This is a genomic window from Arthrobacter sp. NPDC080082 (assembly GCF_040686595.1).
Lineage (GTDB): Bacteria > Actinomycetota > Actinomycetes > Actinomycetales > Micrococcaceae > Arthrobacter.
The window spans coordinates 618639-728552 of the sequence record NZ_JBFBKQ010000001.1; the positions used below are offsets into that span (position 1 = coordinate 618639).

Sequence of the window (109914 nt, forward strand, 5' to 3'; positions counted from 1 at the left end):
CAGTTCGGCGGCGGTGGGCAGTCCCTCGCAGTCGCCGGCGGAGCTGACGGCGAAGGCGCCGGCCAGGGTGCCGCGGCGCAGGCGTTCGGCGGTGCCGAGGCCCTCGAGCAGGGCGGAGAGGTAGCCGGCGGTGAAGGCGTCGCCGGCGCCGACGGTGTCGATGCTGGTGACGGGGACGGCGGGGGCCTCCAGGCGCCCTGCGGCGGTGTAGACGCCGGCGCCGGCGGCGCCGCCTTTGACCACGACGTCGAGGACGCCTCGGCCCAGCAGTTCCGCGGCCATGGCCGCCTCCCGCTCCGCGCCGGCGCTTTGGGCAGCGGCACCGGCAACCGGATCGGCGGCGGCGGCCCCGGTCCCCCGGCGGCCGCGTGCGCCGCCGTCGGCCACCAGGTCCAGTTCGTCGTCGGAGGCGATCAGCACCGTGGCATGCCGGGCGAGCGGCGTCAGCACGGCGCGTGCCTCGTCGCGGGACCAGAGCTTGGCGCGGTAGTTCACGTCCAGGGAGACGGTGAGCCCCTCGGCGGCGCCGCGGGCGGCGGCGTAATCCACGGCCCGGCGCGCGTCCGGGCTGAGGGCCGGGGTGATGCCGGTCAGGTGCAGCGCCCGGGGCGCGGCGGCGAAGGCCCGGTCCACGTCGTCCCGGTTGAGCGTGGAGCCGGCGGACCCGGCCCGGTAGTAGAACGCCCGGCTGATGTCCGCGGTGCGGCGTTCGAGGAACATCACCCCGGTGCCGCGGGTGTCCTCCACCCGGTGGCGGACGTCGATGCCCTCTCCGCGCAGGCCGCGCAGGATGAATTCACCGTGCGGGTCGGCCCCGACGACGCCGGCCCAGGCCACGCGGTGGCCCAGCCGGGCGACGCCGACCGCCACGTTGGATTCGGCCCCGGCCACGTGCATGCCCAGGCTCCCGCCGGCCGAGAGCGGACCGGCGGAGCGGAGCGAGACCATGGCCTCACCGAGGGTGAGCAGGTCGACGCTCACGGCTGACCCGCGGCGTAGCCTGAGGCTAGTTCCACGAAGGCCCGGGCGCGTTCCCGGACGGGTTCGAGGTCCCCGCCGGAGGCGGCGTCGCCGAACAGCGGCCCGCCCAGGCCCACGCCCACGGCGCCGGCGTCCCAGTAGCTTTCGGCCTCGTTCAGTCCCACGCCGCCCACCGCGATGAAGGGAATGCCGGGGAACGGGTCGCGGACGGCCTTCAGGTAGCCGGGGCCGCCGACGGAGGCGGGGAAGAGTTTCACGGCCGTGGCGCCGCGGTTCATCGCTTCGTAGGACTCGCTGGGGGTGAACGCCCCGGCCAGGACGGGCAGCTCCAGCCGGACCGCTTCCTCGATGGAGGAAGCCAGCGAGGGGGTCACGATGAACTGTCCCCCGGCCTCGGCAACGTCGGCGACGTCGTGTGCGGTCAGGACGGTGCCGGCGCCGACGTAGCAGCCCCCGGGCGCCGCGGCCCGGACCGCCGCGATGGCGCCCAGGGCGTCGGGGGTGGTGAGGGCGATCTCGACGAAGCGGAAGCCCTCCCCGAGGGCGGCGAGGGCCGCGCGGGCGGCCGCTCCGCCGTCGTTGCCGCGCACGATGGCGACCAGGCGGGTGGTGCTGATGCCGCCCAGCAGCGCCGCTGAAGTGAGGGTGGTGTTCACGCTTCCTACCATTCTGCGAAGGCGCCGTCGTTGTGGCGCCAGACCGGGCCGCGCCAGGCGTGGCCGCGCTTGTCCGCGGCACGGACCACGGCCTCGTCGATCTCGATGCCGAGGCCCGGGCCGGTGAGCCGCTCGATGTGGCCGTCGACGAATTTCAGCGGCGTCTTGTCCACCACGTAGTCCAGGACCTCGGCGCCCTGGTTGTAGTGGATGCCGATGCTCTGCTCCTGGATCAGGAAGTTCGGCGTCGCGAACCCCACTTGCAGGCAGGCGGCCAGGGCCAGCGGCCCCAGGGGGCAGTGCGGGGCCAGCTGGACCTCGTAGATTTCGGCCAGCGAGGCGATCTTGCGCACCTCGGTGATGCCGCCGGCGTGGGAGAGGTCCGGCTGGGCCACGGCGATCCCGGCCTGCAGGGCGGGCAGGAATTCCTGCCGGCTGTAGAGCCGCTCGCCGGTGGAGACCGGGGTGGTGGTGGAGGCGGTGAACTCCCGGAGCAGGTGGGTGTTCTCCGGGACCACGGGTTCCTCGAGGAAGAACGGCCGGTACGGTTCCAGCAGCGGCGCCACCCGGCGGGCGTTCGCCAGGCTGAAGCGGCCGTGGAAGTCAACGGCAACGTCGCGGTGCTCGCCCAGGACCTCGCGCGCGGCGGCGACCCGGCGGACGACGCCGTCGAGCTCGGCCACGGAGGCGAGCGGGCTCATCCGTCCGCTCGCGTTCATCTTCACCGCGGTGAGGCCCACCTCCAGCTGCGCGCTGATCTGGTCCGCCACCTCGTTGGGTTCGTCGCCGCCCACCCAGCCGTACATCCGGATCCGGTCCCGGACGTGACCGCCCAGGAGCTGGTGCACGGGGGTGTTGAAGTGCTTGCCGGCGATGTCCCAGAGTGCCTGGTCCAGGCCGGAGACGGCGCTGGCCAGGATGGGTCCGCCGCGGTAGAAGGAGCCCTTGGTCATCACCTGCCAGTGGTCCTCGATCCGCAGCGCGTCCTGGCCGATCAGGACCTCGGAGAGCTGGTCCACGGCGGTGCGGACGGTTTCGCTGCGGCCCTCGCAGGTGGCCTCGCCCCAGCCGACGATGCCGCTCTCGGTCTCGATCCGGACGAAGAGCCAGCGCGGCGCGACGAGGAAGGTTTCGATTCTGCAGATGCGTGTCATTCGTGCCTAGCCCTTGGTGGCCCCGGCCGTGAGGCCGGAAACGATGTATTTCTGCGTGAAGAGCGCAATGATCATGATCGGGATGGTGACCACCGTGGCCGCGGCCATCAGTCCGCCCCAGTCGATGCTGGCGTAGGAGACGAAGTCGAAGATCGCCACCGGCAGGGTCTTGGTCTTGGAGCCGGAGAGCACCAGGGCGAACATGAAGTTGTTCCACGAGAAGATGAAGGACAGGATGCCGGCCGTGGCGATGCCGGAGACGGAGAGCGGCAGGGTGATCCGGCGGAACGCCCCGATCGGGGTGAGGCCGTCCACCTGGGCGGATTCCTCCAGCTCCAGCGGCAGCGAGTCGAAGTAGCTCATCATGATGTAGACGATCAGCGGCAGCGCGACGAACATGTGGCTGAGGATCAGCACCTCGAAGCCGCCCACCATCTTCAGGTTGGAGAAGACGTAGTACCAGGGCACCAGCAGCGAGACGCCGGGGATGACGCGGGCCATCAGGACCACCAGGGCAGAGCGGTGCATGGTGAACCGGCTCATGGCGTAGGCGGCGGGGACGCCGAGCACCAGGGACAGCGCCGTGGAGACGAAGGCCACCCAGAAGCTGTTGAAGATGAAGATGAAGTAGTTGTTCCGCTGCAGCACGTTGGCGTAGTTCTCGCCGGTGGGCGTGAAGACGAAGGACTTGGCCGTGTCGTAGATGTCCACGTTGGTCTTGAAGGAGGCCAGCAGCATCCAGATCAGCGGGGCGATGAGGAAGAGCACGACGGCGATCAGGGCGACGACGCGGAAGACCTTATAGGCGCGGGTGGCCAGCGGCTTGCGGCGGCGGGCGGGACGGGGCGCCGCGGACGGGGCGGGGACGGTGCCGGCCGGGGTCTGGGTGGGGACGGTCATTTGCTTACCGCTTTCTTGCGCATGGTCAGCAGCCACATGGTGCCGATGATGATCATGAAGAACAGGATCAGCACCGCGGAGGAGAGCCCGTACTGGTTGTAGTCGAAGCTCAGGCCGTAGGCGTAGACGTTGAGGGTTTCCACCTCGTGGAAGGATCCGCCGCCCTTGCCCTTGGTGGCGTAGAGGATGTCGAAGGTCTTCAGCGCGTCGATGCCGCGCAGCAGGATGGCGACGATCACGGTCGGCATCATCAGCGGCAGGGTAATGAAGAAGAACCGTTGGAAGGAGTTGGCGCCGTCCATCCGGGCGGCCTCGTCGGGTTCGTCCGAGAGCGAAGTCAGGCCGGCGAGAAGGATCAGCACCACCATGGGCGTCCACTGCCAGATGTCCATGAAGATGGTGGTGCCCAGGGCGGTGTCCTGGCCGGAGAGCCACGGCTGCGGCGGGATGCCGATCATGCCTAGGAGCTGGTTGACGAAGCCGATGTTGGGATCGAAGATCAGGCGCCACATCATGCCGACCGCCACGGGGGTGGCCACCAGCGGGAGCAGGATCGCGACGCGGACCCACTTCTCGCCGCGGAACGGCCGCCAGAGCAGCAGGGCGATGCCCATGCCCAGAACTACTTCGCAGATCAGGGCCACGCCGGTGAAGGAGAGCGTGCGGCCGACGGCGGGCCAGAACCGTTCGACGTCGGAGAGCACCGTGACGTAGTTGTCCAGGCCGATGAACTCCGACGCCGCGCGGACCGAGCCCTGCGAGTCGGTCAGGCTCAGGTACAGGGTCCAGGCCAGCGGGAAGATGATCAGGACGCCGACGAAGATCATCGCCGGGGCGGCGAAGAGCCACTTGCGGTGCCGGTTGGCCCAGGCGGAGAAACTGCGCTGCGGGCCGGCTGAGCGGGCCGGGCCACGGCCGGCGGTCCCCGGCGGCGTGTCGCTGCGGGTGGTGTTCAGAACAGACATGGTTCACCTAAGGAGTCAGGGGGTGAAGGTGGGGCCGGCGTTCCGGCCCGGAGTGGAGCGGTCCCCCGCGGGACGGCCGGAAACCGGCCGTCCCGCAGAGGAGGGAGCGCTACTTCTTTTCGCTGTCCAGGAACTTCTGGAACGCGTCCGACGCCGAGGAGGCCTCGGTGGAGGCATCAGCGCCGGTGATCGTGGCGACGATCGGGGCACCGACGATTTCGCGGGCCTTGCCGACGGTGACAACCTCGGGACGGTCGTGGCCGACGCCGTTCTTGGCGCTGACGGCGATCGCGTCCGCGAGGTCCTTCGGGTAGGTGGAGGTGCCGGCCGGGTCGGCCCAGACCGAGGCGCGCGGGCCGGGGACGCCGGCCTTCTGTGCGGCCAGGGTGCGGTCCTTGCTGGTGGCCCACTGGATGAACTTCCAGGCGTTGTCCTGGTTGCTGGAGGCCTTGTTGATGGCCAGGCCCCACGAGGGGATGTTGTACGGCTTGGAACCGGCCGGGCCGGCGGGGAGGGCGGCGAAGCCCACCTTGTCGGCGACCTTGGACTTGGCCGGGTCGGTGGCGTTCTTGTAGAGCGAGTCGGCCTCGGTGTAGAAGGCAGCCTTGCCCTGGGTGAAGATGGCCATCGCCTCGGGCCAGCTCATGTCGGTGCTGACGTTCTTGGGGCCGGAGTTCTTGATCAGGCCGCCGTAAAAGGAGTAGGCCTTCTTGGCCGCGTCGCTGCCGATGGCGGACTTGCCGTTGGCATCGATGAAGTCGCCGCCGAAGCTGTAGAGGAAGCTGGAGAACTGGGTGACGGCGGCGGACTTGCCGGTGCGGGCCACGAAGCCGGCGGTGTCAGGGTTGGCGGTCGAGATCTTCTGCGCGGCGGCCTGCAGCTCGTCCATGGTCTTGGGAACCTCGATACCGGCGGCCTGCAGCAGGTCCTTGCGGTAGTAGAGGACCTCGCGCTCGGTGATGATCGGGACGCCGACCACCTTGCCGTCGACGGTGGAAGCCTTGACCGGGCCCTCCTGGTAGTCCTTCCAGTCCCAGCCGGCGTCGCCGGTGACCTTGGAGGTCAGGTCCGCGAGGTAGCCGTTCTTGGCGAACGCCTTGCCCTCCTGGAGCGGGCGGTACATCATGACGTCGATCTCGTCGCTGCCGGCGTTGAGCTTGACGTTGTACTGGTCGGAGAGCTGGTCCTCACCGAGCTGGGTGAGTTCGACCTTGAGGCCGGTGGCCTTCTCGAACTCGGGGATCGCGGCCTTGATGCCGTCGGTCCACACGTGGTTGGCCAGGGTGACCCGGACGGTGCCGGCTGCCTTGGCATCGCTGCTGCCGCTGCCACCGCCGCAGGCTGTCAGTCCGAGCGAGAGGGCCGCGGCCACCGCCGCGTATTTCACCATAGAACGCCGCTTCATTACGACTCCCTTGTCTTCAGGGCCGGACCCGGTCCAGCCGTGCGCGGATGCATCTTTACATCTGCTCTGGAGCGATCCTAGTGAAATAAAGCAGACTTAAACAACCCCTTGCGCCCACCCGTATGCTTTATTCATGCAAACCCCAAAGGCGGAGTCTTCAGCTGACCTGCACTCCGTGCTGGTCCAGACGCTGGGCCTCGCCATTGCCGAGGGGACCCTGGCGCCGCACTCAATCCTGCGGCTGGATGAACTCGAGACCAGGCACGGGGTGTCCCGGTCCGTGGTGCGCGAGGCCACCCGGGTGCTCTCGGCCATGGGCATGCTGGAATCCCGCCGCCGGCTCGGCACCGTCGTCCGGCCGGAGGAATGCTGGAACCTCTACGACCCGCAGGTGATCCGGTGGCGCCTGGCCTCGTCGCGCCGGGTGGACCAGCTCCGGGCCCTGAACGAACTGCGCGGCGCCATCGAACCGCAGGCGGCGCGGCTCGCCGCGGAGCGGGCCACCTGGGAGGCCGGCAGCGACCTGGTGGCGCAGGCCGCCCGCCTCTGGGCGGCCGGCCAGCGCGGCAATCAGGACGAGTTCCTCCGCCTGGACATTGAGTTCCACGCCGCCGTGCTCCGGGCCTCGGGCAACCCGATGTTCTCCCAGCTCCACAACCTGGTGGCCGAGGTCCTCACCGGCCGCACCGAGCACGGCCTGATGCCGCACCTGCCCCAGCACGAGGCGCTGCAGCTGCACGTCGACGTCGCCAGCGCCATCCAGCGCGGCGAAATGGACGCCGCCCACGCCGCCATGCGGCGCATTGTGGAGCAGTCCACCGAGGAAATCGGCGACATCTGGTCCAGCAGCCACCAGCAAAACGCCGGCAAGGACGACGCCGCGGCCGCCCCCGGGCCGGGGGCCGCCCCGCAACCGGGGACGGCCGCCGCCCCGTAAGCCGGGAGGCAACCCTGCGCTAGCGGCCGCCGGCGATCTTGCGGCTGCGCTGTTCCCGGGCCATCGGCCCATACGGGTAGACGCCGACGCGGGGCGCGCTGACCTCATCGAGCCGCGCCAGCTCGTCGGCGGAGAGCTCCAGCCCGGCCGCCGCGAGGTTGTCCTCCAACTGCTCCACGCTCCGCGCGCCCAGGATCACCGAGGTGACCGCCGGCTGCTCCGCCAGCCACGCCAGCGCCACCTGGGCGTCGCTGACGTTGTGCCCTTCCGCGATCGCGTGCACGGCGTCGACGATCTCCCAGGTGCGCGGATCCGCGTTGCGTGCCTCCCATGCCTCCATGCCGCGCTTCGGGTTCTCGCCCAGGCGGGTTGCGCCCTGCGGGGCCTGGTCGCGCCGATACTTGCCGGAGAGCCAACCGCCACCCAGCGGCGACCAGGGCAGCAGGCCGATCCCGGCGTCGAGGGAGGCCGGCACGATCTCCGACTCAATCTCGCGCACCAGCAGGCTGTACTGCGGCTGCAGGGTCACCGGCGGGTTCCAGCCGTGGGCGCGGGCCAGGTGCACGGCCTTGGTCAGCTGCCAGCCGAGGAAGTTCGAGAAGCCGTAGTAGCCGATCTTGCCGCTGCGCACGGCGTCGTCGAGGAACCGCAGGGACTCCTCCAGCGGGGTGATCGGGTCCCACGCGTGCAGCTGGTAGAGGTCGATGTGGTCCACGCCCAGCCGGCGCAGCGAATCGTCCAGCGCCCGGGTCAGGTGCCGCCGGGAGGTGCCGACGTCGTTGGGTGCCGCCCCCATCGGGAAGCGGCCCTTGGAGGCGATCACCACCGAGTCCCGCGCGTCCGGACGGGCGGCAAGCCAGCGGCCGATGATTTCCTCCGAGACGCCGGCGGAGTACACGTCGGCGGTGTCGATGAAGTTGCCGCCCGCGGCGACGTAGCGGTCGAGGATCGCGTGCGACTGTTCCTCGGTGGCCTCGGCGCCGAACGTCATGGTCCCGAGGGCGTAGTTGGAGACGACGGCGCCGCTGGCGCCCAGGGTGCGGTAGTCCATGCGGGTCCTCAGTCTTCGGTGGGGGTGGTCTCGAGCGAGTGGTAGTCGCGCCAGCTGTGTTCCGGTTCGTACCCGAGGACGCGGCGGGCCTTGTCGATCGAGAGCATGGTCTCGTGCTCGCCGAGGTCCTTGACCACCTTCACACCGGGGAAGACCTCGGCGGCGAGTTCGGCGCTGGGCCGGCTCATGACGGTGTCGGCGTTGGCGATCACGAAGGCCTCGAAGCCGGGTTCGGTGTAGGCCAGCGCCCGGGCCACGGCCTGTGCGCCGTCGCGGCCGTCGATGTAGCCCCAGAGGTTCCACTTGCGGAGCCGGGCGTCGGCATCGAAGGACGGGAATTCCTCGTAGTCCTCGGCGTCCATGACGTTGGAGAACCGCAGGGCGCTGATGCTCAGGGTGGGGTCCCAGCGGGTCAGCTGGATCGCCATCTGCTCCTCCAGGTGCTTGACCAGGGAGTAGGTGCTCTCCGGGCGGGCGGGGTATTCCTCGTCCACCGGGATGTAGGGCGGGTCGATGTCGAAGGGCAGGCCCAGCACGGTCTCGCTGGAGGCGTAGACGATTTTCTTGATGCCGGCCCGGCGGGCGGCCTGGAAAACGTTGTAGGTGGCCAGCATGTTGTTCTCGAAGGTGGCCGCGTCAGGGGCCAGTCCGGGCGCCGGGATGGCGGCCAGGTGCACGATCGCGTCGAATCCCTCGTGCCGGTCGTCCAGGCCCAGGATCACGTCCACCACGTGGCCGTAGTTGCGCAGGTCAACCCGGGTGAAACCGGGGTCCCGTTCCCCGGTCTGGTCCAGGGCTGTCACCTGGTGGCCGTCGGCCCTAAGCCTGCGGACCACGTGCCGTCCCAGTTTTCCGTTTGCTCCGGTTAGTGCAATTCTCATCGGTTCTCCTCGGTGATCGCGACGCTGCCGTGGCTCCACCCTAGATCGGCCGCGGCCCCGCCGCACACAGGGTCCGCCCAGAGGACAGTGCTACACGCGCTCCTCCCGCGGTGACTTTCGGCCCTAGGCGGCGGCCGGGGCGGCGGCGATCGTGGGGGCATGGGCGCAGATCAGCGGATTGTCGTGGGTGTCGATGGCTCGGAATTCTCGACGACTGCGTTGCGCCTCGCGGGGCGCATGGCCGACGGTCTGGGTGCCCCCCTGGCCGTGGTCACCTGCCTGGGCAGTTCCGACCACTTCTTCGCCTCCCACCTGCCGGAGGAGCGCGCCGCGTCCACCGAAGAGCTGGAGGAGACCGCCAAACGGCTGCTGGAGGAGACGCTGGAGCGGGCCTTCGGCAGCGAGCGCCCGGAGCGGCTGAGCCGTGAGGTGAGGTTCGGCCCCCCGGCGAAGGTGCTGGTCGACGAAAGCGCCGACGCCCAGCTGTTGGTGGTGGGCCGCCGGGGCCGCGGCGGCTTCCTCGCCCAGGTGATGGGATCGGTAAGCGGCGCCTGCGCCGCCCACGCTAAGTGCCCGGTCCTGATCGTGGGCCAGGACGACGCCGCACAGGCCGGGGCTGCCGGGACGGCGTGACGCCCGGGAGGCAACCCATGCAGTCGGCGCGAACCAGCATCGTAGCGGGTCTGGCCCTGATGGGCGTCGGGCTGCTGTGGCTGCTCGACGTCCTCGGGGTGCTGGCGGGCGCCGTCGTGATCCCGCCGCTGATCTTCGCGGCCGTGGGCGTGGCCTTCGCGGTGCTGTTCGTCCGGGACCGGGCCTTCTGGTGGGCGGCGATACCCGGTTCGGTCTTCCTGGGCCTGGCCGCCGTGATCCTGGCCGGCCAGGCCGGCGCGGGCGGCCGGGCCGGCGCCTTCCTGTTCGTCCTCATGGCGGCGGGGTTCGCGGCCGCCTTCCTGCGGGTCCCCGGCTTCTGGTGGGCGCTGATTCCGTGCGGGGTGATGCTGACCCTGGCGGTGGTGGTGGCCCTGCCGGCAGGCCTCCCGGATGCCACCACCGCCGCCGTCTTCTTCCTGGGCCTGGCGGTGACCTTCGCCGTGCTTGCCCTGGTCCCGGTCCACGGGGAACCGGAGTCCGGGGCGTCGCGTGCCGCCGCCGCGGGCGGAACCCCCGTGCGGCAAGTGCGGATGCGGTGGCCGCTGGCGCCGGCGGCCGTACTGGGCGTGCTGGGCCTGGCGTTCCTGGTGCAGGCCGCCGCCGTCCTGGTACCGTCCGCCGTCGTTGTCCCGGCGGTGGTGATCCTCGCCGGCGTCGCGCTGCTCGCCTACGCGGTCCGTGCGCACCGGCACGGGGGCAACCGCCGGCACGGCATCTAGGCCGGGTTCGGCGGGAGGCTGTCCGGCGGGTGCCGCGGGCGGTTAGGATAGTCAGCATGCTTATCAAAGCGTCCTGAGCAGGCCCGACGGAAGGCACCACCATGAGCAGCTACCACCCCGAAAATGACCCGGCCAACCCGGACCCGCCCAAGCCCGGCGGCGGCTCGGCGGACCCGGAGGCCGCGGAGGCGCTGAAGGCCCGGCATGCCGCGGCCCGCGGCGACGGCCAGCCCGATGCCGCGGCGTCCCCGAACCCGGACCCGCTGGAGGGAAACATCACCGGGCTGGAGCCCGGCGGCGGCGTTCCGCCCGGCGAGACTCCCCCGGCGGAGGGCCAGATGAGCCGGGACCAAGGGCACGCCGAGTAGCGGTTTCCAGGCAGGGACTCCGGCCCGGCCCCGGTCCTATGAGCCGGCGTCGGAGCCCTGCACCAGTTCGTCGAGGGCTGCACGGAGCCGGGTGCCGGCGTCGTCCGCCACCTCACGCACCGCATCGCTGTCGCTGAGCTGCACCATGGTCTGCGGGTCGATCGCCTGGACCGTCGTGGCCGGATCCCCCGCCCCGCGGCGGACCACCACGTTGCACGGAAGCAGGGCGCCGAGCTCCGGTTCGGCGGCGAGCGCCTTGCTGGCCAGGTGCGGGTTGCAGGCACCCAGGATCACATAGTCGCCCACGGCCGACGCGGCGTCCTCCCCCAGTTTTGCCGCGAAGGTGTCGCGGACGTTGATCTCGGACAGCACCCCGAAGCCCTGGGCGGCGAGCGCCGCCTTGGTCCTCGCCACTGCTTCTTCCCAGCTGGCCGGCACGACGGCGGTGTAGGTGTACTGCATGCATCACTCCTTGACGGTGGCGGCCCTGGCGGGGGCGAGGTGCTTGCCAAACCAGTCTCTGGCCAGGATGGCCGCGGCGGCAAGGGTTCCGGGTTCCTCGAAGAGGTGCGTGGCCCCCTGGACCACGGCCAGCTGGTTCGGGCAACGCAGCTGGGCCTTGGCCTGGCGGTTCAGTTCCAGGACCTCGGTGTCCAGGCCGCCCACGATCAGCAGCGTCGGGGCGCGCACGGCGGCGAGCCGCGGGCCGGCCAGGTCCGGCCGGCCGCCGCGGGAGACCACGGCCGTGACGCGGGCGAAGGGTTCGGAGGCGGACCACAGCGCCGCCGCCGCGCCGGTGCTGGCCCCGAAGTAGCCCACATCGCACACTGCGGTGTCCTCCCGGGTACCCAGCCATTCCGTGGCGGCCGTAAGCCTGCGGGCGAGCAGCTGGATGTCGAAGACGTTCGCCCGGTCGCGTTCCTCGGCCGGGGTCAGCAGGTCCAGCAGCAGGGTCCCCAGCCCGGCGTGCTGCAGCACCCCGGCCACGAAGCGGTTCCGGGGGCTGTGCCGGCTGCTGCCGCTGCCGTGCGCGAAGACGACGACGGCGCGCGCCGGGACCGGAAGGTGCAGCTGTCCCGCCAGCCGCACGCCGTGGGCCGGGATCTCTACCTCTTCCTCGACCTCCGCCGGTTCCGGTGCCGCGGCCGTGCCCGTGCCCTGATAAGACGGGGCGTCGTGGAGCCGGCGGGCTGCGGCGTCGAGGAGCTGGACCACCTCGTCATCCTCGGTGGGTGAGAAGTCCCGGTAGTGGTAGCCGACGGCGGTGAATTGGCGCGGGGTGGCCAGGCAGATCACCTCGTCGGGCTCCACCAGCCGGGCGAGCGTGTCCGCGGGCGCCACCGGGACGGCCAGGACCACCCGGGCGGCGCCCAGCTGGCGGGCGATTTTGCAGGCGACCCGTGCCGTGGAGCCGGTGGCGATCCCGTCGTCGACGATCACGGCGATCCGGCCGGTCAGGTCCTGGCGGCGCCGGCCCTTGCGGAAGCGGGCCACCCGGTTCTCCAGGACCGCACGCTCGCGGTCCTCGACGGCAAGGAGCTCGTCCTCGCCCACCCGGGACTGGGCCAGGACGTGTTCTTCGAGGACCCGGGCCCCGCCCTCCCCGATCGCTCCCATGGCCAGTTCCGGCTGGTAGGGCAGGCCCAGTTTCCGGACCACGATCACATCCAGCGGGGCGTCCAGGGCCGCGGCCACCTCCGCCGCCACGGGCACGCCGCCGCGGGGAAGTCCCAGCACCACGATTTCCTTGCCCCGCAGGTCCCAGAGGCGCCTCCCCAGCTGCCGCCCGGCGTCGACCCGGTCTTCAAAAATGCTCATGGTCCCGGCTTTCCGATCAGGCGTGCGGCCGCCGGGCGATGCCGGCGGAGCGGGCCGCGGGGGCGGTGGATGCCCGGCCGGGCCGCTTCATCTCACTATCGTTCACGGCTTTCGGGGGCGTGAGGGCCCTTGGACCCGGTTTCGTTTGCGCCGGTTTGCCCTGCCGCGGCGCGGTTCCAGCGGGCCCCGGCGGGCCGCCCCGGGGGTGCTGAAGCGGGCTGCGCGGCGGGCCATGCGGTGGTCCCGGCCGCGGCGCCGGACGCGGGGCAGGACCGGCGCCGGGGGCTGCTGGGCGGTCAGGGCGAAGAACCACTGCTTCGCCAGTTCCACCAGCACCAGGTACACCACGGTCATGCCCAGCAGCGCCAGGAAGAAGGGCACCGGCAGCGGGTCGAATCCCAGCAGCCCGGCCAGCGGGGACAGCGGCAGGAAGATGCCCAGGGCCACGACGCCGAGGGACGCGCCGAGCAGTCCCATGGAGGGCCGGCTGCGGAGGAAGGGAACCCGTCGGGTGCGGATGGCGAAGATGATCAGCGTCTGCGTGGCGATCGACTCGATGAACCAGCCGGCCCTGAACTCCCCCGGGGCGGCGTTGAAGACGAACAGCATCAGGGCGAAGGTCGCGAAGTCGAAGAGGGAGCTGATCGGGCCAAAGAGGAACATGAAGCGCCGGATGAAGCCGATGTTCCAGTGCGCCGGGGCCAGCAGCTGCTCGCGGTCCACCCGGTCCCCCGGGATGGCCAGTTGGCCGGTGTCGTAGAGCAGGTTGTTGAGCAGGATCTGTCCCGGAAGCATCGGCAGGAAGCTCAACACCACCGAGGCCGTCGCGGCACTGAACATGTTGCCGAAGTTGCTGGAGGTCCCCATCAGCACGTACTTGATGGTGTTGGCGAAGATCCTGCGGCCCTCCATCACGCCGTCGGCCAGGACGCCCAGGTCCTTGTCCAGGAGCACGACGTCGGCGGCGTCCTTGGCCACGTCGGTGGCACTGTCCACGGAGATGCCGATGTCCGCCTGGTGCAGCGCGAGCGCGTCGTTGACGCCGTCACCCATGAATCCCACGGCCCCGCCGCTCTGGCGCAGCAGCCGGATGATCCGGGCCTTCTGCTCGGGCGAGACGCGGGCGAAGATGCTGGCCTCGCGGGCGGCGGCGCTCAACTCCGGGTCGGACATGGCCTCGGCCTCGGCGCCGGTGATGGTGCCGCCGGAGAGCACGCCGAGTTCGTCGCAGACCCGCTCGGCCACCTTCGCGTTGTCCCCGGTGGCGATCTTGACCGTGATGCCGAGTGCCTCCAGCCGGTCCAGCGATTCGCGGGCGTTGGCCTTGGGCGGGTCGAGGAAGACCAGGAAGCCGGCCAGCCCCAGCCCGGTTTCGTCGGCGGGGGTGAGGTCTGCCAGCCCGGGCGCCTCCCGGGTGGCCACCGCCACGACGCGGGACCCGGCGTCGAACTCTGCGTCCAGGAGCGCCTGCACCTCGGCCGTGACGGGTCCGCAGAGAGCCAGGACGTCCTCCGGGGATCCCTTTGTGATGATCCGCGGCGTGCCGGCGCCGTCGCGGACCAGCACCGAGGTGCGGCGCCGGACGTGGTCGAAACCGATGATGTCCAGCCGTTCGTGGCCGGCCGGGGTGAAGCCGGCGGCCTGCGGGGACTCCCAGAGCGCGGCGTCCAGCGGGTTCTGGCCGATCACCGAGGCCTTCGCCGCGGTGTAGTCCGCCTCCGTGGCCAGCAGGCCGAGGGTGAACAGCTCCCCGGGGTCCGGCCCGGCGGCCACGGGCAGTGCGGCGGTGAAGGTGATCCGGCCCTCGGTCAGGGTCCCGGTCTTGTCCGTGACCAGGATGTCCATGTCGCCGAGGTCCTCGATGCAGACCAGCCGCTTAACCAGCACGCGGCGGCGGGCCAGCTGCCGGGTACCGGTGGCCAGGCTGGTGCTGACGACGGCGGGCAGCAGCTGCGGGGTGATGCCTACGGCGATCGCCAGGGAGAACAGCAGCGACTCGATCACCGGCCTCTGCAGGAGCAGGTTGGCGGCGAAGATCAGGGTGGTCAGCCCGATCGCGACCTGCAGCAACAGGAAGGAGAAGCGTTTGAGTCCCAGCTGGAATTCCGTCTGCGGCTGCCGCTCCCCCAGTCCCAGGGCGATCCGGCCGAACTCGGCCCGTCCGCCGGTGGCGACCACCACCCCGGTGCAGCTGCCGGACTGGATAACGGTCCCCATGAAGAGGCAGGAGGTCAGGTCGCCCAGGGAGGCCTTCTCCGTCACCGGCGCGGGCGTCTTGGCCACCGGCAGGGACTCGCCGGTGAGGATGCTCTCGTCGCAGAGCAGGTCCTTGGCGGCGAGGAGGCGGAGGTCCGCCGGGATGATGGCGCCCAGGCCCAGCCGGACGACGTCGCCCGGGACCAGGGCGGTAACGTCCAGCTCCGCGGCCGCCCCCTCCCGGACCACGACGGCGGTGTGGGTGACGCGGGAGTGCAGGGCCTCGGCGGCCCGTTCGGCGCGGAATTCGTTGCTGAACCCCAGGCCGACGCTGACCAGGAGGATCACGCCGATCACCAGGGAGTTGGTGGCGTCGCCCAGGAAGAGCGAGAGCCCGGCGGTGATCAGCAGCAGGATCAGGATGGGGCTGCGGAACTGCCGCGCCAGCACCGACCAGGCACTGGCCTCGTGGGTCCGTACCGCGTTGGGACCCACCGCGTCCAGCCGCTCCACGGCCGCAGCCCGGGACAGCCCGTCCGGCCCGGAGCCGAGGGCGGCCAGGACGGCGTCGGGCGCCAGCCGCGCGGCGTCGGTGATGGTCAACGGCGGGGAGGCGGCCTCCCGTAGTTCAAGCTGTGACATGCGGTGTCCGTCCGAGTGCCTGCCAGTTAGGCCTAAGACTACGACCGGCACCGGCACCCGTCATGCGGTTTGGCGGATTTCCCGTCAGCGGTCGGGGCGCCGTCCGCTGCCGGCGGCCGGCCGGATTTGTCGTCGCCAAAAGAGTCCGGCGTCCTGTATATACTTTTTCTCGGTACGGTTTAGCAGAAGGCCGTTGGACGAATTTGGTCCGGCCCTGCCACCGTTCCCACCGTGAACTTGCTCGCCGTGGTGCCGCAGCTGCCGGATCGACACCTCGAGCGAAACGGCATTATCAAACAGTGGCAAGTGATTCATCTGTGGCTTCGATCAGCCAACACCTGAACCAATTCGTGCTCACCAGCGCTGACATGGAAGAGTTCCTCGGCGAATTGGCGAAGGTCTCCGCACGCACCCTCTCCGAGGACGGTGACGAGGTACTTTGCGGCATTACCCTCCTCAGGGAACGCAAGGCTGCCACCGTGGCCAGCAGCAGCGCTGCGGCGCAGGCCATGGACGAGATCCAGTACGGCTTCAGCGACGGCCCGTGCGTCACGGCATCCCGCGAACAGGTCCCGGTTCACATCGAGGACCTGGAAGCGGACGACCGGTGGCCGCAGTGCACGGCGCGGATCCGGGAACACGGCATGCGCTCGATTCTGGCGGTCCCGTTCCTCCTAGACGGCGACACCCGGGCCGCGCTCAACCTGTATTCGCGCCGCCCGCACCGCTTCGACGAGCGGGCCCGCGATCTGGCTCACGGCTTCGTGAACCAGACCTCCATGGCGCTGCGCCTCGCGGTCCGGTTCGCCCACTACAGCGAGAAGGCCAGCAACCTCAAGGCGACCCTGGAGACCCGCACGGGCATCGACGTCGCCGTCGGCATCATCATGGCGCAGAACCGCTGCAGCCAGGCGGAGGCATTCGAGCTGCTCAAGACCGCCTCCAGCACCCGCAACGTCAAGCTGCACACCGTGGCGGCAAGCATCGTCGATTCCCTCGGGCAGGGACCGGCGCGGACGCACTTCGACAGCTAGGCCGGCGGGGCGGCCGCCTCCTCGAGAACGGTCTTCAGGGCCTGTTCATGGGCCAGGATGCGGAAGTGTCCGCCGGTGTCGAGCTGGATATTCCGCGCCCCTGGCAGGACGCTGCCTTCCGGGATATGCGGGTCAAAGAGCCCGTAGATGGAGGTGATCCGCTCGTTGACCCGCTGCTCGCGGGAGAGCTGGAGGGTCACGGCGCTGCGCGGGGAGAGCGCCCGGAGGCTCGGCAGCAACAGATACCCGGCGTAGCGCGAGCCCGAGAACGGCGAGGCCACGGCCACCATGCGGACCAGCCGGCGCTCGGGGTCCAGGGCCATCATGGCGTACTTGCCGATCAGGCCGCCCTTGCTGTGCGCCACGATCAGGGTGTCCGTCAGGTCCCGGTCCCGCAGGTATCCGGCGATCAGTTCGGCGGCCTTCGGCACGGCCAGCCGGTTCCGCTGCAGCACGGTCACCACGTGCACCGGGTGCCCGGCGTCGTGCAGGGTCCGGATCAGCGGCAGCATGAAGCGCCAGTCCTCGAAAATGCCGGGAATGACGAGGACGGGGCGGCCCGTCCCGCTGAGGAATTCATCCGGGCTCACCCGGGAGACGGCGCTTCGCAGTTGGCGGCCGACGGCGTACACGTAGTCCAGCGCCCACCAGCCGGCGACCCGGAGAGGACTGCTCATGCGGCGGGCTCCGCGGCGTTGACGGTTTCGGTCCAACCGGCGAAGCGGAGGATCGCCTCGGCCACTTCGACGGATTTATTGTGCTGGACCACGTGTCCGGTGCCCTCGATCTCGAGGAACGCACCGGCGGCGGCCCCGGCCACCAGGCGGTGGCACCAGTCCCGCGGCGCCACCGGATCGTGCTCGCCGCGGAGCACCAGGACCGGGGCGGACACGTCCATAATCCGGTCCTCCAGGCGGTAGTCCATCATCACCCTGAGGTTTTTCAGGTACCACGCGGGTCCGCAGCGCAGGTAGTCGGTGAAGACGACGGCGTTTGAGGACGGGCTCTCGAAGAACAGGCAGTCCCGGCCCAGGGCCAGCGCTTGCCGGGCCACGGTGCGCCTGCGGTCGTTGACCACGGGCCCCATCAGGACCACGTGCCGGACCCGGGCCGGCTGCTGCACGGCCACCTCCGTGGCGAACTGGGTGCCCATCGAGTGCCCGACGATGACGAAGTCCAGCACTCCCAGCCGCTCCAGCGCGCCGATGATGTAGGTGGCCTGTTCGGCGGCGTTGAGGATGTGGTCCGGTTCCGGTGTGGCCCCGAAGCCCGGCAGGTCGATCGAGTAGGTGTCCACCGTCGCGGCGAGGTTCCGGTGCAGCCGCTCTAGGTAGCGGTGGGAGGCGCCGATTCCGTGGATCAGGACGACGGGGGGCGCTCCCGGCGCAGGCTCCGCGGTGCCCTTGGTTCCGATGCCGCTGCCGGCGGTTCCGGCGTCGTCGGTGTCCGCGGTCCTGCGGGAGGCGAACACGTGGCCCACGTGCCCGGCCACCTCAACCTCGATGCGCACGGGCCTGCTCATGGGGTATCTCGTTTCTTTCGGCGTCCCGTAAGCATACTGACTACACCTGAGCGGGTGCTGGGCGCCGCTTCGACGGTTCCCTGCCCATAAGACGCGCGGAAGCGTCGATCCGGCGCAGAACCGTCGAATCGGGGTTTGCCGCGGGCGGGTCGGTTGCGGCGCCCGCCCCCGGTGGATGCGGCTAGGCCGGGCCGAGGGGGGCCGGGCCGGTGGACGGGGCCGGAGCCGGTTCCTTGAGTTCGACGAAGAGGGCGTGCGTGGCGCTCGCCCCGATGTTCTCACCGGAGTGGGACTGGGCGGGAAGCCACCGCGCCTGCCCGGCGGGGAGCTCGACGGCGGTCTCCCGTCCGTTGGCGGTAAGGCGGCGCCGGAAACTGCTGAGGGTGACCATCACCGAGTCCGGATGCCGGTGCTCCACGGTCTTGTCGCCCGGGGCATCGACGTATTCCAGGACGCGGACCCTCTCATTTTCGAAGACCACCCGGTAGAGGGCAGGGTTGGTCTCCACAGGATCCTGGTTCATGTCCGGACTGTAGCCCCGGACGGCCCCGGGCACCACGGCCTTACTGCCCGGCCGTCCCCGCGGCGCCGCGCCGGTACAGCCACGTCACGGCAGCCGCGGGCCTGTACCGCCGCGGCGGGTCCCTGTAGCGTGGCAGGACGGCCCGGGCCCCCGGTCCGCGCGAGTCATCGGAAAATGCGAGTCATCGGAGGAACACGTGAGCGACAAGCCGGTTGAGCCCGAAGAGATCGTCAGCGACGGAGTGCAAGAGGGCAGCAATCCGGTCCCCCGCGACGAGGAAGGCAACGCCGCCGGCCGGTCCGCCGGCGAGCCTGGGACGGACGGTCAGCAAGACGGCGGCGGGACCCCCGACTCGCGCAAGGTCCCCGGCCCCGCTGAAGAGGACGACGCCGAGACGACGGATGACCGCGGCCTCACGACCGACACCACGCCGGACTAGGTCGCGGGCGGGGCGATGTTGACCAGCCAGTCCACCCCGAACCTGTCCTTACACATCCCGAACATGTCGCCCCATGGCGCCCGGTCAAGCGGGACCGTGACCGATCCGCCGTCAGACAGCTTGTCCCAGTAGCCGCGCAGCTCGGCCTCGTCGGCGCCGCTGAGGGACACGGAGAAGTTGTTGCCGGGCGTGTAGTCCATGCTGTTGGGCGTGTCCGCGCCCATCAGCACCATGCCCGAGTCCGCCGTCAACATGGCGTGCATGATCTTGTGCTGCTCGGCGGGGTCCTCGCTGGCGTGGAAGTCGGCGAAGGTACTCATGGTCAGCTCGCCGCCGAAGACCGACTGGTAGAACGTCATGGCGTCCCTGGCGGTGTCGCGAAAGCCAAGGTAGGGGTTCAGCGTGGTCATAGTTCCGGCCTCCCGGTGCTGGTCTGGTGCTGTTGCTGGTCAGTTGCCCGCGGGTGCCGGACCCCGCGGAGGGACCGGTTCCCGCTGGGTGACATCCTGCCGGATCGAGGTCGCGCTGCACAGGGTCCAAACGCCGCAGGCCGCGTTCCCACCGTAATGGGGACGCGGCCTGCGGCGCGGCTGGGGCTGCCTGCTAGGCGGTCTGGCCGGCGTGCTCGCCCTCGGCGATCTCTTCGATCAGCTTCGCGTTGAAAGCCTCGAGATCGTCCGGGGTCCGGCTGGTGACCAGGCCCTGGTCGACCACGACCTGCTCGTCGGACCAGTTGGCGCCGGCGTTCTTGAGGTCGGTTTCGAGCGTGTAGTACGAGGTCAGGCTGCGGCCGTTGGCCACACCGGCGTCGATCAGCAGCCACGGGCCGTGGCAAATCGAGGCGACCGGCTTGTGCTGTTCGAAGAAGCTGCGGGCGAAGGCCTGGGCTCCCTTGTCGGCACGGAGGTGGTCGGCGTTGACGACGCCGCCGGGGATGACCAGCGCGTGGAAATCGTCGGCGTTGGCCTGGTCGACGGTCAGGTCCACGGTGAACGTCTCACCCTTGTCGGTACCGTCGTAGCCCTGCAGGGTGCCGCTCTTCGGCGACACCAGGGTGGGCTCGCCGCCGGCTTCCTTGACCGCGTTCCAGGGGCCGGTCAGCTCGACCTGCTCGACGCCGTCCGTCAGCAGGAAAGCGACCTTCTTGCCCGAGATGTTGTGTTCCGACATACGTCCTCCTCTAAGCGGTGCGCGTCGCTGGCGGCCTGCCGGCCGCGGTGCCCCGCGCAGAAAGATTGGTGGCTTGCCTTTCCCACTCTAGGAACTTCGAAAATAATAAGCAAGCTGATCATATGATGGGTGTAAGCCGCCCGGAGTCGCCGCCCGGCACACCGGCCCTCTGGACCAGCCCTCTATTCAGCAGGGGCGGGCGGTGGCTACGCTGGCGGGGTCAAACCGGCACCGGAACCGCGGGCTCACCGCAGGAAGCAGGCAATCATGGACGAACGCGACATTCTGCAGCGCATCACCGCCTTGGTGGACGAGGAACGCGGACTCCGGGAGCAGGCCGAGGCGTCCAGCCCGGACCACGACCACGCTCCGGACCGTCTCCGCCTCCAGCAGCTCGAGGAGGACCTGGACCAGTGCTGGGACCTGCTCCGGCAGCGGCGCGCGAAGCGGCAGTACGGGGAGAACCCGGATGAGGCCGAGGCCCGCCCGGTCAGCCAGGTGGAGGGCTACAAGGGCTGACGCGGCGCGGGCGGCCGAGGCGCCCTTGGTTGGCGCGGCGCACTACGTCGGCGCCCGACGGCGGCCGGCACTTTATGGGGGCGGCCAAGGACCAAAGGGCCCCTGATTTTTCGGTGGCACCGGCCTACCATATGGACGGGGGGCACCCGGAAGCGCAGTCGCTTAATGGAGGCCACGATGTTCACTTTTGTCCGCACACTTTTCCCGTCGGCGCAGAAGGAGTCCGTGGCCGCCCCGCCGGGCCCCCCCCGCCGCTCCCGGCCCTGGGCAGCGGCCGCCGCCGTCGTCGTCGCGCTCGGAGCGGCGACTCTGGGCGGCTCCCCGGCCTCCGCGGCCGCACCCACTCAAAGCTTCATCGTGGTCCTCAAGGACGGCACCGGCGACGCCGGGGCAATCGCGGCCGCGCACCGGAGCAGTTTCGGAGTCACCACCGCCACCGTCTACCGCAACGCCGTCAGCGGCTATGCCGGCACCATGACCCAAGCCCAGGCGGCCCAGGTGGCCAAGGATCCGCGCGTGGACTTCGTCACCGCGGACCGGCGCTTCGGCCAGCCGGACGAACCGAAACCGGCCGGGTCGCAGGTGGCGCCGGCGTGGTGGCAGCGCATCGGCGGCGACCCCGAGGAGGCCCAGGAATCGGCCCGGGCCAACCCGGCCCGCGACAAAGGCACCGGCGTGAACGTGGCCGTGATCGACAGCGGCATCGACGGCAACCACCCGGACCTGAACGTCCGCGGCGGCGTCGACTGCACCTCGGGCCAGCCCGTCACAGTCACCCCCATCGACAAGCTGGGCCACGGCACGGCCGTGGCCGGCGTCATCGGCGCCCGCAACAACAACCTCGGAATCATCGGCACGGCGCCCGGCACCCCGCTCTGGTCGGTCCGGGTAGTGACGGACGACGACGTCATCACCGAGGCGAGCCTCATCTGCGCGATCGACTGGGTCACCTCCACCCGCCGCGATGATGACCCGACCAACGACATCTCCGTGGCGAACATCAGCATCGGCGGCCCCGGCTCTGACACGGCCAACTGCGGCAAGGGCACCGACCCGATGCACTACGCCATCTGCCGCTCGATCCGCGCCGGCGTCACCTACGCTGTGGCCGCGGGGAACGAGTCCTCCAACCTGGCCGGCACCGTTCCGGCCAGCTACCACGAGGTCCTCACGGCCACCGCGATCGCCGACTTTGACGGACAGCCGGGCGGACTCGCAGGCACCGTCTGCGGGACGGTGGACTTCGGCATCTTCGGCCAGAAGGACGACGCCCCGGCCTTCTTCTCCAACTACGCGGTAGCCGCCAAGGAGCGCCGCCATACAATGGCGGCGCCTGGGGTCTGCGTCCTCTCCACAGCACCCGGGGGCTACGGAATCAACCACGGAACCAGCTTCGCCAGCCCCGCCGTGGCCGGCGCCGTCGCCCTCTGCATCAGCGACGGGGCCTGCCATGGTTCCGGGGCCGAGGTGGGCGAGCAATTCCTGGACCACATCGAGGCGTACAACCACCGGCACCGGGACTTCGGCTTCACCGGCGACCCGCTCCGGCCCGTCGATTCCAAGTATTACGGCTACCTGACGGAGATCGCCCGCTTCTGAGTCTGCGCCGCCCGCTCCGGTTGCCTCTTGTCGCACCCGTTTCGACGGTTCCCTGCAGTTTCGACGCTTCCAAACGTCGAGCCGGCAGGGAACCGTCGAATCGGCGCGCGTGAGCCCTCGTTAACATCCCCGAAACATGCCCGTTAACGCCCCGACACGAAAGCCCGAATCCTGTAACTTTCCCGCAACGCAGAGCCCGACTGCCTGAAACACTCCGACGCGAGGATTAAACCCGGTTGGGGGCCGGCGGCGAAGTGTCCCGGTACGACGGTTGACGAAGGGACACGCAGGTGCAGCTCACCGCGGGAAGCGTCTGGATCATCATCTCTGCAGCCCTCGCGCTGCTCATGACCCCGGCCCTGGGCCTGTTCTACGGCGGCATGACCCGCGCCAAGGCCTCCTTGAACATGATCATGATGAGCTTCATCTCGGCGGGCATCGTCGGCGTCGTCTGGGTCCTCTGGGGCTACTCGATGTCCACCGGCCAGGGCGTGCTGGGCATCTTCGGAGACCCGTTCGCCAACGCTGGTCTCTCCCGGCTGATCGGCTCCCCGGACCTGATCAAGGCCGGTTTCAGCGCCACCTTCGCCATCATCACCGTCGCCCTCATCAGCGGGGCCATCGCCGACCGCACCAAATTCTCCGCCTGGGCCCTCTTCGTCCCGGTGTGGGTCACCGCCGTCTACTGCCCGCTGGCGTACATGGTCTGGGGCGGCGGGCTGATGAGCCCCGGCGGGGCCGTCAGCAAGATCTTCGGCCAGGTCATCGACTTCGCCGGCGGCACCGTCGTCGAGATCGCCTCCGGCACCGCAGCCCTGGTCATGGTCCTGATCGTCGGCAACCGCCACGGTTTCGCGAAGGACCCCTCGCACCGCCCGCACAACATCCCCTTCATCATGCTGGGCGCCGGTATCCTGTGGTTCGGCTGGTTCGGCTTCAACGCCGGCGCCGCCACCACCGTGGAACAGGCCGGCCTGATCTGGGTCAACACCCTCGCCGCCCCGGCCGCCGCCATGCTCAGCTGGCTCGCCGTCGAGAAGGTCCGCCACGGCCACCCCACCTCGCTCGGCGCCGCGTCCGGCGTCGTCGCGGGCCTGGTGGCCATCACGCCGTCGTGCGCCAACGTCAGCCCGCTCGCCGCCGTCGGCCTGGGCCTGCTGGCCGGCGCCGCCTGCTGCGTCTTCGTGGACCTGAAATTCCGCTTCGGCTTCGATGACTCGCTCGACGTCGTCGGCGTCCACCTCGGCGGCGGCCTGATCGGCACACTGGCCCTGGGCTTCATCGCCCTGCCCGTGGACGGCCAGGGCGGCGGGCTGTTCTACGGCGGCGGACTGCAGCAGCTGGTCGCCCAGACGGTTGCCGTGCTGATCACCGTGCTGCTCTCGGCACTGGCGACGGCGGTCATCGGCCTGGCCATCCAAAAGACGATCGGTTTCCGGGTCAGCCACGAGGCCGAGGTGGCCGGTGTCGACCGCTCCGAGCACGCCGAGACCGCCTACGAGTTCGACGGCCTGGCACACAGCCGCTTCAACCCCTTCGGCCACCACGGCCTCCCCCACCCGGTGCACGAGGCGGCTCCGGCGGACCGCCAACGGACCGGGGAACCGGCAGAAGAACACGGTCGTGTCAAAGAGTCCGTCACGGCGGGCAACACCGCCTGAGGACCGGCCCGCGCCGCGGTGAGCGCCTGACAGAATGAGCCTATGGACATAGCCCTCGGTTTGCTGGTGCTCGTAGCGGTTGTCTGCGCCGGAAGCGCCCTGGGCCGGAAGCTGGACATCTCCGTCCCGTTGCTGCTGGTCCTGGCCGGCGTCGCGGGATCCTTCATTCCCTTCGTCCCGGACATAGAGCTGAATCCCGAAATGGTTCTGGTGGGCCTGCTGCCGCCGCTGCTCTACGCGGCGGCGCTGCGCACCTCGCTGTTCGACTTCGGTTCCAACCGCCGCGCCATCGGCCTGCTCTCGGTGGGCTACGTGATCTTCGGAACCATCGCCGTGGGTCTGGTGGTCTGGTGGCTGTTCCCGGAAATCCCGCTCGCGGCGGCGATCGCCCTCGGCGCCGTCGTCGCCCCGCCGGACGCCGTGGCCGCCACCGCGATCGCCCGCAAGGTGGGCATGCCGCGCCGCATCGTGACCATCCTCGAGGGCGAGTCACTGGTCAACGACGCCACCGCCCTGGTCTGCCTGCGCAGCGCCATCGCCGCCATCGCCGGAACCGTCTCGGCGGCCGGCATCGCGGGGGGCTTCGTGCTCGCCGCGGGCGGCGGCCTGGTGGTGGGCCTGGCCGCGGCCTACGTGCTGACCATGCTGCGCAAGCGGATCCGCAACGTCGCGATCAACACCTCGACGTCGTTGATGGCCCCGTTCGTCGCCTACCTGCCGGCCGAGGCCATCCACGCCTCCGGGGTCCTCGCCGTCGTCGTCACCGGACTGGTGATGGGGATGAAGGCGCCGTCCATGCCCAACGGCGCGGCCCGGCTCAGCCAGCGCAGCAACTGGAACACCGTGCAGTTCCTGCTGGAGAACTCCGTCTTCCTGCTGATCGGGCTGCAGGTCCGGACCATCATCGAGGGCGTCCAGGACGATTCGCTCGGCGCGGGCCGGATCTGGGCCGGGTGCGCCGTGATCCTGCTGGCGGTGCTGGTGCTGCGGCCGGTCTGGGTCTTCCCCGCAACCTACCTGCCGCGGCTGATTCCCAGCATCAAGCGCAAGGACCCTGCCCCGCCCTGGCAATTCGCCGCAATCGTGTCCTGGGCGGGCATGCGCGGCGTGGTGACCCTCGCCGCGGTGCTGGTGCTGCCGGCAGACCTGGAACACCGCTCCGTGCTGATCCTCGCGGCCTTGGTGGTGGTGGGTGGCACCCTGACCCTGCAGGGCTTCACGTTGCCCCCGCTGGTGCGGTGGCTGCGGGTACAGGGCCCGGACCGGCGCGAGGACGCCCTCAACCAGGCGTCCCTGATGCAGCTGGCGACGGCTGCGGGTGTGGAGCGGTTGCAGGAACTGCGCACCGACAACGACCCGCCCGAAGTGATGGCGATGCTGAAGCGGCGCACCCAGGAGCGCGGCCTGGCAGCGTGGGAGCGCCTGGGCCGGCCCACCTCCGAGGCCGCCACCCCCAGCCAGCGCTATGCGGAGCTGCGCCTGGCCATGCTGGAGGCGGAACGGGCCAAGGTGCTGGAGCTTAGGCGCGGCGGGGAGTACGCCCACGAGGTGCTCAGCGAGGTCCTGGACCGGCTGGACGTCGAGGAATCGATGCTGGATATCTCCCTCGATGAGCTGGACACGGCCGGGGACGGCGGCGGCGAGGGCCTCGCGCAGCCCGGCGGCGCCTGCGGGCACCTGGAATCCGCCCCGGACCGCGAGGTCCCCGAGGACCCCTTCTGCGCCGAATGCCGGCGGGAGGGCACGACGCCGGTCCACCTCAGGATGTGCCTGGCGTGCGGAAACGTCGCCTGTTGCGATTCCTCCCCCGGCACCCACGCCACGAAGCACTACCGCTCTACCGGCCATCCCGTGATGCGCAGCGCCGAACCCGGCGAGGAGTGGCGCTGGTGCTACGAGGACGACCTGCTGGGCTAGGCACCGCTTCGCTTGCACCGGCCGGGGCCAACTGCAGACGGATCCCGGCGCCGGCACGTGCCTGCCGGTGGTACCCGGGCGTACCCTCGGAGCTGTGGACATCGTTGAATTCCTGTCCCAACGGATCGGCGAGGACGAGGCCGCGGCCAAATCGCTGCTGACCGACAGGACCCTCTCCAAGTCCGGCGAATGGTACGAACAGCGGCTGCTGCTCGAGTGCGAGGCCAAACGGCGGCTGATCCAGGTGGTGGAGGCCGCCCGGCAATCCGCCCTGACGGCCATGGTCACCGAATCGGTTGACGGGGGCTCCGGGGACGGCGGCTGGGCGCCCCGGTCACTGGACTGGATGGAACGGTCGCTGCGGGCGGTGGCGCTGCCCTACGTCGACCACCCCGACTTCAACGAGGACTGGCTGAGGCTCTGACGCGCCGGCCGTCAGGCCACTGGCGTTCGTCCGGGCACGGAAAGCTCCGCGCAGAGCGAACGGCCCGCACTCCACGAAATATCCCGGGACCCCGGGCCGTTGCCCCCACTATGACAACTATTGGAATCATCGGTGCAGGTCACATTGGCAGCCAGGTCGCCCGCAAGGCGGTCGAACTCGGCTACGACGTCGTCATCAGCAACTCCCGCGGACCCGAGACGCTGGGCGACCTCGTCGCGGAACTGGGCCCGAAGGCCCGCGCGGCCACGGCCGCCGAAGCCGCCGCGGCAGGCGACTTCGCCGTCGTCACCGTCCCGCTGAAGAACATCGGCGACATCCCGGCGGAACCGCTGGCCGGGAAGATCGTGGTGGACACCAACAACTACTACTGGGAGCGCGACGGCCGCATCGCCGCGCTGGATAATGGCGAGGCCACCACCTCCGGCATGCTGCAGGACCTCCTGCCGCAGTCCAAGGTGGCCAAGGGCTTCAACCACATCATGTACACCCAGATCACCACAGACGGCACCCCGGCCGGCACCGAGAACCGCCGGGCGCTGGCCACCGCCAGTGACTACCCGGAGGCCGCGGAACTGGTCACCCGGCTGTACGACGAGTTCGGTTTCGACACCGTCAACATCGGCCCGCTCTCCGAGAGCTGGCGCGTGGAACGCGACCGCCCCGCCTACGGCAGCCGCCAAAACTCCGAGGAACTGCGCGAGAACCTGGCCAAGGCGCCCCGCACCCTCTAGCCGAGCTCTCCGGCGCTACCCCCCGGACCGCCGGCGCCACCACGGGCGCCGGCGGTCCGGCTCCGTTGCCGGGACCTCCGGCTCCGCCGCGGCACGACGCTCCCGCCACCTGGCCACCTCGACGTCGGCGTCGCGGGTCTTCGTAATCACCGGCGGACCGCCCTGCAACTGGCGCCGGGCCTCGATGACCCGGGCGTTGAAGTCGGCGATGATCTCCCGCACCTGGGATTCCGCCACCTGCTGGTCCAGCCGGTCGTCCAGCGCAGCATCCTCGGTCCGCAGCAGGATCGCCGCCGGACCCAGTCCGCTGAGGTCCTCACGCTGCAGCAGCCCCTTGACCCACCAGTCCGGGTCGTACACCTCGCCCAGGCCCGGAATCGGCTTGCCGGCGTACTTCAGATTGTCGAACTTCCCCTGCGCCATGGCGTCCCGGACCAGGTACTCGGCCCGGGCGGCGTCGTCCACCGCGGCGCGCTTCCGCCTCAGGTTCTCCTCGGCGGCGTCCAACTCGGCCTGTTCCTCGACCGAACTGCCGCTGATCCGGAGGGACCTCAGCTCGGCGGCCCGTTCCACCCGGCGCCGGAATGCCGGGTTCCCGCCGTCGACCATGATGCACCCCTTCCCGGGTCCGATGCCTTTCTCCCAGTATGACCAGCCGGGCCACGACGATGGAACCCCTGCATCTCGCAGGCGGAAACTTAGACCCTTCTTGTCCCTGTGAACAGGGCCTTGTGGCCCCCGATAACCGGCAGGTGGGGTCAAGTACACTCATGCAATGAGGCTTCTGTACATCACAGAAAGTGCGCCCAACCGCGACCCCGTATACGGGGATGGCAGCTCCATGATCCCGTACGAAATCCTGCGGAATCTGCCCGACGACGTCGACGTGACCCTGCTCAGCTTCGAGGGCCGGGTCGGGCTGCCGGAGGAGATCCGCGAGCGCTGCGCGGAGGTCCAGATGCTCACCCCCCGCCCGCGTGCGGCCGCCCTCATCCGCTCCCTGGGCGGCCTCAACGGTGCCGGCCGGCAGGAACGGGCGACGCGCGAGGCGACGGAGCTGACCGCCTCGCTCTCCGCCCGCGCCGACGCCACCCTCATCCACGGCCCACACGCCCTGTTCCTCTCCCGGTACGTCCACGGTCCCCTGGTGCTGCAGACCGTTGACCCCTGGTCCGTCCGGACGCAGATGGACACCGCCATCGCCGGCCGGCTGAAGGCCGCCTACCGGGCCCGGGAATTCCTGGCCCTGCGCGCCGAACGCCGGCTCCCCGCCCGGGCCCGCCTGCTCACCGTCGGAGCCAAGGACGCCGCCCGGTGGTCCGCCAGCCTGGGCCGCCCTGTCCGCAGCATCCCCAACGGCGCCGACCAGGCGGATCAGCCCGCCGCCCGGCGCGAGGACCCCGTGGTCTGCTTCGTCGGCAGCCTGAACTACGGCCCGAACATCGACAGCGCCCGGGTCCTGGTCCGGACCATCGCCCCGCTGGTTTGGGAAAGCGTCCCGCGGGCCACCTTTGTTCTCGCCGGGCGCCGGCCGGACCCCGCCGTCCTGGCCCTGGCCGGCCCGCGGGTGGAGGTCGCCGGCAACGTGCCGTCCGTCCTGGACGTCTACCGGGCCTCTGACGTGGCCGCCTTCCCGGACGAACACGGCGTCGGGATCCGCAACTCGGTGCGGGAGGCCCTGGCCGCCGGTGTGCCCGTCGTGGCAACGCCCGTGGCGGCCCGGGAGCAGGAAGCCCACCCGCTGCTGACCGTCGTCGGGGACCCGGAGGCTTTCGCCCGGCGGGTCGTGGAGGCGCTCACGAACCGCGGGAGCGGCGCGGGGACGGCAGGACCCGAGACCACGGCATCGGTCCGCTCCTGGCAGACCGCAACGCTGGAGTACCTGGCGGAACTGCACGCGGCCATCGGCTCCGCGGGGGCGGGGCTTCCGGCGCGGAGCAGCTCCGCATGACGCAGGCCCCGCCGGGGGAACTGGCCCGGACCGGCGTGCGCGGCGCGATGTGGCAGGGCCTGGCCTTCGCCGGCGGCCGCATCATCGTCCTGATCACCACCGTGGTCCTGGCCCGGCTGCTGTCCCCGCACGAATACGGCCTGGTGGCCCTGGCCCTGGTCCTGATGGGCTACGCGGAGACTATTGCCGACGCCGGCGTCGCCCAGGCCCTGGTATACCTCCCCCGCACCGGGATCATCGCCCGGTCCGCGCTCATGATCTCCGCGATCCTGGGCTCCCTGCTGGGGCTCACGGCCTTTCTCGCCGCGCCCCTCATCGCCGACCTGTTCCAGCTCCCTGACGTGGTCCCCCTGGTGCAGATCCTGGGCGTCTCCGTGCTGGCCACGTCGCTGGGCGCGGTCCCCGAGGCACTGCTGCGACGGGACCTGCACTTCAAGAAGCTCACCGCCGCCCCGGTCCTGAAGGCCGTCACCATGGGGACGGTGACCCTGTCCCTGGCGTTCACCGGCCACGGTGCCTGGTCGCTGGCGGTGGGCACCGCCGCCGGATCCGTGGCGTATGCGGCGACGTGCTGGTACCTGGTCGGGAGGCAGGCACCCTGGCAGATCTGGCGGATCAGCAAGGCCGCCCTGATGGCCAACGTCAAGTACGGCGCACCCGTGGCCGGCAGCAGCCTGCTCGCCCGGCTGATCTTCGACATCGACTACCTGATCATCGGAATCATCCTGGGCGCCCAGGCCCTCGGCTACTACACGCTGGCGTTCCGGCTTCCGGAAGTGGTGATCCTCAACGTCTTCTTCGTCCTCTCAACCGTCCTCTTCCCGCTCTACGCCCGCGTCCGCGGCGAACCCGAACGGCTCCGTGCCGGCTACCTGACCAGCGTGCGGATCCAGTCCCTCTACGGCGTCACCGCCGGGGTGGGCCTCTCCGTGGTGGCGCCGGTGCTGGTGCCGCTGGTGTTCGGCGACAAGTGGGACGAGGCCGTGCTGCCGCTGGTCTTCCTGGCCCTGTACGCCGCGGCCCGATCCCTCGGCGCGGGCGCCAATGATGTCTACAAGGCCTTGGGCCGGCCTGGGCTCTCGATCGTGGTGTCCCTGGTTCGCCTCCTGATCCTCCTGCCCGTCCTGCTGTTCTCCACGCGCTGGGGCATCGTGGGCGTGGCGGTGGCCCAGCTGGTGGTGGCCGTGGTGTTCGCGGTGGGAATGCAGGTGGTCGCGGCGAAGGTCATCCAGTTGCGGCCCCGGGCCCTGCTGGGCGCCATCGCCCCCGGCCTGGTGTGCGGCGCCGCGGTGGCCCTGACCGGGCTGGGAAACCTCCTGGCTCCGGAACTGGGGTCCGTGCCCTGCATGGTGCTGGTGGTCGTGGTGGCGGTCGGGGCGGTCTACGCGATCGTGAGGTTCGCCTACCGGCCGCTGCATGACGAGCTGCTGGGCATGGTCCGCCGCGCCTAGTAGGAGGACTTACCGGCTAGGGACCCGCTGAGGCGGTCCGGCGGGACCGCTATGTCGACCCGCCGTGATGATCCGGCGGCAGGCAGTGCTGCTAGGCCGGCCGCCGACCCGTGACGGTACCGGCCGGGATGGCGACCGGGAACAGCCGCAGCCCCAGTGCCACCCGCCCCGCGACGGCCTTCAGCAGGCCGAAGCGGACCCCCTGCCGGAGCGCCAGGGTACCGCGTACCGCCTCCGCGGAGTCGACCGGCACCAGCCGGGCCGGGCCGTCGAGGCCGGGGACGTTCCAGTGCACCGTGATGTCCTCGAAGTCGTGCTTGCGGAACGTCTGCTTCCAGCCCGCCACCGTGTGCGGTCCGCGCCCGGCGGCGGTGCGCCGGACCTGGGCGCAGACCCATCCCCCGGGTTCCACGTCCGCAGCCGCCCGTTCGAAGAGGAAGGCATCGGGTTCGCGCAGGAGCACGACGTCGAACCGTGGTCCGGGCGCCCCGGGCGCACCCGCACCCACCGGCCGGGCGTCCGGGTCCAGCAGCTGGAGTGCGCCCAGCAGCTCCGGTTCAATCGCTCCCCCATAGCCCAGGCGGCGGGGCTGCAACACGGGGGTCAGGAAGCGCCAGTCCAGCATCCGCCAGCGGTGCAGGGTCAGGCCAGGACGTCCGCCCGGATCCGCCTCCGGGGGCGGAAGCGTGCGGGACGAGATGCTGTTCCAGACCGTTTCGGTGGCCAGCCGGCGGACCAATTCACGGGACAGCCCGGCGTCGATCACGCGGGCGCCGGGCAGCCTAGTGGCCAGCTGCAGGTAGGACTTGCGCCAGTGCTCCAGCAGCTCCACCGTGTGCTCACCCTTTCGGGCGAACATCACCTCGCCCGGGGCATCGAGGACCAGCAGCACGTCGGGCGCCGGTCCCAGTTTCACGGCCAGCGTGTTGGTCAGGCCCGCACTGGTGTGGCCGCCCCCGACCTGCGGCAGGAGCGCGTCGTACGCCACCCGGTCCATCAGCACCACCCGGCCTCGGAGGCTGTGGTAGCGCGCCTTGGTGCCGCCCTTGAGCACCCGGAACATCTTCTTGGCAGTCCGTCCGCCGGGCAGCCGCTCGAGCCACCGGTCCCACGGGCCGGCGCCCCAGAGCCCCATGTAGACGTAGGACGTGGGGATGGGAAAATCGGCGCGGAGCCCGTGCAGGAGCGTGGTTTTGCCGGCACCGTCCGGCGCCATGACGCCCACCACCGGGCCGGGGCCGGGGAGCCGCGGGGTCATCAGCCGGAGGGTCCGGTGCCCCAGCCAGCGCCCGCGGCTGGCCAGCGGCTGGGTCCGGGTCCAGGCACGCCGCCACCGTCCGGCGAGATCGCGGACGCCGTCGAAGTTCCCCGCGTTGACGGCGTCGAGCAGGGCGGATGCCGCCCCGTCGCCGCCGCGCCGGTCCACGTACTCCGCGACGGGTCCGGCGGTTGAGGCGACGGCGGCAGATGCCAGCGCCGCGGCCCGGCGGTCAGCAGCTATCCCGCCCTTGTCCAGGACCAGATGCAGCAAATGCAGCCAGGCCTTGTCGGCCGGTTCGGGGAGCCACAGGCCATCCTGCCGGACGCGGCGGTCCAGGCAGCCGGCCGCCAGCGGCGTGCTCCACTGCTGGAAACGGCCGAAGGACACCTCGGACACGACGTCGAGTTTGAGCCAGAATTCGTCGGCGTCCATGTAGCCGAAGTAGAACCGGTGGCTGCCGTGCCCGGTCGCGTGCACGCGGCACAGTCCGATCCGTGCCATCAGCCCGTCCAGCTGCGGCAGCATCCGCGGATCCACCAGCAGGTCCACGTCGCCGTCCGGGCAGGCCAGGTCGTCCTCGCCACGCAGCAGCACCCACGGCAGGCCGGTGTCCTCGAGGGCGCGAAACGCTTCAAGCACGGTGGGGTGGGCGGCCGGGAGGCGAGTCTGGGGGTGGATGCTCACGGCGCGCACCCGCCGTCGTCCGTCGAGTGTGCCATGTCCGCGAGACCTCCTAGACCGGATCCGGCCAGTCCCGCGGACTCCCGCCCACGGCCGCAAGGACGGCCGCTGTCAGCCCGGGGACAATCAGCCCGCAGGGGGCTGGCACGGCGTTGCCGCCGCCGGAAAATGTGTTTCCAGCCTAGGAGCGGCCGCCCCGCCTGTCACGAGTAGCGGCACGGGGATGCCGGCGCCCGGGTACTTGGCCGCTACCCGTAAACGCGAACCCGGCCCGGCGCCGGAAGGTCAGAGCCGCGGCAGGACGTCCTCGCGGACCTGCTTGCGGAGGATCTTGCCGAGCATGGACCGGGGCAGGTCGGGGACCGCCACCACCCGGCGCGGAACCTTGTAGCCGGCCAGGTGCTCGCGGCAGTGGGCGCGCAGCGCCTCCTCGTCCAGGGCGGTGCCGGGTTCGAGTTCAACGGCGGCCACCACCATCTCGCCGCCGCGTTCCAGCGGCTTGCCCACCACCGCGGCGTCGCGGACGTCCGGGTGCAGGCGCAGCACGGCCTCCACCTCGGTGGGTGAGACGTTGAAGCCGCCGGTGATGATCAGTTCCTTGGCCCGGTCCACCACGGTGGTGAAACCGTCGGCATCGACGGTCACCACGTCGCCGGTCCGGAGCCAGCCGTCCGCCGTCAGGGTTTTGGCGGTTTCCTCGGGGTTGTTCCAGTAGCCCTGGAAGACCTGCGGGCCCTTGATCAACAGCTCCCCGGGCTGGCCCTGCGGGACCTCCACGGAGGGATCGTCGACGTCGACCACTTTCATCAGCGTGGACGGGAACGGCACGCCGATGGTCCCGGTGCGGCGGGTGGGGTGGAAGGGGTTGCCGAGCGCCACCGGGGAGGACTCGGTCATCCCGTAGCCCTCAACCAGCAGGCCGCCGGAGACCGATTCCCAGAGTTCCACCACGTGGTCTGGCAAGTTCATGGCCCCGGAGATGCAGTACTTGCAGGATCGCAGGGAGATGCCCTTCTCCTTCGCCGCCATGGCGGTGCGCTCGTAGATTGGCGGAACGGCGCAGTAGACGGTGGCGGGCGACTTCTTCATGGCGGCCAGGATCAGGTCCGGGTCGAACTTGGGGAAGAGCACCAGCAGGCCCTGCTTGCGGATCCCGTAGGTCAGGTAGAGCGTCATGCCGAAGGCGTGGAACATCGGCAGGATCGCGTAAAAGATCTCCTTGCGGTATTCCGCGCCGGCCATCCAGGCCTCACCCTGCAGCGCGTTGGCGTAGAGGTTGAAGTGCGTCAGCATGGCGCCCTTGGGCCGGCCGGTGGTGCCGGAGGTGTACTGGATCGCGGCGAGGTCCGTGACCGCCGGGCGGGGGTGCGAGGGGTCGATCCGGCCGTGGCCCAGTAGCTCCTTCCACGGCGTTGTGCCGGGGGCCGGCGCGGTGAGCGATTCCCGGGTCTGGCGGAGCTTCTTCACCGGCAAGGAGAGGGCCAGCCGTTTGACGGCCGGGAACGCCTCGAGGAGGTTCACCGACACGACGTGGTCGATTTCGATGTCGGCCGGGAACTCGCGGACGGCGGCGGCGGCCTTGTCCCAGGCGATCACCACGCGTGCCTGGTGGTCCTCGAATTGGTGGCGCAGCTCGCGGGAGGTGTACAGCGGGTTGTGTTCGACGACGACGGCGCCCAGGCGGAGGACCGCGTAGAACGCGACGACGTGCTGGGGGCAGTTGGGCAGGATCAGGGCCACCCGGTCGCCGGCGCGCACGCCCAGGCGGCGCAGCCCCTCGGCTGCCCGGTCCACCTGCTCGCCGAGCTCGGTGTAGCTGGTCCGCCGGCCGAAGAACTCCATGGCGGGGGCGGTACCGGCCTCGCTCACGGACCGTTCGAACATGGACACGAGCGACTCCGTGGGCAGCTCGATGTCGGCCGGGACGCCCGGCTGGTAGTTCTTCAGCCAGGGCCGGGAGTCCGTGTTGTGCATGGTCACATCTTGCCGTGAACTGTCAGCGGACAGGTAATTTCCCGGGTCAGGGGCCAGGTCCGGGGGCGGTTAGTTGTCCGCGCCGGGTCAGAGCACCCCGGCGGTGGCGGCGTGCCGCCACAGCCAAAAATCCCGGTCCCCGAAGACCGCCCGCCGCACCTCGGCCGGGCCGCGCGGCGCGTGTCCGGCAGGTGCGGACACGGGTCCCGCGCCGGCGTCGACGGCGTGCGCAGGCTGGTCGGCGGCGGCGCCGGGCTGGGCCGCCTGCACTTCCGGTCCCCCCGGTACCGCCCCGCCGCGTCCGGCCTCAGCACCCTGGGCCTGTCCCACTGGCTCTGCCGATTCCGCGGCGAGCCTAAAGGCGAGGGTGGAGGCGGACCGTGCCCAGGTGGCCAGCACCAGTGCGGGCAGCAGCGCGGGGTCAATCCCGCGGCGGACCAGGTGCTGGCGCAGGGGCTCGCGCGCCCAGCCGTCCCGGCCGAAGGCGGTGTCGAAGGCCGCCAGCTGGGCCGGCCGTTCGAACGCCTGCTCGGCGGACTCGCTGAGGTACTGCAGGTAGAACGTCAGGTCGTGTCCGGGCAGCCCGTAGGCGGACGCCCGCTCCCAATCCATCACCTGGAGCCGCCCGGCCGGACCGATCAGCAGGTTGGGGTGGCTGAGGTCGGCGTGTTCGAACACGGACGGCAGTTGCGCCGAACGTAGCGGCTCCAACGCCTCGTGGGTCCGGCCGACCAGGTCCGCGAGTTCGTCCTCGCCGGGTAGCAGCAGCTCCATCGCCTGCAGGGGCCGCTGCACGGTGCGCTCGTACCAACCCTCGTTTCCCGCTGCGGGCCGGGTGCAGGGCAGCGAATCGATGAAGTCCACGCCGAGGGCGACGGCTACCGGCAGGTCCGCGGCCACCCGGTCGGGGTCCAGGGCCGGGCCGGTCAGCGGGGTTTCGACCAGGACGGTGTGTCCGGACAGATCCAGGGCGGCGACGACACGGGGCACACCCTCGACCTGATCCCCGCCGAGGACTCCGAGTTGCCAGAGCATGTCCGCCTCCCGGAGCACCCCCTCGTTGTCACCGGGGCAGCGCGGCACCTTCACCACGAGCGAGGGCTGCCGCGCGCCGGGGGCGAAGATGAGGGCGACGACGTGCCGGGAGGTGGTGAACTGCGGGGTGATGAAGACCGTGGTCCAGTCCCGGCCCAGGCCGAGGCCGGCGAGGTCCCATTCGTCGTAGTGGTCCCGAAGGACGGCGTCGATGAAGCTTCCGCCGGCGGCAGGGACCGGGAACGGCGTCGTGGCCTTACGGGGCGTACGCATACTGCACCACCCAGTCCACCTCGATGTGGCCGGAGACCGACGGCGCCGGCGTTCCGGCGTCGGCCCCGTCCTTTGTCTCGGCCTGCAGCGTCCACCTCATGCCGGTGTTGGGAACGCCGTCCGGCATTGTTGTTTCCCCCACGAGTTCACCGTCCCAAAACCACTTGACCTTGCCTGGAGTCCATTCCGTCGTCGCCACGTGCCACCCGGTTCCGTCCGTGGCGGAGGTGTTCCGGGTGGTGGGGTCGAAGCGGTCCGGACCTTTCAGCGGGGAATCCTTGATGGCGGATACCCCGTAAAACGGGCCGTTGAGTTCCCCCTCCGGCCAGTCGATCTCCCCGTCCAGCCAGTTGTCGCTGGTGGGCCACAGCAGGAAGGCGATCTTGTACCCGGGCATCGTGTCGGCCCGGAACCGGATGGAGTAGCGGCCGTAGCGCTGCCCGTCGTACCCGAAGGGCACCACGCTGGCCACCCTGGGCTTCCCCCCGGAGCTGTGGAGGAAGAAGTCCAGCTTTCCGTCCTTGACCGACAGGACCTTGTCCGGGGTGTAGACCCCCTGGCCCGATGTGTCGGGCAGGTCGTGGTAGCCCCGCATGTCCGGTCCGTACACGTCGCCGACCGCGCCCATCGGTGCCGCCCGGGTGAAGTCCTGCGTCCCCGTCTGCTTCCAGCCGGGGAGGTCCCCCACCGGCATGGCCGTTGCCGGGGGCGACGGTTTGAGCAGCATGGCGATGGTCATGGTGATCCCTGCGGCGAGCAGGACGACGATCACCCTGATCAACACCATGCCGCTCCTCGTCACGCTAGCCGGTCTTGGCGAGTTCGTAGATCCGGACTGCGCCGTTCTCGAACACCCGCTGGACGTTGGAGGATCCGGCCAGTTGCCGCTCCAGGGTGGGGAGCGTGCCAGGATCGAAGAGATTATCCTTGGCGGCCTGCGCGATCTGCGAGTCGGAGAAGACCACGAAGATCCGGTCCGGCTTGAAGTTGCGGTCCGCATACCGGGCTACGTCCACCGAGGTCAGGCCGTGGCCGGAGGACTGGATGAACTTGGTCAGCGAAGCCGTCCGTCCCGCATCCAGGTAGCTGGGGTAGTTCGGGCCCACCAGCAGCGGGAAGAAGGCGTTCGTTTCCATCACCGCGTCCTTGGGGTTGACCGTCGAGTCCAGCCACTGGGCCGCGGCGACGTCTTCCTTGGGGACGCGGAACTTGGCCTCGTTCTGGAAGTAGGTGATGGTGAACAGGAGGGCCATGGCGGTCAGCGCTGCGGTGGTACCGATGGCCGCCCGGCGGGTCCGCAGAGGACCGGCCCAGAAGAGCCACGCGGCGCCGACGGCCAGCCAGGGAAGGGCGAACAGGTAGACCCGGAACTTCGCCTCGCCGCCGTAGGACTGGATCAGCAGCCAGAACAGCGGCGCGACGGCCAGCCAGGCCACCATGATCGTCTGCCGGACGTTGCCGCGCAGCAGGTTGCGAACGAAACCGCCCACGCCCAGCACGCCGATGAGGATTGACAAGGCCTCCGGCGCCCGGCCCAGCAGGCCGGTGGGCCCGCCGTCCGGCGGTTCGTAGCTGGCGTTCTTCAGGAAGTCGAAGCCGAAGAGTCCGTACTTGCCGGCCACGAAGTCGAGGTTGGGCAGCAGGTACAGGACGGCAAGTACCGCCAGGACCGGGCCCGCCCACCGCGGCCGGAAGTAGCCGAAGACGAACAGCGGCAACAGCGCCAGGCTCGCCAGGTAGGGAGTGAGCTGGTGACTGGCCACCGAGACCGCCTGGAGGACCAGCAGGACAATCACCGCCGGCAGCACCAGGGTCTGGGCAAAGGGCCGGGGCTGCGCCTCATCCTGTGCCGTAGCCGCCCGTTCGGCCCGGCGGCGGCTCAGCTTCTCCTCCCAGGCGACGGCGAAGCGTGCGGGGGTACCGCGCAGGAAGGTCAGGGCGATCAGGCACATCGTCAGGTACAGCGTGTAGGAGAACGCCTGCGGGGAGTAGTAGTTCTGGTTGACCCAGTTGGTCAGCGCAAACACCAGGGCCGCCGTCCACTGGATCCTGCGGTTGCTGGACAGGGCCCGGACAATCGCCAGAACCAGCGCCACACCCAGCACCGCGAAGCTGAACTCTGCCAGCGAGGCGTAGCCGATGGCGTCCGGGTAACCCACCGCGTCACCCAGGAAGGCGCTGGCGGAGAAGAACCCGGGCCAGCGGTTGTAGATATCGATCGAGGCGTCCACCTGGCCGGAGGCCCCGATGTAGTCGGTAACCGCGATGTGCTTGTACGTCCACGGGAGCCGGGGAACGCTGACCACCATGGCCGCCGATGCGTAGAGCATTGCCACGAGGCCGGTAAAGGAGACCGCGAGGAAGGGGGTGGATGCCATTTCCCGGGCCGCAACCGCCCAGATGCAAAGCCCGGCTACGGCGGCGACGGCCACGAACCAGATCGGCGGGAACGTCGAGAGCAGGCCGGCGTCGCCCTTCAGTCCCTCGCCGGTAACGGACAGGGCCACGCCCCAGAGGACCAGGGCCGCAGCCAGCACGGCCCACGGGATGTGGCTGGCGGGGCTGCTGTTCCGCAGGCCCTCCAGGCTGAGGAGCCGCCGCAATTGCAGCGGCTCCCGGTCCGTGGCCGGGGCGGGCAGGACGATCACCAGGACGGAGGAAGCGATCAGCACCGCGGCCGCGACGGGCCGCGGCTGCCACAGGTGGGTCCACACCATCGCCAGCGACAGGATGGTGTAGACGGCGGCGCTGAGTACCAGGGTGCCGATGGCCCGCGCGAGCGGATCAACGCCGGTGAGGCGCCGTACCACCACCCACCCCGGAAGGATCAGGCAGCCGAGCAGCGTCACCGGGGCCAGCGCGGGTCCTCCCAGCCCGAGCAGGATCAGTGCTGCCAGGACGACTCCGGCAATGGCCAGGCCGACATCCAGGGGGCGCTCCGTACGGAGCCTGTTCACCGACGAGAGGGGCGCCCTGGGCGCCGGCTTCTCGTTTTCCATAATGAGACTCATGAACTTGACTTCCTCGCTTGTTGAAAAAGTGGCGAGGGGAAAACGGTGTTCCATGGTGACGCCGAATTCCCCTCAAAACTGTGCGTCGTGTGCTGCGTTGCGGCTGCCTACGCGGCTCGTCGGCGCCGGCAGGAGCGGCGCTGCAGCAGGTAGTTGAACGGGCCGCGGGCCACCGAGACGAGCTCGGTGCGCAGCGCCTTTGCCATCACCGGGTTCCTCGGGACGTCGTCGGCCGTCTCGCCGTCGGCATGCGCGCGGGTGTTGCGCAGGAAGTAGACGGCGCCGCGGGGAGCCCGGACCAGCGCCATCCGCGCGGTCCGGGGGTTGAGCATGATCTTGGTCAGCCATGCTCCCAGGCCGTTGCCGTAGCCCCGGGCCTGGACGATCAGGTCGTCGAGTTCGGCGCGGTGCCGATGCCAGACGACGGCGGAGGGCTGGACCACCAGCGACCGCCCGGACAGGATGACCCGGGTGAACATGTCCAGGTCCTCGCCCCCGCCGGTCCGAGTGCCTACCCCCAGGGCAGGATCGAAGGCGCCGAGCGACAGGGCCGTCCGGCGGTCGAGGGCGAAGTTCGCTCCCGTCCCATAGGCCCCCACGCAGAACGGGAAGACCGGCATGTCCGCCGGCGGGTCGGCCAGGGAGTAGACCTTGGGCGCCACGGCCTTGGACCAGCTCACTCGCCCCTCGAAGTATCCCTGCGCCAGCGAGCGCAGCTCGCCCGCCGGGACCAGCCCGGTGACACAGGCGACGTCGGGGGCCTGCTCGAAGCCGGCGGCGATCCCCCTCAGCCACCCCGGGTCCACCACGACGTCGTCGTCGGTGTAGGCGACGATGTCGCCGCGCGCGTGACGGAGTCCGGCGTTGCGTGCGTTGGAAAGTCCGGGGCGCCGCTCGGAGATGAGGACCAGCCGCGCGTCGGAGAACTCGGTCCGGACCAGGTCACGGGTGGCGCTGGTCCGGGCGGCGTTGTCCACGACGATGACGTCGAAGTCCGGGTAATCGAGGCGGAGGATGGCGTGCAGTGCCTTCCGGAGCAGCTCCGGCCGGTCCCGCGTGCAGACGACGACACTGATCGGCGGCGTGGTGGTGGAAACCGACGCCGGGACCCGCGGGAGGGCGGCGGCTGCCTCCTCGAGCCGGGTCCGGGAAAGCGTTCCGTCGGCCGTTTCCAGGTCGACGAAGCCGCGGACGGCGGCACCTTCCCTGACCAGCAGACGCGCCCGCCGGTAACCGTGCGCGTCCTGCAGCCGCAGTTCGCTGCACCCGCCCAGGGATCCCAGGTCCACGGCTCCGACCCAGAGGGCACCGGCCCAGTCGGGGGCCGCTTCGGCCCCCATGGCCGGGGCCAGCTCGAGGACCGCGCCCGCCGGTTCTGGCCGGCGCGGCGCGGCGACGTCGATCACGTGGCTTCCCGCCAGGGCTGCTGGGCCGCAGGAGCGGCGGCAGCCAGGGGGGAGCCCTCACCGGTGCCAAGCCTGCGGCCGCTGACGTAGCCGGCGGCGGTCACGCCCAGCACCGCCACATAGGCGCCGGCTCGTTGCAGGCCCTGCGGGTCCTTGCCGCGGCCCCAGTCCGACAGGGCCCCGACGAACGCCCGGGGCAGGACGCTGCGGACATACCGCCGTTCCGGCCCCAGGGCCCGCTTGTGGCCCACGACCTTGCTGACCTGGGCCTTGGAGAGGCCCTCGGACCAGGCGCGCTCGAGCATGTACCGGAACGTGCCCCGCTGGACCGGAACGTGGTGCCGGACCACGGCAGCAGGTTCGTAGACGACCCGCGAACCGGGGGATCCGATGGCCGCACGGATGCAGATCTCGGTTTCCTCGCAGCCCAGCGGTTTGGTTGCCTGCCGGCCAAGGCTGACGTTGAAGCCGCCCACGTGCTGGAGGATCTCGCGACGGAAGGACATGTTGGCACCCACCACGTTGCGGACCTCGGAGGCCACTGTGGGCAGGCCGCGGTGGCTGCAGCCGACGATCCAGTCCAGCTCGGGACCGAAGTGGCCGGGCCGGCCGCCTTCCCAGACGGGTTCGACGCGACCGCCGACGGCCAGCACATCCGAGTCGTCGTAGAGGGCCGTGAGGCGCTCCAGCCACGTCGGCTCGGCCTCGGCGTCGTCGTCCAGGAAGGCGACGATGTCGGAGGTCACGAGCGCGGCGCCGGTGTTCCGGGCCCCGGAGAGTCCCTTTGGACCGGTGCTCTCGACGAGGGTCACGTCCTGGACGGTCGCCACGAGCCGCTTGTACAGGTCCACGTTGTGGTCAACGACCACGATCACCTGTTCGGGCCGGAGGGTCTGGGCATGGACGGAATCGATCACGCGCATCAGCAGGTCCCAGCGCTGCTCGGTATAGGAGCAGATCACCACCGAAACCGACGGACGGAAGTTGGCGTTGAGCATCTCAAGCCCCTTCCGCCACCGTGAGCACGCTGCGCGGGTCCGTGGGAGTGCGGGCGAAGCGGACGTCCGGGTAGGTGTACTTCACCCGGCGCAGCGCCTCGGGCCGGGCGCCGGCGGAGGGCGCCTCCCAGCTGGTGCATTCCTTGGCCAGGGTGCGCAGTACGCGCCAGCCGTCGCGGAAGGTCTGCAGGTTCGAAACCCCGGAGATGCGGTCCAGCTCGAAGCTGGGCACCTCAGCGATCCGCAGGCCGGCGCGGGCCGCCCGGACGATCAGCTCGGTCTCGATTTCGAAGCCGTCCGATTCGAGCTGCAGTACCTCCAGGCATTCGCGCCGCAGGGCGATGTAGCCGTAGCAGAGGTCCGAGTAGTTGCTGCGGAGGACCGTGTTGGCGAGGCCGGTGAGCACCCGGTTGCCGGTGTTGCGCAGCCAGGTCAGGTCCTCCGAGCCTCCGCCGGTGACGTACCGGGAGCCCTTGACGAAGTCGTAGTCGTGCTGGAGCGGAGAGACGAACCAGCCGATCTCCTGCGGATCCATGCTGCCGTCGGCGTCGAGCATCACGATGATGTCCCCTGAGGCGGCGGCGAAGCCGGCCCGGACCGCGATGCCCTTGCCCTTACGCGGCTCCTTGACCACAACGACGTCGACCCGCAGGGCGCGGGCGACGTCGACTGTGTGGTCCCGCGAGCGTCCGTCGACGATCACGACCTCATCCACGTACGACGGCATGCGCCGCAGCACCCAGGGCAGATTCATTTCCTCATTGAGGGTTGGAATTACCACACTGACGGTTGCCCGGAGCGCAGAACTATCGGTTGTTGAGACAGATCTTGGGGCCAAATTTTGAACTGACAAAAGCCTCACCACTTCATGAATTTAGACGCCCGGGAATTACCCCCAGCGATTGAGAACCTATCGGACAAATTCGGAGAGAATTTCACAAACCTGTACCGACCCATATCCCAGCTTTGCCACTGGGCTGCGGCCATATCCGAAGCCTAAAGTTCACCTAAAGTTGTGTCACGAGTGGCTGTTACTTGGGCCTTTGTACTCATATCCGCAGTAGCAAAGGACCCCTACTTGGGTCCCCGGACCCGGCTACTCGGACCGCAGGGCAGGTTCCGCGATGGACTACTCAGCCGCCGGGAGCCCGCCGCCAGGCTGCGGTAAACAGCGGAATACCGGGCAAGAAGCCGCCCTGTCGTCCCATTTCCGCGGAACCCTTCCCGCCCGGGCAGCAACTCCATCGGCAGCCGGCCGGCACCCGCGGTCCGGGCGGACCACTCCCTTCCAGGACCGCCGGCCTGCGTACGCCGCACCGGATGCCGCACCCGGCATTCCTGGTTGAAGCGCTCAATTACCGCTTTCACGAGAGACAACGCTTGGTCGCCGGAATTAGTTTACAAAGAATTAGCAAAAGGATCTATCCAGCCGGCGGCCCGGTGGCTACCATGGCCTCATTCAACACCGGACAATTGCGCCCGCATGAGGGCCCGCGTCCAAAACCCTCCCGCGCCAATGATTGTCGCGGCATGAAAGAAAATGGTCCCGATGATGAAACGAATATCGCACTGGCTTAGCCGGTCCCTGGTGGTGGCCCTGGCCGTCGCCGGCGGCATGTTGGGGGTCGCCGGAAGCGCATCGGCTGCGGACAGCTACGGAACTCCCAGCATCAGCTTTAGCGGCGTCAGCAACCCTCCCACCTCGGACAAGCCCCAGAGCAAGCTGTGGTGGAATGACGGCTCCTGGTGGGCAGACATGTGGACCTCCGGCAGCGGCTGGCACATCTTCCGGCTGGACGTCCCCACCAACAAGTGGGTAGACACGGGGCTGCTCAACGACAGCCGGGCGAACACCCTGGCTGACGTGCTGTGGGACGGCGGCAAGCTCTACATCGCCTCGCACGTGGTGACCGTCTCCACGGACTCCACGCCGAAGCCCTCCCTCTCCGGGCAGCCGGCCAAGCTCTACCGCTACAGCTACTCGGGCGGCACGTACACCCTGGACGCCGGATTCCCCACCACCATCACCAACCAGAGCAGTGAGTCGATGACGATCGATAAGGACACCACCGGCGCCATCTGGGCGACCTGGACGCAGGTGACCGGCGACTCGACCAACGGCTACAAGAGCACGGTCTACGTCAACAATTCGGCGCCCGGCGGGACCAGTTGGAACACCCCGTTTGTCATCCCGGTTGCCAATCCCACAGCCGCGGCGGACGACATCTCCGCGATCGTGGCGTTCGGCAGTAACAAGATCGGCGTGATGTGGAGTGACCAGCTCACGGACAGCGTGCACTGGGCCATCCGCACCGACGGCACCAATCCGACCGCCACATCGTCATGGCGCTTCCAGGACGCCATCAAGGGCAAGGGCCAGGCGGACGACCACCTGAACATCAAGACCCTGCAGGCGGACAACAGCGGCCGTGTCTTTGCGGCCGTCAAGACCAGCCTGAACGACACCTCCACGGATAAGACCCTGCCGCAGTTGCTGCTGCTGGTCTTCAAGCCGGCCACCGGGTCCTTCAGCCAGTCCACCATCGCCTCCGTCGGCGACTGCGTGTCGCGGCCGCAGATCCTGCTGGATACCCAGAACAACGTGGTGCACGCCTTCCACACCGCCCCGGGCAGCACCGTGACCGGATGCGCGTACTCGGGCGTCGCCGGCGCCATCTACGAGAAGACCGCCCCGATGGACAACCCGGTCTTCGGTTCGGGCCGCGGCACCCCGGTAATTCAGGACGGCGCATCATTCAACATGAACGACGTCACCACCACGAAGCAAAGCGTGAACAGCACCAGCGGCATGGCGATCATGGCCAGCAACATGGTCACCAAAACCTACTGGTTCGCCTACCGCGGCCTGGGAAGCACCCCGCCGCCGGCCCCGAAACCGGTGGCATCCTTCACGGCGACGCCGACGTCGGGCACCGCACCGCTGAACGTTGCCTTCACCGACACCTCCTCCGGCTCCCCGACCTCGTGGGCGTGGGACTTCGGTGACGGAACTTCGGCGACCACCCAGAACCCCTCCCACACCTACGCGGCGGGAACGTTCACGGCCAAGCTGACCGCCACCAACAGCGCCGGGTCCTCGACCTCCAGCGCCGTGATCACGGTCGGCTCCGCTCCACCGCCACCGCCCCCGCCGCCGACGTCGTCGGGCATCACGGTGGGCGCCTCGTCCACGGCGGTCGCCACCACGGCCAGCTCCACGGTCAGCCTGGCCAAGCCCTCCGGGGTGGCAGCCGGTGACGTCCTGGTCGCCGCCATCACCGCAGACCTCGGCCCGTCCGTGACCGCACCCGCGGGCTGGACGCCGATCGTCAACGGGCTGGGCATCAACAGCTCCGCCAGCAGCGGGGCCAAGGTCTTCAGCTACTACCACGTGGTGGGATCCGCGGACCCGGCCAGCTACAGCTGGACACTGAGCACAGCCGTCAAATGGGGGGCCGGGGTGACCGCCTACCGCGGCGTCAACACCACGACGCCGCTGGACAGCTCGGTCGCAACCGCGGTCAACACCACGTACTCGGCCACCAGCATCACAGCCCCGAGCATTACCACCGCCAGCAACGGGGCCATGCTGATCGGCGGGGTCGGCTTTGACAGCTCCAGCCCCGGCGCCACCCCGCCGGGCGGCTGGACCGAACGCTGGGAATCCAGCGGCGGTCAGATCGGTGAACTCGCCGATGCGCCGCAGGCCACCGCCGGGGCCTCCGGCACCGCCACCTGGACGTTCAGCACGGCCAAGGCCGTGGGCGTCTGGCGCACCGCGCTGAAGCCGGCCTAGCCGCAGCAGCACCAAGTAATCCAAACAGGGCGATGCCCCGGCCGGATCCGGCCGGGGCATTCTCCTGCGTGGCGCCGGTTCCCCGCATCAGAGGGCGGACCAGCCGCCGTCCGAGGCGAGCACCGCGCCGTTGATGTTGGTGCCGTCGTCGCTGAGGAGGAAGGTGATGGAGGCCGCCAGCTGCGCCGCCGAGGCGGGAGTCGGAATGTTCGCCCCCATCAGCGGGCCCAGCCGCTCGACCGCCAGTTGCGAACCCCATTCGGCGACAATGTTGGTGATGGTCGCACCGGGGGCAACCGTGTTGAAGCGCAGCCCCTTGGGCCCGTACATCACGGCCGAGTTCTTGGTCAGCCCGATGACGGCGTGCTTGGAGGCGGTGTACGCCGCGCCGGCGGCGGAGCCGCGCAGGCCCGCTTCCGAGGAGACGTTGACGACCGAGCCCGTCCCCGCCTCCAGCATCAGCGGCAGGACCGCCCGGGTCAGCCGCATCATTCCTGTGACGTTGATCCGGAGCACGCGGTCCCAGACCGCGTCGTCCACCTCGTGGATCGGGGCGAAGTTGTCCATGACGCCTGCGACGTTCGCGAGGGCGTCGACGCGGCCGCCGGCGGCGGCGACGACGGCGGCGACGGTCTCCTCGGCCGAGATGTCCCCCGAGACGGGCACGATCTCCAGCTCACCGTGCCCGGCCACCAACTCATCGAGGCGCTCCGCGCTCACGTCAGCGGCAACCACCCGGCCGCCCTCCCTCGCGACCCGGAGGGCCGTGGCCAGCCCGATGCCCGAACCAGCCCCGGTGACGATGACGGTCCTCCCCGCGAACCGGCCGGGGGTGATGTTTTCCTGCCATGCAGCTTCGTTGCCCATGATGTCCTTCCAGACGCAGCAGTCCTTGACAGCGCCAGCTTAGGGCAGCGGACAGCCGGGGAACATGGGTCACGGTTTGACGGAAGTGCCGGATGTTGTTCACAGTGATTCTGTGCTCTTGAACGTCGAACCAAGCGCTCCGGGCACGTCCGCCCCCGGCGCCCTCCCGCGGGGCCGGCAGGCAGCCGCCCTGGCCGCCTTCCTGGCCGTCTCCTTTGTGGTGTCGTTTGTGGGGTCCCTGCCCATCCGGGCCAACGCCGACGGCTGGTACGCCACCGCCCTGACGGCCCCGTGGACGCCGTCTGCGCTGGTCTTCGGTTCCGTCTGGCTGTTGCTCTACGCGGGCATGGCGGTCGCCGCCTGGCTGGTCTGGCGGCAGCGGCTTTTCCCGCGCCGGCCGGCCTTCCTGGCCTACGGCGGCCTGCTGGTGCTGAACCTGGCGTGGCCCCTGATGTTCTTCGGCATGTATCCGCTGCTGGGGTCGGCCGCACTGTGGCTGGCCCTGGGGCTGATCGCGGCGCACGCTGCCCTGGCCGCCGCCACGGTATTCCGCTTCGGCCCGATTAGCACCGCGGCCGGACTCCTGATGCTCCCGTACCTGTCCTGGCTGGTCTTCTCGGCCAGCCTGAACCTGTACGCCGCCCTCAACAACTGAGGGCGGCGGCCCGGCTCAGGCGGACTGGTTCAGGGGCGCGTCGCTCAGGCGCGCGCAGGTTCGACAAGGAGCGCGTCGACCTGGCCGAGGGCGCCCTTCATGCCTTCCTCCATGCCCATGGCGACGATCTTTTCCATCTGTTCCTGGGTTTCGAAGGTTGAGACCACGCTCATCCGGGTGCGGCCGCCCAGGTCTTCGAAGGTGACCACGCCGTGGATAGTGCCCATCTCCGCGACCGGCTCGCCGTCGTCGTCGGCGAAACCGTCATCGAACACCAGGCGGTGCGGGGCCTCCAGGGAGACGAAGCGCCACCACCCGCGGGCCTTCTCCCCCGCGGGTCCGGTCATGTAATAGCTCGCCTCCCCGCCGGGGACGAAGTCATGCTTTTCGAAGGTCGCCGGCCAGGTGGGCGGACCCCACCAGCGCTCGAGCTGCCGCGGATCCTCCCAGATCTGCCAGACGCGCTCGACTCCGGCGTCGAACTCCGCGATCACGGTGAGGCTGAGCGCCCCGGGATCCTGGGCTGAACTAATGACGGTCATGGTGTCCCCTTCCCTGCAATTGATGGTGCTGTTTAGTCCCCCGTGGAGTCACTCCCCGGCGCGGGCGGCGTGCCTTCCGCGAGGAGGTCCGCGATCCGGTCCGAGCGTTGCCTCCAGATGTTTTCGTAGTCGTCCAGAAGGCGCCGGACCCGTTGCAGTCCGTCGTGGTTGGCCCGCACGATCTGCTCCCGTCCGCGTTTTTCCTTGGTCACCAGGGTGGCGCGCTCCAGGACGGCAACGTGCTTTTGGACGGCGGCGAAGCTCATCGCGTAACGCTCGGCGAGGCCGGAGACCGAAGACTCCGACGCCGTCACCCGCCGCACGATGTCCCGCCGGGTGGCGTCGGCAAGGGCCTGGAACACCCGGTCCGCCGCCTCTTCACCCAACTGATCTGCAACCATTTGGTTGTAGAATAGGCCGCTTCCTGATGACCGTCAAGGGTTTCTGTCAGCCCAGGAAAGTCCGATGGACGTCGCTGCCGTAGCGGCGGATGATGTCCCGGCGGGCGGCCTGGAACGCTTCGAGGTCGCCGCCGTGCCCGTGCTGGGCCACGCGGCGCCGGGCGAGTTCGTCCGCGATGACGTCAAGGAACAGTTCGGCCAGCAGCAGCCGGGCCGAGTCACGGAACCGGCCCCGGCCGTCGACGTAGAGCCGCACAGTGGGGGCAGCCGTGTTGATGATGACCTTGCGCTCCGCGGCGCTGTACACCGCCCGGTCCGCGCCGTCGGGCAGGCTGCGGAACTCGTAACCGGTGAAAAGGTCCATGCCGTGGTCCCGGTTGGGCCGCTGCCGGCCCCGGGAGTCAGCCGGCGTGGCCACGGCCCCGGCGTGCGCCGGCTGGTCACCGGCGTGCCGGGACGCCTGCTCGGCGATGACGATCTCGCAGGTGGCCCAGTGATCCCCGGCCCTCGCGGTGAGGGTGCCCCGATCCCCCGCCCGGTCCCCGGTGACCGTCCAGACCAGCCGCCCCGGTTCATCGCTTCCCAGGGTGTCCGGCCCCTCGAGGTGGATGGAGGGCGGCAGCTCGGGCTCGACGGCAAGACCCGTGGCAGGGACGTCCGCACCGGGCGGCAGCAGCGCGGGGTCGAGCAGCAGTCCCACGTGGAACGCATGCCCCGGCGGGCGGTAGTAGAACGGCGTCGTGAACCGCAGCGCCGGGCCCGCGCCGGGTGCGTCGGCGCCCCGGGTGGCGGGAGAGGCCCCTGGGGCAGGGACGCCGGCGGCGGCCTGTCCGGTGCCGGGCGTCAAGGAAGGAACCTCGGGCTCCGTCTGCAGGCCGAGGTCGACGACGGCGGCGCGGTTCATGTGCCGCAGCAGCTCCTCGATCATCTCCGCGGTCCGGCCCGAGGTGGTGGCCCGCTCCAAATGTGAGAGCTTCTCCCGCTCAGCCAGTACGGCGGGGGCCAGCGCCGCGCTGACGGCCCGCGAGAAGGCCTCCACGAAGGGATCCCGGGCGTTGAGGCCTTCCCGCTCGTCGCTGATGACCGCGCGGCCGTGGCCCAGCATGTCGGTCAGGGCATCGCAGCGGACCTCCCCGAAGAGGTACTCCGTGCCCACTTGGTTCTCGAAGTCGAACAGCTGGCAGTCCAGGACGGCCTGGCCGGAGAGCACCACCAGCCCGTTGGTCCTCTCGTCGCCGCGGCTGATGAGCTCGGTCCCGGAGGCCCGCTTCACGGTCAGGGTGAACGGGTAGTCGTGGCCCTCGAAGGGCACGCTTCCCGTCTGCCCGGGTCCGATGATGACCTCGGCCGCGGGCTCGGTGAACACGACGGGCTCGGGGCTGTCCGCGCCGGAGCCGGGGTGGCCCGCGGACAACTCCACCGTGCGCCGGCCCAGCACCGCCCGCAGGTAGAAGTTGTTGGCCAGCGACTGACGCAGGGTGTGGTGCTGGCTGATCACCACGCGGGGGTTTTCGACGACGATCGTCACCCGGGTGCCGTGCCCCGCCGTCGGCCCGTCCGTCATCAGCCCCAGCCGCGCATAGTCCGCGGGGAGGGCCGGGCGGCTCCCGCCGCCGTCGTCGTACAGGTACCCGCCGTTGCCGCCGCGGAAGATGTCGATCCGGGTGAAGCGCCCGTCCTGGACGGTTTCCAGCCAGCCGTGGCCCAGCCCGAAGACTGCCTGTTTCAGGCCCCGGCCGAAGTAGCCGCGGCCGTTGCCCTCGCCGCGGGCCAGCGGGCTGTGCGCCCCGCCGTAGCTGAGGATGCTGCGGGCCTGCCCGAAGCTCATGCCCTCCGCCTGGTCGGAGACCGTAAGCACGGCGCCGGTAAGGTGCCGTTCGTAGCTGACCCGGATCCGGCCCGGGACCGCTGCGCCGGTGCGCTCCATCCGGGCGTAGCTTTCGTCGCTGTTGGTGATGAGTTCCACCAGCGCCTTCTCCACCGAGGCGAAGCGCCGCGAATCGATCCCGATCACGCGCTGGTCAACCTGTATTTCGGCGACGCCCATGGCACTCCCTCGCTTGGCGGCCCGCCGCAGGCGGCGGATCACAGCGCGGCGGGTCACGGCCGGGCGGGCCCCCGGTCGTGGGGCGGTGCGCCGGCCGTTACGGGGAGGCTACCAGTTCAGCGGTTCGCGGCGTCAGAGTATCCCGGGGCAGGGTTTCCGGCGGCCAGGCCGCCGGTTTCCGGGCCTTCGGAGTCCTCGAGGAACCCGCGCAGCCAGGCCAGCGCCTCGGCCCGGGAGGTGAAGAACTCGTGCGGGTAGTCGGTGTCCCGGCTGGTGGCCGCGGCGATCACCCGGTCCACCGCGCTGGAGCCCAGCACCGCGATGGCCAGGACGTCGGAGGACTTCGCGAACTCGTACCGGGCCGCCGCGCTGATTTCGACGTCGGTCATCACCGAGAGCATCGGCATGCGGCCGCTCCCGGTGATCGCGGCGGTCGCCTTGAGGGCGTCCCGCGCGTCGGCGATGTCCACGAACGAGCCCGGCGCCCAGGAGGACTCGATGATGCCGTCGGTGACCGTCAGCGAGTTCTTCCCGTTCGCAGCGAGGATCGTTTCGGCCGTCATCCGGCCCATTGTAGGCGCGGCGCGCAGTGGCAGCGTGTCAACACCCCGGTCAGCGGACGCCGGCACGCTTGCGGCGGTCCTTCTTGCCGCGCAGGTCCCGGTTCAGCCGGCGGTCGCCGTGGTACAGAATGGACTCCCAGTCGATCTCCTCGGGAGCCTTCGGCACGATGGCCGGAGCCTCGGCGCGGGGGGCCTTGGGCCTGACGTAAAGCCAGTTCAGCACGCCCAGGAAGATGTCCACGATGGAGTTCCGGACCCCGATGTAGGCCACGATCGCGTAGGTGGCCATGACCGCGTTGAACGCCGCGAACACCGCGTTGGCCCAGTTCTGCAGGGAGACGTCCCGCCAGACGGTGAAGAGGGAGAACGCCACGATCGCGTACGGGGCCAGGACGTAGATCGCGGGGGCGGCGGTCCGGTCCTTGACCTTGGGCGTGCGGGCGAACGGGATCTTGTCCCCGGTCAGTGCCTGCTGCAGCGACTTGATCACGCCGGCCAGGTTGACCGGCATGAGCACCAGGTTGAACCCGTAGATCCGGAAGATGTCGCTGAAACGGTGGCCGGAATCGCGGAGGTCGCTGCCCATCGCCAGGAAGTAGGGCAGGGCTGCGAGGAACACCAGCGGGCTGAGCAGTCGGCTGTCGTAGGGGTAGGCCAGTAGGAAGAGCAGGCCGAAGCTGGCCCAGGTGATGGAGGCCATGTAGTTCACCCGCAGCATGACCTCGCGGCCGCGCACGTTCCGGTCGGTGCCGCGGCGGCGCCGGATGGTGTCCCAGAGCTTGGGCAGGATCAGCAGGCCGCCGTTGGCCCAGCGCCGGCGCTGCACCACCAGGGACCCGAAGTCCGGCGGGGTGGCGCTGTAGCTGAGGCGTTCGGGGTAGTTGACCAGGTCCCAGCCCTCGCGGCCGAGGTCCACGCTGGATTCGGTGTCCTCGATGACGGTCCGGTCTTGGATATAGGTCCGCACCTCGAAGCCGCCCTCGGAGGAGATCTCCACGATGTCCTCAAGCGCCACCTTGCGGATCACGGCGTTGGCGCCCACCCAGAAGGTCGCGCCGTAGCGGGTCATGCCCTGGTGCTGGATGTGCTGGAGGTCGGTCGAGGCGCCGGCGACGCGCTCGATACGGGTCGGGGCGCCGCGGAAGGAGGAGTACGGGGTCTGGGTGACGGCGACCCGTTCGTTGCCCGGGGATTCCAGGAACGCGACCAGGCGCAGGCAGTAGTCGCGCAGCAGCAGCGAGTCGGCGTCGAGGGTCAGGACGTAGGTGCTGTCGGCCACGACCAGGTCGCCGGGCGCCGGCTCTGTGGCCTGCCGCAAGACGGTCCCGTCCGCGGTCTGTTCCTGCCGCCAGCGGTGGCCCATCAGGCTCAGGTAGGAGTTCAGGTTCATCGCCTTGTTCGCCTCGTGCGAGAGGCTGACGTACTTCTTGCGCTCGAACGAGGCGACCCGGGCGTTGAAGATCCAGGTCAGGCGGGCGTAGAGCTCGCGCATCCGCGGACGCTCGGGGACGGCGCTCTGGGCCTGGGCGGCGTGCAGGGCGGTCAGGACCAGCCGGAGTTCGCGGGCCAGGCCCATGAGGACCAGGTCCACGAAGAACTCATCGACGTGGTCCTCGACGCGTTCGGCCTCGGCCATGCCTTCGAGCCAGCCGGCGGCGTATTCGTATTCGTCGATGAGCGCGCGCAGGCCGGCGTCGCCGTGCTCCCCGCCCGCTTCGAAGGCCGCCAGAGCCGCGTTCAGCCGGGTGGCGGGTTCCTTCAGCGTCCGGGTGATGTTGGCGGCCAGGTCGCGGGTGGCCTGCAACCGTTCCTGGTCCGCCGGGTCGGTCGGGAAGGGCGGGTCATCGAGCAGCAGCACCACGGAAAGGTCGGGGAATTCCTGCAGCGCGGCGGACCACAGGGTGGCCCGGACCACCTGCGGCTCCTCGGCGTAGGAGGGGACCAGTACGGTGACGGAGGAGTGGTAGTCGGCGAAATGGCGGTCCAGTTCGCCGCGGGGGATCCTGCGGTGGTCGCGGAAGCGGTTAAGCGCGCCCTGGCGGGCCAGCAGGTACATCAGCGCCGAAAAAGTCAGGAATGTTACGACGACGACGTAGGAGACGGATTCGGCACGGAACCGGAACCCGGCGGTGGGGTCGTTGATGAGCTGCCGCAGCACGGTGGTCACCACATAGGCGAGCCAGGCCAGGACGGTGACGACGATGCCGACCCGGCCAAGGATGATTTTCCGGCGCGACGGCTCGGGGTGGACGATGGCCAGGGGCTCTGACCGCCGTTCCGCACCCCATTGGCGTTTCCGGGTTTTCGACGCCGCGTCATCGGCGTCCAGGTCTTCGGGCCGAGGCGCGGCCAGGACGTCAGTCATACTTCCCCATCTGCATATGTGTACCCCCAGCGGACACACGTCAGGCCGCGCTGTCCGCCATTGCACACCGCGATCTGCCCTTATACTAAGCGCACGACCCCGAATTATCAGTCCCCCGGCCGAAGATCGTTACCGGCGGGAGACCCTTGATTTGGCGGCGTATCCGCATTAGGGGGTTGCCGGACAGCTCTCCGACAAGCATTGGGGTAATTCTGTGTCTAACCGCTTTCCCGGACGCCGCCTTTCCAAGCTGCGGCTGGGGATCCTGATCCTGGTCGTGGCGGTCCTCGCCGGCGGCTCCTACCTGGGCCTGCGTTCTTTCCAGGACGCCAACGCCGCCTCCTCCATCCCCTCCGTCTTCTCGGGCTACGTGGATGTGACGGCCACGCCGCGGTTCGCGTTCGAGACCCCCACCACGGCCGAGGCGAAGGGCACCGTGCTGTCCTTCATCGTCGCGGACAAGCAGAACCCCTGCGTCCCGTCCTGGGGCGCCGCCTACGGCCTGGCCCAGGCCGAGTCGGACCTTGACCTGGACCGCCGCATCGCCCGGCTGCGCCAGGCCGGGGGCACGGTGTCCGTGTCCTTCGGCGGCCTGACCAACAGCGAACTGGCGGTCGCCTGCACGGACCAGGACCGGCTGACCGGCGCCTACCGTGACGTCGTCGAACGCTACGACCTCGCCTCGATCGACCTCGACGTCGAGGGTGCCGCGCTCAGTGACACCGCCTCGCTGGACCGCCGCGGCAAGGCCGTCGCCGCCCTCCAGCAGCAGCGCTCGGGCGCCGGCAAGAACCTCGACGTCTGGCTCACCCTCCCGGCGGACCCCAACGGCCTGACCGAGGCCGGGCGCGACGCCGTGGCCCGCACCCTCCGGGCCGGCGTAAAGCTGACGGGCGTGAACATCATGACGATGGACTTCGGCGGCAGCAAGCAGCCGGGACAGTCCATGTACCAGGCCTCCGCGTCCGCCGCCGAGGCCGCCCACAAGCAGCTTCAGGCCCTGTACCGCGACAACGGCGAGGACCTCGGCACGGACACCACCTGGCGCCGGCTGGGACTGACGCCGATGATCGGCCAGAACGACATTGCCGGCGAAATCTTCACCCTGGACGACGCGGCAGCGCTCAACGCCTACGCCAAGTCCAAGGGCGTGGGCCGGGTGTCCATGTGGTCCCTGAACCGCGACCGCACCTGCGGCAGCAACTACCCCGACGTCACCAAGGTCTCGGACAGCTGCAGCGGCATCAACCAGGGCAGCTCCTCCTTCTCGACGGTCCTCGGTGCCGACGTCATCCCGACCCGCAGCGCCGACGCACCCGCACCGGCGGCCTCCGCGACCCCCACTGCCACCGATGACCCCTCCACCAGCCCGTACCCGGTGTGGAACCAGACGTCCCGCTACGTCAGCGGCGACCGGATCGTCTGGCATGGCAACGTCTACGAGGCCAAGTGGTGGACCCAGGGCGACAGCCCTGACAACCCCGTGGAACAGGGCGCAGCCGTGCCGTGGAAGCTGATCGGCCCGGTTCTGCCCGGCGACCGCCCCAGCCCCCGCGCCACGGTCCCGGCTGGCACCTACCCGGACTGGTCTCCGACCACCGTGTACCAGCGCGGCACCCGGATTCTCTTCGACGGGTACGCCTTCGAGGCCAAGTGGTGGAGCCAAGGCGACAGCCCGCAGGCCATGCTGGAGGGCGCCCCGGACTCCCCTTGGCTCAAGCTCACGGCAGCCCAGCTGCAGTCGCCATCGGCAACGGCGTCGGCGACTGCCTCCCCCACCGCGTCCGGGAAGTAGCGGCCGCCAACCCCCTTTTCCGTCCGCCCGATCCGTCCAACCGAAGGAGCACCCGTGTCACTGCGCAAAGGAATGTCCGTGGAGTGGAACTCGCCCCAGGGAAAGACCCACGGCAAGATCGTGGAAAAGAAGACCAGCGACTTCGAGCTGGACGGCAATACGCACCGGGCCAGCGAGGACGAGCCGCAGTACGTAGTGGAGTCGGCCAAGACCGGCGCCCGCGCAGCCCACAAGGCCTCGGCCCTGACCGAAAAGAAGTAGCCGCCGGGCCGTCCCGCCCGGGCATGTGACCAGTCTCACCTGCAATATTCGACTTCTGGCTTGAGGGCCCTTCCGGCCGCTGTGCATCATGGAAATCCATACTGGTGGACGCAACGGGGCCACACCGGTGGGCTTTCCAGCCGCCCTGGTCCCGGGTGTTTCCGGTGTGGACTGACGGCGGCTCCGCATCGGTGCGGCAGCCGGAGATCCGGATCAAGAATGGAAGCCTGAACAATGACGTTTGAAACTGCCACCACCGTGACCCACAAATTCTGGGACCGTGCCACGATGCACCACGAGCTGGACGCCCTGGTCCACGAGCACTCGGTCCGGCACAACACCGCCAAGTCCAACGTCGCCGTCCACGCCAGCGGCCCCAACACCTTTACGCTCAGCGTGCAGCACGGCGCGGGCAACCTTGAGGCGGCGTCCGCCTAGGATCCGGCTAACCGGCCGCTGACCGCATGGCCGTCTTGGCCCGGTACATATCCTGGTCAGCGCCGACAAGCAATGAGGCGGCAAGATCGTGGACCCGGTCCGCTCCGGCGGTCGGGTCCACTGCCGTTTCCGCCTGGCCCACTGCGATCGACAACGGCAGCGTGGCGCCTTCGACCGCCAATGGGGCCGCCAGGCAGCCCCGGACCCGTGCCGCCACGGCGTCGAGCTCTGCCGCGGTCACCAGGTCCGGAACCAGGATGACGAACTCGTCCCCGCTGTACCGGGTCACCATGTCGGAACCGCGGACCGCACCGGACAGCATCCGGGCCACGTGCTCCAGCACCCGGTCCCCCGCGGCGTGGCCCAGGGAGTCATTGACGAGCTTGAAGTCGTTGACGTCGCAGAACAACAGCCCCACGCGCCCGCCGTCGTCCCCGGCCCTCGCCAGGGCCGCAATCAGGCTCTCCTGCAGGTGCCGGCGGTTCGGCAGCCCCGTGAGCGGGTCGTGGAGCGCCCGGTGGTGCGCCTCCCGCAACAGGGCAGCCCGCTCCGCGGCGGCGTCCTCCAGCTGCCGGTGGGCGGCGGCCAGCTCGCATTCGTAACGCCGCCGTTCCGGTGCGGCGTAGAAAATCGCCAGGTCCCGCATCGCTCCCCCGATTTCGGTCCGCGTCACCGTGAGCAAGACTGGCCGCCGCTCCCCATCCGGCCCCAGCAGGGAGACCGCCAGCTCGGACAGCTGGCCTTCCCGGTCCAGGACCGGGCCGGCGTGGGTCCGGAACATCAGCCTGTCCCCGGCGGGGAAAAGGTCAAGCAGCCGCGTCCCCGCCAGGGCGCCCGGCAACGCCCCGGCCCAGCGGGTGAGGGTGGCGTTCGCGGCCTCGATCACGCCGTCGGTCCCGGCGACGGCGTATCCGGCCGGCGCGGCGTGGAAGAGTTCGCCGTAGTCCAGCGGCGCGGGCCCGGTCACGACGCTGCCAGGAAGTCGAGCATGGCGGCCGCGGTCTCCTCGGGCGCACTGGACTGCGGGAAGTGGCCGGTGGCGGCGAGGCGGACCAGCGTGCCGTGGGCCAGGTTCTCCTGAAGGTAGGCGCCCACCGAATCGGGGGTGACGACGTCGTCCGTCGCCTGCAGCACCAGGGTCGGAACCAGAACCCCGGAAAGCAGGTGGCGGGTGTCGGAGAGGAAGGCCACCCGGGCGAAGTCCCGGGCCACGCGCGGCCCGATGCGGCCGAAGCTGCCCTGGACCTCACGGTCCAGCTCGGGGGCGTCGGGGACGTTCATATAGACCGGCGCCATGGACTCTGCCCACACCAGATAGTTCGAATCCAGGGACCGGAAAAGATCGTCAAGGTCGCCGCGGCTGAACCCGCCCTCGTAGCCCTGGTCCGGGTGGTCCACGTAGCAGGGCGAGGCGGTCAACAGGATCAGGCGCCCGAAGCGGTCCGCGCCGTCGCGTGCCGCGGCGCTGACCGCCATCATGGACCCCACGCTGTGTCCCACCAGCGTCGCGTCCCGCAGCTCGAGCCGGGCACAGACCTCCAGCAGGTCGTCCACGTAGGCCTCCAGCGAGGCGTAGCGGCCGGAATCGTAGGACGCCTTGTCCGAGCCGCCCGAGCCGACGTGGTCCAGCAGCACCACGCGGTACCGGTCCGTGAAGGCGGGAAGGATCCGGCGCCAGATCGATTGATCCGTTCCGAAGCCGTGCGCGAAGACCAGAGCCGGGCCGTCCTCAGGACCCAGGGTCCGGACGTTGTTGCGGACCAGCACATCGGTTACCACGTGATCATCCCGCCTTCTCACCGACCCTCGTCGGTCTCGTTGCTGCCCCTGCCGGCCGGCCTGGAAACGGCGGATGAGTTGTACCATCCTAGCCCCGGCCTGCCCCCGGCCTTGGAGCCGGGCTGGACAAGACAATAATACTAGTTAGACTAGCTACGTTGTCTCCTAGCTAATAGATCGGTGATCCCATGACGGCAGTCCTCGAACCCCAGCAGGCGGCCCCCGCCGCCTCATCAGTGCCCGTCGACGCCGCCCCGCAGCACTGCGGTGGGACCATGGTGAAACGGAAAGCGTCGCTGGATTCCCTGCTCTGGGGCTTCCAGCTGCCCGGCTCCGCGGAGTGGATCTGCCCCTGCGGCTTCCGGCAGGACGCGGCCGCCGCCGGAGAACCGCTGCACGCCGTCCGCACCGCCGCGGCACGGGTCGAAAGCCTGCAATGGGAGCTGGACGCTGCGAAGGACGAACTGCTGTCCGCCCTGCGCACCGCGGCCGCTAACGGTTCGACTAGCACCGAGCTCATCGAGGCTGCCGGACTGCCCGACGACGACTTCGCCCGGCTCCTACTGTGACCTTCGCCCAACTTCTCGGCGACCAACACCGCGCGGCCCGCCCCCTGCACCGTCGGACGCCCGGCCAAGCTCCGGCCACACACACGCCGCTCCCCGCCAAGCCCGGGACCTGCCCCGCGGCTACCCCCGGCATCGTCAGCCGGGCGGCGGGCACCCCCGCCGCCACGCGCACCGGCGCCGGCGAACGCCTCCTGGAAGGCCGCTACCGCCTCGGGGACTTGTTGGGCCGCGGTTCCGAGGCGGACGTCTACCGGGCCACCGACCTGGCAGCGCGGGGTTCCGCCCCCGAGCTGGCAGTCAAAATCTTCCGCGCCGGGACCGAGGACGCCGCCTCGCCGTTCATCCGCGAGCGGGATCTCCACGGCCCTCTGCGGCACCGCGCGATCGTTCGGGTGCTGGGCCACGGCCGGGCGGCCGACCACGCCACAACGGAGGCCGGCCGCGGCTACGTCGTCACCGAGCTGGTTGACGGCCCCGACCTGCGCTCCCACCTGCACGGCAACACCCTCAGCGCCCGGCAGGTGACCGTCTGGTCGGCCGACATTGCCGGGGCACTGGCCCACCTTCACCGCCGCGGCATCGTGCACAACGACGTGAAGCCGGCCAACATCATCCTGGGCGGCCTCATATCCGGGGACACCGGCACAGGAGGCCGGGCCATGCTGACAGACTTCGGCATCGCCACGAGCGCCCGGCACCGGGCCAACAGCGCCACGTCCGGCACGCCCCACTACCTCAGCCCCGAGGCGGTCCACGGCACCGGGACCAGCAGCGCCAGCGACATCTATGCCCTGGGCCTGGTGATCTTCGAATGCCTCACCGGCATCAAGGCCTTCCCCGGTCCGGCGCTGGAATCGATGGTGGCCCGGACGCTGCGGCTGCCGCGGCTCCCGTCGACGGTCGGGCGGCGCTGGTCCGTGCTGCTGCATGCGATGACCGATCCGGAACCCTCCCGCCGGCCCACAGCCGCCGCCGTCGCTCGCGCCCTGAAGCGCATCGACCGGTAATGCCGGCCGGGCGCTCATCCGGCGATGTGGACGACGGCAACCTCCACCGCACAGCGGCGCGGTTCCAGGTGTGCGCGGACCGCGGCTGCCGCTGCGCGTGCGACGTCGGGGGCGCGGTGTCCGGTGGCCACGCCGATGCGGGCCTTGACCGTGACGACGTCGCCGGAGGCGTCCACAGCCACCGGGTTGGGAGCCTCGCCGGTGACCGCGGCGTGGGCGGCGCCGGCAATGTTCTGCCACACCGGGTGGGCCGGGTACAGCTTCTGGACGCCGTCGACCTGTTCGAGGACCCGGCGCAGTTCGCCTGCCACGGCACTGTCCGGCACGCCGTTGACAGCAGTGTCCGGTGCGACGGCCGGGGCGTGGTCCGAAGCGCTGGCGCTCGGGCGCAGGGGCTCGGTCATGGCTTCTCCTCCGGTGTGGTCTGGGTCCGGTCCGCCGATGGGGGCGGGGCCAGGATGTCGGTAATGGTGACGTCGATCGACGTGATGTTCAATTCGGTTTGCTGTGACAGCGTTTCCGCCAGCTGGCTGCGGAGCTCGGCCGCCCGTTGTTCCAACGGGTGGCCGTACACCACGGCCAGGTCCACGGAGACGGTCACCGGCGCCCCCGGGGTTCCTACGTCCCCGTGCAGCCGGCATTTTCCCGCCGCGGTCCCGGGCAACGCATCCGCCACGGAACGGATCACCGCTGAAATGGCGCCTTCCGTCTCGGACAGGATGTCGTCTACGTGGCCACCGCGGACGGGAATGCTCCGCCCGGGCCTGAGTTCCAGCCGCAGGTTGTCCAGGATGGACTGCATCCAGTCGTCGGTACCGGATCCCGCCGCCGCGATGTCGGCGTCGCGCAGGTCGGTGCCGAGCGCCGAGATGCTGCCCAGCGCCGCCAGTCCCGCCTGGCATTCCGGGCACTGATTGAGGTGTCCGGGGTCGGCGAACTCGCCGGTATCCAGATACGTGCTGAGTTCGGCCAGGGTATGTCCGCAGTCGAGGGTGTCGTTGGGTGTACTCATCGCCATTCCTCCATTTCGCGCGCCAGGGTGACCCGCGCCCGTGCCAGCCTGCCGCGGACGCTCGCGGTGCTGATGTTCAGGGTCTGCGCGATGTCCTCGTAGCTTTGGTCGTTGAATTCCTTGAGCACCCAACAGCGGCGCTGTTCCTCCGGCAGTGCTGCCAGCGCCCGCTTGAGTGCTTCAATCCGCGAGCCGCTGACTGCCGAAGATTCCGGGTCCGGGCTGGCGGGCCGTCCGGCCATGCCCGCGTCGAGGGTCTCCTCGACCGAGTCGACGTCGGTGTGGAAGCGGCGGCGGCGCAGGTGGTCGATGCTGCGGCTGCCGGTGATGCGGAGCAGCCAGCCGCGGACCGCCCCGGGTTCCCGCAGGGTATCGATCTGGCGCCAGGCCTGCATCAGCGCCTCCTGCACGACGTCATCGGCGTCGGCGAGGGAGCCGGTCAGGCGGCGTGCGGCGGCCCGCATCACGGGCCCGTGACGCCGGGCGAGGGTTTCGAAGGCCGCGGTGTCGCCGTCGGCGGCGCGGCCGGCAAGCAGCGCATCCGGGACGGCGTCCAGGTGGTGCGGCGCCGGGGGTGAACCAGTCACGTGTCTGTCGCTTTCATCGCGGGCCGTAGAGAGCGGGCCATAAAAGTGGGCCGGGCACCGGCCCGGGTACCCGTAGGGGGCGGCCCGGGCCGGGTGCGGCCGGTGGAACTAGTTCTTGCTGAAGCCTTCTTTGATCTTGCGCGCGGCTTCCCGGAGGTTGCCACCGACGTCGGCCGCGGCGTCCTTGATCTTCTCGCCGGCGTCCTGCAGCTGGGCTTTGGCCTGGTCCTGCTGGCCCTCGCGTTCCAGCTGTTCGTTGCCGGTCAGCTTGCCGGCACCCTCCTTGGCGGCGCCGAGGTGGTTGGTCACGGCGTTGTTGGCCTTGTCATCGATCCCCATGATCGTGTTCCTTTCCTATCGGTCGTGCTCGTGTGAGGGGTGGTGCTCTGTTCCGGTACCGGTCAGCGGGCGCGGTCTGCGCCGGCCACCCGGGACCGTACTCCGGTGGTGATTCGTACCAGGACCGGGACCGGATGCCCGATCAGCGCGTCGATGCCGCGGACCAGTTCCTCGGCGGTGTCCGCGAGTTCCCGCGGTGAGGCGCCCTTCCGGGCCTCCAGCCGGAGCCGCAGTCCGGTGCCGCGCCGGTTTTCCCAAGCGGAGACGTTGCTGCCGACCACCAGGCGGTTGCCGTCCAGCGCCTCGCCGACGGCGGTGCCGATGAGACCGGCGTCGATGGTGGTGGCACCCCGGTCGCCGTCGTCGTCGCGGGCCAGCCGGGGAGTCCGGCCGCCGCCCTGGGAGGCGAGCCAGGCCACGGAAAGCGCGGCTGCGATGAGGAAGACGGCCACCGCGGCCACCGACCACCAGCTCCCGGGCCGTCCCGGCAGGGGCGCCGAGCCCAGTGCGGCCCGGGCCTGGTCCGCCAGGAAAGTGCCGGTGGCGGTCCAGGCGGCGGCGATGTCCGGGACCAGCCCGGCCGCGGCCGTCACGGCGCCGGCGGCCAGCAGGACCAGCCCGGCAAGCGCCAGCAGGATGCGGTTCAGTGCCCTGTTCGTGTTGCTCACTGTCCCAGCACTCCTTCTTTGAGGATCCGGACCGAGGGCGCGAGCCGGCGGTCCAGGCGGTAGGCGGCGAGTTCGCCGTCCACCGCCGCGTGGATGGCATCCCGGTCGGCGGGCACACCGGAGGTGGGGCGGACCTGGACCGTGACCGACCGGGAGGAAACCGTGGAGGTCACCTGGCCGGGGGTGAGTCCGGCGGCCAGCCGTGCCCGCCGGGAGACGGCGGCGGCGATGACCTCGTCGTCCACCACGACGGCGGTGCGGTCGCTTTCGAGGGCCCGCCGGGAGCGGCGGCCGCCCGCGAGCGCGGTGAGGAGCAGGGCCAGGCCCAGCAGCGCCACGCCCGCGCCGGCCGCGGCCAACCCGGCCGGGATGGTGGCCTGGGGCAGTCCGGTCAGCCAGCGCCACAGCTGTCCGGGAGCGGCCAGCAGGGCGGGTTCGCCGAGCAGTCCCAGCACGGTCTCCAGCGCCAGCCAGAGGAAGAGGACGGCCAGCAGGATCGCGGTCACGGCCGAGACTGTCGCTCGGGAGGAGTGGGTTTCCCGCCGGAGAATCCGCCGGGTTGCCTGGCTCTGGTTCACGCCACTCTCCTTTCCTGGTGCTCGCGTGGGGTCTTGGCGCCGCTCAGCCGGATGTCCACCCGTCCCAGCTGCATCCCGGTCAGCTGCGGGGCGCGGTCAAGGATGGCCTGCCGCGCTGCGCGGGATTGGTCGAAGAGGCTGACCGGCTGGTCCGGCCGGGGGCCGAGCAGCGGCGGCACGGCCAGCTGCACAGTCACCGCGGCGGCCAGCTGGCCGGCGTCGTCGTCCATCTGGGCGGAGACGTTGCCCCGGGGAACCCCGAAGGCTTCTGCTGTGACCGCTTCGATGGTGTGCCGCAGGGCCGTCCCGGTGATCCGGGTGTGGCCGGTGCGGGTCATGACGATGAGCGCTTGCCGCGCAGGGCGTCCAGCACTCCGGCCAGGTCCAGCCGCCCCTCGGCGCTGCGGCCGAGGATGGCACCGATGCCCATGAACAGGGCGGTCAGGACCAGTCCCCAGAAGCCGAACGCCAAGGCGACGACCGCCAGGACGGCGCCGACGGCGACGCCGGCTACCGTCGGGCTCATGCGACCCTCGGCTCGTTGTTGTCGTCGTCATCCTGGTCATCCGAGGGGACGTGAATGTCGGTGATGGTGATGTTGACCTCGGTGACCTCCATGCCGACCAGGTCCTCGACGGCGTTGTACACGGCGTCGCGGGCGTTATCGGCCACCTGCTGGAGCGGGTAGGGGTACTCGACGACGAGGGTCACGTCGACGGCAACCTGGGTCTGGCCGACCTCGACGCTGACACCCTGGGTGAGGTCCTTCTGGCCAACCTTCTCGCGCAGGGTGCCTAGGGCCCGGGCCGCGCCGCCGCCGAGGGCGTGGACGCCCTCGATCTCCTGGATGGCGATGCCGGCGATCTTGGCGACGACGCCGTCGGCCACCGTGGTGTTGCCGCGGCCGTCGTTCTTGGTGTGCTGGTTGGTGGTGGCGACCGCGGTGGACGTGGTCTTGGCCGGAACGTCTGCGGGGGTGTGCGTCTGGTTGGTCATTGCTATCACTCCTGTTCGTTGAGGGAGGCGCACTGATGCGCCGTCACTAGGAAGACGGGGCGGGCACGGGAAACCTCACGGTCGACTTCACGTGAGCTGCATCACAGTCTTGTGCGCAGTCAGGAGCGGGCCGGAACCGGCCCCCGGGCGTTCATCTTCGCTCCACGCCCGGTTCATTACCTGCGGGTAGCTTGGCCGGGTCAGCCGGAGCTCCAACCCTGAGAGGCTCACCATGAGCGCGACCCGTACCCGAGGCATCCTTACCGCCGCCGCAGCCATCGTCCTGGCCGCATCCGCGATCGGCGGCACCGCCGTCGCCCAAGCCGCGGACAACGACAACCGCGGTGGAACGGACCCCGGCTCCCACGCCCAGGACGGCCGCGACAGTGCCCTGGCGGACGCGTTCAACCGCGTGGACCGCGGAACGGCCTGGCAGCAGACCTCCAAGCTGAAGCTCAACTTCCCGACGTACCACACGGAGGGCATCGCGTTCGGCGGGGACCACATCTTCCTCTCGGCCGTCCAGATCACCGAGCCCACCACCAAGTTCGCCGCCCCGCAGAACGGGTTCGACCGGACCCCCGGCAAGGGCATCGGCCACCTGTTCGTCATGGACAAGGCCGGGAACCTGCAGAAGGACATCACCCTTGGCGAGGGCGATATGTACCACCCGGGCGGCATCGACTTTGACGGAACTAACGTCTGGGTGCCGGTGGCGCAGTACCGCCCGGACAGCAGCGCGATCATCTACCGGGTGGATGCCAAAACCCTGGACGTGCACAAGCAGTTCGAGGTCAAGGACCACTTCGGCGGCATCGTCATGGACAAGCAGACCGGCCACCTGGTGGGAAACACCTGGGGATCGCGGCGCTTCGCCGAATGGGACCTCCAGGGTAAGCAGCTCGCCACCTGGCAGAACCCGAACTACTTCGTCGACTACCAGGACTGCCAGTACGTCCCCTCCTCCAAGATGCTCTGCGGCGGCATCACCAACCTCCCGCAGACGCCCGCCGCCGGCGGGACCGCCGGAACCTACGAACTCGGCGGGATGGCGATGACCGACCTGAAGTCCCACGCCGTGACCCGCGAGGTGCCGTTCCAGCAGTGGTCCACCGCCGGCCACGTGGCCACCCGCAACCCGTTCAAAATGACCGCCGACGGCGACCACCTGACCCTGAAGGTGGCTCCGGACAACGGCGACGAAGGCAACGGCACCGAAATCCTCACCTACGAAGCCACCGTCAAAGCCGCCAACTAGCGGCACCAGCCCCAATGCAGGCCCGAACCGATCGGAAAATCATGATTCCCCCAGCCCACCGCTCCACCCGACGGCGCATCGCCGCCGCCACCGGTGCCACCGCCCTGGCCGCCACGGCCCTTACCGCAGGCCTGGTCGGCGTCGGCGCCGGTCCCGCCTCCGCCGGCGGCGATGACCACCGCGGCACCGCGACGCCCATCCAGCACGTCGTCGTGATCTTCCAGGAAAACGTCTCCTTCGACCACTACTTCGCCACCTACCCGAAGGCCGCGAACATCCCCGGCGAGACCCAGCAGGGTTCGGGCGCCCAGGCGGCCACCTTCACCGCCGCAAAGAACACGCCCAAGAAGATCGACACCCTGGCCTCCGCCGGCCTGCTGGCGCCGAACAACCCCAACGCCAAGCAGCCGGAGCGGCTCACCCCGCAGCAGGCCGTCACCTGCGACCAGGACCACAACTACGGCGCCGAGCAGAAGGCCTACAACGGCGGGCTGATGGATAAGTTCGTCGAGTACACCAGCCGGGACGCGTGCGGCCCCAACCAGTACGGCCGCAACGGGCTGACCATGGACTACTACGACGGCAACACCGTCACCGGCATCTGGAACTACGCCCAGAACTATGCCATGAGCGACAACCACTACAGCACCGTCTTCGGTCCCTCCACCCCGGGCGCGCTGAACCTGGTCTCCGGCCAGACCCACGGCGCCACCGAGTTCACCGCGGACGGCAAGCCCGTGGCCACGCCCGCCGCCGGCAGCTACACCGTCCGCCAGCCCGACGCCAACGGCGTGGGCACGGTCATCAACGACCCGGACCCTGTCTACGACGACTGCTCCAATAACAGCCATGCAAAGACCAACAACCTGGCGGGCATGACCGGCAAGAACATCGGTGACCTGCTCAGCGCCAAGGGCACCTCCTGGGGCTGGTTCCAGGGCGGCTTCAGCCCCAGCACCCCCGCGACGGCCACGGCCCCGGCGTCCTGCCTGACCAGCCACACCAACGCCGCCGGTGCCTCCGTGGTGGACTACTCCCCGCACCACCAGCCGTTCCAGTACTACAAGTCCACGGCCAACCCGCACCACCTGGCCCCGGCCTCGGACGCGGAAATCGGCCACGACGGCCAGGCGAACCACCAGTACGACCTGACCGACTTCGGCAAGGTGGTCAACACGGACAACATGCCGGCCGTCTCCTTCCTGAAGGCGGGCATGTTCCAGGACGGGCACGCCGCCTACTCCGACCCGATCGATGAGCAGAAGTTCATCACCGCCACGGTCAACCAGATCCAGAAGTCCAAGAACTGGGAAAACACCGCCGTGGTTCTGGCCTACGACGATTCGGACGGCTGGTACGACCACGCCGCCGCTAAGGTGAAGAACTCCTCCAACACCGCCGACGACGCCGCGTGGTGCCAGAACGCCGCGGCCGCCGGTGTCCCGATGGCCGGCGGCTACGCCGATCGCTGCGGCCCCGGCCCGCGCCAGCCGCTGGTGGTCATCTCCCCGTACGCCAAGAAGAACTTCGTGGACCACACGCAGACGGACCAGGCCTCGATCCTGCGCTTCATCGAGGACAACTGGCACACTGGCCAGGTCGGCGACGCCTCCGCGGACGCCGGGGCGGGTTCCCTGAAGGCGATGTTTAACTTCGAGCACAAGCGTCCCGGCACGGTGTTGCTGGATGAGCAGACCGGGTCCGTGGCCTCCGTCACCGGCCCGAAGGATGACGGCCAAGACGGGGACGCGCAGGGAGACGATTCAGGCAAGTAGCCCCTCCGGAGCAGGCCGCCGCCTGCCCCGTCCCTGAGGAATGCGCCGCCCAGCTGATGCCGGGCGGCGCTTTCTTTGCCTCCGGATAGGCTGGCCGCATGACCCCTCCCGCAGATCTGCTGCCGGCGCTGGCTGGTGTCGCCGTGCTGGTGGCGGTGACCCTCTCGGTGCTCACGGCCTACCGTGTCCCCGCCCGGTTCTCACCTGCCTGGGCCATCCTCCGCGGCGCCCTGCAGCTGGCGGCCATCAGCCTGATCCTCAGCGGCGTCATCACCAACGGCTACCTGGTGGCCCTGGCGCTGCTGGTGATGTTCACGGTGGCCGCCTGGACGGCCACCCGCCGGCTGGGCCGGGACCGGCGGATGTTCGGCCGGGTCAGCGCCGCGATGGGCGCCGGGGTGGCCGTCACTCTCGCCGTCGTCTTCGCCACCGGCGCCATCGAGTTCTCGCCGCGCTACGCGCTGGCGATCGGCGGCATCGTCATCGGCAACGCCATGTCCATTACCACCCTGGCCGGCCGGCACTTCCAGCAGACGGCCGCGGCCCGGTGGGAGGAGGTGGAGGGGTGGCTGGCCCTGGGCGCCCGGCCGCGCCAGGCCACCACCGAGCTGGCCCGCGAGGCGGTGCACGCGGGGCTGGTCCCCACCACCGACCAGAGCAAGACCACCGGCCTCGTCACCCTGCCCGGCGCCTTCGTGGGCGCCATCTTCGGCGGTATCTCCCCGCTGTCTGCGGGGGTGTTCCAGGTGGTGGTGCTGGCCTCGATCATGGCCGCGGGTGCCATCACGGCCGTGGTGATCGTGCTGTTCCTCGCCCCGCTGCGGGTCAAGCCGGTCCCGGCGGCGTGAGGCGCCAGGACGCTGGACAACAGTGCCCCCGCAGCAAGGAAGCCCGCCCCGGCACTCGGCCGGGACGGGCTCCCTCAGCGGTGGAATGGCGTTACGCCTGCTTGTAGACCTTGCGGGCGACGGTCAGGCTGGCCGCAGCGATGATGGCGATGGCCACCAGGTAGTAGCCGGGCACCAGCAGGGATCCCGTGCTGCCGATCAGCGCGGTGAGGATGAACGGGGCGAAGCCGCCGAAGACGGTCACGCCGATGTTGTAGCCCAGCGAGAGGCCGGTGGAGCGGATCCGCGCCGGGAACATCGAGGACATGATCGCCGGAAGCGGGGCGAAATACGCGGTCGCCAGGACCGAGAGCACCAGTTCCACCACGATCATGGTGGGCAGCTCCGGGGCGGCGATGAGGGCCAGGAACGCCGGGATGCCGACGACGATCGTGCCGCCGGCGGCCCAGGTCATGACCCGGGCCGGGCCCACCTTGTCCGAGAGCATGCCGATGAACGGGGAGCCTGCGCTCATCACGATGCCGAAAATCAGGGTGGAGAGGAACGCGACCGCCTTGGGCATGTTCAGGTTCACGATCGCGTAGGTGGGCATGAAGAGGGCGATGTATACGCCCACGGAGCCCAGGGAGACGACGCCGACGATCGCCCAGAGCCGCCCGCCGTTGCCGACGAAGGTTTCCCGCAGCGGCGCCGTCGAGGTTTCCGTGGCGAGGAACTCCGGGGTCTCCTCCATCTTGGAGCGGATGTACCAGCCCACGGGGCCGATCGCGAGGGCAAAGATGAAGGGCAGCCGCCAGCCCCAGGACTCCAGCGACTGGGTGCTGAGGTAGCCGTTGAGGACGAACCCGAAGATCCCGGCCAGCAGGATGCCGCCGCCCTGGGTGGCTACCTGCCAGCTGCCGTAGAACGCCTTCCGGGTGGGGGCGTATTCGATCAGGTAGGCCGTGGCGGTGCCGAATTCGCCGCCGGTGGCGAAGCCCTGCAGCAGCCGGGCCACCAGGACGATGATGCTGGCCGTCACGCCGATCATGGCCGCTGTGGGCGCGACGACGATCAGCAGGGTGCCCACGAACATCACCAGGATGGAGACCAGCATGCCGGCCTTCCGTCCGGCCCTGTCCGCGTAGCGCCCGATCAGGATGCCGCCGAGGGGCCGCATGATGAAGGAGACACCGAACGAGGCGAAGGTCAGCAGCAGGGAGGCGGCATCGCTGGTGGTGGGGAAGAACAGCTTGGAGATGGTGACGGCGAAGGTGCCGTAGACGATCAGGTCGAACCATTCGAGGCCGTTGCCGATCGAGGCGGCAACGACGGCCTTGCGGGCGTTGCCGCGTTCGACGGCGTTGAGGGTGCGCGGGGCGGCCTGGCTGTCCGCGTCGGCGTCGACTCCCGTGGCGGCCGTGCCGGTGGTGGTGGGTTGGCTCATGGCTGCGGGGTCCCTTCGGTGGGCTCGGTGGAGGTCAGGTGGTCGGCCAGCGCGCGGAGGAAGTCCTCGCAGGCGGCGATCTGGCTCAATTTGATGTATTCGTTGGCGGTGTGGCCCTGGTCCATGGACCCGGGTCCGCAGACCACGGTGTCGATGCCGGCGCGCTGGAACAGGCCGGCCTCGGTGGCGTAGACGACCGTCTCTTCGACGGCGTTGCCGGTCAGCCGCTGGGCCAGGTCCAGGGCAGCGCGCGGGCCCTCGGGGCTGAGGCCGGGGACGGCGCCCAGCTGTTCCATGACGATGTCCGTGCCGGGCTTCTCGGCCTGGATCTCGGCCCGGAGCCCCTCGAGGGCCTCCCGGATCCGGGCGATGATGCCCTCCGGGTCGACGCCGGGGATGGTCCGGAATTCGAACTCGAAGGCGCAGTGCTCGGCGACGGTGTTGACGGCCGCGCCGCCGCTGACGACGCCGACGTTGGCGGTGGTGTAGGGCACCACGAAGGTCGGGTCGAAGGGGCCGGAGAGCCGGTGCTCGTCGGCGAGGGACCGGATGGCGGCGATCGCCCGCGCGGCGTATTCGATCGCGTTGACGCCGGTGGAGGTCATCGAGGAGTGCGCGGCGATGCCGGAGACGGTGACGCGGAAGAGCTGGCTGCTCTTGTGCGCGGAGACCGGCCGCATGCTGGTGGGCTCCCCCACGAAGCCGAGCCGGGGCCGGATGCCGCGGGCTTCCAGTTCGGCGAGCAGGACGACGGCGCCGTGGCAGCCAACCTCCTCGTCGTAGGTCCAGGCGAAGTGGAGCGGCTCGGCGAGGGGCCGGGACAGGAACTCGGGCAGGAACCCCAGGATGGCGCCGCTGAAAGCCTTCATGTCGGTGGCGCCGCGGCCGTAGAGCCGGCCCTCTCGGATCTCGGCGGCGAAGGGGTCACTATGCCAGTCCTGGCCGTCGACGGGGACGACGTCGGTGTGCCCGGCGAGCACGATGCCCCCGGTGACGGTGCCGTCGGCGGCCGGGATGGTGCCGAAGAGGTTGGCCTTGCGGCCGTCGGGGCTGGGGACCACCAGCGGGGTGATGCCGCGGGCGGAGAGTTCGTCGGCAATGAACCGGATGAGTTCGAGGTTGGAGTTGCGGCTGGTGGTATCGAAGCCGATCAGCGTGGCGGACCAGTCAACGGCCGCGGCGCTGGGCGCTCCGGCCCCAGAGGTGGCAGGCAGAGAGGTGGCAGGCAGAGACGTGGCAGGCAGAGACGTGGCAGGCAGAGACGTGGCAGCCGGTGAGGTGGCAGGCGTCATGGGTGGATTCCCCCGGAACGGTGTTGGAGTGCTGCGCCATGGCGGTCCGGTTGCGGTCTCCGGCCCGGCGCGGCGGCGGCCAAACGGCCCCGCTGTCCCCAGTATTTGGCCCCCGGACGACGCCTGTCAACACTTTGAGCCGCATTTATTCATTTTATTGAACGAAGCCGGGGGCGTGTCCGCTCAGAACGATGGCGGCGTCATCGCCCCGATCAGCACCGCGTCCTGGTCGGTGGGGTTGCGGTACCAGTGCGGCAGGGAGGAGTCGTAGGTCAGCGAATCACCCTCCTCCAGCTCATACCCCACGCCGTTGACGCAAACGTAGAGCCGCCCCTGCACCACGGTCACGCACTCTTCGCCGGCGTGCTTGAACGGGGCGTCCTTGTTGTCCCAGCCGGCGGCGATCTGGGCGCGCAGCATGCCCAGCTGGCCGTTCATGTGCGGGGTCAGCAGCTCATAGATGAGGTTGTCCTCGGCCACTTCCAGGCGGCGGCGTTCGTCGCGGCGGACCAGTGCCCCGCCCTGGTCCTTGGTGTCGAAGAAGCGCCCCACCGGCACCTTGAGCGCCTGGGAGAGCTTGATCAGGGTGGTCAGCGAGGGGTTGCCCTGGCCGCGCTCGATCTGGCTCAGTAGGCCCGGGCTCAACCCGGCCGCGGCGGCGAGCCCTCCGATGCTGAAGCCGGCCTCGCGGCGCAGGTGCAGCACCAGGGCGCCGACGGCGGTCATCGCCCGCTCGGCCTGGTCTTCGACCCCGGGAGACTCAAGCGTCAGGCCGGGGTGGCCGCCAAGATTGTCCATGCCACGATGCTCCGCCATAGTGAAGTTATCGTCAAGATAATGAAGCCCACCCGGACCGGAGGCGCCGGCGGTAGCGTGGAGGCATGAGCGAGGCTTACCGCTACGACGTCGAGATCCTGCACCTGCTGGTCTCCCCCGCCCACGCCTACTTCGGCCGGGCCAGGGAGGGCGCGGCCGACGTCCCGACGCACGACGCCAATGAGGCACAATTCGTCGCGGGCAAGGGGATCACCGGGGACCGGTTCTTCGGCAAGGCCGCGCACATGGACGCCGCCGCGACCCTGTTCGCCGTCGAGGGCCTGGAGGCGATCGCCGCGGAGCTCGGCACGCCGCCCCTGGACCCGCTGCTGACCCGTCGCAACGTGATTATCCGCGGCGCCGAGCTGGCCCCGCTGCTGGGCCACGAGTTCGTGCTGGAGTCCGGCGGGGACACGGTCCGACTCAAGGCCGGACGACCCGCCCACCCCTGCGCCTGGATGGATTCGATGCTGGCCCCCGGCGCCCACAAGGCGATGCGCGGGCGTGGCGGCGTGCGGTGCCGGGTGGTGTCCGACGGCGTGCTGCACCGGGGCCCCGCGGTGCTGGTCAGCCCCGTGCCGCTGGACCCGGCGCGGGCTGGTGAGGCGTCGGTCCTGCGCCCGTCACGCCTGCCGTAAGGGGCACCGCGGCCGCTCCACTAGGCTTGGCGCCATGACATTTGAAGCGGTCCTGGAGTCCCTTCGCGGCGTGGCGAAGGGGTCCACCCACTCGCACACCGGACTGTGGGTCTCGGACCAGCTGCGGCAGCGGATCGCCGCCGGCGACCTCACCCCGGGGACCAAGCTCTCAGAGGAGGCACTCGGCGAGGCCCTCGGCGTCAGCCGCAACACCCTCCGCGAGGCCTTCACCGCCCTGCACGCCGAGCACATCGTGACCCGGATCCCCAACCGCGGAGTGTTTGTGGCCCGGCCCGGCGCCGAGGACATCCGCGAGATCTACCGGGTCCGGCGCTTCGTCGAACCCGCCGCCGTCCTCTGGCACGAGGCCGCGCCGGTGGACGAGCTTCGCGCCGTCGTCGCCGATGCCCAGGATGCCCGCGCCCGCGGCGACATCGCCGGGATGGCGGGCGCCAACCAGGAGTTCCATCGCGCCCTGGTGGCCCGCGCCGGCAGCGAGCGCCTGGACTCACTGATGAAGCAGGTACTGGCCGAGATGCGCCTGGTGTTCCACTCGATGGGCTCGGACCCCGCCTTCCACGAACCCTATGTCGCGGACAACGCCCGGGTCCTGGAGCTGATTGCCGCCGGCCACAACGCCGAGGCGGCGGAGCTGATGCGGGACTACCTCAACCGGGCCGAGGCGCAGCTGCTGGCCGCGATGGCGCACGAGCTGCACTAAGCCGGATTCCCACCGGAAGCGGGGCGGCCGCCGGGGCCCGGACGGCACGGTCCGCCACCCCTCTTGCGCATTGTTCAACAAAACCATAAGCTGTGGATCACAGTGATGGGCATCACTTTGCGGAAGTCACCCCTTTCAGCTCGGCCGGGCCGGCCATGCCCCTAACTACTCTCGTCCGCGGAACACTGCTGCGTCCTGCGGGGATGGATGGATATGCTCGTACTCATCGGGGTCTTGCTGGTCATCGTCGGCTTCGCCGTCCGCCTCAACCCACTCATTGTTGTCACCGTTTCCGGCATCGTTACGGCGTTGTTGGGCGGCCTGTCCCCACTCGAGATCCTCAACGCGTTCGGCTCCGGCTTTGCCAGCAGCCGGTCCGTGACGATCTTCGTGGTGGTCCTGCCGGTCATCGGCATCATCGAACGTTTCGGGCTGCAGGAGCAGGCCAAGACGCTGATCGCGAAGCTGGCCAGGCTGACCGCCGGCCGCGTGCTGCTGGGCTACCTGCTGGTCCGCCAGGCCACCGCCGCCGTCGGCCTCACCGGCATCGGCGGCCACGCCCAGACCGTGCGGCCGCTGGTGTTCCCCATGGCGGAGGGCGCCGCGCTGCGCCGCTACGGCCACGTCCCCGAGAAGGTCCGCGAGAAGATCAAGGGCCACTCCGCCGCGGCGGACAACGTGGGTGTCTTCTTCGGTGAGGACATCTTCGTGGCCGTCGGCTCCATCCTGCTGATCACCTCGTTTGTGGACACCACCTACAAGCTGCACCTCGAACCCCTGGAGCTGGCCGTCTGGGCCATCCCCACCGCCATCATCGCCTTCCTCATCCACGGCTTCCGGCTGCTGCGGCTGGACCGCCAGCTGGACAAGGACGTCCGCGCCGCCGTCGAGGAAGAGAAGTCCGCCGTCACAGTAGGAGAGACCGCATGATCAAGGTTGAAGCCGTCTTCTGGCTGATTGGCATTCTTTTCATCGCCTGGGCGTTCCTGATTTCCCGGGATACCACCCACCCCAAGCGCTGGGGCAGCTCGGCTTTCTGGGGCCTGCTGGGTCTCTGCTTCTTCTACGGCTCCTGGGTGCAGGCGAACACCGCCCCGGCCTGGGTCCTGGGCGTGGCCGTCCTGGTCCTGGTGGTCCTGGCCAGCACCGGGCCCCTCGGTGACGGCAAGTCCCGCACCACCAGCGAGGCCGAACGCACTGCGTTCGCCGCCCGGTTCGGTAACAAGCTCTTCATCCCGGCGCTGACCCTGCCGGTGGTCACCGTGATCATCGTCCTGCTCGCCCCGGTCCTGAAGGTCGGCGGCCAGCCGCTGTTCGACCCGGCCAACACCACCCTGCTGGCCTTGGCCGTCGGCGCCATCGCGGCCGCCGTCGTCGCCGTCGTGCTGCTCAAGCCCAAGAACAAGCTGACCCCCATCTTCGAGGGCCGCCGGATCCTCGAATCCATCGGCTGGGCCGCGCTGCTGCCGCAGATGCTCTCTACCCTGGGCATCCTGTTCACCAAGGCCGGCGTGGGCAAGGCCGTGGGCACCCTGGCCACGGGTGTACTGCCGGAGGGTTCGCTGATCGCCGCCGTGATCGTCTACTCCGTGGGCATGTTCCTCTTCACGGTGCTGATGGGCAACGCGTTCGCCGCGTTCCCGATCATGACGGCGGCCATCGGCTGGCCGGTGCTGGTCCAGGGCTTCCACGGCACCCCGGCGATCATCTTCGCGATCGGCATGCTGGCCGGGTTCTGCGGCACGCTCTGCACCCCCATGGCGGCCAACTTCAACCTGGTGCCCTCGGCGCTGCTGGAGATGAAGAACAAGTACGGCGTCATCAAGGCGCAGGTCGCCACCGCCGTGCCGCTGCTGGCCGCCAACATCGGCCTGATGTACTTCCTGGCCTTCAACTGATCCCGTCCGCCACCACCCGTTAGGGGCACCATGAGCCACTCCGCCGCACCGTCCGCCGTCACTGTAGTCACCGCCGGAACCGAAGAGATGGACCGGCTGGCCGACACCTACGCGGACATCGTGCTGGAGAACCTGGGCCGGCCGTACCCCTACGCCTCGCACCACGTGGAGACGTCGCTTGAGGACCGCCCAAGCCCCCGCGAGCTCCACCCGGCGTTTTACACCTCGTTCGACTGGCATTCCTGCGTGCATATGACCTGGCTGGGCGTGTCCCTGCTGGAACACGGCGTCAGCCCGGACCGCGACGCGGAGCTGCGCCGGGTACTGGCGGCCAACCTCACCCCGGAGAACCTCGCCGTGGAGGGCGCCTACCTGCAGGCCAACCCCAGCTGGGAACGCCCCTACGGCTGGGCCTGGCTGGTGCGGCTCGCCGCCACCGCCATCACGGCGGAGGACGCGCAGGTCCGGGACTGGGGCTCGGCCCTGGAACCGCTGGTGGACATCGTGGCGTCGCTGGTGGCGGAGTGGACGGCCAAGGCCGAGTTCCCGGTCCGCCACGGACTGCACACCAACGCCGCCTTCGGCCTGGGGCTGATGCTGGACGCCTTCCGCGTGCTGGGCCGGGACCGGGCCGCCGCCGTGTGCGAGGAGGCGGCGCTGCGCTGGTTCAAGGGCGACGCCGGCTGGCCCGGCGAGTGGGAGCTCAGCGGCCAGGACTTCCTTTCCGCCGGGTTGAGCGAGGCGGACCTGATGGCGCGTGTGCTCGACGGCGGGGACTTCGCCGCCTGGTTCACCCGCTTCCTGCCGGACCTGGAGCCGGAGTCCCGGATCCTGGCGCCGTTCACCGTCACCGACGAAACCGACGGCTACCTGGCGCATCTGAACGGCCTGAACCTCAGCCGGGCCGGGCAGCTGATCCGGATCAGCGCCGCGCTCTCCGACTCCGGATCCGCGTCCGGGTCCTCGACGGAGGAGCTGCGCGGCGTTCTCGACGGCGCCGCGGGTCCGCTGCTGGAGGCCGGCCTGGCCGCGGTGAGCACGGACGAATTCATGTCCAGCCACTGGCTGGCCAGCTTCGCCTGGGACGCGCTGGCCTCGGCGCGCTGAGGACGGCGGCACGTTTCGTAGACTCTAGGGAGATTCGGCGTGCCGCCTCCCGGCGGCATGCCCGCCACAGGAAGAGCCATCAATGAAGATTGTCGTCCTAGTCAAGGAAGTCCCGGACACCTACGGGGACCGGAAACTGAGCCTCGAAACGGGCCTCGCGGACCGCGGGGCCAACGAGGCGGTGATCGACGAGATCGGCGAGCGCGCCCTGGAAATGGCGCTGAGCCACGCGGACGCGCACGAGGGAACCGACGTCGTCGTCCTCTCGCTCGCCCCCGAATCCGCCACCGCCACCCTCCGCAAGGGCCTGGCGATGGGTGCCGGCAGCGCCGTGCACGTCTGCGACGAGGCGCTCCGCGGCGCGGACCTGGGCCTCACCGCCGAGACCCTCGCCGCCGCCATCCGCCGCACCGGCTTCGACCTGGTGGTCACCGGCAACCTCTCCACCGACGGCACCGGCGGCATGATCCCCGCGATGCTCGCCGAACTCCTCGACGTCCCTCACGCCACCGGCCTGAGCTCCGTCTCGATCGGGGACGGCAGCGTATCCGGCACCCGGCCGGTGGACGACGGCGTGCAGCAGGTCTCCGCGCAACTGCCGGCGGTCATCTCCATCACCGAGGCGTTGCCCGGGCCGCGGTTCCCCAACTTCAAGGGCATCATGGCGGCCAAGAAGAAGCCGCTGGAGGTGCTTACCCTCGCGGACCTGGGCGTCGCGGCCGACGATCCGGAGGCGGCGCGGTCCATCATGCTCTCCGTCGCCGAACGGCCGCCGCGTGCGGCCGGCGTGAAGATCGTCGACGACGGCGACGCGGGCGAGAAGATCGCCGCATTCCTGATCGAAAACCGCCTGGCGTAGGGAGCACCGACATGACTGAATTTCCCACTGACGCCATCCTGGTGGCGCTCGAAACCACCGCCGCCGGAGACCTGGAAAAGGCCGCCGCCGGATTGCTCGGCGCGGCTGCCGCCGTGGGCACCCCCGTGGCGCTGGTGCTGCCCGCTGCGCAAGCCGGGAACTATCCCGGCGACGGTTCTCCGTCCGGTGATCCCGCCGCGGACGCCCTGGCCCTCGGCGCCGCCCGTGTCCTGGTCGCGGAGAATCCGGCCCCTGAGGCCCTCGGCGTCCCGGCCGTGGACGCCCTGGCCGCTGCCGTGGAGCTGGTCCGGCCGGACGCCGTGCTGATCTCGCATTCCCTCAACGGCCGCGACCTTGCCGGCCGCTTCGCCGCCCGGACCCGCTCCGCCGTCTGCGTCGACGCCGTGGGGGTCTCCCGCGACGAGGAGGGCGTGGTGGCGCACCACTCGGTGTACGGCGGCGCCTACAACGTCACCGCCACGGCCACCTTCGGGCCGCCCGTCATCACCATCCGGCAGGGGTCCATCGAGGCCCGCGCCGAAGCGCGGACCGCGGCCCCGGAGACCCTCACGGTGACCGCCTCCGGGAAGCCCGCGGCACGGATCGAGTCCTTCGAGGGCGCGGCGGCGGCCTCCACCCGGCCCGAACTCCGCGGGGCCGCCAAGGTGGTGGCCGGCGGCCGGGGCCTGGCCTCCAAGGAACAGTTCGCCCTGGTGGAGGAACTCGCCGACACCCTCGGCGCGGCCGTCGGAGCCTCCCGCGCAGCGGTGGACGCCGGCTACGTCGCACAGTCCCAGCAGGTGGGCCAGACCGGGGTGTCCGTGTCCGCGCAGCTGTACGTGGCGCTCGGCATCTCCGGGGCCATCCAGCACCGGGCGGGCATGCAGACCGCGAAGACGATCGTCGCCGTGAACAAGGACGCCGACGCGCCGATCTTCGAGATCGCCGACTTCGGCGTAGTGGGCGACGTCTTCACCGTGGTCCCCCAGCTGATCAGCGCCCTCGAAGCGCGGAAGAAGTAGCGGTGGCGGCCCCCTCAAGACCGCTCCGCCGGGGACTGCCCCGGGTGCCGGGCGGCGAGCCCTGGCCCCCCGCGGGCGAGGCCCCGGAGCGCTTTGCATCGGTGGCTGTCTCGGCGCCCGCGTCCGCTCCGGAAGTTTCGGCGCCCGCGGCTGCTCCCGTGGCCGAGCCCGTTCCCGCATCGGCAACTGCCCCTGTGTCCGGCGGTGGCCGGCCGCTTCGGCGAGGCCTCCCCCGCGTCCCGGGCGGTGAGCCCTGGCCACCCGCCGGAATGACGCCGCTGTCAGCGGCTGCTAGCGCGCCGGCCGAGGCATCGGCCCCCGCAGCGGTCGCCCCGGCAGCGGCCACATCCGCACCCGTCCCGGCTCCTGCTCCCGCGGCAACGGCACCCGCCGCCGCGGCTCCGGCCCCCGCTCAGGCCGGTACCACTCCCCTGCGCCGTGGCCTCCCGCGGGTTGCCGGTGGCGAGCCGTGGCCCCCGGCAGGCACCGCCCCGGCCCGGTATGCCACTTCAGCGGCACCGGTTTCGGTTCCCGCTGTCGCCGGCGAACCGGCGGCTCCCGTGGCCCCGGAACCCGTGGTCCCGGAACCCGTCGTCGACTCGGCGCCCGAGGCCCAGGCTCCCGCGGCGGCCCCTGTTCAGGCTCCTGCCCCGGCGGCCGCCGAGGCGCCCGCACCGGTCGCTGCCCCGGTTGCACCCGCCAAGGAGAAGCCCGCCGCGCCGAAGCCCGAACCCCGCCGTTACGGGTCGCGGACTTTGGCCGGCTGGATCCGCCGGGTCGCGCTCATAGCCCTGGGCGCCGTCGTCGCCGCCGGAATCCTGATTCTCGCCGCCCGCGGCGTCACCACGCTGCCGGGCGTTCCGGAGTTCCTCCGCCGCTACCCCGGCGCCTACGAGCTGCCGGACACCGCGCAGGCCGGTTTCCCGTGGTGGGCCCAGTGGCAGCACTTCCTGAACTTCTTCCTGATGGTGCTGATCATCCGCTCCGGCTACCAGGTGCGGACCCAGCAGAAACCGCCCGCCTACTGGACGCCGGCGCGGGGCGGGAAGAAGATCAGCATCACGCTGTGGCTGCACCAGTCGCTGGACATCCTCTGGCTGGCGAACGGGCTGATCTTCGCGGTGCTGCTGTTCGCCTCCGGACACTGGCTGCGGATCGTGCCCACCAGCTGGGAGGTGTTCCCCAACGCCGCGTCGGCCCTGCTGCAGTACCTGACTCTCGACTGGCCGGTGGACGACGGCTGGGTGAACTACAACAGCCTGCAGCAGCTGATGTACTTCGTGGTGGTGTTCATTGCGGCGCCGCTCGCCGTAATCACCGGGGTGCGGATGAGCGAACTCTGGCCGAAGAACGCCGCCACCCTGAACCGGATTTATCCCGTGGAGGTGGCCCGGGCGCTGCACTTCCCCACCATGCTGTTCTTCGTGCTGTTCATTCTGGTCCACGTGTTCCTGGTGTTCGCCACCGGGGCGCTGCGGAACCTGAACCACATGTTCGCCGGTTCGGACGAGGTGAACTGGGTGGGCTTCTGGCTCTTCGCGGCGGGCCTGGCCGTCACGGCGGGGGCTTGGTTCGCGGCGCGGCCGTTGGTGCTGGCGCCGCTGGCCCGGCTGTCCGGGAAGGTCAGCAGCCGCTAAGTTCCCCGGGCCGGGTCACGTTCACCGGGAAGGTCATGAAGGCGGGAGTCTCGTACGGGTGCACGGCTAGCGCGGCTGCGACGACGGCGTCGCGCCGGTCTCGTGGGTAGATGGCCTCGATCCTGACCTCGGCGACCTCCTCCGGCATGCCCACGGCGCCGACGGCGGGCGCCGCCCCGGGCAGCGGGGTAAACCGGCCCGTCCCGGCTGTGCTGAAAGAGCAATGCGAGTAGTTGCCCAGCCGTCCCGCGCCGGCGTCGCCGATCGCCCGGCGGACCGCATCGGCGTCGGCGGCGGGCACGTAGATCACCAGGCAGTCCATGTCCGCCATGAACAGCGGGTCAAGCTTCCGCGTCGTCGCCGAAGGCGCGGATTTCCTGCGGGCAGCGGCACGCAGTGGCGAATTTGGCGCCCCATTCCACGGCCGCCTCGTGGGAGGGCAGGTCCAGGATCGAGTAGCCGCCCTCCATGTGCGCGGTCTGCGGGTAGGTGCCCGCCCGGGCCTCGCCGCCGCCGTCGACCACCACCGGCGGTACGCTTTCGTCGATGCCGCCGCCGAACACCCACACCCCGGCGGCCTGAGCCTCCCGAACGACGGCGTGCGCGGCGTCCGCGACGGCGGGGAGCTCCTCGAGCGGGACGTCCATGGCGGCGCTCGGAAACGAGATCAGATACTTGGTCATGGCGCTGACTCCTTTGTCGCGGCGGGGAGGGCTTTATCCTCGTGGATGCCCCGGCAGTGCGCAAGGAGCGACCGCCCCTGTTTTCAGGCGGTCACCCACCCCGCGGTCATCCCGGTTACTTGGCTGCCGTCAAGGTCCTTGAGCTTGGTGCCCACGAAGGTGCGTGCCCAGTCGGAGGTCTGCACACGGAACGGCGTGCCCTCGTCGCGGAGGCTGGACAGAATGACCTCGGCGACCTCCTCGGGTGTCTGCGCATTGGAGCTGCCGAACTGCTGGGTGGTCCGGTTAAGGTAGGCGGTCAGGGCCGGGGCGTAGGGTCCCGCGTCGGCGAGCATGGTCTTCGGGTCGATGCCGGCGTTGGCGACAAACTCGCTGGAGACCGGGCCGGGTTCGATCACGTGCACCCCCACCCCCACCGAGGCCGCCAGCGGCTGGAGGCTCTCCATGAAACCCTCGACGGCGAACTTGGCCGCGCAGTAGGCCTCGTTGAAGGGCTGGCCGACGACGCCGCCTACCGAGCTGATGGTGATGAGCCGGCCGCCGCTGGCCCGCAGGAGGGGCATCGCGGCCCGGGTCAGCGCGACGACGCCGAAGAAGTTGACCTCCATGGCCGCGCGGATGTCGTCGACGGTTAGGGTTTCCACGGTCCCCAGCGTGGCGCTCCCGGCGTTGTTCACCACCGCGTCGAGCCGGCCGTAGCGCTCGGAGCAGTAGGCGATCTCCCGGTCGATGGCCGCCTGGCTGGTGACGTCCAGTTCGCGGATGTCCAGCTCCACCCCTGCCGCCGAGGCGGCGGCGCGCAGGGCATCCGCCTTCGTGAGGTTGCGCATGGTGGCGACGGTGGTCCAGCCGGCCTGCGCGGCGGCGACGGCGGTGGCCAGCCCGATGCCGGAGGAGGTTCCGGTGATCAGGACGGTCCGTGCGGTGGGTTCGGGCTGCTGGCTGCTCATGGGGTTCCTGTCGGTTGGAAGCGGCAACGGCGGGCGGATGCCCTGCCCCGATCATCCATCGCTGGCAGCCGGATGCCAACAGAAAGGCCGGGCAGCCCCTCGGCTGCCCGGCCCTTCAGGGCGTCTCCGGGAGACTAGCCACGCACCGGAGCCGCCTCCTGCTCGGCGGTGACGCGGGCCGGTTCCTTGGTGAAGAACAGGAGCGCTGCGGCGGCGATGACGCAGAGCACGGCCATGATCACGAAGCCACCGGTGTAGCTGCCGGACTCGGAGACGATGAAGCCCATGACGCTCGGGGCGATGATGCCGGAGAGCGCGAAACAGGCGTCCGCGAACCCGGCGGCGGTGCCGGGCTGCTTGGGAGCGGCGTCAATAGACGCAACCCACCAGATACCGCCCGTGATGAAGCCGAAGCCCACACCCAGGGAGATGCAGACCAGGGCGAGCGTCAGGGTCACCGGCATCACCAGGAGCGGAACCAGCGAGGCGCCGGCCAGCAGCAGCGCCACACCGATGATGGTGAAGCGGGAGCGGACCTGCTGGGTGCGCTTGTAGATGCGGTCCACCAGCACGCCGCCCACCAAAGCACCGACGACGCCGGCCGCCCAGGGAGCAACGGAGAAGGCGCCGACTGCCTTGAGCGAGAGCCCGAACCCGGCCTGGAGGTACTGCGGCAGCCAGTACATGAAGGCCCAGAACATGAAGCCCCAGGCGAAGTAGCCCAGCCCCACGATCCAGAGGTTGCGGTTGCGCAGGATGGGTCCCCACTCCATCTTTTCTTCCCGGCCGGAGGCTTCGCCCTCGGTCTGGCCACTCTTGATGTAGGCGCGCTCCTCCTCGGAGCAGAAGGCCGCCTCGGCGGGGGAGTTCTTCAGGTACGGCACCGCGATGAGGACCCACAGGACACCGGCGGCGGCGAGGATCCAGAACATGCCCATCCAGCCGGTCAGGGAGACCAGCTGGGTGAGGATGGGGCCGCCGATCAGCAGGCTGCCGGAGACGGCCACGCCGCCCACCAGAGCCAGTGCCTTGCCGCGTTCCTGGGCGGGAAGCCACCGGCTGGCGATGCGGGTGGCGGCCGGGAAGCAGGGAGCCTCACCGGCGCCGAGCACGATCCGGACCAGGATGAGGCCGAGGAAGCCACCGGCGGCCGGGGTGAGCGCGGAGGACACGGCCCACACGATCATGCCCCAGATGAGGATCTTGCGGGAGCCGAACCGGTCCACCAGAGGTCCGGAGAGCAGGGCGAAGACCATGTACCCGACGGAGAAGGCCGAGCTGATGATGCCGTATTCGGCGGCGGAGATACCGAAATGCTCCCGGATCGGCGTCGCTGCGAACGAGATGGCGCTGCGGTCGATGTAGTTGACCAGCACCAGTCCAAGGACAATGCAGAGCGTAAACCAACGCGATTTCATAGGGTTCCTAGGGGTCAGATGACGCCGCGTTCACGGAGATCGCGGAGTTCGGAGGGATCATGTCCGAGGGCGGTGAGGACCTCGTCGGTGTCGGCACCGAGCGGGCGCCCGGTATGCCGAATGGAGCCGGGGGATTTGGTCATCCGCCACATCACGTTCTGCATGCGGACCGATCCAAGATCTGGGTCGGGGACTCGGGTGATCATCTCCGTGGCCACAATTTGTTCGTCCACGAGCAGCTCGCTGGGACGGTAGACCGGCGCCACGGCCGCGCCGGCGGCCTCGAATTCCTGCACCACCTCGTCCCGGGTGCGCTGTTCGACCCAACTGCCGACGTAGCCGTCGAGCAGCTCGGCGTGCTGGGCACGCTGCCTGCCGGTAGCGAACCAGGGTTCGTCGATGACCTCGGGGTGGCCCACCAGGCGCAGCACCCGCTCGGCGATCGCCTGCGCACTGGTCGAGACGGCCACCCAGTGGTCGTCCTTGGTCCGGTACAAGTTGCGCGGGGAGTTGTTTTGGGACCGGTTGCCGGTGCGGTCCTGGTCCAGTCCCAACTGGTCCGCGTAGATCACGGCGGGTCCGACAGCGGTCATGATCGGGCTGAGCAGGTCCAGGTCGATCACCTGGCCCTCACCGCCGTTGCGGTCCCGCTCCAGCAAGGCCATGGCGACCGCGGAGGACCCGGCGACGCCGGCGATCGAATCCGCCAGCCCGAACGCGGGCAGGGTAGGCGGTCCATCGGGTTCGCCGGTGAGGTGCGCGAACCCGCTCATCGACTCGACCAGGGTCCCGAACGCGGGCCGGGACGAGTACGGGCCGCGCTGACCGAAGCCGCTGACCCGCAGCATCACCAGGCCGGGGTTGTCCTTGGACAAGACGTCATAGCCGAGACCCCAGCGCTCGAAGGTTCCGGGCCGGAAGTTCTCGACGACGACGTCCGCGGTGGCTGCGAGCTCCCGGAAGATCTCCTGGCCCTCCGGGGTTCCGAGGTGGAGGGTCACGGTCTGCTTGTTGCGGCTGACCATTTTCCACCACAACGGGATCCCGTCCTTGTCCAGCCCGTGGCCGCGCATCCCATCGGGTTTGGTGGGGTGTTCGATCTTGATGACGTTGGCGCCGAAATCACCGAGGATCTGGGCCGCCAGCGGACCCGCCAGAATGGTCGAGGCGTCCAGGACCTTCAGGCCGCGGAGCGGCCCGTGGTTGGTCTCGGCCACGGCGCCGAAGGCGTTGGCGCTCACAGGTACGGGCGCTGCAGGTAGCGGCCGACGGGTTCGCCGGTGATGACGCCGTCGGTCAGCACGCGGTGGCCGCGGACGAACGTGTCTGTGACCTTGGCGCCGAGTTCGAAACCCTCGAACGGCGTGTACTCCTGGGTGGATTCTGAGTCCTCGGCGCGCACGGTCCAGACGGCGTCGGGGTCCACGATCGCGATGTCGGCGTCGGCGCCTTCCACCAGCCGGCCCTTGCCGGGCAGGCCGTAGCGGGACGCAGGGTTCGAGGAGGTCAGCTCGGCAATGCGGCGGAGGGACAGTCCGCGCTTGCGGCCCTCGGTGATCAGGCCGGGCAGCAGGTACTCGGTGCCGCCGAAGCCGGACTTGGCGGCGAAGATGTCGTCGCGGTCGTCACCGAACTTCTGCTCGTCCTTGCAGCACGCGTGGTCCGAGACCACCCAGTCGATGTTGCCGGCGAGCATGTGCTCCCAGAGGGCCTCGACGTCGTCGCGGGGACGCAGCGGCGGGTTGACCTTGCCGCCCAGGCCATGGGCGGTGTCGATGTCGGCGAGCAGGTGCCCGATGGTTACCTCGCGGCGGAAGTCCACGTGCGGGAACGCCTCCGCCATCTTCATCGCGGCCTTCAGCGCCTTGGCCGAGCTCAGGTGCAGGAGGTTGATGTTGGGCAGGCCGGTCTCGTCGGCCAGGAAGGACGCGATGGTGACGGCCAGGCCCTCGGAGTGCTGCGGCCGGGACGCGCTGTAGGCGGCGAGACCGGTGAGGGTGCCTTCCTCCTCCACGAGCTTGGTGTAGGCGCTCATGATCTCGGCGGTCTCGCAGTGCAGGGAGAGGGAGATGTGCGGGGCCAACTCGGGCAGCTTCTCCCGGGCGGCCTGGATGCCGCGCATGACGAATTCGAAGTGCGCCAGGTTGTAGTTCTCGTCTTCGGGGATCATCAGGAATTCGCTCTGCGAGGTGGAGCGTCCGTGCAGGCCGTGGCTGCCGTAGAACATGAAGATCTTGAAGGACGTGACGCCGTGGTCCTCGACCAGCGACGGGATTTCCTCGATGTGCTGCTTGGACATCGGGGCAAGGTGGAAGGCGTAGTCGATGTAGGCCTTGCCCTCGGAGGTGGCCAGCACCTCGGGGTAGAAGTCCTTGTAGGGGCCGCCCTTGTTCAGGTAGTACTGACCGGTCCGCATGTAGGTGATCGCGGAGGTCACGCCGCCCTGGGCACTTGCCCGGGACTCGGTGACGGTGTCCTCGCCGAGCGGGTTGTAGATACCCCAGTGCTGGTGGGCGTCCACGACGCCGGGAAAGACCAGCTTGCCCGCGGCGTCGACGATCTCGGCGCCGTCGGCGGAAAGGTTCGGCCCGATCGCGGTGATTTTGCCGTCGGTGACGAGGATGTCCAAGAATTCGCCGTCGTCGGGGGCGTTCTCCTCGGGCCGCACAACGGTGCCGTTCTTGATGAGGAAGGTACTCACGTGAAACTCCTGATGCTCTGGTGATGGAAAGGTGGGACCGCGCGGAACGCGGTCAGGTGCGTGCGCCCAGGTCTTCGGCGGCCAGCCAGGCCAGGCCGAAGGCGGTGAGCAGGCCGTTGCCGGCCAGGTAACCGGCGGCGCCGTGGCCGGAGATTCCGGTGGCGGCCCCGCCCGAGGCGTAGAGGCCGGGGATGGGCGACTGGTCCACCCGGGTCAGCACGCGGGCGTGGTGATCGACCACCAGGCCGCCCTGGGTGTGGAAGAGTGCGGGAACGATGCGGACGGCGGCGAGGGGGCCGGTCAAGGCGTGACGCTCGTCGCTGCGGCCCTGCCGGTCGGGCTCCTCACCCCGGGCTGCCCTCGCGGCAGCGTCGACGTCGTCGGCGAGCGCGTCCGCGGGAACCTTGAGGCGCTCCGCCAGATCGGCCACGGTCTCGGCCCGCACCAGCGCCCCGCTGTCGGCGACCTGCTGGAAGTCCGTGAAGGCCAGGCATTGTTGTTCGATGTGCTGGTCGATGATGATCCAGCCGGTTTGTCCGGGCTGGGCGGCCAGGATCGCCGCAAACTCCGAGTAGCCGGTCGTCTCGTCCGCGAAGCGCCGTCCTTCGGTGTTCACGATCAGGCCGCCGTGCAGGACGGTGGCCCAGCCCACGAGGGTCTGGCTGGAGGCGGAGAGGGCGGCGTGCCCCTGGTAGGCGTCAAGGTAGGCCGAGTCCGCGCCAAGGCCGGCGCCGATCCGCAGGGCATCCCCGCGGCTGTAGAACCCGCCGTGGTAGTGGACGCCCGCCATTTCCGGGATCCACCGCTCCACCAGTTCCGGCGCGCCGCCGTATCCGTTGGTGGCCAGCAGCACGGCCGGGACGGACAGCCGGTCCGTGGAACCGTCCGGGGTGGAGGCGACGATGCCGGAGACCGCTCCGCCGCTGACCTCGACCTCTTCCAGGGTCATGGGGGTAATGAGTTCGATCCGCTCGTGGCGGCGGGCGCGGTCCACGAGGTGGGCCAAGAGGGTGGATCCGTGCCGGCCGGAGATGGTGTGGCACCGGTCGGCGCTGTGTCCGGGGTAGTGGAAGTCGGTCACCAGTTCAAGGGGCAGCCCGAGTTCGTCGGCCATCCATGTCACCATGGGGGCGCTCGCCGCGGTCAGGGCCTCCGCGAGCCGCCGGTCGGCGCTGCCGCCGGTCTTTCGGTCGATGTCTCCGAGGAAACGGCCGGGGCTGTCGTCGATTCCGGCGGCTTCCTGCCAGCGGGTGCCGGCCGCGGGGATCATGGCGGTGCACATCGAGGTGTTGTTTCCGCGCTGGAACTGGTCATCCGCGTCGATGACGACGACGTCGTGGCCCAGATCCGCGGCACGCAGCGCGGCGATCAAACCACCGCCCGCACCTGCCACGGCCAGATCGAAATCGTACTCGGGCATTCTCACCTCCCTGCCTGTTCCGCTTGGCGGAACATATTTGGTCTGTGTCGTGGAACACTTTGCCCGATCACATTCCAGTGCGCAAGGGTTATTTTTCAGAAACTTCCGATAATTCGCGGGTTTCTCTCGGGCGGAAGTCTCGACAAGCGTTCCGTTAGGCGGTACAAATGGTGAAAGTCGTCAATCCGGACTTCGTCAGTCATCCAGGGAGCCAACTATGGAAACCACGTCCAGCGGGACCACCTCCGCGGCCCGTGCGGCCGACGTCCTCGTGGCCTTCGGCCGCCGGAACAGTGCCCTCGGGATCTCCGAGATCGCCCGCTCCACCGGATTGTCCAAGGCTGTGGTGCACCGCATCGTGTCCACGTTCGTCGAACGCGGCCTCCTCACTTATGAGGCAAGCAGCCGCCGGTACCGGCTGGGGCCAGCCGCCGTCACCCTTGGGGCGCGGGCGCTGGACACCTCGCCGCTGCGGCGGGCCGCCCGGGAAGCCCTGGTGGAACTCCAGCGGCAGACCGGCGAAACCGCAACGGTATCGGCCCGGATCCCGGGCGGCCGGGTCTACCTCGACCAGGTGGAGAGCACCCAGGAAATCAAGATGACCGTGGAGATCGGCCGCTGCTTCGACCTGCACAGCGGCAGTTCCGGCCGCGCCATCCTGGCATTCCTGTCCGAGGACGAGCAGGAGGACATCCTCTCCAGGCCGCTGCCCCGGCAGACCGCGGCGACGGTGACCGACCCCGAGGCGCTGCGCGCTTCCCTCCGGGACGCACGGGCGAGGGGCGTGTGCCATTCCGAGGGTGAACGCCAGGAGGGTGCGGCGTCGCTGGCCGCCCCCGTCTTCTCCGACGACGCACAGGTGGTTGGCTCCATCTCCGTCTGCGGGCCGAGCTACCGGATGTCCGAGGAAAAGCGCTCCCGGTACGAGGAAGCGTTGCTGGAAGCGGCCGCCAAGGTCTCCCGCAACCTCGGTTACAACCCCCAGGCCGCCGGCCGGGAGGCCGCCTCATGATTCCGCGCAGCTGGCTCTACGTCCCGGGCCACCGGGAGGACCGGATCGCCAAGGCGCTGGATTCGGCCGCCGACGCCGTCATCATCGACCTCGAGGACGCAGTGCCGTCCACGGCCAAGGACATGGCCCTGGCGAATGCAGTCGGTGCCCTCGAAACGGCCGGGGCCGGGCGCCAGGTCTGGATCCGGATCAACCCGCTGGACACGCCGTGGTCCGCGCAGGAGCTTGAGACGCTGGGCCGGGCGGAGCGCAAACCGGCGGGCGTCCGAATCGCCAAGGCCGAGGATCCCGCCGCGATCCGCCGGGCCGGCGATGCCCTGGGCTGCCAGCTTCATCTCCTGGTTGAGACGGCGGCCGCACTCCGCGACGCCCCGCTGCTGGCCGGCACCCATCCCCGGGTCACCGGACTGGCCCTCGGCGAGGCCGACCTCGCCGCTGATCTGCGGGTTTCGCCGGAAGGCCTGGAGTGGGCGCGCGGCTGGATTGTCACCGCCAGCCGCTCCCACGGCCTCGCTTCCCCGGTCCAAAGTGTCTACACCGACGTCGCCGACCTTGAGGGCCTGCGCCGCAGCAGCCTGCAGGGCCGGAGGCAGGGATTCTTCGGCCGCACCGTGATCCACCCCCGCCAGATCGACGTCGTCAACACCGCGTTCACTCCCACTCCGGAGGAAGTGGCGCGCGCCGAGGGCGTCGTTGCCCTCGCCCAATCGTCCGCCGAGGCCGGAGAGACGGCCGTTCTCGATTCCGACGGGCGCTTCATTGACCCCGCCGTCGTGGAGAACGCCCGGCTGGTCCTCGACCTCGCCATCCGCGACTAGTCCCCTACGAGGAGATTCATGCACAACGCCACCACGTCCACCACCGATGTCCTGCTCAGCGCCGTCACGGGCAGCACCCAGGAAGTGGTCGAACTCGGCCACCCGCACTTCACCGGCATGCCCTGCTCCCCCAACCACCCGGGATTCCGGATGACCCTGATCCGGCGGCACGGAGACATGGTCCGGCCCGACGGAGGGTCAGCGTCCAACGAAATCATCGTCACCGGCGGACACGTGGGAACACACGTCGACGCCCTCTCCCACGTCAGCCACGAGGGCATGCTGCACGGCGGCGTGGACGCGGCGGACGCCCAGCGCGGCGGGAAGTTCTCCCAGCTCGGGGCGGACCAGATCCCGTTCCTGCTGCGCCGCGGCCTGCTCCTGGACATCGCCGCACTGCACGGGGTGGAGGCCCTGGAGGCGGGCCAGGCAATCACCGCGAAGGATTTGCAGGATGCCGCCGACGCCGCCGGGGTCTCGCCCCGCTCCGGCGACGTGGTCCTGATCCGGACCGGCTGGGCGCGGCACTTCGAGGACCCCGCACGGTATCTCGGCCAGACGGACGGCGTCCCGGGTCCCGATGTGGAAGCGGCCCGCTGGCTCGCTTCGGCCGGGATCGTCGCCGCGGGCGCGGACACCACCGCCTTCGAACACATCCCCGCCGGCAAGGGCCACAGCGTGCTGCCGGTCCACCGGATCATGCTGGTGGAGAACGGCATCCACATCATCGAGCACCTGAACCTCGAGGATGCCTCCCGGCACGAGCTGACCGAATTCACCTTCGTCATGGCCCCGTTGCGGATCGTCGGCGGCACCGGCTCCCCGATCCGCCCGGTCGCGGTGGTGACCCGATGAGCCGGCACGATTTCACCGGCACCGTCGTCGGCCGGCTCGCCGCCCTGGCGGACCGAACCCGAAAAGACGGCCTGGCCCCGGACCTGCGCAAGGACGTGGCCCGCCGGGTGCTTGACCTGCTGGGAAACTCTTTGGCCGCCCACAACCAGCCCTCCGCGGCCGCCGTGATCGGCGTCGCCACCGGCTGGGGCGGAAACGAGGACGCCACGGCCATCGGCACCGGGCGCCATTTTCCCGCGGCGACGGCGGCCCTGGTGAACGGCACCCTGGCCCACTCGATGGACTCGGACGACACTCACCTGCCCTCGGTCCTGCACCCTTCCGCCTCCGTCATCCCGGCGGCCTTGGCGGTGGCGGAAGCCACCGGCGCCAGCGGGGCGGCACTCCTGGACGCGGCCGGCGTCGGCATCGAAATCACGGTGCGGCTGGGCATGGGCGGCTATGACGAGGCCCTGGGAAACTCGGAGTTTTTCGAGCGCGGCCAGCATGCCACCTCCATCTGCGGCGCTATTGGATCGGCTGCCGCCGCCGCGATGCTCTACGGGCTCGACGCCGAGGGCATCGCCGACGCGATGGGCATCGCCGCCAGCTTCGGGGCGGGCCTGCTCGAGGCAAACCGGACCGGCGGGACCGTCAAGCGAACGCACTGCGGCTGGGCGGCGCACTCCGGGATCACGGCCGCCGAACTGGCCCGGCACGGGCTCACCGGCCCGCCCACCGTCATCGAGGGCAGGTTCGGTTTCCTGCACGCCTTCTGCGGGGACCGCGCCGATGCCGCCAAGGTGGTCGAGGGCCTCGGTGAACACTGGGAACTCCCGGGCATCTTCTTCAAGCCCTACCCGTGCAACCACTTCACCCACGCCGGCATCGACGCCGCCCGCGAGCTCCGTGACCGCGGCGTCCGGCCGGAGGACATCGTCGGCATCGAGCTGGGCGTCCCGGCGCCGGTGCTGCGGACTATCGCCGAGCCCGCCGAGTCCAAGGCTAAGCCGGAATCGGGCTACCACGCCGCCTTCTCCGGCCCCTTCACCGTTGCCCGGGCCCTCCTGGGCGGCTCGGGCCTCGGCGTCGGGCATCACGACTTCACCGACGGGATGGCGAAGGATCCGGAGACCCTGCGGCTGGCCGGGCTGGTCCGCTGCCACGCCGACGAGCGCAGCAGTGAGATCTACCCGCACCAGTTCCCGGCGGTGTTGCGCGTCAACACCCGGGACGGCGAATGGCACGAAGCGCGGGTGGAGTTCAACCGCGGCGGCCCGAAAAACCCGCTGAGCGACGACGAACTGGCCGAGAAGTTCCGCCTGAACGTCGGCGGCCGGCGGTCGTCGGAGGACACGGACCAGGTGGCCGCGCTGGCCCTCGGCCTCGGGGACGCCCTGGACGTCGCCGAGCTGATGGCGGCGGTCCGGGAATAGCACACGCCGACGACGGCGGCCCGCACCCCACCCGGGATGCGGGCCGCCGTCGTCGTCCCCTCCGAAGGATTGGGCGCACGGGCCGTCGGTTCCGCGGAAAGCTCACCGTGCTTACCATTGAGGATCCAGTTGCAGGTCAGTTCGCACCATCCAAGGAGTGCCGATGTCGCTGAGCAAGGAAACACCCGGGGGACCTGAGTCCGCGGCCAGGCAACATCACGACGTGGTCGTGATCGGCGGCGGCAATGCCGGCGTCTCGCTGGCCGCTCGCCTTCAGCGCGGCGGAGTCAACGATGTGGCCCTGGTCGAACCCGCGGCCGAGCACCAGTACCAGCCGTTGTTCTCCCATATTGCCGGTGGGCGGGCGAAGGCGTCGTCCGCGGTCCGGAGGCAGTCCTCGGTCATACCGCGCGGGGTGCACTGGATCCAAGACCGGGCCGTGGACATCGACGCTGCGACCAAGACTGTTTCCCTGGACCACGGCGGCCCGCTGGGATACAACCAGCTGGTCGTCTGCCCGGGCCTGCAGCTTGACTGGGACAGTATCCCGGGGCTGGCCGCGGCCGTTCAGTCACCCTCGGGCGCCTCCCACTACGAACTGTCCTTGGCAACGAAGGCCTGGACGCTGCTCAAGGGTCTCCGGTCGGGGACAGCCATCTTCACCATGCCGTCCGGGCCCATCAAATGCGGCGGCGCGGCGCAAAAGCCGATGTACCTGGCCTGTGACTACTGGCGCAAGCAGGGAGTCCTGAAGGACATCCGGGTGATTATGGTGCAGCCCACCGCAACGGTCTTCGGCGTACCGGGTGTGGACGAGGAGCTCAATCGCAAGATCGCCGAATACGGCATCGAGCTGCGCCTGAACAGCGAGGTCGTCCTGGTGGAGCCCTCGGCCCGGACCGTGCTGGTCAAGAACAACGGCACCGGAATCGCCGAGGAACTCCACTACGACGTGCTCAACGTTGTCCCGCCGCAGTCGGCACCGGACTGGCTCAAGGCCACCGATCTGCCTGCGGCCGGCGACGACGGCGGGTTTGTGGAGGTGGATCCGGAGACGCTGCGCCATGTGCGGTTCCCGGACGTCTGGTCGCTGGGGGATGCGGCCGGCACCGCCAACTCCAAGTCGGGCGGCGCGCTGCGCAAGCAGGCCAAGGTGTTGGCTGCGAACCTGATGGCGGCCCGCGAAGGGAAGGCTCTTCCGGAACGGTATGACGGCTACTCCGTCTGCCCCTTCACGGTGTCCCGCTCCACGGTGGTCTTCGCCGAATTCGATGCCCAGTACCGGCCCATGCCCACGATTCCCAAGGTGCCGACCTGGAAGGAGAGCCGCGCGTCCTGGATTGTGGACCGCGACATCTTCCCGCAGGTGTACTGGAACCTGATCCTCAAGGGCCGCGCGTAGGTCCGAGGCGCCCGGCACGGCCCTCCTGCCTCTCCGAAAGGCCGCCATCGTCGTTCCCCGACGCGCCGCGGTACCTGACCTAGCGCGTGACAGGCTGCTGCAACTCGGTCACCCAGTCCGCCTGATCCTCGGACTCGGCCCGGAGGTACACCTCGCGGCACGGTCCGGACGGGGTGTAGCCGCGGGCAATGATCTCGGCGTGGACGGCCTGCCAGCTCTCGCCGATGCGGTCCATCGGGCCCAGGTGGACGCCGCAGATCGCGGCAGGGACGCGCGGAAGCTCCACCGCCTCGACGCCTTCGGGGATGTTTCCCGTGGCGGCGTAGCCGGCGGTGATGCGCATGCCGTCCTCACCCGCCTCGTACTGGGCGATGGGCGTCTCGAGGGACCCGCCGGCGGCGCTGAGCACCCGGGCCACGTCGTCGAACAACGGCCCGACGACGCCGGCCACCTCCGGTTGTTCGGCGACGGCGGCGGTGCGGGCCGCGAGACGGACGGCGGGGAGGGACTTTTCGATGATTTCGATCTGGGTCATGTGCTTTTCCTTCTCGATCAGGTGGAGCCTCCGCTCGACGTCGATGAGCCGTGCCGCGGCCAGCCGCTGTTCCTCCGCCACTTCGGCGCGCCGGATCTGCAGCAGCCGGGCCATCCGCTCCGCATCAACCCCGGCCTCCAGCATGGCGGCAACGTCCGCCAAGCCGAACCCGAGCTGGCGGAGCGCGACGATCCGGTGCAGCCGTTCCAGCTGGGCGGGATCATAGGAGCGGTAACCGCTGAACTCATCCACGTGCGCGGGAACGAGCAGTCCGGAGGTGTCCCAGTGCCGCAGCATGCGGTGGGTGACCTGGCCGATCTGCGCGAACGCTCCAATGGATAACATGACTCAGTTCTCCTGCCTTCCACAGTGTCAGAGTCAAGTATCGCGGCCCAACGGAAGCTCCGGCTCAGGAGGCCAGCAGGTCGCGGCGGCGTTTCAGCGTGGCGGCCTCGGCAGAATTGCCTGCCAGTTCGATGGCCTCGTCGTACGCGAGACGCGCCTCGGCGTGGCGGTCCAGTCTCCGAAGTAGCTCGGCGCGGGTGGCGTAGTAGGCGTGGTAACCGGCCAGGTCCTCGGCCAGCCGGTCGACGGCGGCCAGCGCCACCACGGGCCCATCCACTTCGGCCACTGCCACGGCACGGTTGAGGGCAATCACCGGCGACGGGTCAAGGCAGGTCAGCATGTCGTAGAGGTCGAGAATCTGTGACCAGTCAGTGTCCCGAACGTCGCGGGCAGAGGTATGGACAGCATTGATGGCGGCAAGGAGCTGATAGGGGCCGGGCTTCTGTCCCGTGGCCAGGCGGGCACGCATCAAGGCCCGGCCTTCGGTGATCAGTGCCGCGTTCCAGCTCCCCCGGTCCTGTTCCTCGAGGGTGATGAGCTCACCGGTGGCCGAAAGACGTGTCGCCCGGCGGGCCTCGGTGAAGAGCATCAGAGCCAGCAGGCCCGCCGTTTCCCCGTCGTCGGGCATTAGGGCGTGGGCCAGGCGGGTGAGCCGGATTGCCTCGTCGGTCAGCTCGGAGCGGATGGGGTCCGATCCGACGCCGGTTGAAAGGTACCCCTCGTTGAAGATCAGGTAAAGCACGGCGAGCACGCCGGAGACCCGCTCCCGGAAGTCCTCCTCGGACGGCACCCGGTAGGGGATCCTGGCGGCCTTGATCTTGGTCTTCGCCCGAGTGATTCGCTGCGCCGCGGCGCTCTCCTGGATCAGGAAGGCGCGGGCAATATCGGCCACGGTCAGTCCGCCCAGCATCCGCAGTGTCAGTGCCACCCGCGCAGGCATCGCCAGCGCCGGGTGGCAGCAGGTGAAGATCAGGCGAAGCCGTTCGTCCTCGACGGCGCCAAGCGGCTCAGGGGGCTGATCATCGAACAGCACCTGCGCCTCCTGGTGCTTGCCGGCGCGTTTGCTTTCGCGGCGGAGCCGGTCAATGGCTTTGCGCTTGGCAGTGGTGGTCAGCCAGGCCCCGGGGTTGGCGGGTACGCCGTCGGAGGGCCACCGCTCAACGGCGGCCGCAAATGCCTCGGCCGCCGCGTCCTCCGCGAGGTCGAGGTCGCCGAAACGGCGGGCCAGCACGGCCACCAGCCGGCCCCACTCGGCGCGGTAAGCCCGGTTGACTGCATCCCCGACGTCGCTTCCGTTCACAGGAACGGCCGCACCTCGACTTTGCGGTTGCAGGCCTTGGATCCCTCGGCGGCGAGCTTGAGCGCCGCGTCGAGGTCTGGGGCCTCGATAATCCAGAAACCCGCCAAGAACTCCTTGGTTTCGACGAACGGACCGTCGGTCACCACGGGAGCGGCGCCACGGTTGTCAATGACGGTGGCGGTGTCGGGAAAGCCGAGGCCACCGGCGAAGACCCAGTGGCCGTCGGCCTGCAGCCGGTCGTTGAATTCGTCGATGGCCGCCATCTCGTCCGAGGGGGCGAGTTCACGCTGGTCATGGATCACGGAAAGCAAATACTGCATGTCGCATCATCTCCTGTGGTTGGGACCCACCCAGCGTGGACCTCTCACCCTTGCTACGAACCACTCTGCCCCGATCCGACAGGAAGGGGGCGGATATTTGTCCGGCGTCAGCCGGCAACCCAAGCCTGGCTCAGAATTTGGCCGGACTGGATCAGCCGTCCAGGACCTGTCCGATCCCGAAGGCCCCCACGGAGAACATGCGCGGATTGTCGTCCGACGTGGTGACCATGGCAGTGGATAGCACGAGGGCCCAGCCACGCGCCCGCGTCCACATTTCCTTGTCAGCGGACGGGCCGAGTGCCTCACGGAAGCGCCGACGGGTGCCGGCGTCGAACATCAACCACCCGGCGGCAAGATCCACGGCCGGATCCCCGGCGCCGACATCGCCAAAATCGATCACGCCGGCCAGCGAGCCGGAAGCATCAAGGAGGATGTTGGCCGGGTGAAGGTCGCCGTGCAGCATCATCGCGGGACCGTCCCATGCGCTGGCCGCGCAGGCCGCTACCCAGACTGCTTCCAGTTCCGCCGCCCGGGGATAGCGTTCCTTGTCCTGGAGCCGCTCACGAACCGCCGTATCGCGGTGCCTCAGCGGCACACCGCGGACGGGGTTCACCGGGACTCCGGCGCCGGCTGGACTGTGAAGGGACCGCAGGAACGCCGCGAGGCCAGCGGCGGCCGGTCCGCGATCAGCTGCCCCCGCATCGGCCGCCGAGGCACCGGGAATCCACCGCACGACGCTCCACGGCCACGGAAAGTCCGCCGTCGGCCGGCCCGCGTGGACCGTGACGGGCACCGGAACCGGCGAGCGCTTGGCGATTTCGGGCAGGTACAGCTGCTCATGCAGGATCAGCGGCACGGCTTCTGCCCGGCGGGGCAATCGGACGGCCAGATCGTCCCCGAGGCGGAACGTCACGTTGTCCTAGCCATGGGCGTTCCGGACCAAGGAGAGGTCGGCGAGGTCTGGACGCTGGGCGCGGAGCAGGGAACGGACGACGGCGGCATCCACTTCCAGCGTGGCGCTTGGCATGACCGCCATTCAGGACCCTTCTTCCGCTTCAAAGCTCGCGATAGTAGTAAAGCATTGGGTCTGCCCGGCCCGCTTCCGTATTGGTGAACCCGTGGGCCTCATAAAAACGGCGCGCATCGGTGTCCTCGCCGTCCACGTTGATCTCAAGTAGTTCGCCGCCCCGGCCCCGCACCAGATCCAGGGCCGCGTCCAGGAGTGCGCTGCCCTGGCGGTGGCCACGGAGCTCAGGGCGGACGTAAAGCTCGTCGAGGATCGCGACCGGCCCCCGGTACCAGACGTTAGGCCGAAAACTCAGCACAGCAACCCCACTTGCTGGCTCGCCGGTCAGCAGGATCACTACATCGTCGCCCGTCAGCAGTTGCGTCAATCGCGATTCGAGCTCCTGGGTGCCGGCCGTCGGCGTCGAGAACTCGGTATTGAAGTCATGGAGCAGCCTGGCAACGGCGGCGGCATCGTCCGGCGTCGCCCGCCGTGGCGTCGGGTCGCCTGCAACATCGTCGGAAGTCATGTCTTTCACCGCCTAGTGATGGCCCTACGTGGCCCAGTCCTCCTCGTTGAAGGGGCGGCCGCGGAAGTGGGCTCTGAGGTATTCGCCGACGACGGCGGCGCCCAGGTCACCGGTGTCCGGCGCCACTACGCGGCCCTCCACCCGGCGGGCCATCCGGGCCACGAACCGTTCCAGTCCGGGGTCGTCGCCCAGCCGGAAGAATGTCGCCTGCACCCCGGCGCGGCCCAGCCGGTCCAGCTCCGCCACGGTCAGCCGGATGGTTTCAGCGTCCGGCGGCCAGTTGAACCAGGACTCGCCGTCGGCCTCCAGGTGGGCGGTGGGCTCGCCGTCGGTGACCACCAGCAGCACCGGCTGCATGGAGGGGTGCTTGCGGAAGAACCGGCCGGCCAGCAGCAGCCCGTGGTGCAGGTTGGTGCCCTGTTCGCGCACCGCCGGCAGGGCCGTCAGCTCGCCGATGTCCATGGTTTGGGCGTACCGGCCGAAGCTGATCAGCTGCAGCCGGTCGCCGCGGAACCGGGTGGAAACCAGGTGGTGGAGGGCCAGGGCGGTGCGCTTCATCGGTACCCAGCGGCCCTCGGCGGCCATCGAGAAGGAAACATCCACCAGAAGGGCGACCGCGGCCTGGGTGCGGGCCTCGGTCTCGATGACCTCAATGTCGTCAACGGCCAGGCGCAGCCCGCGGCGCGGGTCGCCGCCGTCGCCGATCGTGCGGCGGATCGCGTTGGTGATGGTCCGGGTGACGTCCCACGGCTCGGCGTCGCCGAACTGCCAGGGCCGGCTGGACCCGGTCTGCTCCCCCGCGGCACCGGCTGCCCTGGTTTCCCGGCGGCCCTGCCGGCCGGACAGCTGCTTGGCGGTGTCCCGCAGCAGCGAGCGGCCCAGCCGGCGCATCGCCTGCGGTGAGAGGCTGAGGTCACCGTCGGCGCCACGGCGCAGGAAGCCGCCGTCGTGCATGGCCTTCTCGATCTCCGCCAGCGTCCGGGCCGATACCGCGGCGTCCTGACCCAGCTGCCGGGCCAGGGCGTCCAGGTCCACGTCGTCCAGGCTGGAACCGCTGTAGGACTGGGAAAGCTGGTCGGCCAGTTCGTCCAGCTCGGCAAGGTCCTGCAGCACACCGGTCCCGTCGCCCAGCCCCAGTCCCTCCTCGCCCTCGAAGCGCTCGGACCCGGACCAGTCCTCGCCGGGACGCAGCGACTGCAGGTTCGCGTCGAGTTGGCCCAGCTGTGCCATTAACTCCGGGGAACCAAAGGCCTGGGCGGAGAGCTGCATCAGTTCGGCGCGCTGCTCGGCGGTCATGGAGCGCATCATCCGCTGCGCGGCGGCGGCACGCTGGGCGAGCGCGTCGATCAGTTCCTCGACGGATTGCGGGTTCTCCGGGAAGAAGTCACCGTGCTTGGCCATGAAGTCCTGGAAGTCCTGGTCCGTGTCCTCGCCGCGGCGGTGCTTGTCCAGAAGCTCGTTCAGGTCGCCCAGCATGGCGGCGACGGCGGCCCGGTCCTCGTCCGTGGCGCCCTCGAGCGCCTGCTTCATCCCGGCGAAGCGTTGCTCCAGCACCTCCCGTCCCAGCAGGTCCTTGATCTGTTCGTAGGCTTCCCGTGCGGTGCTGGACTGCCAGTCGTAGGAGGAGAGCTCGTTGACGGCGGCGGCCGTGGATTTGGGCAGGTTCTGCATCTGCATGTCGCGGAACGCCCGGTCCGTGTCGTCCATCCTGACGTCACGGGCCAGCTGCTTGCGCTCCTCAAGCACCGCGGTGTCCAGCAGCTTGCGGACCTCCTCCAGCGTCCCGTCCAGCTTGTGCCGGCCCAGCAGGTCCTTGCGCCGCTGCTGGATCCGGCCGGCGAGGTCGTCCAGGCCGTCCCGGTTCCTGCCGCCACGGCGCAGGTACTCCTGCAGGGCACGCCGGGGTGAGTACCCGGCCATGACGTCCTCGGCGACTGCGTCCAGGGCCTCGGTCAGGTCCACCGGGGGCGCCAGCGGATCCGGCCCGCCGCTGTAGCGGCCGTACCGGGACCGGTTGTGAGCACTCATCTGGTCTCCCGTGTCAGGACGGAGCTACCCGTAAATGGTTTCCTCGTCGTCGGAGTCCTTGGAGATCCGGCGGGCGAGGTAGAGGCCCTCCAAGGCCAGTTCGACGGCGGCGGCGCGCTGGCCGTCGTTCTCCGCGCCCAGCCGCTCACCCACCTCGTCGTACAGCCGCGAGCCGTTGAGCGAGGGCAGGCCCTCGAGGAATTCGCGCGCGGTGACCAACTGCCCGGTGGTGACAGTGGAGGACCCGTCCAGGGCGGAGACCAGCGGGCCGAGGTCGATGCCGTGCAGATGTGCCCGGACCGTCTCCGCCGTGGCCATCCGCAGCAGGTGGTCCAAGATGTCCTGTTCCCGGCCCTCCTCGCCGGACTCAAACTCGATCTTCCCGGCCAGCACGTCCACGGCCGCCTCCAGGTCGATGATCCGGGCGACGGCGTTGTCTTCGCCGCGCACGCTGGCCCGGCGCAGCGCCGCGGCAGCCACGGTCTCGGCGCCGGCGATCGCGAACCGGGCCGAGACGCCGGAGGTCTGGTTGACCGCCGGGGACTCCCGCAGCGCCCGGGTGTAGCGGGCCAGAATTTCCAGGATGACCGGCGGGACGGCCGCCACCAGGTGGCCCTCCTGTTCGATCACGGCCACCTCGTCCTCGAGTTCGATCGGGTAGTGGGTGCGGATTTCAGCGCCGAAGCGGTCCCGCAGCGGGGTGATGATGCGACCGCGGTTGGTGTAGTCCTCCGGGTTGGCGGAGGCCACCACCAGCACGTCCAGCGGCAGCCGGAGCACGTAGCCGCGGATCTGGATGTCCCGCTCCTCCATGACGTTGAGCATCGAGACCTGGATCCGTTCGGCCAGGTCGGGGAGTTCGTTGATGGCGATGATGCCGCGGTTCGAGCGCGGGATCAGGCCGTAGTGGATGGTTTCCGGGTCACCCAGGCGGCGTCCCTCGGCCACCCGCATCGGGTCGACGTCGCCGATCAGGTCCGCCACGGAGGTATCCGGCGTCGCGAGCTTCTCCACGTACCGCTCCGAGCGGTGCCGCCACGCCACCCGCAGCCGGTCCCCCTCGGTGAGCGCCAGGGCGCGGGAGTGCTCGGTGATGGGCTCGTAGGGGTGTTCGTTCAGTTCCGAGTCCTCGATCACCGGCGACCACTCGTCCAGCAGCCCCGCCAGGGTGCGCAGCAGGCGGGTCTTGCCCTGGCCGCGTTCGCCGAGGAGGACGACGTCGTGCCCGGCCAGCAGGGCGCGTTCGAGCTCCGGCAGGACGGTGCGGTTGAACCCGAACATGCCGGGCCAGGGATCGCGGCCGGCGGCGAGCGCTGCCAGCAGGTTGTCTCGGATCTCGCGGCGCAGGTCCTTCTGGACGTGGCCGGAGGCGCGCAGTTCACCAACGGTGTAGATCTCGGGGCGTTCACTCACTCCTCCACCGTAGACCTGCACCCGGGGCGTAATCGAGGGATTTCCTGAGAAACCTCGGCGCTTCCTCGGGCCGGGAAGTTAGGGTTGGTAGCGATGGCTACCGCAACAGCAGACAACGCCCCCGTTCCCCCGGCACCGGCGCGCCCGGCGACGCTCCTGCTGCTGGTGCGGCACGGGCAGACGCCCACCACCGGCAGCGTCCTTCCCGGCCGGGCGCCGGGGCTGCACCTCTCGGACCGCGGCCGGGAGCAGGCCGAACGCGTCGCGGAACGGCTCGCCGGGCTGCGGGTGGACGCCCTCTACTCCTCGCCGATGGAACGGGCGCAGGAAACGGCGGCGCCGACGGCGGCGCGCACCGGCCTGGCGGTCACCGCCGAGGAGGGGCTGCTGGAGTGCGACTTCGGCGGCTGGACCGGCTCGGCGATCTCGGACCTGGCGGCCCTGCCGGAGTGGCAGACGGTGCAGCACAGCCCGTCCCAGTTCCGGTTCCCGGACGGCGAAAGCTTCCCGGAGATGCAGGCCCGGATCGTCGGGGCGATGGAGCGGGCCCGGGACGCCCACGCCGGCGGGGTGGTGGTCTGCTTCTCGCACGCGGACCCCATCAAGGCCGCCGTCGCCCACGCCCTGGGTACCCCGCTGGACCTGTTCCAGCGCATCTACATCAGCCCGGGATCGGTGTCCGCGATCTCCTACACGGACGGGCAGGACCCGGCGGTGCTGATGGTGAATTCGACGGCGGAGCCGCTGAGCGGGCTGAGGCCGGAATGACCGCGTCTCGACGGGTGGATCCGTGGCCGGCCGCGAACTGACCCTGCTGACCGAGGGCAGCATCGAGCTGGTGGGGGTCATCCCGCGCAGCAGCAACCAGACGTTCCTGGTGCAGGTGTCCCTCGGCGAGGACGTGGGCTTTGCGGTGTACAAGCCGGAGTCGGGCGAACGGCCGCTCTCCGACTTCGACCCCGGACTCTACAAGCGTGAACGTGCCGCCTACCTGCTGAGCGAGTGGCTGGGCTGGGGCTTCATCCCGCACACCGTGATCCGGGAGGACGCGCCCCTGGGCGTCGGCTCGCTGCAATGGTTTATCGAGTGCGACTTCCAGCACCATTACTTCACCCTGTTCGAGGACGCCCCGGAGACGCATCCCGCGCTGTCCCGGATGGCCCTGTTCGACTTCGTCGCCAACAACACGGACCGCAAGAGCGGCCACGTGCTCCGGGGCGACGACGGCCGGATCTGGGGAATCGACCACGGGCTCTGCTTCTCCGCCGTGTTCAAGCTCCGCACGGTGATTTGGGACTTCGCCGGCGAACCCATCCCCGAGGAGTTGCTGGCGGACATCGCCCCGCTGGCCGAGTCCGTCCCGGCCGAGCTGGCGGAACTCCTCGACGACGACGAGGTCACCGCCCTGCAGCGCCGCGTCCAGCGGATGATGCTCGCCGGGTCCCTGCCGGTGGACCGCACCGGCATGCGGTACCCCTGGCCGCTGGTGTAGGCGGCATCGCCGTTCCCTGCAAATGTCGTTGGGCCCGGCAGATGGTCGCCGGGCTCGGCAGTTAGTCGCCGTGCACGGCAGTGAATTGCCCGGGAGTTAGCCGTTTCACGGCGTGTACGCCATCGCGGACGGCGGCCGCCGGATAGTCTGCCGTTCCTGCCCGGCTTCCGTGAGCTCACGCGCCGGACGCAGCAGACACCCCCGCACGGCCGGCATGAATCAAGGAGAACAGCGATGGGCACCCTCATCAGGACACCCCACCCGCGGCCGGCCCGCGCCCGGCGGGAACCCGGCCGGATCCGCACCTGGATCGGGGATGACCCCTCGGACCGGCAGCGTCCCATCATCCTGGCCGTGGTGCTGACGCTCGCCGCGATCGGCCTGGTGGAGGTGGCCTCTGCCTCCTCCGTGGAATCAGTCGCCGCCGGCGCGAACCCCTACGATCTGCCGCTGAAACAGGGTATGTGGACGGTGGCCGGGATCGTGCTCATGCTCTTCCTGGCCGGGCTCAGGGAGCAACACATCCGGAAGCTGGCCTGGCCCATGCTGATCACCGCCGTCGTTTCCCTTGTCCTGGTCTTCACCCCGCTGGGCATGACGGTCAACGGCAACCGCAACTGGCTCAGCGTGGGCGGCTTCACCGCGCAGCCGTCCGAATTCGCCAAGCTCGCCCTCATCGTCTGGGCCGCCGACATCCTGACCCGCAAGCAGAAGCTCCTCGGCCAGTGGAAACACGCCGTCGTCCCCCTGCTGCCCGTCGGAGGCATCATTATGGGACTCGTCGCGCTGGGCCACGACCTCGGCACCACCATGATCGTCATGCTCATCCTGGCTGCCACGCTGTTCTACGGCGGGGTGCCCATGAAGGTGATCTCGGTGACGGGGTCTATCTCCGCCTTCGCGGCGCTGATCCTCGCCGCCACCAGCGGCAACCGCATGGGGCGGATCTCCTCCTGGCTGGGCGGCGGCTCCGCCGACGATTCCCAGGGCCTCGGGTATCAGGCGCTGAACGGCCAGTACGCCCTGGCCTCCGGGAGCTGGTTCGGCACCGGGCTGGGCCAGAGCCGGCAAAAGTGGAATTGGATCCCGGAGGCGCACAACGACTTCATCTTCACCATCCTGGGTGAGGAACTCGGATTCGCCGGCACCCTGCTGGTGCTGGCACTTTTCGCCGTGCTCGCCGTCGCCATCTTCAAGACCATCGCCCGGACCGAGGGGACCTTCGCCCGGGCGCTCTCCTGCAGTGTCGTCACCTGGATCATCGGCCAGGCCGTCATCAACATCGCCATGGTCAGCGGCCTGCTCCCGGTGATCGGCGTGCCGCTGCCGTTCATCTCCTACGGCGGTTCCGCGATGGTGTCCTCCCTCGCCGGCATCGGCATGATCCTCGCCGTCACCCGGTCTCCGGCCGGGCCTAAAACGGGTTCAGGAGCCGGTTAACGAACTGCCGGGTGCGTTCCTCGCGGGGATCCCGCAGCACCGTGTCGGGGTGTCCCCGTTCCACGACGACGCCGCCCTCCATGAAGATCACCTCGTCGGCAACTTCCCGGGCGAAGGCGAGTTCGTGGGTGACCACCACCATGGTCCATCCCTCGTCCGCCAGTTCCTTGATGACCGTCAGGACGTCGCCGACCAGTTCCGGGTCCAGGGCCGACGTCGGCTCGTCAAACAACAGCAGCTGCGGGCGGAGGGCCAGGGCGCGGACAATGCCGACCCGCTGCTGCTGGCCGCCCGACAGCTCAAAGGGGTAGCTGTTTTCCTTGTCCGCGAGCCCGACGCGGGCAAGGAGTTCCCGCGCCTCCTGAACCGCTTGGGCCTTGGGCTTCTTCTGAACCTGGACCGGGCCCTCGATCACGTTTTCAAGGGTGGTCTTGTGCGGGAAGAGGTTGTAATGCTGAAACACCATCGCGCTTCGATCCCGCACCGCCGCCAGCTGTTTCTTGGAAACAGGGGCGGAGAAATCCACGCTCAAACCACCGGCGAACTCCACGACCCCGGCGTCGGGGATTTCCAGGCCGTTGAGGGAGCGCAGCACGGTGGTCTTCCCCGACCCGGAGGGCCCAATCAGCGTGACAACTTCACCGCGGCGCACGGTGAGGTCAATGGATTTCAGCACCTCCTGCTGGCCGAAGGCTTTGCGGAGTCCGCGGACCGCCAGGAGGGCGCCGTCGTCCGGGCGTGCGGATTCAGTGGGCGACATAGCGGTCCAATCTCTTCTCGAGGGCCGACTGTCCGCCGGCGAGGACAAGGCAGATGACCCAGTAGATCACGGCGGCTTCCAGGTACAGCAGCATGAACTCCTGGCTGAAGGCCGCCACCTGCTGCGCCTGCCGGAACAGCTCAGTCACCAGGATCAACGACGCCAGGGAGGTGTCTTTGATCAGGCTGATGAAGGTATTGGACAGGGGCGGGACCGAGACCCTTGCCGCCTGCGGCAGGATGATCCGCACCAGGGCCTGCCGGCGGGACATGCCGATCGTGTGACCGGCCTCCCACTGCCCCTTCGGCACGGACAGGATGGCAGCCCGGATGACCTCCGCCGCGTAGCCGCCCACGTTGAGGGAGAAGGCGATGATTGCGCTGGGCCAGGGACTGATGGTGATGCCGACGGACGGCAGTCCGTAGAAAATGACGAAGAGCTGGACCAGCAGCGGGGTCCCGCGGATCACTGAAATGTAGACGCGGGCGATCGATGAGAGGACCACGTTGCGGCTGAGCCTCATCAAGGCGACCAGCAGGGCCAGCACCAGGCCCAGGCCGAACGAGGCCAGCGCCACCGGGATTGTTCCGGTGACGGCGCCCATGAGGATCGGTCCGAGCGAACTCCAGACCAGCTCCCAGTTCACAGTCATGGCCTGACCCGATCTACGCCGAGGGTACCCATGCCGTTACTTGGTGACGTCGGCGTCGAAGTACTTCTGTGAGATCTTCGTCAGGGTCCCGTCGGCCTGGAGCTCGGACAGGGCCTTGTTGACGGCTTCGGTGAGGCTGCTGGAGCCCTTGCGGAAGGCGAACGCGCTCAGGGACTTATCGGTGGTCTCGGCCGCGATCTTGATGCCGTCGTCCTTGGCCGTCTTCTGCTGATCCAGGTAGGTCAGCTTGTCGTTGATGGTCGCGTCGACGCGGCCCTGCTTCAGCAGGGTGATCGCCTGCGCCCAACCCTCCACCGACTGCACGTTGGCGCCGCTCTGCTGGGCCAGCTTGTACCAGTTGCTGGTCAGCGACTGGGCCGTGGTTTTGCCCTTGAGCCCGTCGAAGGAGGTGATGCTGGAATTGTCCGACTTGGTGACGATGACGCCGGTGCTCACCGTATACGGGGTCGAGAATTCGTACTTTGCCTTGCGCTCGTCCGTGATCGAAACCTGGTTCGCGACGACGTCGAACCGCTTGGCTTCGAGGCCGGCGAAGATCGCGTCGAACTGCGTCTCCTGGAACTCCGGCTTGACGCCAAGCTTGCCGGCGACGGCGGTGATGATCTCGACGTCGTAGCCGGTCAGCTCACCGTTGCCGTTGGCGTGGAAGGTAAAGGGCTTGTACGTGCCCTCGGTGCCGACCTTGAGGACGCCGGCGTTCTTGACGTCACTCAACGAGGTGTCAGCGCCGCCCGCCGGCGCCGAACCTGCGGGGGTCGTGGAGGCAGACCCGCAGCCGGCCAACGCCAGCCCCGCAGCTGCGATCAGACCGATGAGAGAAATTCGTGTGCGCTTCATGGTGGTCCTTCGTCCAGGCGCCGGGGGCAGCTATCTTAGGCAAATGGCCGGCTTCGTACCTGCGACGATAGCAAGACCTGCGGAGGACGGAAGAGCCCCGGTGACGGCTTGTGACGCCGTGCGGCGCATGGGTTGCCGTGAGGTTGGTTTCGCGGTACCTGCGACCCCTCGGCCGGGCCACTGCTACGCCGATATCCCGGTACGCCCGGCGGGAGCTGGCCGCGCTTCGGCGCAGCTGCGAACGCCTTCAGTTGCTTCAGCGGCACTTCGGAAGGTGAGCCGGACCGGGTTGCCGCGCGGGTACCAGGCGGCGCTACCCTAGTCCCACTACAGGACAAACCCGGGAGGAACCCCATGCCGTACGTCGTCGACTTCAAGGACGTGTCCACCGCAGGGCTCGAGTCCTCCCCGGTGGCGGAGGCACTGGCCGGGCTGCGCGCCAACGAGGCCCGCTACTACAACACCAAGTACGGCCACGCCTTCACGGTCAGCCCCGCCGGGGAGGCTCAGGACACCGTGGACCGGGTCGCCCGGATCCTCAAGGAGGAGCGGGACCTGGTCATCGGGTCCCGGCCGCTGGAGGCCACCAGCTTCGAGGTGGACGGGCTGCGGATGGACTACGTGTTCTACGAGTCGGGCCTGTCCATCAACGTCATGTACAGCATCGAGGACGGCGGCAAGCGGGCCGTCGGGTTCAAGCTCTCGGACGGCATGGAGGTTCCGGAGGAACTGGCGGACAAGTTCAAGTTCGCCCGGCAGAAGTCCAAGCTGGCCGGCACCATCCGCGGCTCGTACTTCGTGATCAAGGGCGAGTACTAACGGGCGCTAATTAGCCTCGGGCCCCGAGCGTCCCGGCGAGGTCCTCGATCGATTCCACGACGACGTCGTAGTCGCCGTCGGACGCCTGGTCCGCGTGCCCGTCTGGCCCGTATTCGTCTGGCCGGGAGACGAAGGCCGTCCCCAGGCCCAGTGCCGCGGCGGCGTCCAGGTCATAGCGGTGGGAGGCCACCATGAGGATCTCTGCCGGGTCCACTCCCAGCAGTCCCGCCGCACCCAGGTAGGTTGACTCGTGCGGTTTGAAGGCGCGGAACTGCTGCGCGGAAAAGACGGCGTCCCAGTCGAAGCCGCAGGTTCGTGAGGTTGAGATGACGGCGGAGAGGTCGGCGTTGGACAGGGCGGCCACGAGGTGCGACCGCCGTAACCGCTGCAGTCCTGCGGCCGCGTCCGGCCAGGGACGCAACTGCTCCCACCCGTCCGTGAGGGGAGCGATCTCGTCGGCCGTCACCACATCGCCGAGCCCACGTCGTCGAACGATGTCCGCCAGCCCGTCGGCATAGATGGACCGGACCGACCGCCACTCCCCCGCCTCGGAGAGCTCCGCCACCATGGTCCGGTAGACCGCCCGCCACTCGTCCACCACCGGCGGCCAGTCGAGCGCCGCGGCCCTGCTGCCCAGGACGGACCGGCCGTGGTCCAGCAGGGTGGTCCGGAAGTCCGTGAGGGTGCCCTGGACATCGAAGAGAACGGCTTTGTAGTGCTCGCGGGGCATCATTGCTCCTTCACGGACGGGACGGCGTTGGCCGGGGCTCAGATGTGCCGAGCCTAGCGGATAGCAAAAGGGCATAAAGAAGCCGCAGCGGGGCGGCGCACGTTGCGAATAGGCGATGGTCCCGGTGACCATCATTCGCCGCCCCACTGCGGTTCGTTGCCCGGGCCGGTGAAGGCCCGGGCAGCTTGCGGGTTACTTGCTGTAGCCGAAGACCTTGTTCCACTTGGCCAGGTCGTCCTTGCCGAAGCTGATCGCGTCGGTGTTGGCCATGCGGTAGACCTTGCCGGAGTCGGCGGCCGGCAGCTTGATGCCCATGATGGTGGGCGGCTCAACGTCGGTGCGGGCCGGGTATTCGCCCAGCTGTGCGAAAACCTTCTGGCCCTGCTTGGACAGGTTGTAGTTCATGAAGACCTTGGCAGCCTCAACGTTCGTAGCGGACCCGGCCATGCCCAGGTAGTAGTCATACGCCACCAGGCCCTCGTCCGGGACGATGAACTTCACGGGAGCCTTGTCCTGCACGGCGGAGATGTTGGTGCCGCTGATGGTCACGGTTCCCACCGCCACCTCGCCGCGGGCCAGCGCGGTGGCCTCGGCGCCCAGGGAGTCGTAGATGGTGGGCTTCTGCGCGGCGTACTTGGCAAAGTAATCGGCGCCCAGCTTCGACTCCATGAAGCGGTTCAGCGAGGCGGTGCTGCCGCCGGAGCCGCCCTGGACGATGCCCAGCTTGCCCTGCCACTTGCCGCTGACGGCGTCGGCCCAGGACTTCGGGGCGTCCGCTTCCTTGACCAGCTGGGTGTTGTAGCCCAGCGTGTAGACGGAGTTGAACATGCGGGTGAACTGCCCGCCGTCCACCGAGACGTCCTTGAACTGCGAGGCGCCCGGCACGTCGTAGGCCTTCCAGACCTTCGCGTCCTCCAGGGTCTTGGCGATCCGGTAGTCGGAGGTGCGGATGACATCGGCGCCCAGCTTGCCGGCGCCCTGTTCGGACTGGACGCGCTCGGCCAGTTTGTTCGGGGTCAGGCGGACCACGTTGACCTTAATACCGGTGTCCTTGGTGAAGGCGGCCACCAGGGCGCTCTCGGAGGACTCGGTGTAGCCGGAGTAGAGGCTCAGGGTCTGGGTCTTGGCCTTGTCGTAGGTGGCCTTGTCCGCGATGTTCTCGCCGTTGATCACCAGCCCGTCGTCGGTCTTGACCTCTGCCGTGGCGGTGACCACGCTGTTGCTCGCGGCGGCGCCGCCGCAGGCAGCCATGCTCAGGGAGAGGACGACGCCGAGGCCGAGCAGGGGGATTTTGGACGCTAACTTCATTGTTTAGACCCTTTCAAATGGTGTGGTGCGGGAAGCGTTATTTGGTCTCGAGCTTGCGGTCGGCGCCCACCTTCTGGGCGATCACCGCCAGCACCGCGATCACGACGATGTACAGGACGCTGACGGCCGCGGCCGACTGGCTCTGGCCGTTGTCGAAGTTGTCGAAGACCAGGATCGAGAGGATCCGGGTGTTCGAGGTGAACAGGAAGATCGAGGCGCTCAGTTCACGCATCGAGAGCATCAGGAAGAGCAGGAAGGAGGACGTGATGCCCACCCGCATCAGCGGCAGGGTCACGTTCACGATCGCCTTGGAGCGGCGGGCGCCGAGCATGACGGCGCTGTCCTCCAGGTCCTGGTCCATCTGCAGCATCGACGCCGAGATGCCCCGGTAGCCCTGCGGCAGGAACACGGCCACGCAGGCGATCGCCAGGATCAGCAGGGTGCCGTAGACCGGGACCGGCAGCAGCAGCCAGGTCCAGAGCAGGCCGATGCCCATGACGATCGCGGGGACCGCCAGCGGGGTCATGGCGATCAGTTCGATCAGCTGGCCGCCGCGGGTCTTGGTCCGGTAGCGGACGTAGGAGGCGATGAAGCTGAGCGTGGTGCCGGCGATCGCGGCCAGCAGCGCCACCATCACGCTGTTGCGCAGCGCCAGCTGGAAGTCGTGCGAGGCCAGGACGTCGGCCAGCTTCGCGAAGCTCATGGCCCCGGTCTCGAAGAGCTGGGAGATGGAGGCGACGAACGGGGTGGCCTGCATGGAGGCGGCCAGCAGCGCGAGCATCGGCAGGACGACGGCGACGGCGAAGTACGCCAGGGCGATGATGGTGAACGGCCAGCGCAGCTTCCGCAGCGGCACCTGGCGGGGCCGGTTGCCCTTGCCGGTGACGGTGGTGAATTTGCGCTTGTTGATGATGCGCTGCTGGATCACGGTGATGATCAGCAGGGCCGCGGTGAGGACGATCGCGATGCTGGCGGCCTGGTTGCTCTTGGCCGGCGTCGCGCTCATCAGGCGGTAGATGTAGGTGGGCAGGGTGTCGATGCCGGCGGGGTTGCCGATCACCTGGGCCACCGGGAAGTTCTCCATGGTCAGGGCGAAGACCAGGATGGCCGAGCCCAGCACGGCCGGCAGGGCCAGTGGCAGGGTGACGGTGCGGAGCATGGTCTTCAGGGTGGCGCCGTGGACGGTGGCGGCCTCTTCGAGGTCGGCGTTCATCATCGACAGCGAGCTGTGCATCAGCAGGAACGCGTACGGGGCGTAGAAGATCCCGAGGACGAAGATCAGGCCCGGCAGGCTGTAGATGTTGATGACGAAGTCGATGCCGAGGTCGCGGAGCAGGATGTTCAGGTAGCCGGCGCTCGGGGAGGACAGCAGCGACCAGGCCAGCGCACCCACCAGGGCGGGGATGAACATGGGGGCCATGCCGATGAAGAAAATGAACTTGCGCATCGGCGCGTCGGTGCGGGCGCAGACGAACGCCAGGAACGCGCCGATCACCAGGGCGACGACGGCGGATCCGGCACCCACCATGAGCGAGTTCCCCAGCGCGCCGAGGGCCTCCGGACTGGCCAGGAGCATCAGGTTGTCCAGGGTCAGGCCGCCCAGGGAGATGTTGCCGGGCCGGGGCACGGCGTCGGAGAACGCCGCGAGCAGCACCAGGGCCAGCGGCAGGAGCACCAGGACGGACAGGATCGCGATGATGATCATGGCGGGGGTGCTCTTGCGCAGGTTCCCGAGGGCCTTGGTGCCGCGGGAGGACGCGGGGACGGGGGAAGCCGCGACGGCGGGGTCCGCCAGCGGGGTCTTGAGGCTCATACCAGCACCTCCGCCGGGAGGATCTGGACCTGGGCGGGATCGATGCTGACCCAGACGGAGTCGCCCACCTCGTGCTGTTCGCCGCGCTTGATGGTGCCCAGCGCGTCCAGTTCCAGGCCGCCGTCGAGCTCCACGGCGTAGCGGACGTCGTTGCCCTGGAAACCGGCCACCCGGACCTTGCCCTTCCAGGCGTTGGCGGCCGCGGTGGGCTGGGCGGACAGCTGCAGGTCCTCGGCCCGCATGCAGACCTTCATCTGCTGCGGGGCCGTGGCGGCGCGCTGGGCGGAGTGGATGGTGAGGCCGTGGTCGGTCACCTTGGCGGTGGCGGAGCCGTCCGGGGCGGGCACCGACTCGCAGTCCATGACATTGGAGACGCCCAGGAAGTGCGCGATCGAGGCGCTGGCGGGGGTCTCGTACATCTCGCGGGGGCCGCCGATCTGGACGATCTTGCCGCCCTGCAGCAGCGCGATCCGGTCCGCCAGGGCGAACGCCTCGTGCTGGTCGTGGGTGACGTAGACACAGGTCAGGCCCAGGCGGAGCTGGATCTCACGGAGTTCCACGCGGAGCCGGTCACGGAGCCGGGCGTCCAGGTTGGAGAGCGGTTCGTCGAGCATCAGGACGCTGGGGCGCATCACCAGGCTGCGGGCCAGGGCCACGCGCTGCATCTGCCCGCCGCTGAGCAGGCTGGCGCCCCGGTCGGCGAACTTCTCCAGGCCCACCAGGGTCAGGACCTCCATCACCCGGTCCCGGGTTTCGGACTTGGAGAGCTTCTGCAGCTTGAGGGAGTAGGCCACGTTCTGGAAGACGGTCATGTGCGGCCAGACGGCGTAGGACTGGAAGACCATGCCCACGTTGCGCTTGTTCGGCGGCAGGTTGATGCCCTTTTCCGAGTCGAACACCACGACGTCGTCGATGATGATCCGGCCCGAGCTGGGCTCCTCCAGTCCGGCGAGGCAGCGCATGGTGCTGGTCTTGCCGCAGCCGGACTGCCCCAGCAGGACCAGGGCCTCGCCGTCGCCGATCTCGAGGTTGAGGTTTTCGATGGCGACGAAGTCGCCGTATTTGAGCTGCAGATTCTGGATGCTGATTTTCATGACACGTCCTTGTGAATGGTGGTTTGCCTGCCGCCCGGTCAGTCGCCGGGGACGAGCACGGTTCCTTCGCTGATGACCCGGGCCGACCGCTGGAAGGCGACCTTGCTGGGAACGGGCGCGTCCAGGGCTGTCCTGGTGGCGCCGTTGAGGAGGTGGATCGCCAGGGTGTCGCCGCCGTCGTGGTCTGTGTTGTCGGCTGTGCCGGAGTTACCGGAGGTGCCGACGGCGGCGTTGGCGACGATGGAGCCGGCGCGCCCGGAGGCGGCGGCGATGGCGACGGCGCTGGTGAGTCCGATCGCCGGGTGCAGGGCGCCCATCGAGATCATCCGCGCGGAGACGCCGGTCTCCCCCGCCGGCGGCGGGCCCACGATGCCCACCTTCGGGATGGAGGTCAGGTGGCTGGGGATGCCCATGACCTTGGCGGCGGCGGCCCGCAGCTCCGGCGCCAGGGCCACCAGTTCCTCCAGCTCCTCCGCGTCTTCACTGCCGGTGAAGCCGAAGTCCCGCGGATCGAAGATCGCCGCCGGGGCGCCGGCATCGATCAGCGTGGCGTGGAAGGTGCGGCCCTGGACGGTGACCTCGTCGACGGCGTGGCCGGTGGGCATTTCCGTCTCGAAGCTGGTCCAGCTGCTGCTCTCGAAGATGATGTCCACGGGGACGCCCGGGTAGTACTGGCCCGGGATCTGCCGTGAGCCGTAGGTGGGGACCTCGCCGCCGGGGGTTGGGACCTCGCAGACCAGGCTCAGCCCCGTGACCGTGTTGACGATCGTGACTCGGGAGACGCCGTCGGCCGGCGGCACCAGCCGGGCGTGCAGAGCGTACAGGCCCAGGCCGGTGGCGCAGTTGCCGCAGTTGCTGTCCCACTCCACGGAGGGCGTATCGATGGCCACCTGCGCGAAGCGGTAGTTCACCACGCCGTCCGCCGAGCCGAGGTCGTCCACGATGATCGCCTTGCTGGTGGTGGAGGACGCGCCGCCGACGCCGTCGATCTGGCGGAGGTCCGGGGAGCCGAAGGTACGGATCAGCAGGCGTTCAATGTCGGCGGTGTCCGCCGGCAGGTCGCTCTGGCGGAAAATCCAGCACTTGCTCGTCCCGCCGCGGACCAGAGCGGCCGGGACCTGAATAACTGACGTTCGCGGGGAGTCCGATTCCCCCAGTTGGACCGTGCCGGTGGGGCTGGTCATCGTGTCTCCTCAATGGTGCCTGCGTACCGTCGTTGGTACCGGTCGATCTTTGAAGCACTTTCGGTACAGTTTTAAGAAACTGTCCTCGCTTTTGGTCGAATGTATACCGTTTGCAAGAAGCGAG

108 protein-coding genes (1 of these 108 cut by a window edge) are annotated in these 109914 nt (G+C 69.6%); 41 read left to right on the plus strand and 67 right to left on the minus strand.

Translation table 11 applies throughout. The features are described from left to right. The 6 genes from AB0O44_RS02885 to AB0O44_RS02910 all read right to left on the minus strand — a co-directional run. Nucleotides 1–981, minus strand: partial view of a sugar kinase gene (locus AB0O44_RS02885; protein WP_364133932.1) — the 5' portion only. It extends 42 nt beyond the left edge of the window; 981 of the gene's 1023 nt are visible here — the first part of the coding sequence; its start codon is at nucleotides 979–981; its stop codon lies off the left edge, out of view. Next, nucleotides 978–1637 carry a bifunctional 4-hydroxy-2-oxoglutarate aldolase/2-dehydro-3-deoxy-phosphogluconate aldolase gene (locus AB0O44_RS02890; RefSeq protein ID WP_364133935.1) on the minus strand — a complete coding sequence of 220 codons (660 nt, stop codon included), beginning with the start codon at nucleotides 1635–1637 and terminating at the stop codon, nucleotides 978–980. Before AB0O44_RS02890 ends, AB0O44_RS02885 begins: the two co-directional genes overlap by 4 nt. Nucleotides 1638–1642: 5 nt before the next feature. Beyond that, nucleotides 1643–2791, minus strand: a complete 1149-nt coding sequence (gene dgoD, locus AB0O44_RS02895) for a galactonate dehydratase (protein WP_364133938.1) — start codon at nucleotides 2789–2791, stop codon at nucleotides 1643–1645. Nucleotides 2792–2797: 6 nt separating this feature from the next. Further along, nucleotides 2798–3691 (minus strand): carbohydrate ABC transporter permease, encoded by an 894-nt coding sequence (locus tag AB0O44_RS02900; RefSeq protein WP_290256195.1) that lies wholly within the window; start codon nucleotides 3689–3691, stop codon nucleotides 2798–2800. After that, nucleotides 3688–4656, minus strand: a complete 969-nt coding sequence (locus AB0O44_RS02905) for a sugar ABC transporter permease (RefSeq protein ID WP_364133941.1) — start codon at nucleotides 4654–4656, stop codon at nucleotides 3688–3690. Before AB0O44_RS02905 ends, AB0O44_RS02900 begins: the two co-directional genes overlap by 4 nt. A 109-nt stretch (nucleotides 4657–4765) precedes the next feature. Further along, nucleotides 4766–6061, minus strand: a complete 1296-nt coding sequence (locus AB0O44_RS02910) for a sugar ABC transporter substrate-binding protein (RefSeq protein ID WP_364133944.1) — start codon at nucleotides 6059–6061, stop codon at nucleotides 4766–4768. Nucleotides 6062–6194: 133 nt separating this feature from the next. Here AB0O44_RS02910 and AB0O44_RS02915 point away from each other — a divergent pair, with 133 nt between their 5' ends. Further along, a complete protein-coding gene (locus tag AB0O44_RS02915; protein ID WP_364133947.1) occupies nucleotides 6195–6998 on the plus strand; it encodes an FCD domain-containing protein in 804 nt (267 codons plus the stop codon). A gap of 19 nt (nucleotides 6999–7017) precedes the next feature. Here the strand turns inward: AB0O44_RS02915 and AB0O44_RS02920 are convergent, their stop codons facing one another. Together AB0O44_RS02920 and AB0O44_RS02925 are read right to left on the minus strand one after the other, a co-directional pair. Continuing rightward, nucleotides 7018–8049 carry an aldo/keto reductase gene (locus AB0O44_RS02920; protein ID WP_364133950.1) on the minus strand — a complete coding sequence of 344 codons (1032 nt, stop codon included), beginning with the start codon at nucleotides 8047–8049 and terminating at the stop codon, nucleotides 7018–7020. Between the two features lie 8 nt (nucleotides 8050–8057). After that, nucleotides 8058–8930 carry an NAD(P)-dependent oxidoreductase gene (locus AB0O44_RS02925; protein ID WP_290256200.1) on the minus strand — a complete coding sequence of 291 codons (873 nt, stop codon included), beginning with the start codon at nucleotides 8928–8930 and terminating at the stop codon, nucleotides 8058–8060. Nucleotides 8931–9089: 159 nt separating this feature from the next. Between AB0O44_RS02925 and AB0O44_RS02930 the strand changes: the two genes are divergently transcribed. The 3 genes from AB0O44_RS02930 to AB0O44_RS02940 all read left to right on the plus strand — a co-directional run bounded on the left by AB0O44_RS02930 (nucleotide 9090) and on the right by AB0O44_RS02940 (nucleotide 10671). Next, nucleotides 9090–9563, plus strand: a complete 474-nt coding sequence (locus AB0O44_RS02930; protein WP_364133953.1) for a universal stress protein — start codon at nucleotides 9090–9092, stop codon at nucleotides 9561–9563. Between the two features lie 17 nt (nucleotides 9564–9580). Next, a complete protein-coding gene (locus tag AB0O44_RS02935) occupies nucleotides 9581–10303 on the plus strand; it encodes a hypothetical protein (RefSeq protein ID WP_364133955.1) in 723 nt (240 codons plus the stop codon). Nucleotides 10304–10404: 101 nt separating this feature from the next. After that, nucleotides 10405–10671: a DUF6480 family protein gene (locus AB0O44_RS02940; RefSeq protein WP_290256203.1), complete on the plus strand. Its 267-nt coding sequence runs from the start codon at nucleotides 10405–10407 to the stop codon at nucleotides 10669–10671. A 36-nt stretch (nucleotides 10672–10707) separates the two neighbouring features. Here the strand turns inward: AB0O44_RS02940 and AB0O44_RS02945 are convergent, their stop codons facing one another. From AB0O44_RS02945 to mgtA, 3 genes are all read right to left on the minus strand, one after another. Then, nucleotides 10708–11133, minus strand: coding sequence for a DUF302 domain-containing protein (locus AB0O44_RS02945; RefSeq protein ID WP_364133958.1), 426 nt, complete (start codon nucleotides 11131–11133; stop codon nucleotides 10708–10710). A gap of 3 nt (nucleotides 11134–11136) precedes the next feature. Beyond that, nucleotides 11137–12489, minus strand: coding sequence for a phosphoribosyltransferase family protein (locus tag AB0O44_RS02950; protein WP_364133961.1), 1353 nt, complete (start codon nucleotides 12487–12489; stop codon nucleotides 11137–11139). Nucleotides 12490–12591: 102 nt separating this feature from the next. Then, a complete protein-coding gene (gene mgtA / locus AB0O44_RS02955; protein ID WP_364133964.1) occupies nucleotides 12592–15327 on the minus strand; it encodes a magnesium-translocating P-type ATPase in 2736 nt (911 codons plus the stop codon). A gap of 299 nt (nucleotides 15328–15626) precedes the next feature. Here mgtA and AB0O44_RS02960 point away from each other — a divergent pair, with 299 nt between their 5' ends. Further along, nucleotides 15627–16361, plus strand: a complete 735-nt coding sequence (locus AB0O44_RS02960; RefSeq protein ID WP_364133967.1) for a GAF and ANTAR domain-containing protein — start codon at nucleotides 15627–15629, stop codon at nucleotides 16359–16361. On the opposite strand, the gene AB0O44_RS02965 is transcribed toward AB0O44_RS02960, so the two are convergent. The 3 genes from AB0O44_RS02965 to AB0O44_RS02975 all read right to left on the minus strand — a co-directional run bounded on the left by AB0O44_RS02965 (nucleotide 16358) and on the right by AB0O44_RS02975 (nucleotide 18406). Further along, nucleotides 16358–17038 carry an alpha/beta hydrolase gene (locus AB0O44_RS02965; RefSeq protein ID WP_364133970.1) on the minus strand — a complete coding sequence of 227 codons (681 nt, stop codon included), beginning with the start codon at nucleotides 17036–17038 and terminating at the stop codon, nucleotides 16358–16360. The two genes, AB0O44_RS02960 and AB0O44_RS02965, sit on opposite strands and share 4 nt — an antisense overlap. Further along, nucleotides 17035–17883 carry an alpha/beta hydrolase gene (locus AB0O44_RS02970; protein WP_364133973.1) on the minus strand — a complete coding sequence of 283 codons (849 nt, stop codon included), beginning with the start codon at nucleotides 17881–17883 and terminating at the stop codon, nucleotides 17035–17037. Before AB0O44_RS02970 ends, AB0O44_RS02965 begins: the two co-directional genes overlap by 4 nt. Before the next feature lie 181 nt (nucleotides 17884–18064). Then, nucleotides 18065–18406, minus strand: coding sequence for a cytoplasmic protein (locus tag AB0O44_RS02975; RefSeq protein WP_364133976.1), 342 nt, complete (start codon nucleotides 18404–18406; stop codon nucleotides 18065–18067). 196 nt (nucleotides 18407–18602) lie between these two features. On the opposite strand from AB0O44_RS02975, the gene AB0O44_RS02980 reads away from it, so the two are divergent. Next, nucleotides 18603–18845: a hypothetical protein gene (locus tag AB0O44_RS02980; RefSeq protein WP_364133979.1), complete on the plus strand. Its 243-nt coding sequence runs from the start codon at nucleotides 18603–18605 to the stop codon at nucleotides 18843–18845. On the opposite strand, the gene AB0O44_RS02985 is transcribed toward AB0O44_RS02980, so the two are convergent. Further along, nucleotides 18842–19255: a VOC family protein gene (locus AB0O44_RS02985; RefSeq protein WP_364133982.1), complete on the minus strand. Its 414-nt coding sequence runs from the start codon at nucleotides 19253–19255 to the stop codon at nucleotides 18842–18844. The genes AB0O44_RS02980 and AB0O44_RS02985 overlap by 4 nt on opposite strands. Before the next feature lie 193 nt (nucleotides 19256–19448). Continuing rightward, nucleotides 19449–20015 (minus strand): type 1 glutamine amidotransferase domain-containing protein, encoded by a 567-nt coding sequence (locus AB0O44_RS02990; protein WP_364133985.1) that lies wholly within the window; start codon nucleotides 20013–20015, stop codon nucleotides 19449–19451. Nucleotides 20016–20282: 267 nt separating this feature from the next. Here AB0O44_RS02990 and AB0O44_RS02995 point away from each other — a divergent pair, with 267 nt between their 5' ends. The 6 genes from AB0O44_RS02995 to AB0O44_RS03020 all read left to right on the plus strand — a co-directional run bounded on the left by AB0O44_RS02995 (nucleotide 20283) and on the right by AB0O44_RS03020 (nucleotide 26887). Further along, complete coding sequence (locus AB0O44_RS02995; RefSeq protein WP_290256214.1) at nucleotides 20283–20534, plus strand: DUF2630 family protein; 252 nt, start codon at nucleotides 20283–20285, stop codon at nucleotides 20532–20534. A 177-nt stretch (nucleotides 20535–20711) separates the two neighbouring features. Then, nucleotides 20712–22133 carry a S8 family serine peptidase gene (locus tag AB0O44_RS03000; RefSeq protein ID WP_364133988.1) on the plus strand — a complete coding sequence of 474 codons (1422 nt, stop codon included), beginning with the start codon at nucleotides 20712–20714 and terminating at the stop codon, nucleotides 22131–22133. Between the two features lie 290 nt (nucleotides 22134–22423). Beyond that, entirely contained in the window at nucleotides 22424–23794 is a 1371-nt protein-coding gene (locus AB0O44_RS03005; protein WP_364133991.1) for an ammonium transporter, read from the plus strand. A 42-nt stretch (nucleotides 23795–23836) separates the two neighbouring features. Continuing rightward, nucleotides 23837–25711, plus strand: coding sequence for a Na+/H+ antiporter (locus AB0O44_RS03010; RefSeq protein WP_290256217.1), 1875 nt, complete (start codon nucleotides 23837–23839; stop codon nucleotides 25709–25711). Nucleotides 25712–25805: 94 nt separating this feature from the next. Beyond that, nucleotides 25806–26135 (plus strand): DUF6221 family protein, encoded by a 330-nt coding sequence (locus tag AB0O44_RS03015; RefSeq protein ID WP_290256218.1) that lies wholly within the window; start codon nucleotides 25806–25808, stop codon nucleotides 26133–26135. A 110-nt stretch (nucleotides 26136–26245) separates the two neighbouring features. Continuing rightward, a complete protein-coding gene (locus tag AB0O44_RS03020; protein ID WP_364133995.1) occupies nucleotides 26246–26887 on the plus strand; it encodes an NAD(P)-binding domain-containing protein in 642 nt (213 codons plus the stop codon). 15 nt (nucleotides 26888–26902) lie between these two features. On the opposite strand, the gene AB0O44_RS03025 is transcribed toward AB0O44_RS03020, so the two are convergent. Beyond that, the gene (locus AB0O44_RS03025) at nucleotides 26903–27496 is read right to left on the minus strand and encodes a DUF1992 domain-containing protein (protein ID WP_290256220.1); all 594 of its coding nucleotides are present in this window, start codon (nucleotides 27494–27496) and stop codon (nucleotides 26903–26905) included. Nucleotides 27497–27662: 166 nt separating this feature from the next. Between AB0O44_RS03025 and AB0O44_RS03030 the strand changes: the two genes are divergently transcribed. Then, nucleotides 27663–28838 carry a glycosyltransferase gene (locus AB0O44_RS03030; RefSeq protein ID WP_364133999.1) on the plus strand — a complete coding sequence of 392 codons (1176 nt, stop codon included), beginning with the start codon at nucleotides 27663–27665 and terminating at the stop codon, nucleotides 28836–28838. After that, nucleotides 28835–30289 carry a lipopolysaccharide biosynthesis protein gene (locus AB0O44_RS03035; protein WP_364134002.1) on the plus strand — a complete coding sequence of 485 codons (1455 nt, stop codon included), beginning with the start codon at nucleotides 28835–28837 and terminating at the stop codon, nucleotides 30287–30289. Before AB0O44_RS03030 ends, AB0O44_RS03035 begins: the two co-directional genes overlap by 4 nt. Nucleotides 30290–30380: 91 nt before the next feature. On the opposite strand, the gene AB0O44_RS03040 is transcribed toward AB0O44_RS03035, so the two are convergent. The 8 genes from AB0O44_RS03040 to AB0O44_RS03075 form a co-directional block, all read right to left on the minus strand. Then, entirely contained in the window at nucleotides 30381–32234 is a 1854-nt protein-coding gene (locus AB0O44_RS03040) for a hypothetical protein (RefSeq protein WP_364134005.1), read from the minus strand. A gap of 282 nt (nucleotides 32235–32516) precedes the next feature. After that, complete coding sequence (locus AB0O44_RS03045) at nucleotides 32517–34205, minus strand: long-chain-fatty-acid--CoA ligase (RefSeq protein WP_364134008.1); 1689 nt, start codon at nucleotides 34203–34205, stop codon at nucleotides 32517–32519. An 87-nt stretch (nucleotides 34206–34292) separates the two neighbouring features. Further along, on the minus strand, nucleotides 34293–35513 hold the full coding sequence (locus AB0O44_RS03050) for an aminoglycoside phosphotransferase family protein (RefSeq protein WP_364134011.1): 1221 nt from the start codon (nucleotides 35511–35513) through the stop codon (nucleotides 34293–34295). Further along, nucleotides 35497–36300 (minus strand): glycoside hydrolase family 16 protein, encoded by an 804-nt coding sequence (locus AB0O44_RS03055; protein ID WP_364134014.1) that lies wholly within the window; start codon nucleotides 36298–36300, stop codon nucleotides 35497–35499. Before AB0O44_RS03055 ends, AB0O44_RS03050 begins: the two co-directional genes overlap by 17 nt. Nucleotides 36301–36316: 16 nt before the next feature. Beyond that, nucleotides 36317–38524 (minus strand): hypothetical protein, encoded by a 2208-nt coding sequence (locus AB0O44_RS03060; RefSeq protein WP_364134017.1) that lies wholly within the window; start codon nucleotides 38522–38524, stop codon nucleotides 36317–36319. 107 nt (nucleotides 38525–38631) lie between these two features. Next, a complete protein-coding gene (locus tag AB0O44_RS03065; protein WP_364134020.1) occupies nucleotides 38632–39930 on the minus strand; it encodes a glycosyltransferase in 1299 nt (432 codons plus the stop codon). Beyond that, nucleotides 39927–40928: a glycosyltransferase family 2 protein gene (locus tag AB0O44_RS03070; protein WP_364134023.1), complete on the minus strand. Its 1002-nt coding sequence runs from the start codon at nucleotides 40926–40928 to the stop codon at nucleotides 39927–39929. The genes AB0O44_RS03065 and AB0O44_RS03070 overlap by 4 nt, the downstream gene beginning before the upstream one ends. A gap of 1 nt (nucleotide 40929) precedes the next feature. Beyond that, complete coding sequence (locus AB0O44_RS03075) at nucleotides 40930–41793, minus strand: glycosyltransferase family 2 protein (RefSeq protein WP_364134026.1); 864 nt, start codon at nucleotides 41791–41793, stop codon at nucleotides 40930–40932. Between the two features lie 684 nt (nucleotides 41794–42477). Here AB0O44_RS03075 and AB0O44_RS03080 point away from each other — a divergent pair. After that, nucleotides 42478–44724, plus strand: a complete 2247-nt coding sequence (locus AB0O44_RS03080) for a PKD domain-containing protein (protein ID WP_364134029.1) — start codon at nucleotides 42478–42480, stop codon at nucleotides 44722–44724. 87 nt (nucleotides 44725–44811) lie between these two features. Here the strand turns inward: AB0O44_RS03080 and AB0O44_RS03085 are convergent, their stop codons facing one another. Beyond that, nucleotides 44812–45591 carry an SDR family NAD(P)-dependent oxidoreductase gene (locus AB0O44_RS03085; RefSeq protein ID WP_364134032.1) on the minus strand — a complete coding sequence of 260 codons (780 nt, stop codon included), beginning with the start codon at nucleotides 45589–45591 and terminating at the stop codon, nucleotides 44812–44814. A gap of 118 nt (nucleotides 45592–45709) precedes the next feature. On the opposite strand from AB0O44_RS03085, the gene AB0O44_RS03090 reads away from it, so the two are divergent. Beyond that, nucleotides 45710–46246 carry a TspO/MBR family protein gene (locus AB0O44_RS03090; RefSeq protein WP_364134035.1) on the plus strand — a complete coding sequence of 179 codons (537 nt, stop codon included), beginning with the start codon at nucleotides 45710–45712 and terminating at the stop codon, nucleotides 46244–46246. 44 nt (nucleotides 46247–46290) lie between these two features. Here AB0O44_RS03090 and AB0O44_RS03095 read toward each other — a convergent pair whose 3' ends face one another. The 5 genes from AB0O44_RS03095 to AB0O44_RS03115 all read right to left on the minus strand — a co-directional run bounded on the left by AB0O44_RS03095 (nucleotide 46291) and on the right by AB0O44_RS03115 (nucleotide 52164). Beyond that, nucleotides 46291–46788, minus strand: coding sequence for an SRPBCC domain-containing protein (locus AB0O44_RS03095; RefSeq protein ID WP_364134038.1), 498 nt, complete (start codon nucleotides 46786–46788; stop codon nucleotides 46291–46293). Nucleotides 46789–46820: 32 nt separating this feature from the next. Next, nucleotides 46821–47189, minus strand: coding sequence for a metalloregulator ArsR/SmtB family transcription factor (locus tag AB0O44_RS03100; RefSeq protein ID WP_364134041.1), 369 nt, complete (start codon nucleotides 47187–47189; stop codon nucleotides 46821–46823). A 46-nt stretch (nucleotides 47190–47235) separates the two neighbouring features. Next, nucleotides 47236–49236, minus strand: a complete 2001-nt coding sequence (locus tag AB0O44_RS03105; protein ID WP_364134044.1) for an ATP-binding protein — start codon at nucleotides 49234–49236, stop codon at nucleotides 47236–47238. Between the two features lie 116 nt (nucleotides 49237–49352). Continuing rightward, nucleotides 49353–49799 carry an STAS/SEC14 domain-containing protein gene (locus AB0O44_RS03110; protein ID WP_290256239.1) on the minus strand — a complete coding sequence of 149 codons (447 nt, stop codon included), beginning with the start codon at nucleotides 49797–49799 and terminating at the stop codon, nucleotides 49353–49355. 49 nt (nucleotides 49800–49848) lie between these two features. Continuing rightward, a complete protein-coding gene (locus tag AB0O44_RS03115; RefSeq protein WP_364134047.1) occupies nucleotides 49849–52164 on the minus strand; it encodes a glycosyltransferase family 2 protein in 2316 nt (771 codons plus the stop codon). Between the two features lie 214 nt (nucleotides 52165–52378). Here AB0O44_RS03115 and AB0O44_RS03120 point away from each other — a divergent pair, with 214 nt between their 5' ends. The 3 genes from AB0O44_RS03120 to AB0O44_RS03130 all read left to right on the plus strand — a co-directional run bounded on the left by AB0O44_RS03120 (nucleotide 52379) and on the right by AB0O44_RS03130 (nucleotide 54658). Next, nucleotides 52379–53959: a carbohydrate-binding protein gene (locus AB0O44_RS03120; RefSeq protein ID WP_364134050.1), complete on the plus strand. Its 1581-nt coding sequence runs from the start codon at nucleotides 52379–52381 to the stop codon at nucleotides 53957–53959. Between the two features lie 54 nt (nucleotides 53960–54013). Further along, nucleotides 54014–54220 (plus strand): DUF2945 domain-containing protein, encoded by a 207-nt coding sequence (locus AB0O44_RS03125; RefSeq protein ID WP_290256242.1) that lies wholly within the window; start codon nucleotides 54014–54016, stop codon nucleotides 54218–54220. A 234-nt stretch (nucleotides 54221–54454) separates the two neighbouring features. After that, nucleotides 54455–54658: a hypothetical protein gene (locus tag AB0O44_RS03130; protein WP_290256243.1), complete on the plus strand. Its 204-nt coding sequence runs from the start codon at nucleotides 54455–54457 to the stop codon at nucleotides 54656–54658. A 7-nt stretch (nucleotides 54659–54665) separates the two neighbouring features. Here the strand turns inward: AB0O44_RS03130 and AB0O44_RS03135 are convergent, their stop codons facing one another. After that, nucleotides 54666–55625 (minus strand): diguanylate cyclase, encoded by a 960-nt coding sequence (locus AB0O44_RS03135; RefSeq protein WP_364134054.1) that lies wholly within the window; start codon nucleotides 55623–55625, stop codon nucleotides 54666–54668. Continuing rightward, complete coding sequence (locus AB0O44_RS03140) at nucleotides 55622–56437, minus strand: alpha/beta hydrolase (RefSeq protein ID WP_364134057.1); 816 nt, start codon at nucleotides 56435–56437, stop codon at nucleotides 55622–55624. The genes AB0O44_RS03135 and AB0O44_RS03140 overlap by 4 nt, the downstream gene beginning before the upstream one ends. A 188-nt stretch (nucleotides 56438–56625) precedes the next feature. On the opposite strand from AB0O44_RS03140, the gene AB0O44_RS03145 reads away from it, so the two are divergent. Further along, nucleotides 56626–57006, plus strand: a complete 381-nt coding sequence (locus AB0O44_RS03145; RefSeq protein WP_364134060.1) for a hypothetical protein — start codon at nucleotides 56626–56628, stop codon at nucleotides 57004–57006. Beyond that, a complete protein-coding gene (locus AB0O44_RS03150; protein WP_364134063.1) occupies nucleotides 57003–58013 on the plus strand; it encodes a serine/threonine-protein kinase in 1011 nt (336 codons plus the stop codon). The genes AB0O44_RS03145 and AB0O44_RS03150 overlap by 4 nt, the downstream gene beginning before the upstream one ends. Nucleotides 58014–58027: 14 nt before the next feature. Here the strand turns inward: AB0O44_RS03150 and AB0O44_RS03155 are convergent, their stop codons facing one another. The 9 genes from AB0O44_RS03155 to AB0O44_RS03195 form a co-directional block, all read right to left on the minus strand. After that, a complete protein-coding gene (locus AB0O44_RS03155; RefSeq protein WP_364134066.1) occupies nucleotides 58028–58417 on the minus strand; it encodes a hypothetical protein in 390 nt (129 codons plus the stop codon). Beyond that, the gene (locus AB0O44_RS03160; RefSeq protein ID WP_364134069.1) at nucleotides 58414–59025 is read right to left on the minus strand and encodes an Asp23/Gls24 family envelope stress response protein; all 612 of its coding nucleotides are present in this window, start codon (nucleotides 59023–59025) and stop codon (nucleotides 58414–58416) included. The genes AB0O44_RS03155 and AB0O44_RS03160 overlap by 4 nt, the downstream gene beginning before the upstream one ends. Beyond that, complete coding sequence (locus AB0O44_RS03165) at nucleotides 59022–59612, minus strand: RNA polymerase sigma factor (protein ID WP_290256250.1); 591 nt, start codon at nucleotides 59610–59612, stop codon at nucleotides 59022–59024. The genes AB0O44_RS03160 and AB0O44_RS03165 overlap by 4 nt, the downstream gene beginning before the upstream one ends. Before the next feature lie 108 nt (nucleotides 59613–59720). Then, on the minus strand, nucleotides 59721–59951 hold the full coding sequence (locus AB0O44_RS03170; RefSeq protein WP_290256251.1) for a CsbD family protein: 231 nt from the start codon (nucleotides 59949–59951) through the stop codon (nucleotides 59721–59723). Nucleotides 59952–60013: 62 nt separating this feature from the next. Beyond that, complete coding sequence (locus tag AB0O44_RS03175) at nucleotides 60014–60619, minus strand: hypothetical protein (RefSeq protein WP_290256252.1); 606 nt, start codon at nucleotides 60617–60619, stop codon at nucleotides 60014–60016. Further along, nucleotides 60616–61197 (minus strand): DUF6286 domain-containing protein, encoded by a 582-nt coding sequence (locus AB0O44_RS03180; RefSeq protein ID WP_364134073.1) that lies wholly within the window; start codon nucleotides 61195–61197, stop codon nucleotides 60616–60618. Before AB0O44_RS03180 ends, AB0O44_RS03175 begins: the two co-directional genes overlap by 4 nt. Continuing rightward, nucleotides 61194–61535 carry a hypothetical protein gene (locus tag AB0O44_RS03185; protein ID WP_364134076.1) on the minus strand — a complete coding sequence of 114 codons (342 nt, stop codon included), beginning with the start codon at nucleotides 61533–61535 and terminating at the stop codon, nucleotides 61194–61196. Before AB0O44_RS03185 ends, AB0O44_RS03180 begins: the two co-directional genes overlap by 4 nt. After that, entirely contained in the window at nucleotides 61532–61723 is a 192-nt protein-coding gene (locus AB0O44_RS03190; protein WP_290256255.1) for a DUF2273 domain-containing protein, read from the minus strand. The genes AB0O44_RS03185 and AB0O44_RS03190 overlap by 4 nt, the downstream gene beginning before the upstream one ends. Continuing rightward, the gene (locus tag AB0O44_RS03195) at nucleotides 61720–62193 is read right to left on the minus strand and encodes an Asp23/Gls24 family envelope stress response protein (RefSeq protein ID WP_290256256.1); all 474 of its coding nucleotides are present in this window, start codon (nucleotides 62191–62193) and stop codon (nucleotides 61720–61722) included. Before AB0O44_RS03195 ends, AB0O44_RS03190 begins: the two co-directional genes overlap by 4 nt. 232 nt (nucleotides 62194–62425) lie before the next feature. On the opposite strand from AB0O44_RS03195, the gene AB0O44_RS03200 reads away from it, so the two are divergent. The 3 genes from AB0O44_RS03200 to AB0O44_RS03210 all read left to right on the plus strand — a co-directional run bounded on the left by AB0O44_RS03200 (nucleotide 62426) and on the right by AB0O44_RS03210 (nucleotide 66074). Then, nucleotides 62426–63451 (plus strand): DUF6454 family protein, encoded by a 1026-nt coding sequence (locus AB0O44_RS03200; RefSeq protein ID WP_364134081.1) that lies wholly within the window; start codon nucleotides 62426–62428, stop codon nucleotides 63449–63451. A 41-nt stretch (nucleotides 63452–63492) separates the two neighbouring features. After that, the gene (locus AB0O44_RS03205) at nucleotides 63493–65226 is read left to right on the plus strand and encodes an alkaline phosphatase family protein (protein ID WP_364134084.1); all 1734 of its coding nucleotides are present in this window, start codon (nucleotides 63493–63495) and stop codon (nucleotides 65224–65226) included. Between the two features lie 98 nt (nucleotides 65227–65324). Further along, nucleotides 65325–66074, plus strand: coding sequence for an ABC transporter permease (locus AB0O44_RS03210; protein WP_364134087.1), 750 nt, complete (start codon nucleotides 65325–65327; stop codon nucleotides 66072–66074). A 91-nt stretch (nucleotides 66075–66165) separates the two neighbouring features. Here AB0O44_RS03210 and AB0O44_RS03215 read toward each other — a convergent pair whose 3' ends face one another. The 3 genes from AB0O44_RS03215 to AB0O44_RS03225 form a co-directional block, all read right to left on the minus strand. Continuing rightward, a complete protein-coding gene (locus AB0O44_RS03215; protein WP_364134090.1) occupies nucleotides 66166–67500 on the minus strand; it encodes an MFS transporter in 1335 nt (444 codons plus the stop codon). Continuing rightward, entirely contained in the window at nucleotides 67497–68792 is a 1296-nt protein-coding gene (argE, locus tag AB0O44_RS03220; protein WP_364134093.1) for an acetylornithine deacetylase, read from the minus strand. The genes AB0O44_RS03215 and argE overlap by 4 nt, the downstream gene beginning before the upstream one ends. 183 nt (nucleotides 68793–68975) lie before the next feature. Then, nucleotides 68976–69590, minus strand: coding sequence for an XRE family transcriptional regulator (locus tag AB0O44_RS03225; RefSeq protein WP_364134096.1), 615 nt, complete (start codon nucleotides 69588–69590; stop codon nucleotides 68976–68978). An 83-nt stretch (nucleotides 69591–69673) separates the two neighbouring features. Here AB0O44_RS03225 and AB0O44_RS03230 point away from each other — a divergent pair, with 83 nt between their 5' ends. From AB0O44_RS03230 to AB0O44_RS03265, 8 genes are all read left to right on the plus strand, one after another. Then, the gene (locus AB0O44_RS03230) at nucleotides 69674–70246 is read left to right on the plus strand and encodes an MOSC domain-containing protein (RefSeq protein ID WP_364134099.1); all 573 of its coding nucleotides are present in this window, start codon (nucleotides 69674–69676) and stop codon (nucleotides 70244–70246) included. Between the two features lie 34 nt (nucleotides 70247–70280). Continuing rightward, nucleotides 70281–70967, plus strand: a complete 687-nt coding sequence (locus tag AB0O44_RS03235) for a GntR family transcriptional regulator (RefSeq protein WP_364134102.1) — start codon at nucleotides 70281–70283, stop codon at nucleotides 70965–70967. 207 nt (nucleotides 70968–71174) lie between these two features. Beyond that, on the plus strand, nucleotides 71175–71897 hold the full coding sequence (locus AB0O44_RS03240; protein ID WP_364134105.1) for a DUF969 domain-containing protein: 723 nt from the start codon (nucleotides 71175–71177) through the stop codon (nucleotides 71895–71897). Then, nucleotides 71894–72865: a DUF979 domain-containing protein gene (locus tag AB0O44_RS03245; protein WP_364134108.1), complete on the plus strand. Its 972-nt coding sequence runs from the start codon at nucleotides 71894–71896 to the stop codon at nucleotides 72863–72865. The genes AB0O44_RS03240 and AB0O44_RS03245 overlap by 4 nt, the downstream gene beginning before the upstream one ends. A gap of 30 nt (nucleotides 72866–72895) precedes the next feature. Further along, complete coding sequence (locus AB0O44_RS03250) at nucleotides 72896–73972, plus strand: DUF2891 family protein (RefSeq protein ID WP_364134111.1); 1077 nt, start codon at nucleotides 72896–72898, stop codon at nucleotides 73970–73972. Between the two features lie 82 nt (nucleotides 73973–74054). Further along, on the plus strand, nucleotides 74055–74831 hold the full coding sequence (locus tag AB0O44_RS03255) for an electron transfer flavoprotein subunit beta/FixA family protein (protein WP_364134114.1): 777 nt from the start codon (nucleotides 74055–74057) through the stop codon (nucleotides 74829–74831). An 11-nt stretch (nucleotides 74832–74842) separates the two neighbouring features. Continuing rightward, nucleotides 74843–75853, plus strand: a complete 1011-nt coding sequence (locus tag AB0O44_RS03260; protein WP_364134117.1) for an electron transfer flavoprotein subunit alpha/FixB family protein — start codon at nucleotides 74843–74845, stop codon at nucleotides 75851–75853. Between the two features lie 560 nt (nucleotides 75854–76413). Continuing rightward, nucleotides 76414–77490: a cytochrome b/b6 domain-containing protein gene (locus AB0O44_RS03265; protein WP_364134120.1), complete on the plus strand. Its 1077-nt coding sequence runs from the start codon at nucleotides 76414–76416 to the stop codon at nucleotides 77488–77490. Here AB0O44_RS03265 and AB0O44_RS03270 read toward each other — a convergent pair. The 7 genes from AB0O44_RS03270 to AB0O44_RS03300 all read right to left on the minus strand — a co-directional run bounded on the left by AB0O44_RS03270 (nucleotide 77477) and on the right by AB0O44_RS03300 (nucleotide 84662). Continuing rightward, the gene (locus tag AB0O44_RS03270; protein WP_364134686.1) at nucleotides 77477–77812 is read right to left on the minus strand and encodes a hypothetical protein; all 336 of its coding nucleotides are present in this window, start codon (nucleotides 77810–77812) and stop codon (nucleotides 77477–77479) included. The genes AB0O44_RS03265 and AB0O44_RS03270 overlap by 14 nt on opposite strands. Before the next feature lie 19 nt (nucleotides 77813–77831). Beyond that, entirely contained in the window at nucleotides 77832–78173 is a 342-nt protein-coding gene (locus AB0O44_RS03275; RefSeq protein ID WP_364134123.1) for a transcription initiation protein, read from the minus strand. Nucleotides 78174–78256: 83 nt separating this feature from the next. After that, a complete protein-coding gene (locus AB0O44_RS03280) occupies nucleotides 78257–79123 on the minus strand; it encodes an SDR family oxidoreductase (protein WP_364134126.1) in 867 nt (288 codons plus the stop codon). Nucleotides 79124–79257: 134 nt separating this feature from the next. Next, nucleotides 79258–80541 (minus strand): MFS transporter, encoded by a 1284-nt coding sequence (locus AB0O44_RS03285; RefSeq protein ID WP_290256273.1) that lies wholly within the window; start codon nucleotides 80539–80541, stop codon nucleotides 79258–79260. Between the two features lie 14 nt (nucleotides 80542–80555). Then, entirely contained in the window at nucleotides 80556–81782 is a 1227-nt protein-coding gene (locus AB0O44_RS03290; protein ID WP_290256274.1) for a CoA transferase, read from the minus strand. Further along, nucleotides 81779–83242: a dihydroorotase family protein gene (locus tag AB0O44_RS03295; RefSeq protein ID WP_364134130.1), complete on the minus strand. Its 1464-nt coding sequence runs from the start codon at nucleotides 83240–83242 to the stop codon at nucleotides 81779–81781. Before AB0O44_RS03295 ends, AB0O44_RS03290 begins: the two co-directional genes overlap by 4 nt. Nucleotides 83243–83294: 52 nt before the next feature. Next, nucleotides 83295–84662 carry an FAD-binding protein gene (locus AB0O44_RS03300; protein ID WP_364134133.1) on the minus strand — a complete coding sequence of 456 codons (1368 nt, stop codon included), beginning with the start codon at nucleotides 84660–84662 and terminating at the stop codon, nucleotides 83295–83297. A 217-nt stretch (nucleotides 84663–84879) separates the two neighbouring features. Between AB0O44_RS03300 and AB0O44_RS03305 the strand changes: the two genes are divergently transcribed. From AB0O44_RS03305 to AB0O44_RS03325, 5 genes are all read left to right on the plus strand, one after another. Then, nucleotides 84880–85674, plus strand: a complete 795-nt coding sequence (locus AB0O44_RS03305; RefSeq protein ID WP_364134136.1) for an IclR family transcriptional regulator — start codon at nucleotides 84880–84882, stop codon at nucleotides 85672–85674. Further along, nucleotides 85671–86492 carry a CoA ester lyase gene (locus AB0O44_RS03310; RefSeq protein WP_364134139.1) on the plus strand — a complete coding sequence of 274 codons (822 nt, stop codon included), beginning with the start codon at nucleotides 85671–85673 and terminating at the stop codon, nucleotides 86490–86492. The genes AB0O44_RS03305 and AB0O44_RS03310 overlap by 4 nt, the downstream gene beginning before the upstream one ends. Nucleotides 86493–86510: 18 nt before the next feature. Then, nucleotides 86511–87347: a cyclase family protein gene (locus tag AB0O44_RS03315; RefSeq protein ID WP_364134142.1), complete on the plus strand. Its 837-nt coding sequence runs from the start codon at nucleotides 86511–86513 to the stop codon at nucleotides 87345–87347. Then, entirely contained in the window at nucleotides 87344–88762 is a 1419-nt protein-coding gene (locus AB0O44_RS03320) for an MmgE/PrpD family protein (protein WP_364134145.1), read from the plus strand. Before AB0O44_RS03315 ends, AB0O44_RS03320 begins: the two co-directional genes overlap by 4 nt. A 163-nt stretch (nucleotides 88763–88925) precedes the next feature. Continuing rightward, nucleotides 88926–90164: an FAD/NAD(P)-binding oxidoreductase gene (locus tag AB0O44_RS03325; RefSeq protein ID WP_364134148.1), complete on the plus strand. Its 1239-nt coding sequence runs from the start codon at nucleotides 88926–88928 to the stop codon at nucleotides 90162–90164. 79 nt (nucleotides 90165–90243) lie between these two features. Here the strand turns inward: AB0O44_RS03325 and AB0O44_RS03330 are convergent, their stop codons facing one another. The 7 genes from AB0O44_RS03330 to AB0O44_RS03360 form a co-directional block, all read right to left on the minus strand. Further along, on the minus strand, nucleotides 90244–91044 hold the full coding sequence (locus AB0O44_RS03330; protein ID WP_364134151.1) for a MerR family transcriptional regulator: 801 nt from the start codon (nucleotides 91042–91044) through the stop codon (nucleotides 90244–90246). 64 nt (nucleotides 91045–91108) lie between these two features. Continuing rightward, nucleotides 91109–92344, minus strand: a complete 1236-nt coding sequence (locus tag AB0O44_RS03335; protein WP_364134154.1) for a sigma-70 family RNA polymerase sigma factor — start codon at nucleotides 92342–92344, stop codon at nucleotides 91109–91111. Next, nucleotides 92341–92664 carry a YciI family protein gene (locus AB0O44_RS03340; protein WP_290256284.1) on the minus strand — a complete coding sequence of 108 codons (324 nt, stop codon included), beginning with the start codon at nucleotides 92662–92664 and terminating at the stop codon, nucleotides 92341–92343. The genes AB0O44_RS03335 and AB0O44_RS03340 overlap by 4 nt, the downstream gene beginning before the upstream one ends. 151 nt (nucleotides 92665–92815) lie before the next feature. Continuing rightward, complete coding sequence (locus tag AB0O44_RS03345; protein WP_364134157.1) at nucleotides 92816–93577, minus strand: aminoglycoside phosphotransferase family protein; 762 nt, start codon at nucleotides 93575–93577, stop codon at nucleotides 92816–92818. A 142-nt stretch (nucleotides 93578–93719) separates the two neighbouring features. Next, nucleotides 93720–94199, minus strand: a complete 480-nt coding sequence (locus AB0O44_RS03350; RefSeq protein WP_364134160.1) for a GNAT family N-acetyltransferase — start codon at nucleotides 94197–94199, stop codon at nucleotides 93720–93722. Between the two features lie 24 nt (nucleotides 94200–94223). Continuing rightward, nucleotides 94224–96227 (minus strand): VWA domain-containing protein, encoded by a 2004-nt coding sequence (locus tag AB0O44_RS03355; RefSeq protein WP_364134163.1) that lies wholly within the window; start codon nucleotides 96225–96227, stop codon nucleotides 94224–94226. Between the two features lie 24 nt (nucleotides 96228–96251). Further along, a complete protein-coding gene (locus AB0O44_RS03360; protein ID WP_364134166.1) occupies nucleotides 96252–97640 on the minus strand; it encodes a sigma 54-interacting transcriptional regulator in 1389 nt (462 codons plus the stop codon). A 93-nt stretch (nucleotides 97641–97733) separates the two neighbouring features. On the opposite strand from AB0O44_RS03360, the gene AB0O44_RS03365 reads away from it, so the two are divergent. From AB0O44_RS03365 to ftsW, 3 genes are all read left to right on the plus strand, one after another. Continuing rightward, complete coding sequence (locus AB0O44_RS03365) at nucleotides 97734–98408, plus strand: MSMEG_4193 family putative phosphomutase (RefSeq protein WP_364134173.1); 675 nt, start codon at nucleotides 97734–97736, stop codon at nucleotides 98406–98408. Nucleotides 98409–98430: 22 nt separating this feature from the next. After that, nucleotides 98431–99132, plus strand: a complete 702-nt coding sequence (locus AB0O44_RS03370; protein WP_364134176.1) for an SCO1664 family protein — start codon at nucleotides 98431–98433, stop codon at nucleotides 99130–99132. A gap of 234 nt (nucleotides 99133–99366) precedes the next feature. Next, a complete protein-coding gene (gene ftsW, locus AB0O44_RS03375; RefSeq protein WP_290256291.1) occupies nucleotides 99367–100572 on the plus strand; it encodes a putative lipid II flippase FtsW in 1206 nt (401 codons plus the stop codon). Here ftsW and AB0O44_RS03380 read toward each other — a convergent pair. Genes AB0O44_RS03380 through AB0O44_RS03390 form a run of 3 tightly spaced genes read right to left on the minus strand, consistent with a single transcriptional unit; the run spans nucleotide 100547 to nucleotide 102842 of the window. Continuing rightward, nucleotides 100547–101332 carry an amino acid ABC transporter ATP-binding protein gene (locus AB0O44_RS03380; protein ID WP_364134179.1) on the minus strand — a complete coding sequence of 262 codons (786 nt, stop codon included), beginning with the start codon at nucleotides 101330–101332 and terminating at the stop codon, nucleotides 100547–100549. The two genes, ftsW and AB0O44_RS03380, sit on opposite strands and share 26 nt — an antisense overlap. Further along, the gene (locus AB0O44_RS03385; RefSeq protein WP_290256486.1) at nucleotides 101319–101978 is read right to left on the minus strand and encodes an amino acid ABC transporter permease; all 660 of its coding nucleotides are present in this window, start codon (nucleotides 101976–101978) and stop codon (nucleotides 101319–101321) included. The genes AB0O44_RS03380 and AB0O44_RS03385 overlap by 14 nt, the downstream gene beginning before the upstream one ends. Before the next feature lie 42 nt (nucleotides 101979–102020). After that, nucleotides 102021–102842, minus strand: a complete 822-nt coding sequence (locus AB0O44_RS03390; protein WP_364134182.1) for an amino acid ABC transporter substrate-binding protein — start codon at nucleotides 102840–102842, stop codon at nucleotides 102021–102023. A gap of 354 nt (nucleotides 102843–103196) precedes the next feature. Here AB0O44_RS03390 and AB0O44_RS03395 point away from each other — a divergent pair, with 354 nt between their 5' ends. Continuing rightward, complete coding sequence (locus AB0O44_RS03395) at nucleotides 103197–103661, plus strand: phage tail protein (protein ID WP_364134185.1); 465 nt, start codon at nucleotides 103197–103199, stop codon at nucleotides 103659–103661. 10 nt (nucleotides 103662–103671) lie between these two features. Here the strand turns inward: AB0O44_RS03395 and AB0O44_RS03400 are convergent, their stop codons facing one another. The 5 genes from AB0O44_RS03400 to AB0O44_RS03420 all read right to left on the minus strand — a co-directional run bounded on the left by AB0O44_RS03400 (nucleotide 103672) and on the right by AB0O44_RS03420 (nucleotide 109790). Further along, nucleotides 103672–104394, minus strand: a complete 723-nt coding sequence (locus tag AB0O44_RS03400; RefSeq protein ID WP_364134188.1) for a haloacid dehalogenase type II — start codon at nucleotides 104392–104394, stop codon at nucleotides 103672–103674. 189 nt (nucleotides 104395–104583) lie between these two features. After that, a complete protein-coding gene (locus AB0O44_RS03405) occupies nucleotides 104584–105699 on the minus strand; it encodes an extracellular solute-binding protein (protein ID WP_364134191.1) in 1116 nt (371 codons plus the stop codon). Between the two features lie 37 nt (nucleotides 105700–105736). Further along, nucleotides 105737–107512 carry an iron ABC transporter permease gene (locus AB0O44_RS03410; RefSeq protein WP_364134194.1) on the minus strand — a complete coding sequence of 592 codons (1776 nt, stop codon included), beginning with the start codon at nucleotides 107510–107512 and terminating at the stop codon, nucleotides 105737–105739. Continuing rightward, complete coding sequence (locus AB0O44_RS03415; RefSeq protein ID WP_290256298.1) at nucleotides 107509–108606, minus strand: ABC transporter ATP-binding protein; 1098 nt, start codon at nucleotides 108604–108606, stop codon at nucleotides 107509–107511. Before AB0O44_RS03415 ends, AB0O44_RS03410 begins: the two co-directional genes overlap by 4 nt. A 38-nt stretch (nucleotides 108607–108644) precedes the next feature. Then, complete coding sequence (locus AB0O44_RS03420; protein ID WP_364134198.1) at nucleotides 108645–109790, minus strand: PrpF domain-containing protein; 1146 nt, start codon at nucleotides 109788–109790, stop codon at nucleotides 108645–108647. Nucleotides 109791–109914: the final 124 nt, after the last annotated feature.

What these genes read in the sequence shown, in the direction of transcription:
- dgoD (WP_364133938.1), bottom strand. Translation starts at nt 2,791, where the DNA reads ATGACACGCATCTGCAGAATCGAAACCTTCCTCGTCGCGCCGCGCTGG.
- AB0O44_RS02900 (WP_290256195.1), bottom strand. Translation starts at nt 3,691, where the DNA reads ATGACCGTCCCCACCCAGACCCCGGCCGGCACCGTCCCCGCCCCGTCC.
- AB0O44_RS02905 (WP_364133941.1), bottom strand. Translation starts at nt 4,656, where the DNA reads ATGTCTGTTCTGAACACCACCCGCAGCGACACGCCGCCGGGGACCGCC.
- AB0O44_RS02910 (WP_364133944.1), bottom strand. Translation starts at nt 6,061, where the DNA reads ATGAAGCGGCGTTCTATGGTGAAATACGCGGCGGTGGCCGCGGCCCTC.
- AB0O44_RS02915 (WP_364133947.1), top strand. Translation starts at nt 6,195, where the DNA reads ATGCAAACCCCAAAGGCGGAGTCTTCAGCTGACCTGCACTCCGTGCTG.
- AB0O44_RS02920 (WP_364133950.1), bottom strand. Translation starts at nt 8,049, where the DNA reads ATGGACTACCGCACCCTGGGCGCCAGCGGCGCCGTCGTCTCCAACTAC.
- AB0O44_RS02925 (WP_290256200.1), bottom strand. Translation starts at nt 8,930, where the DNA reads ATGAGAATTGCACTAACCGGAGCAAACGGAAAACTGGGACGGCACGTG.
- AB0O44_RS02930 (WP_364133953.1), top strand. Translation starts at nt 9,090, where the DNA reads ATGGGCGCAGATCAGCGGATTGTCGTGGGTGTCGATGGCTCGGAATTC.
- AB0O44_RS02935 (WP_364133955.1), top strand. Translation starts at nt 9,581, where the DNA reads ATGCAGTCGGCGCGAACCAGCATCGTAGCGGGTCTGGCCCTGATGGGC.
- AB0O44_RS02940 (WP_290256203.1), top strand. Translation starts at nt 10,405, where the DNA reads ATGAGCAGCTACCACCCCGAAAATGACCCGGCCAACCCGGACCCGCCC.
- AB0O44_RS02945 (WP_364133958.1), bottom strand. Translation starts at nt 11,133, where the DNA reads ATGCAGTACACCTACACCGCCGTCGTGCCGGCCAGCTGGGAAGAAGCA.
- AB0O44_RS02950 (WP_364133961.1), bottom strand. Translation starts at nt 12,489, where the DNA reads ATGAGCATTTTTGAAGACCGGGTCGACGCCGGGCGGCAGCTGGGGAGG.
- mgtA (WP_364133964.1), bottom strand. Translation starts at nt 15,327, where the DNA reads ATGTCACAGCTTGAACTACGGGAGGCCGCCTCCCCGCCGTTGACCATC.
- AB0O44_RS02965 (WP_364133970.1), bottom strand. Translation starts at nt 17,038, where the DNA reads ATGAGCAGTCCTCTCCGGGTCGCCGGCTGGTGGGCGCTGGACTACGTG.
- AB0O44_RS02970 (WP_364133973.1), bottom strand. Translation starts at nt 17,883, where the DNA reads ATGAGCAGGCCCGTGCGCATCGAGGTTGAGGTGGCCGGGCACGTGGGC.
- AB0O44_RS02975 (WP_364133976.1), bottom strand. Translation starts at nt 18,406, where the DNA reads ATGAACCAGGATCCTGTGGAGACCAACCCTGCCCTCTACCGGGTGGTC.
- AB0O44_RS02985 (WP_364133982.1), bottom strand. Translation starts at nt 19,255, where the DNA reads ATGACCACGCTGAACCCCTACCTTGGCTTTCGCGACACCGCCAGGGAC.
- AB0O44_RS02990 (WP_364133985.1), bottom strand. Translation starts at nt 20,015, where the DNA reads ATGTCGGAACACAACATCTCGGGCAAGAAGGTCGCTTTCCTGCTGACG.
- AB0O44_RS02995 (WP_290256214.1), top strand. Translation starts at nt 20,283, where the DNA reads ATGGACGAACGCGACATTCTGCAGCGCATCACCGCCTTGGTGGACGAG.
- AB0O44_RS03000 (WP_364133988.1), top strand. Translation starts at nt 20,712, where the DNA reads ATGTTCACTTTTGTCCGCACACTTTTCCCGTCGGCGCAGAAGGAGTCC.
- AB0O44_RS03010 (WP_290256217.1), top strand. Translation starts at nt 23,837, where the DNA reads ATGGACATAGCCCTCGGTTTGCTGGTGCTCGTAGCGGTTGTCTGCGCC.
- AB0O44_RS03020 (WP_364133995.1), top strand. Translation starts at nt 26,246, where the DNA reads ATGACAACTATTGGAATCATCGGTGCAGGTCACATTGGCAGCCAGGTC.
- AB0O44_RS03025 (WP_290256220.1), bottom strand. Translation starts at nt 27,496, where the DNA reads ATGGTCGACGGCGGGAACCCGGCATTCCGGCGCCGGGTGGAACGGGCC.
- AB0O44_RS03030 (WP_364133999.1), top strand. Translation starts at nt 27,663, where the DNA reads ATGAGGCTTCTGTACATCACAGAAAGTGCGCCCAACCGCGACCCCGTA.
- AB0O44_RS03035 (WP_364134002.1), top strand. Translation starts at nt 28,835, where the DNA reads ATGACGCAGGCCCCGCCGGGGGAACTGGCCCGGACCGGCGTGCGCGGC.
- AB0O44_RS03045 (WP_364134008.1), bottom strand. Translation starts at nt 34,205, where the DNA reads ATGCACAACACGGACTCCCGGCCCTGGCTGAAGAACTACCAGCCGGGC.
- AB0O44_RS03050 (WP_364134011.1), bottom strand. Translation starts at nt 35,513, where the DNA reads ATGCGTACGCCCCGTAAGGCCACGACGCCGTTCCCGGTCCCTGCCGCC.
- AB0O44_RS03055 (WP_364134014.1), bottom strand. Translation starts at nt 36,300, where the DNA reads ATGGTGTTGATCAGGGTGATCGTCGTCCTGCTCGCCGCAGGGATCACC.
- AB0O44_RS03060 (WP_364134017.1), bottom strand. Translation starts at nt 38,524, where the DNA reads ATGAGTCTCATTATGGAAAACGAGAAGCCGGCGCCCAGGGCGCCCCTC.
- AB0O44_RS03070 (WP_364134023.1), bottom strand. Translation starts at nt 40,928, where the DNA reads ATGCTCAACGCCAACTTCCGTCCGTCGGTTTCGGTGGTGATCTGCTCC.
- AB0O44_RS03080 (WP_364134029.1), top strand. Translation starts at nt 42,478, where the DNA reads ATGATGAAACGAATATCGCACTGGCTTAGCCGGTCCCTGGTGGTGGCC.
- AB0O44_RS03085 (WP_364134032.1), bottom strand. Translation starts at nt 45,591, where the DNA reads ATGGGCAACGAAGCTGCATGGCAGGAAAACATCACCCCCGGCCGGTTC.
- AB0O44_RS03095 (WP_364134038.1), bottom strand. Translation starts at nt 46,788, where the DNA reads ATGACCGTCATTAGTTCAGCCCAGGATCCCGGGGCGCTCAGCCTCACC.
- AB0O44_RS03100 (WP_364134041.1), bottom strand. Translation starts at nt 47,189, where the DNA reads ATGGTTGCAGATCAGTTGGGTGAAGAGGCGGCGGACCGGGTGTTCCAG.
- AB0O44_RS03105 (WP_364134044.1), bottom strand. Translation starts at nt 49,236, where the DNA reads ATGGGCGTCGCCGAAATACAGGTTGACCAGCGCGTGATCGGGATCGAT.
- AB0O44_RS03110 (WP_290256239.1), bottom strand. Translation starts at nt 49,799, where the DNA reads ATGACGGCCGAAACGATCCTCGCTGCGAACGGGAAGAACTCGCTGACG.
- AB0O44_RS03115 (WP_364134047.1), bottom strand. Translation starts at nt 52,164, where the DNA reads ATGACTGACGTCCTGGCCGCGCCTCGGCCCGAAGACCTGGACGCCGAT.
- AB0O44_RS03130 (WP_290256243.1), top strand. Translation starts at nt 54,455, where the DNA reads ATGACGTTTGAAACTGCCACCACCGTGACCCACAAATTCTGGGACCGT.
- AB0O44_RS03145 (WP_364134060.1), top strand. Translation starts at nt 56,626, where the DNA reads ATGACGGCAGTCCTCGAACCCCAGCAGGCGGCCCCCGCCGCCTCATCA.
- AB0O44_RS03155 (WP_364134066.1), bottom strand. Translation starts at nt 58,417, where the DNA reads ATGACCGAGCCCCTGCGCCCGAGCGCCAGCGCTTCGGACCACGCCCCG.
- AB0O44_RS03160 (WP_364134069.1), bottom strand. Translation starts at nt 59,025, where the DNA reads ATGAGTACACCCAACGACACCCTCGACTGCGGACATACCCTGGCCGAA.
- AB0O44_RS03170 (WP_290256251.1), bottom strand. Translation starts at nt 59,951, where the DNA reads ATGGGGATCGATGACAAGGCCAACAACGCCGTGACCAACCACCTCGGC.
- AB0O44_RS03185 (WP_364134076.1), bottom strand. Translation starts at nt 61,535, where the DNA reads ATGACCCGCACCGGCCACACCCGGATCACCGGGACGGCCCTGCGGCAC.
- AB0O44_RS03190 (WP_290256255.1), bottom strand. Translation starts at nt 61,723, where the DNA reads ATGAGCCCGACGGTAGCCGGCGTCGCCGTCGGCGCCGTCCTGGCGGTC.
- AB0O44_RS03195 (WP_290256256.1), bottom strand. Translation starts at nt 62,193, where the DNA reads ATGACCAACCAGACGCACACCCCCGCAGACGTTCCGGCCAAGACCACG.
- AB0O44_RS03200 (WP_364134081.1), top strand. Translation starts at nt 62,426, where the DNA reads ATGAGCGCGACCCGTACCCGAGGCATCCTTACCGCCGCCGCAGCCATC.
- AB0O44_RS03205 (WP_364134084.1), top strand. Translation starts at nt 63,493, where the DNA reads ATGATTCCCCCAGCCCACCGCTCCACCCGACGGCGCATCGCCGCCGCC.
- AB0O44_RS03210 (WP_364134087.1), top strand. Translation starts at nt 65,325, where the DNA reads ATGACCCCTCCCGCAGATCTGCTGCCGGCGCTGGCTGGTGTCGCCGTG.
- AB0O44_RS03215 (WP_364134090.1), bottom strand. Translation starts at nt 67,500, where the DNA reads ATGAGCCAACCCACCACCACCGGCACGGCCGCCACGGGAGTCGACGCC.
- argE (WP_364134093.1), bottom strand. Translation starts at nt 68,792, where the DNA reads ATGACGCCTGCCACCTCACCGGCTGCCACGTCTCTGCCTGCCACGTCT.
- AB0O44_RS03225 (WP_364134096.1), bottom strand. Translation starts at nt 69,590, where the DNA reads ATGGACAATCTTGGCGGCCACCCCGGCCTGACGCTTGAGTCTCCCGGG.
- AB0O44_RS03230 (WP_364134099.1), top strand. Translation starts at nt 69,674, where the DNA reads ATGAGCGAGGCTTACCGCTACGACGTCGAGATCCTGCACCTGCTGGTC.
- AB0O44_RS03235 (WP_364134102.1), top strand. Translation starts at nt 70,281, where the DNA reads ATGACATTTGAAGCGGTCCTGGAGTCCCTTCGCGGCGTGGCGAAGGGG.
- AB0O44_RS03240 (WP_364134105.1), top strand. Translation starts at nt 71,175, where the DNA reads ATGGATATGCTCGTACTCATCGGGGTCTTGCTGGTCATCGTCGGCTTC.
- AB0O44_RS03245 (WP_364134108.1), top strand. Translation starts at nt 71,894, where the DNA reads ATGATCAAGGTTGAAGCCGTCTTCTGGCTGATTGGCATTCTTTTCATC.
- AB0O44_RS03250 (WP_364134111.1), top strand. Translation starts at nt 72,896, where the DNA reads ATGAGCCACTCCGCCGCACCGTCCGCCGTCACTGTAGTCACCGCCGGA.
- AB0O44_RS03255 (WP_364134114.1), top strand. Translation starts at nt 74,055, where the DNA reads ATGAAGATTGTCGTCCTAGTCAAGGAAGTCCCGGACACCTACGGGGAC.
- AB0O44_RS03260 (WP_364134117.1), top strand. Translation starts at nt 74,843, where the DNA reads ATGACTGAATTTCCCACTGACGCCATCCTGGTGGCGCTCGAAACCACC.
- AB0O44_RS03270 (WP_364134686.1), bottom strand. Translation starts at nt 77,812, where the DNA reads ATGGACTGCCTGGTGATCTACGTGCCCGCCGCCGACGCCGATGCGGTC.
- AB0O44_RS03275 (WP_364134123.1), bottom strand. Translation starts at nt 78,173, where the DNA reads ATGACCAAGTATCTGATCTCGTTTCCGAGCGCCGCCATGGACGTCCCG.
- AB0O44_RS03280 (WP_364134126.1), bottom strand. Translation starts at nt 79,123, where the DNA reads ATGAGCAGCCAGCAGCCCGAACCCACCGCACGGACCGTCCTGATCACC.
- AB0O44_RS03285 (WP_290256273.1), bottom strand. Translation starts at nt 80,541, where the DNA reads ATGAAATCGCGTTGGTTTACGCTCTGCATTGTCCTTGGACTGGTGCTG.
- AB0O44_RS03300 (WP_364134133.1), bottom strand. Translation starts at nt 84,662, where the DNA reads ATGCCCGAGTACGATTTCGATCTGGCCGTGGCAGGTGCGGGCGGTGGT.
- AB0O44_RS03305 (WP_364134136.1), top strand. Translation starts at nt 84,880, where the DNA reads ATGGAAACCACGTCCAGCGGGACCACCTCCGCGGCCCGTGCGGCCGAC.
- AB0O44_RS03310 (WP_364134139.1), top strand. Translation starts at nt 85,671, where the DNA reads ATGATTCCGCGCAGCTGGCTCTACGTCCCGGGCCACCGGGAGGACCGG.
- AB0O44_RS03315 (WP_364134142.1), top strand. Translation starts at nt 86,511, where the DNA reads ATGCACAACGCCACCACGTCCACCACCGATGTCCTGCTCAGCGCCGTC.
- AB0O44_RS03320 (WP_364134145.1), top strand. Translation starts at nt 87,344, where the DNA reads ATGAGCCGGCACGATTTCACCGGCACCGTCGTCGGCCGGCTCGCCGCC.
- AB0O44_RS03325 (WP_364134148.1), top strand. Translation starts at nt 88,926, where the DNA reads ATGTCGCTGAGCAAGGAAACACCCGGGGGACCTGAGTCCGCGGCCAGG.
- AB0O44_RS03330 (WP_364134151.1), bottom strand. Translation starts at nt 91,044, where the DNA reads ATGTTATCCATTGGAGCGTTCGCGCAGATCGGCCAGGTCACCCACCGC.
- AB0O44_RS03340 (WP_290256284.1), bottom strand. Translation starts at nt 92,664, where the DNA reads ATGCAGTATTTGCTTTCCGTGATCCATGACCAGCGTGAACTCGCCCCC.
- AB0O44_RS03350 (WP_364134160.1), bottom strand. Translation starts at nt 94,199, where the DNA reads ATGACTTCCGACGATGTTGCAGGCGACCCGACGCCACGGCGGGCGACG.
- AB0O44_RS03355 (WP_364134163.1), bottom strand. Translation starts at nt 96,227, where the DNA reads ATGAGTGCTCACAACCGGTCCCGGTACGGCCGCTACAGCGGCGGGCCG.
- AB0O44_RS03365 (WP_364134173.1), top strand. Translation starts at nt 97,734, where the DNA reads ATGGCTACCGCAACAGCAGACAACGCCCCCGTTCCCCCGGCACCGGCG.
- ftsW (WP_290256291.1), top strand. Translation starts at nt 99,367, where the DNA reads ATGGGCACCCTCATCAGGACACCCCACCCGCGGCCGGCCCGCGCCCGG.
- AB0O44_RS03380 (WP_364134179.1), bottom strand. Translation starts at nt 101,332, where the DNA reads ATGTCGCCCACTGAATCCGCACGCCCGGACGACGGCGCCCTCCTGGCG.
- AB0O44_RS03390 (WP_364134182.1), bottom strand. Translation starts at nt 102,842, where the DNA reads ATGAAGCGCACACGAATTTCTCTCATCGGTCTGATCGCAGCTGCGGGG.
- AB0O44_RS03395 (WP_364134185.1), top strand. Translation starts at nt 103,197, where the DNA reads ATGCCGTACGTCGTCGACTTCAAGGACGTGTCCACCGCAGGGCTCGAG.
- AB0O44_RS03400 (WP_364134188.1), bottom strand. Translation starts at nt 104,394, where the DNA reads ATGATGCCCCGCGAGCACTACAAAGCCGTTCTCTTCGATGTCCAGGGC.
- AB0O44_RS03405 (WP_364134191.1), bottom strand. Translation starts at nt 105,699, where the DNA reads ATGAAGTTAGCGTCCAAAATCCCCCTGCTCGGCCTCGGCGTCGTCCTC.
- AB0O44_RS03410 (WP_364134194.1), bottom strand. Translation starts at nt 107,512, where the DNA reads ATGAGCCTCAAGACCCCGCTGGCGGACCCCGCCGTCGCGGCTTCCCCC.
- AB0O44_RS03415 (WP_290256298.1), bottom strand. Translation starts at nt 108,606, where the DNA reads ATGAAAATCAGCATCCAGAATCTGCAGCTCAAATACGGCGACTTCGTC.
- AB0O44_RS03420 (WP_364134198.1), bottom strand. Translation starts at nt 109,790, where the DNA reads ATGACCAGCCCCACCGGCACGGTCCAACTGGGGGAATCGGACTCCCCG.